Raw genomic sequence first — 115,343 nt, 5'->3', positions numbered from 1 at the left:
CGATCACCTACCGCTATAACGGCCCAAAGCTCTATAGCGAAGCACTTAGAGCTTGTCCGGAGCACATCCAACAAACAGGCACTCTACAGCAAAGCGCATAGAGCTTGTCCGACAGGTCAATGAACAGGTGCTCTACAGCGAAGCGCCTAGAGCCCGTCCGTATATCTAAGCCCGTCCGGTTTACACACATTGTCCGCTAACCTCACCAATATTCCATCAAACAAATTGGAGGTCCAAACTATGAAACCATCAGGTATAGGTGGTCAGGCAGTCATCGAGGGGATTATGATGCGCAATAAAGACAAATACTCTATTGCCGTAAGAAAGCCTGACAATGAAATCGAAGTTACCGTTAGAGAAAGTAAGGTTCTTACTGAAAAACATAAATGGATGAGTTACCCTGTAATAAGAGGTGTAGTAAGTTTCATAGACTCACTCATAACAGGAATATCAACAATCAACTATTCGGCATCATTTTATGATGATCCAGATGAGCAGAAGAAGACCAAGGCTGATGAAATCGGCAAATCAATATTCAAAGACAAGTTTGAATCAGTACTTATGGCACTTACAGTTATAGTGTCAGTATTTCTTGCAGTTGGTTTATTTATGCTTCTGCCATACTATGTATCAAGACTTGTTAAAGGATATGTTGCCTCAAAGACACTTCTTAACCTTATAGAAGGCCTAGTCAGAGTTGCAATATTCATACTATATCTTGTTCTTATATCATTGATGAAAGATATTAAAAGGACATTTATGTATCATGGTGCTGAACACAAATGTATCAATTGCATTGAGAATGGTGCAAGGCTTACAGTAGAAAATGTTATGAACAGTTCAAGATACCATAAAAGATGTGGAACAAGCTTTTTATTTATAGTAATGTTTATAAGTGTTGTATTCTTCATTTTCATAAGAGTTGATAATACAGCACTACAGATTGTTATAAGACTGCTTTTAGTTCCTGTAATTGCAGGCGTATCTTATGAATTTATAAGATGGGCAGGACGTAATGATAATGGGTTTACAGTTGCTTTAAGCAGACCGGGAATGTGGCTTCAGAAGCTCACAACAAGAGAACCTGATGAGGATATGGTAGAAGTTGCCATAAAGGCAGTTGAGGAAGTATTTGACTGGGAAGCATTTTTGAAGGAATATTATCAGACTTCACTTGATATGGAAGCTGATATTAAGGCGGCAGAAGCCAAGCTTGCCCTGACAGGTGAATTAATACATAAGCCTAAGAAGACAAGAAAGATTGATGCCAGGGAAGTTGCTATGGCAGAAACTTTGAAATCTGTTGAAAGTAAGTCACTTGCAGGTTCGGATAAAGATAGTTCTAAGTCAGATACAGAAAATGGTAATTCTGACACATTAAATTCAGATACAGATGTTGTGAAGACTGATACAACTGATACAGGCAATGTTGAAGCTGAGCCAGACACAGTAAATGTTGTTGATGACACAGACAATGGCAATTCAGATGAGGATAATGCTAAGTCAGACAGTGAGGCATTACAGGAAAATGCAGAGTCAGATGATAAAGCACAGGAAAGCACAGAAGCTGATAATGAAACGTCACAGGAAAATGCCGATGATGATTTACCTGAGGGCTTTGAGATAGAAGACCACTACGAAACTGTTGAAAAAATCAAGACAGAAACTGGAAGCAAATATGCTTTTACAACAGAAAACGTTCAGGAAGATATTGACGAGTCTGAGAATATGTCTGTTGAAGAAGTAGAAGCAGCTTTCGAGATAGAAGAGACAGAACAGGAAGAAGAAAATATCAGTGCTGACGAAGTGCCATTATTTAAGCAGAGAGATAGAGAATAAGGTAGATATATGCAGTTAGATAATGTTAAGACTTTAAGGGATGCTGTTAATTATGGAAAACAGTTTCTTGAGGATTTCGGTATAGAAAATGCCCAGTATGATGCAACCGAGCTGCTATTGCTTGTGATGGGCATTAGTAGAACACAATATCTTATTAATTCAATGGATAAGATAGATAGTGGAAAGCTTGCAGAATACGCAGAACTTATTAATAAAAGGGCAGAGCATATTCCTTTACAGCACATTACCGGAACTGTGAATTTCTATGGCAGGGAATATAAGGTTAATGCCAATGTGCTTATTCCAAGGCAGGATACAGAAATTCTTGTAGAAGAAGTTATGAAGCTGACTAACTCTGAAAGCCGTGTGCTTGATATGTGTACAGGTTCAGGCTGTATAATTATATCACTTGCTGCATCAGGGCATACTTCTGAAAATGGAGCTGTTGCCATAGATATATCAGATGATGCACTAAAAGTAGCTGACTATAATAAAAAGTATAATAATGCAGATTATATTAAGCTTATAAAGAGTGATATGTTTAGTTCTTCGGAATGTGAGCAATATAAAAATGAGGATAACAGATTTGATGTTATAGTATCTAATCCACCATATATACCTACTAAAGATATAGATGAATTATCAGAGGAAGTAAGGCTGCACGACCCTGTGCTTGCACTAGATGGTGATACGGACGGTCTTAAATTCTACAAGGCGATAACTAAACAGTCTGTAAATTATTTAAAAGAAAATGGATATTTATGTTATGAAATAGGTTATAATCAGGCAGAAGATGTCCGTAATATAATGGAACAGTGCGGCTATTCTGGCATTAAGGTTATAAAAGATCTTGCAGGACTTGACAGAGTTGTAATTGGCAGGCTTAATAATATTAATTAATACCGTTAAACGGAGAAATGGAGAAATACAGCAATGAGTATGTTTGACAGATTAGAAGATACATTACGCCGTTATGAAGATGTAACAGCGGAACTTGGCAATCCGGATATTGTAACTGATCAGGACAAGTTCAGAAAATATATGAAAGAACAGAGCAATCTTGCACCTATCGTTGAAGCTTACACAGAATATAAGGCAAGCAAGCAGAATATAGAGGACAGTCTTCAGATGATAAGTGAAGAAAGTGATGAGGAACTTTTAGAGATGGCAAGAGAAGAGCTTGCTGACTCTAAGAAGAAGGTTGAAGAATTAGAGAAGAAGCTTAAAATATTACTTCTTCCTAAAGATCCTAATGATGATAAAGATATCGTGGTTGAAATCAGAGCTGGTGCAGGTGGAGAAGAAGCAGCACTTTTTGCCGCAGAACTTTTCCGTATGTACTCACACTATGCAGATACTAAGGGCTGGAAGATAGAAGTAGTTAATGCTGATGAAACTGGTATCGGCGGTATGAAGGAAGTAGAATTTATGGTTAAGGGACAGGGTGCATACTCTGTTATGAAGTACGAAAGTGGTGTACACAGAGTACAGAGAGTTCCTGTAACAGAATCTAACGGAAGAATTCAGACTTCGACAGCTTCTGTAGCAGTTATGCCAGAGGCAGAGGAAGTTGATATCCAGATAGATGATAAGGATATCCGTATTGATGTTATGCGTGCCTCAGGTAATGGTGGACAGTGTGTCAACACAACTGACTCAGCAGTCCGTCTTACTCATTATCCTACAGGTATAGTTATCTACTCACAGACAGAAAAGTCACAGATACAGAACAAAGAAAAGGCTTTCGCACTCTTAAGGGCTAAGTTATATGACCTTGAAACACAGAAAGCACACGATGCAGAAGCAGATGCAAGAAGAAGCCAGATAGGTACTGGAGACAGAGCTGAGAAGATAAGAACTTACAACTTCCCACAGGGACGTGTAACAGACCATAGAATAGGTCTTACACTTTATAAGCTTGATAAGATTATGAATGGTGATATTCAGGAAATTATCGATGCCTGCATAGCAGCCGACCAGGCGGCTAAGCTTGCTAAGATGGGTGAGGAATAAAATATATAATAACAAGTTGTAATATATGCAGTAATTGCAGTTGTGTCTATGGGTGTAATCGTGTTTGTAAAAAGACGTAAGACAGCTTAATTGAAACACATCTATTCACATATATATGAATATATATTTATAAATGTATATCAGACCAGTAAATTCTTAGTAGTTTACTGGTCTTTTTTATATTTAATAAAAAGTAATCATTTTAAAAGGCAGACTCTATTGTAGCTAGTGGAAAGAATACATAGCATAATGTCAGACCTTTTTGCATTATTATATATTAATTATTGTATATTAAATGAGACTTATCGTACAAAGTGGCTATATTAAATAATTACAATATTAGCACAATCCATATCTTCGCCAAGATTGTATACACGACCGCTTGTTATGCCGACTACAGTAGGGCGCAGTATATAGCTGTTGTTGTTGCTTACAACCTTGGCTTTCTCGCCATTGCTTAATTCCACGATTGAGTCAACAGGGTACAGAATAATACTCTCAAGAAAGCTTTTCATAGCCTTGATGTCAAGCTCCTCTGTCATAGACATAATAAGCTCGATTGCATCTTTCTGGGAAAATGCTTTCTTGTAAGGACGTTCTGTGACAAGTGCATCATATATATCGGCAACTGCAAGTATTCTTGCATAAGGAGTTATTCTTGGAGCGTCAAATCCAAGAGGGTATCCATTGCCGTTAATCTTTTCATGGTGCTGTAGGACAGCCATACATATATCGTTATTAAATTCATTACATTCCTGTAACATATGGTATCCAAATACAGAGTGCTGTTTCATAACAGCGAATTCTTCATCTGTAAGTCTGGCAGGTTTGTTAAGTATTGAAGCTGGTACTTTAGTCTTTCCGATATCGTGTAGAAGTCCGGATACACCAAGCTCATATATCTGCTTATCAGGCAGACACTGTTGTTTGCCGATAATCATAGCCATAGTTGCCACGTCAACACTGTGCTTGAAAGTGTATTCATCACTTGTCTTGAGTGTGCTTATATCAATTGCTATTGCGTTGTTGGCATTAATAGCGTCCATCAGGTTAGAAGCGATGCTGTCAGCAGTGTCTGAGAGTTTTTCAGATTCTGTGTTAGCATATATGTATTGAATTCCTTCAGCGACACGGTTCTTGACACTGTCAGAAAGCTTTACCTTGGCAGGGTCATCTTTGTGGAGTCGTTCAATCTGTTTCTTAGCCTCAGGAGTTATCATCTGCTCGATATTATCGGGTTCAGGTTCACCCTCCTGTATATATACGTTCATAATACCCATTCGTAAAAGAGAGTCAATTACATAATCGTCAAGAATAGAACCTCTCATAACGAGATTTCGTCCTGTACGGTCCAGAATTGTCTGGTCAAGCTTCATTCCTGGTTTAAGCTGCCTGGTTCTCATAAAATGTCTAGTAATCATATTACTCCCCAATTCCTAATATAAATACTTAATTAAATGTCAAATCTTAGCTTAGTATGAGTTTATTATACAATAGAATACCTGTGTTTTCTATAGAAGCAGTTCATTAATTTTCCACAAATTTTCCATTATTCAATCACAAATTTTAGTTAACATATGTTCAAACAAAAATATCTAAGTAAAAACAAACAATTTTTACATAGAAACGGAGGATTACAATGAGAAAAAAGATTAGTGCAAAAATACTTGTGCTTGTTGGCGTATTGTTCGCGGCAGGTGCGGCAGGAATAATAATGGGAATGATACTTATTAACAGTATGAATGATAAGAGCCAGAATATATCCAATGAGTGTATGCAGGCAGTAACATTGATGGCAGATACACAGACATCAATTGAAAAGGTGCAGAAATATGCCAACAGCTCGGCAGCATTCAGAATGCAGAGCCGTGTTAATGGCGGCAGTAATAACAATACAGCAGGCAGTAACAGTGATAATAGTGGAAATAATATAACTGATAACAACAGTAATAATGCTGGTGGCAACACACAGCCAGCAGGAGCTGCTGATAACAGTGCAGGACAGTCGGGAACAGATACAGCAAAGCAGGGTATGGCACAACAGTCAGGTGATACTAAGGATAATGCTACAGATATGCAGGAAAATATGGAGAATGTAATTCAAACATTGACAGATACATTTGATGAGCTTGAAGCTGTAATTAATAAGTTCGGCAATGCAGAGGTTCTTGAAGGACTTAGTGAATATAAAGAAGTATATGATGAATACAGCAGTAAAATCCAGTCAATCTTAAGTGGTGACAGTTCAAGTATGGATGATTTCTTTGAGCTTACAGCTGAAGGTAATGATGGCATAACAACTAAGATTGAAAATGCGGCAGATAACCTTAACGCTTTAATAAGTGCACAGGTAAGCAGTGCCTCAGATGAACTTAACAGCCAGTATTCTTTATCAGTAAAAGCATTTTCTGCAATACTTGTAGTTATGATTATTATGGGTGTGGCAATTACTTTAATGATATTTGCAATTATAAGACCTCTAAAGTCAGCAAGCAGCCAGCTTAATAATATGATAGAAGATATTGAGGATAATAATGGCAACCTTACAGCAAGAATTAATGTTATGTCGGATGATGAAATTGGCATATTGGTAGACGGAATTAATATATTTATTGAGAAGTTACAGCTCATAATGAAGGAAATTAATGTACAGTCTGAGGTGCTTAGGACATCATCAGATAATATGAACTTACAGGTGGCAGATGTTAATAACAATGCTAATGAGGTATCAGCGGCAATGCAGCAGATGGCGGCTTCTATGCAGGAAGTGTCTGCAACAGTAGAACAGATTAATGCAGGTGCAGATAATATATTTGAGGCAATTGTCAATGTCAATGAGCAGATAGAACAGGGCAATAAGATAACTGGTGATATACAGAACAAATCCGTTAAATATATGCAGGATACTAATCGTGGCAGGGAAGCAGCTAATGCTATGGTACAGAATATAAGAGAAGGACTTACAGGTTCTATTGAGAACAGCCGTCAGGTTGAAAGAATACAGCAGCTTACTGATGATATTTTAAATATATCATCACAGACTAATATGCTTGCACTTAATGCAAGCATAGAGGCGGCAAGAGCCGGAGAAGCAGGAAGGGGATTTGCGGTTGTTGCAGAGCAGATAAGAAATCTTGCTGATGAGAGCAGAAATATAGCTAATAATATTCAGGAGATAAGTCTTATTGTCACAGAAAGCGTATCAGCACTTACAGGCGATTCACAGCGACTTATAGATTATGTTGATGAAAGCATACTTGCAGATTATGAAAAATTTAGCGGCATTACCAATGATTATAGAAATGATGCTTCAAGAGTTAATAATATATTAAAGAATTTTGCAGAAAATGCCAGAACTTTAAAGAACACAATGGCAGAGACGAATTCAGGAATTAGTGATATTTCAACTACAATAGATGAAAGTACTAAGGGTATTAATGAAGCGGCTGATGGTGTGAGCGGAATTGTCAATTCTATAGATGATATAGAAAAAGAGGCAGAGAATAATATTATTATAGGACAGAAGCTTCAGTGTTATGTCCAGGTATTTAAGAAATTCTAATATATAAATTTAATATATAGCAGCTTCACACTATACTTAATCTTCCAAATGTAATATAATAGTTTAGATTAAGATAATTTAACTATATATTATGTTTGGAGGATTTTTATTTTGAAAAAGTCTAATGCAACAGCATTATTGCCGGTTTTAGTATTTCTGGTGCTATACCTTGGACTTGGCATTATATTTGAATATATATGTAAGATACCAATGGGATTTTATAACATACCTATTATTGTAGCATTTCTTGCGGCAATACTTGTAGCGTGTATACAGAACAGAGATGTATCTTTTGATGAAAAGTTACAGATTATGGCAGGCGGGCTTGCTGATAAGAATATTATAACTATGCTTCTTATATTCCTGACAGCAGGTGTGTTTGTAGGTGTTGTTGGAAGAAGCAGTGCAGAAAGTGTGGCATATTTTATGCTTAATCTTATACCAGCTAAGTTTGCAGTTGCAGTGCTTTTTATTGTTGCATGTTTTGTGTCAACAGCGATGGGTACATCAGTTGGGACGATAACGCTTATAACACCGATTGCGGCTGCGGTATCAGAGGCTTCTGGATTTAATATGGCACTATGTGTTGCATCTGTTATGGGCGGTGCGATGTTTGGTGATAACCTATCATTTATATCAGATACAACAATTGCGGCGTGCAATGGACAGGATTGTGCTATGAGAGACAAGTTCAGGGAGAACTTCTGGATTGCATTTCCGGCAGCGGTTGTCACACTTGTAATTATACTTATACTTTCATTTGGAACAGATATTTCAGGAAGAGTAACACACGAGTATAATCTTGTTCAGGTAATACCATATGTATTCGTGCTTATTGGTGGAATAGCAGGAATAAATGTATTCGTTGTGCTGCTGATAGGAATTGTAACAGGAACATTTATTATGCTTGTGACAGGTCATATTGGTGTATTTGAATTAATAACAAGTATGGGTTCGGGCGTATCTGGAATGTTTGAAACCTGTATGGTTGCCATTCTTGTGTCTGCTATGTGTGCCTTAATAAGGGAATATGGCGGATTTACGGCACTTCTAGGCTGGGTTAAAAGAACCTTTAAAGGAAAGAAAGGCGGACAGCTTGGTATGGGGCTTCTGGTCGGGGCTATGGATATTGCAACAGCGAATAATACAGTAGCGATAGTTATGGCTAATCCAATCGCTAAGGAGATGGCAGCAGATTATGGAATATCCAATAGAAAAGCAGCTTCGCTTCTTGATACATTTTCGTGTGTATTTCAGGGGATTATTCCTTATGGAGCACAGATGCTTGTTGCTATATCAGCGGTTAATGAGCTTGGTTATGAGATGTCAGCATTTCAGATACTTCCGGTTCTTTTCTATCCGATGATGCTTCTTATAAGCTCGCTTATATGGATATTTATAATTCCTGCAGACAGATAAACTTAACTGGTAACTTTTAACTTCACGCCAATTAATATGGAGGATTTTCTCATGGCTAAAGACACTAAGGATGGTAACAATTTAAACGAAAAAAGCTATGTTAATAAAAAGTTGCTGCAGTGCTACTTGATTATATCAATGGTACTTTTGGCGGCATATATAATGGAACTTGTTAAGGGAAATAGAACGGCAGGATATGTGTTTGTATTTTCGATTATTCTTATTGTGCCGGTTATTATGGCAGCATTCGCATATAAGAAAAATGCTGAGAGTAAAATAGTCAGGTCAATTACGGCAATAGGCTATGGAATATTATATGCCTTTGTATTATGGACATCAGTAAGTATTCTTTCATTTACTTATGCAATTCCTATGATAATTGCAATATCTATGTTTGCAGATAAAAAGTATACCTTAAAGGTTGGTATTGCAAGTGCACTTATTAATATTGTATATATTATTATCCAATATGTTAATGTTGGAATAACAAGCAGTGATATGGTTGATTATGAAATACAGATTGCATTTATGACACTTGTTGTAGCATTTTCTTATATTACAACAGATGTACTTGGACATATATCAGCTTATAAGCTTGAGACAATTGAAGCAGAGAAGGCTAAGACTGATGATATGCTTGATAAGATAATCAAAGCTAATGATAACCTCTGCAAAGAGATTGACAATATCAATGATGAGTCAAAGAATATGCAGGAACAGGCGGAAGGAAGCCAGCTTGCAGTATCACAGATGGTATCAGGTGCTAATGAGCTTGCAGGAACAGTGCAGAACCAGCTTGAGATGACAGAGAGTATTGGGGAGCTTACAGAGAATGCAAGAACGATTATTGAGGATATCAAGAAGCAGTTCGATACAACAACAGATATTACTAAGACAGGCAATATCAATATGGAACAGCTTGAAAATGTATCAAAGAACAGCAGTGATATTGGCAGTGATGTAAGTGGTGCTATGAATGAGCTTACAGCTAAGACAGAAGAAGCTAAAGTGATTCTTGGAATGATTAACGGAATTACAAGACAGACAGCACTCCTTGCACTTAATGCAAGCATAGAAGCTGCGAGAGCAGGTGAGGCAGGAGCAGGTTTTGCAGTAGTTGCACAGCAGATTAAGCAGCTTGCAGAGGAGACACAAAAGTCAACAGAGGAGATAGAGAATATTATCGTAGCACTGGCAGAGCAGGCTGAGAAAGCTGGGTTTAGTGTTAATAATCTTCTTTCGGCCAATGAGAACCAGATGGAATTAGTGAACCAGTCAAAGAAATCATTTGATGCGATAAGAGATGACATAAGGGATATTCAGGTAAAGATAGACGAAGAATACAATTATATGGATAATATCACAACAAGCAACAATGAGATTACACAGCAGATAGAAAGCCTTAGTGCATTCAGTGAAGAGCTTCTTGCCAACACAGAGAATACACAGGAACTCAGTAATAAGACTATTAATGGAAGCAGGAATATTAATAATCTTTTAGATGATGTAATGAAAGAAGTCAGCATTTTGCAGATGATAATAGACAGTAAAGACGAATAGAGAATAGTACTGTAACGCTGAGTTAAGTTGCAGGAAGGAACGAGGAGTAAAATGTCAAAGAACAATATTATACTTATAGGTATGCCGGGAAGCGGTAAAAGCACACTTGGAGTTGTACTTGCCAAGAAGATAGGATATTCATTTATAGACTCTGATATTGTGATTCAGGATACATATAAAAAGACGCTTGAGCAGCTTATAGAAGAAAATGGCGATACTGGCTTTATTAAGATTGAGAATGATGTGAATTGTTTAATATCTCCAGAGCATACAATTATAGCAACAGGTGGAAGTGCTGTATATGGAGATGAGGCTATGGAGCATTTTAAGCAGATAGGAACAGTTATATATTTAAAAGTTTCAGAAAAAGAGCTTGAGAGCAGATTAGGGAGCCTTAAAGAAAGAGGTGTTGTATCCAACGGCAAGTCTACAGTAGAAGAAATCTTTGAGGACAGAAAAAGGCTCTATGAGAAATATGCAGATATAACAATTGTTCAGGAGGGCCGTGATATAAGAATGATTGTTGAGGATATGTATAAGAAGCTTACAAAGCTGATATAAAAGTGAGAAATAATTGAAATAATTATAAAACTATAGAAAAATATCTCCTTTTGTGGTACTATTAAAGATAGTAACATACGGAGGAGGTATTTTTTTAATGCAGGATAAATATAAATACACAGATGTGAGTGAAAGAAACAGAAGAATGAATAGGTTCTATATAGTGGCGACTTCTCTACTTGGTTTGATGTTTCTTTTTTATCTGTGGATGAAGCAGTTTAATCACAATATTCCATCAGTAGTTGTGTATTGTAACACAGCACTTATTGCTGTATTTGTAGCTGTTAATGTCATAGTTTACAGAAAGAATACAGCGACAAGATATTTAAAGGTTATGTCAACTATTGAGATTGGAATAGAATATCTGTTAATTGGTGTGCAGACAGATGCAAGCTTTATCAGTTATGCTATTCTTGGAATATTTATACTTCAGATTCCTTATTATGAGAAGAAGTCGTTGAAAAGAACTGCGGCAGGAATGTTGATTTTATACATAATTGTAACTGCTGTGCAGGCTTCAAAGGGAATATATGGACAGGACGTTAATGCAGTATGTTCAATATTTATGATAGTGCTTATAGGTGTTGTTATATTGGAAGTTGGTAAATTAACAATTCTGTTTAATGATGATGCTGTTAATTCGGCTAAAGATGAACATAGCAGAATAAAAGAGATTTTAGATAATATAATTATGGTATCAGGTGTTGTCAGCAATGAAACTAAGAAGAGTGATAAGCTTATCAATGAACTCGTTGATACAACTAATACAGTAACTAACAGTATGAAAGAGATATCTGCGGCAACTAATATGACAGCGACAAGCATAGAAGAGCAGAGCAGTATGACAACAACTATACAGGAGGCTATTGAACATACAGGAAAGGCTTCTGATCAGATGGTTGAGCTGGCTGTTAATTCTAACGACAGTATACAGAAGAATATTGTTGTTATGGACGAATTAAGAAAGCAGTCTGAGCAGATAACAGATACTAATAAGTCTGTTACTGAGTCTATGCAGAGATTACAGGAAAAGACTAAGAACGTGGAAAATATTGCTGGAATGATACTTAATATATCAAGCCAGACTAACCTTTTAGCACTTAATGCTTCAATTGAAAGTGCAAGAGCTGGTGAAGCAGGAAGAGGCTTTGCGGTTGTTGCTGAGCAGATAAGACAGTTAGCAGAACAGACAAAGAATTTTACAGAAGATATTACTAAGATAACTAATGAACTTAATGATAATGCAGATGAAGTTGTTGTATCTGTTAATTCTTCCGTTGAGGCAACTAAAGAGCAGGGCGAGAGAATAATTGAAGCGGCACATACATTTGAACAGCTTAACAAGAATATAGAAACACTTATAGAGCATATTGATGTTGTTAATAAAGAAATAGCAGGTCTTTCAGACTCTAATAATAAGATTGTAGAGAATATTTCACAGTTATCAGCAGTTACGCAGGAAGTAACAGTCAATGCCGAGCAGGTACATAATATGAGTGAACAGAACCTTGAGTATGCAAAGCAGGTTAAAGAAGCTGTTGGCAATATTAGAATTACATCAGAGAAAATGGAAATAGAAGAATAAAAGTATTTGGATGTACAAAATGATTGTTATAAATTTATCGAAAATTATACGAAAAAACGATTAAATTGTTGAAAAAAATATTAAAATGTTGTAAAATATTGATAACATATAATCAATTATTTGATCGGAGGCGTGTAATATGTTGTTTCAGATTTATGGCGAAGGTGCCATTTACCAGTTATTAGGCTGTGTTCTTGTCTTTGCAGGACTCGTTATCTGTAACGAACTTGCAAGACGTTCTAAATTTGGTGGATTGTTATTCTTTATTATAATTCCAATTGCACTTACAATCTATTTTGTGGCTATCCAGATAGGAGCTGCACAGGGTGCTTCATGGGCACTTAATAATACTACATATAGATATATGAATGGATGGTTCCATTATGCTAAGCTTTATGCCGCTACAGCAGGCTGTATCGGATTTATGATGCTTAAGTATAAGTGGAGCATAGGTAAGACAGAATGGTTTAAAGTATTCCCATTCTTAATCGTTGCCATTAATATTCTTATCGCTGTTTGTAGTGATTTTGAATCAGCAATCAAAGGTGGAATTAATGGCGGCTGGTGGTTCTCTAACGAGGGTGTATGGCTTTACGGTGGCTGGTGGAACTGGCTTAACGGTATCGCAGGCTTAATCAATATCTTCTGTATGACAGGCTGGTGGGGGATTTACTCATCAAAGAAGCAGGATGATATGTTATGGCCAGATATGACAATATGGTTCATTGTTGCATATGATATATGGAACTTCACATATACATATAACAACCTTCCAACACATACTTGGTATTGTGGTGTTGCATTACTTCTTGCTCCTACATTTGCTAATGCGTTATGGAACAAGGGTGGCTGGATTCAGAACCGTGCTAATACACTTGCAATATGGTGTATGTTCGCACAGGTATTTCCATTATTCCAGGTTGACGGAATATTTGCTACACTTCCAGTCCTTTACAAGTACACAGGAGCTAAGTCAGGAATGGAACTTACACATTATACATTAGAGCAGATGAATGCCGCAGGTGCATATCCAGTTGCTCAGGGTGTAATGGCTATTCTTGCAGTAGTAGCTAACGTAATCTGTATCTCAGTTATCATTAAGAGAGCTATTGAACAGAAGAAGAATCCATACAAGAACGAAATCTTTGCAGGAACTAGAGATTTTGAACAGGCTATGGACAGAGCATAATATATGCGGGTTAATATATCAGTATTGTGATAATTATATATAGATATTGATATATATGGATACATTAAGTATCAAAAGATAAAACAACAAAATACAATGATTATATGAAGATAAGAATACCTTTCTGTTGCAGGGACAATCCTTAACAACAGAAAGGTATTTTTGCATTATAATTATTGCCGTAGTTATATAGTAAGTTGCTAAAGAATACTTTGCTGTGCTATACTAATAATATTAATATGCACCTTTGATGGGTGTAGGAATGGAGGCACATTATGATTAAAAAGATTAGGGGAATTAAAATCGAACTTATAATTATATCAATAGCGTTATTTGTGTTAGGTCTTTTCCTTACAATATTTCCTGAGGTATCACAGATTATCATATGCAGGGCAGTAGGAATTGCATTATGCGTATGGGGAGTGTTAAGGCTTATGACATATTTCAGAATGTCAAGGGAAGATGTATTCGTATCATTCGGACTTGTACAGGGTATATCATTACTTGCATTTGGAATATTCTTTGTTATGAGACCAGAAGCTATTGCAGTATTTTTTGGAACAGCTATTGCCATAATAATTATTATTGACGGTATATTAAAGCTTCAGTATGCAATAGAATTCTATCATATGGAAGCACAGCGCTGGTGGATAGAGGCAATTGTTGCAGCATTAATGGTTGTTATGGGTGTTGTTGCATTATTTAACCCATTTGGTTCATCAACTGTACTTATGATGTTTGTTGGAATTGTGCTTATGGTTGAGGGCCTGAGTGACCTTATATCTATTATAAGAATATCTTCGTTTATTAAGAATTTAAGAGGATAGTGTATTGTCGGGAGGCGGAATAGAATTTGTCTCTGGCATAATTAAGATTAATACAATTATTGAAGTGGTAATCGTAACTGCTGTTATTAATGAATTATTATAATGAAATTATATTGCTGTGGCGGCAGCCAGGCCTTATAAATGTAAAAATATGGAGGAAATAATTAAAATGTCGGATAAAGTAATATACGCAGCTATACTTGGAGCAGGAACAGTAGGACTTGGAACATACAAATTATGTGAGGCTATGAGTGATGAGATAAAGCATAAGACAGGAGCAACACTTGTTATTAAGAAGGTTCTTGTAAGAAATTTATCTAAGAAAAGAGAAGGTATTCCAGATGAAATTCTTACAGATAAGTGGGAAGATATAATTAATGACAAGGATATCAGCATTGTTGTTGAGCTTATGGGTGGAATTCATCCAGCTAAGGATTATGTTCTTGAGGCGCTTAAGGCTGGCAGGCAGGTTGTTACAGCTAATAAGGATCTTATTGCTGAGTATGGAGAGGAAGTTGGCAATGCGGCTAATAAAGCAGGAGCAGACCTTCAGTTTGAGGCGGCTGTAGCTGGTGCAATACCAATTATCAGACCATTAAAGCAGAGTATGACTGGTAACCATATCACAGAGATTATGGGTATTGTTAATGGTACGACTAATTATATTCTTACTAAGATGACAGAGAGTGGAATGGACTACAAGGAAGCTTTGGCAAAGGCTACAGAGTTAGGTTATGCAGAAGCAGACCCGACAGCAGATGTGGAAGGATACGATGCAGGAAGAAAGATAGCTATTATGGCTTCTATTGCATTTAACTCAAGAGTAACATTTGCTGATGTATACACAGAAGGTATTACTAAGATTTCCGCAGATGATATTAAGTATGCCAAGGAATTTGGCTATGTAATCAAGCTTTTAGGTGTTGCCAAGAATACAGAGGACGGAATTGAAGTAAAGGTTCACCCAATGCTCATACCTAATAATCATCCTCTTGCAAATGTTAATGATGCTTTTAATGCTGTATTTGTACACGGTAAGGCTATGGATGATGCAATGTTTATGGGACGAGGTGCAGGACAGATGCCGACTGCCAGTGCAGTTGTAGGTGATATAATTGATGTATGCAGAAATATAGTACACGATTCCTGCGGAAGAATTGGCTGTTGCTGTTATAAGAATCTTGAAGTGAAGGATATAACAGATACTAAGAGCAAATTCTTCTTAAGACTTGAAGTTGCAGACAAGCAGGGCGTTCTTGCCAATATTGCAAGCGTTCTTGGTAACAGCGGTGTAAGCATAGCACAGGTAGTTCAGAAGAGCGGCAAAGACGGAGTTGCTGAACTTGTTATTATAACAGCAGAAGTTCTTGAGAAGAACTTTAATGATGCTATGGCTGTATTTAAGGGACTTTCAGCAGTTAAGAATATAGCTGGTGTTATAAGAGTGTATTAAGATTAACAGAAAGGCAGTTGATAATGGCGGCTAAATATTATGCAGTAAGAAAAGGCAGAAATACAGGAATATATAGAACATGGGATGAATGTAAAAGTCAGGTGTTCCAATATGCCGGAGCTGAATATAAAAGCTTTACAACTGAACAGGAAGCTCTTGAATATATTGGCAGGCTTAAGAATAATGATGTCCAGAGTGAGAGCTATGCGTATGTTGATGGTTCTTTTAATATAGTAACGGGTGTCTATGGATATGGCGGATTTCTTGTATATAATAATGAAAAATATATCATTACAGGAAGTGGCAGTGATAGTGAAATGGCTTCAATGCGTAATGTAGCCGGTGAAATTCTTGGAAGTATGGCGGCAGTAGAGAAAGCAATAGAACTTGGCGTTAAAAGTGTAGACATATATTTTGATTATATGGGAATAAGAGCGTGGGCACTTGGAGAGTGGAAGCGTAATAAGAAAGGTACTATAGCTTATTATGATTATATGCAGTCAGTAAAAGATAAGATAGCCATTAATTTTGTTAAAGTTAAGGGACATTCAAGTGTTGAAGGTAATGAGGAAGCCGACAGGCTGGCTAAGAAAGCTGTAGGAATATTATAAATAGATAAAAGATAGACAAAAGATTGTCAGATAATAATTGACATATAACATTAATATATGATATTATTTATTCGTGTGAGTCAGGAAGTATATGATTTCATACAAATATGACCACTTGTATCTTAGGTGTGCAGTAGTTATACAGCATATCAGGATAAAGTTAAGCCTAACGGACAGGCGGGTCGGTTGCCGGTGTGGTAGAACCACATTATTATTATTGATTGAGCATTAAGCTCTGTTTTTTAAGTTGATTACTTTATAATCTGTGCCAAGCACATCATCTTGTGAAACGGTCAATAAAGAGTGACGCATATTTGTATGACATAGACAAGTCGTCTATGAAATATATTCGCTGATTTCGTATATATTATGACATTATATTGTATAGTTACAGATATATTTTAATGTAATGATGTTGATATTATATTATGACTAATAAGGTGGTAAGTGTGTAAGCACTGCCACCTTTTTTGTGTAATTTAGGAAGCTTTGTGTGATTAAGAAAAACTGCACTGTTTATGAAGTTTAATTATAAGATTTTACATAATTATGGAAATTTTCTGGCAGTGCTTAAAGAAATTATTTTTAATGTATGTGAGGTAAGGGAGATGTCTAATGATCAGACAAGAGCACCAGTATATGAAGCACTGGAAAAGCTTAGAAGAAAAAGAGTAGTACCATTTGATGTTCCGGGTCATAAAAGAGGAAGGGGCAATCCTGAATTAGTGGAATTATTAGGAGAAAAATGTGTTGGAATAGATGTTAATTCTATGAAGCCATTAGATAATCTGTGTCATCCGGTATCAGTTATAAGGGATGCAGAAGAATTAGCGGCCAGGGCATTTGGTGCAGAGAACGCATTTCTTATGGTAGGTGGAACGACATCTGCTGTGCAGGCGATGATATTATCGAATTGTAAGAGAGGAGATAAAATAATACTTCCAAGGAATGTGCATAAAAGTGCCATTAATGCTTTAGTGTTATGCGGTGCAATTCCTGTATATGTTAATCCGGAGGTTAATCATCAGCTTGGTATTTCACTTGGTATGAATCTGGAGTCAGTACGAAAAGCTGTAAAAGAAAATCCTGATGCGGTTGCAGTGCTTGTAAATAACCCTACATATTATGGAATATGCTCTGATATATGTTCAATAGTGAAGCTGGCACACGAACACGGAATGAAAGTGTTAGCTGATGAGGCACACGGAACACATTTATATTTCCAGCCGCAATTACCAGTTTCTGCTATGGCAGCAGGGGCTGATATGGCGGCAGTATCTATGCACAAATCGGGTGGTTCTTTAACACAAAGTTCGATACTTCTTACGAATAAAGGTGTTAATGCTGATTATGTCAGACAGATTATCAATCTTACGCAGACGACAAGTGGTTCATATCTTTTGCTTGCCAGTCTTGATATTTCAAGAAGAAATCTTGCCTTAAGGGGTGAAGAGTCATTTGCAAAGGTAATGGATATGGCAGAATATGCACGCAGGGAGATTAATGAAATAGGCGGATACTATGCGTATGGAAAAGAACTTGTTAATGGAACAAGCGTATATGATTATGATGTCACTAAATTGTCAGTTCATACGCTTGGATTGGGACTTGCTGGAATTGAAGTATATGATCTGTTAAGAGATGAATATGATATCCAGATAGAATTCGGAGATGTAAGCAATATCCTTGCTTATATATCTATCGGAGACAGATTACAGGATATAGAAAGACTTGTCGGAGCTCTGGCAGATATAGCCAGAATATATAAAAAAGACAGTACTGGAATGTTAAGCGGAGAATTCATAAGTCCAATAGTAGCCAGATCACCTCAGGAAGCTTTCTATTCTGCCAAGGAATCCCTGCCGGTTGAGAAGACTGAGGGAAGAATATCAGGAGAATTTGTTATGTGTTATCCTCCGGGAATTCCGATATTAGCACCGGGAGAGATGATTACAGACGAGATTATACAGTATATTCTGTATGTTAAAGAAAAAGGCTGTTCAATGCAGGGAACAGAAGACAAGAGCGTTAATAAATTAAAGGTTCTGGTATAGACAGATAATTGTGGAAGAGCCATATGAAAGTATATACAGGAAATGAGGATTATTTAATATGGAGATGTGGTTTTCAGAGCTTCATACAAGCAATGTGAAGCTTTCAATGAGAATAGAAGAACAATTGTGTTCGGTGGAGAGTGACTGTCAGAGGATTGATGTGCTTGTTTCAGATGAATTTGGTAAATTTCTTGCATTAGACGGAGAGATACTATTTTCTGAAAAAGACGAGTTTATATATGATGAGATGGTAACCCATATTCCGATGGCAGTCCACCCTGATGTAAAGAATGTATTAATAATTGGTGGAGCCGATGGTGGAGTTGCAAGAGAACTTATCAATTATAAATGTATAGAAAGAATAGATGTTGTTGAACCGGATGAAATGCTTGTTGAAGTATGTAGAAAGCATTTTCCTGAGCTTACCTGTGGACTGGATGATGACAGGGTTAATGTGTATATTCAGGATGCATTAAGATTTTTAAGAAATAAGACGGGTGATTATGACCTGATAATTAATGATGCGACAGATCCATTTGGATATACAGAAGGTTTATTCACCAAAGAATTTTATGGAAGCTGTTATAAAGCACTTAAAAGTGATGGCATTATGGTATATCAGCATGGAAGTCCGTTTTATTCAGAAGATAAAGATGAATGTGTGAAAATGCACAGAAAGGCATATCAGGCATTTCCTGTAAGCCGTGTATATCAGGCACATATACCAACTTGTTCATCAGGCTATTGGCTGTTTGGATTTGCTTCCAAGAAATATCATCCGCTTGATGATTTCAGACCGGAGGAATGGAAGAAGTTAGGTATAAAGACAAGATATTATACAACTAATCTTCACAGGGGAGCATTTATGCTTCCGGGTTATGTAGAGCAGATGCTTGAAGAAGAAGAAAATGAGAAGAAAGCCTGAAAAGAGTAATAGACAGTGTTTAAAAAGAAAGCGTTAAGATAATTAATAAACAGGGCTTAAAGAATGGAGGATAATTATGAGCAGAGTATTAATAATAGGTTGTGGTGGAGTTGCAACAGTGGCAATTAACAAGTGCTGTCAGAACAGTGAAGTATTTACAGAGATATGTATAGCAAGCAGGACTAAGAGCAAATGTGATGCTTTAAAGGATAAATTACAGCCTGATACAAAGACAGTAATTACAACAGCAAAGGTTGATGCAGATAATGTAGAAGAACTTGTGAAGCTTATTGAAAGCTATAAACCAGAGGCAGTGCTTAACCTTGCACTTCCATATCAGGATTTAACAATAATGGATGCCTGCCTTAAGACAAAGGTGCATTATATTGATACTGCTAACTATGAAGCAGAAGATACCGAAGATCCTGAGTGGAGAGCTATATATGAAAAAAGATGTAAGGAAGAAGGTTTTTCAGCTTATTTTGATTATTCTTGGCAGTGGAATTATAAGAAGCAATTTGAAGAAGCTGGAATAATGGGACTTTTAGGAACGGGCTTTGATCCTGGTGTAACAAGTGTATTTTCAGCATATGCACTTAAGCACTACTTTGATGAAATAGACACAATTGATATTCTTGACTGCAACGGCGGAGATCACGGCTATCCGTTTGCGACTAATTTTAATCCTGAGATTAATTTAAGAGAAGTATCAGCACCTGGCTCATATTGGGAAGATGGACACTGGGTAGAAGTACCAGCTATGTCTATAAAGAGAGAATATGATTTCCCACAGGTTGGAATGAAGGATATGTATCTTTTACATCACGAGGAGATAGAATCGCTTGCTAAAAACATTCCGGGAGTTAAAAGAATAAGATTTTTTATGACATTTGGACAGAGCTACCTTACACATATGAAATGTCTTGAGAATGTTGGAATGTTAAGAACTGACCCTGTAAAAGTCAATGGTGTTGAAGTTGTTCCTATACAGCTCTTAAAAGAACTTCTTCCAGATCCTGCTACACTTGGAGAAAGAACAGTAGGAAAGACTAACATTGGCTGTATATTCAGGGGAAGAAAAGATGGAAAAGAAAAGACAATATATATTTATAATGTATGTGACCATCAGGAATGTTACAGGGAAGTTGAATCACAGGCAATATCATATACAACAGGAGTTCCTGCAATGATAGGAACAATGATGGTTGTCACAGGAATGTGGAATAAAGCAGGTGTATACAATGTGGAAGAATTTGATCCTGATCCATATATGGAAGCACTTAATAAATGGGGACTTCCTTGGGTAGTTGAGGAAAATCCACAGCTTGTAGAATAGAGGATATAAGAGTTGATGACAATAGATGATATTACAACACCAGCATATATTATAGATGAGAATATTCTGGTTCATAATCTTGAAATTTTAAAATATGTTGAAGACAAAACAGGATGTAAAATATTGCTTGCACAGAAAGCATTTTCAGCATTTTATGAATATCCGTTAATTGGCAGATACATAAGTGGCACAACAGCAAGTGGATTGTATGAGGCAAGGCTTGGCAGGGAAGAGATGAATAAAGAAAATCACGTCTATGCTCCTGCTTACAAAGAAAAGGATATAGATGAACTTGTAAAAATATGTGACCATATAATATTTAATTCCATAGGGCAGCTTATGCGTTATAAGGAAAAATGTATAAGAAGCGGTATCAGCATAGGACTTAGAATTAATCCGGAAATATCTACGCAGGGTGATAATGCAATATATGACCCTTGTGCGTATGGTTCAAGGCTTGGAGTAACTATTGATATGTTAAACAAGGCAGATGAGGAAGTTCTTAATGGAGTTGAGGGACTTCATTTTCATACTCTCTGTGAGCAGAATTCAGATGCACTTGCAATTACACTTAAAGCAGTTGAAGATAAATTCGGGCATATTATGAAGAATATGAAGTGGATTAATATGGGCGGTGGACATCATATAACAAGAAAAGATTATGATATAGATACACTTATTGGCTGCGTTAATCACATAAAGAGTGAATATAATGTACAGGTGTATTTAGAGCCGGGCGAGGCTGTTGCTCTTAATGCCGGTTATCTTGTTACAGAGGTGTTAGATAAGGTTGATAATGGAATCGAAACGCTTATACTTGATGCTTCTGCCGCGTGCCATATGCCAGATGTCCTCGAAATGCCATATACACCACCACTTCGGGGGGCACAGATAATTAAAAATATCAAAGAATATAAAGATGTTACTGCTGGTAAAGATATTCAGGAAAATGAAGATATTAGGAAGTATAAAGATAAAAAAGAATACAGAGAAAATGTATACAGGCTGTCTTCATATACCTGTCTTGCAGGAGATATTATAGGTGATTATAAGTTTGACAGTAAGATTAATATAGGGGACAGGCTTGTATTTGAGGATATGGCGATATACTCAATGGTAAAGAATAATACATTTAATGGAATACCACTTCCAGCTATAGCGGTAATGAAAGATAAAGAAGTGCGTGTTATTAAAGAATTTGGTTATGAAGATTTTAAGTGGAGGCTTTCGTGAGAATAACAGATACTACACCTATAGAAGATGGCTATTATATGCCGGCAGAATATGACAGGCACAAGGCTACAATTATGATATGGCCTGTAAGGACAGGCTCGTGGCCTTATAATGCTGTAGCTGCACAGAATGTATTTGTGGATATTGCACATATAATATCCAGACACGAAAAAGTGTATATATTAGCAGATGAGAAGCACTATGCACAGGCAGAAGCAAGATTTATGAAAATAAAAGACGCTGTAACAGGAGAATGTAATAAAGCCAGTGAAGATATTAAAGCTGCCTGGAATATTGAAGTAGTCTGCATCGAAACAGATGATGCGTGGGCAAGAGATGTATGTCCCACGTTTGTAAAAAACGGACATACAGGTGATGTACGTGGGATTAACTGGAAATTCAATGCGTGGGGTGGCGATTATGACGGACTTTACAAGAATTGGGAAAAGGACGATAAAGCAGCTCTGCAATTCTGTAATATGACAGGATATGATTGCTATGATGCCAATCCGTTTGTGCTTGAGGGAGGTTCTATACACAGTGATGGTGAAGGTACGGTTATAGTAACTGACAGCTGTCTTTTAAGTAAGGGAAGAAATCCAGATATGGGCAGGGAACAGATTGAGCATAATCTTAAGAAATATCTGGGGGCAAAGAAAATTATATGGATTCCATATGGAATATATAATGATGAAACTAATGAACACGTTGATAATGTGTGTGCATTTACCTCACCAGCTAATGTAGTTCTTGCGTGGACGGATAATGAGGAAGATCCTCAATATGCAATGTCTTTGGCTGATATGAAGGTGCTTGAAAGAGAAACTGATGCCAGAGGACGTAAGTTTAATGTTCATAAACTGCATATACCGGATGTCCCAGTGTGCATAACTGATAATGATTTAAAGGGTCTTGTGTTTGAAGCAGGAGAAGATATGCGTGAAGCGGGAGAGCGGCTTGCGGCCAGTTATGCTAACTTCTATATAGCCAATGATATTGTGCTTGTTCCACAGTTTGGCGATGTTAAAGATAAGCAGGCAGTAGATCTTATTCAGAATCTTATGCCAGAGTATGAGGTTATTGGTGTGTATGCAAGAGATATAATTGTTGGTGGAGGCAATATACATTGTATTACACAGCAGATACCGCAATAACAGGATATATTAAAGTGGTATATATGTTACAGATTAGTGCTGCTGGCACAATTAAGGTATAAAAAGAAGTCAAAGCGTAATAGGTTATAGATTGGTTTTAGTGTGACAGACACGGAAATGAGGTAATATGAGCAGAAAAGTAAAAGCTGCGGCAATTCAGATGCGGTGCAGTAATAATGTCGGCGATAATATAAAAAAAGCTGATGAAATGACAAGAGAAGCAGTAAAAAAGGGAGCTAATATAATTCTTCTGCCAGAATTATTTGAAAGACAGTATTTCTGTCAGGAGAGAAGATATGAATATTACGCCTATGCCAAAAGCGTACAAGAAAATGATGCTGTCCAGCATTTTACACAGACTGCTAAGGAACTTGGAGTTGTTATAATTGTAAGTTTTTATGAAAAAAACATAAATGTGTTGTATAATACAGTTACGGTTATTGATGCTGATGGAAGCAATCTTGGAATATACAGAAAGACACATATTCCAGATGACCATTACTATCAGGAGAAATTCTATTTTACGCCGGGTAATACAGGATTTAAGGTGTTTAATACAAGGTTTGGCAATATAGGTATAGGAATATGCTGGGATCAGTGGTTCCCTGAAACGGCAAGAGCATTAGCGGTAAAGGGTGCAGAGATATTATTCTATCCTACAGCTATAGGAAGTGAGCCTATACTTGAATGTGACAGTATGCCTCATTGGAGAAGGTGTATGCAGGGACACGCCGGCTGTAATCTTGTTCCTGTGGTGGCAGCTAACAGAATTGGAATAGAAACAGTAGACCCTTGCGAGGCAAATGGTGGACAGAAAAGTTCACTCAAGTTCTATGGTTCATCATTTATAACAGATAATACAGGTGAAGTCATATGTGAAGCAGGAAGAGATACAGAAGAAGTACTTGTTGCACAGTTTGATTTAGATGAATATATGACAGACAGATTATCGTGGGGATTATTCAGAGATAGAAGACCGGAAATATATAACTGAATTGGAGATAAACGTAGTGAAGAAACTTGTTATAGGTATGCTTGCCCACGTTGATGCAGGTAAGACAACATTATCTGAGAGCATATTGTATACATCGGGAGCTATAAGAAAGCTTGGAAGAGTAGATAACAAAGATGCGTTTCTTGATAATAATGATTATGAAAGACAGCGTGGAATAACGATATTTTCCAAGCAGGCAGTATTTACCTACAAAGATTTAGATGTTACATTGCTTGATACACCCGGACACGTTGATTTTTCGGCAGAGATGGAGAGAACGCTCTGGGTGCTTGATTATGCTGTTCTTGTTATTAACGGAATGGATGGGGTTCAGGGACATACAGAGACACTTTGGGGACTTTTAAAGAGATTAAAAGTCCCTGTGTTTATATTTGTCAATAAAATGGACCAGCAGGGAACAGACAGGCATAGAATATTAGAACAATTAAAGAATAAGTTATCATCAGGATGTGTGGATTTTGACAGGCTTGATTATGAAGAGCTTGCTGTGTGCAATGAAGAAGCATTAGAGCAGGTGTTAGATGAAGGCATTGTTGATGATAAGCTTATAGGAAATATGATAAGCCAAAGAGAAGTATTTCCTGTAATATTCGGCTCTGCATTAAGACTTGATGGAGTGGACAGACTTCTTGATATTATGAATAAATATTGTGAGGTATCTGAAAATGGTGATGATAAGCAGTCGGATATGTCAGCAAGAGTATATAAAATATCAAGAGATGACAGGGGTGAAAGGCTTACACACATTAAGGTTACAGGCGGAAGCCTTAAAGCTAAACAGCTTATTAATGGTGAGAAGATTAACCAGATCAGAATATATTCAGGTGAGAAGTATACTTCGGTAAATGAAGCTGTATGTGGAAGTATATGTGCAATAACAGGGCTGGAGGGCACCTATGCAGGACAGGCATTAGGCAGGGAGAATAATGATAATGCACCGGTGTTATCCCCTGTGCTTAATTATAAGATTAATCTTCCAGCAGGAACAGACCCGCTTATGATGCTTCCTAAACTTAAGATGATTGAGGAGGAAGAACCACAGCTTCACATTGAATGGAATGAGAGCTTTAAAGAAATACATGTGCAGGTTATGGGACCTGTTATGATAGAAGTCCTTCAGAATATTATTAAAGAACGTTTCGATTGTGATGTGACATTTTCTGAAGGAAGCATTGTATACAAGGAAACCATAGCTGATAAAGTTGAAGGAATCGGACATTTTGAGCCTTTAAGACATTATGCGGAGGTGCATCTTATATTAGAGCCGGGTGAAGCTGGGAGCGGTATGCAGTATGAGCTTGATTGTAGTGATGATATGCTTGCCAAGAACTGGCAGAGGCTTATATATACACATCTGTGCGAAAAGACACATAAGGGTGTGCTTACAGGTTCAGCACTTACTGATGTTAAGATAACGGTTGTTGCAGGCAGAGCACATAACAAGCATACAGAGGGCGGAGATTTCAGGCAGGCTACATACAGGGCAGTAAGAAATGGACTTATGCAGGCAGAGAGTGTACTGCTTGAGCCATTTTATGAATTCACTCTAATACTTGACAGACAGTATATAGGCAGGGCTATGACTGACTTTGAGAGAATGGGTGCACAGTTTGAGATTAACGATAATGGTGATGAAGCAGTAATAAAGGGTGCTGGTCCTGTTGCCACTGTTGGTAACTATCAGGCAGAGGTTAATGCGTACACTAGGGGAAAGGGAGTATTAAGACTTAAAATGTCTGGCTACAGACCTTGTCATAATACAGATGAGGTTATTGAACAAATCGGATATGAAGCCGAGAGAGATACAAGAAATCCAGCAGATTCAGTATTCTGTGCGCACGGTTCAGGTTTTAATGTGCCTTGGTATGAAGTCAAAGATTATGCACACGTTGACAGCGTGCTTAATCCAGTGGGAACTAATGAAAATGTAGTTCTCACACCAAAAGAAGCAGCAAGAACGGTATCTGATGAATGGATTGGAACAGATGAAGTTGACAGAATACTGGCACAGACGTACTTTGCTAACAGCAGGGGTGATAATGAAAGACGTAAGATGTCTAAAAGAAAAGCCTCTGATGAAATGGGAAGATATGTAACAGCCTCTGGCAGTGGAAGCTATAATAATGGACAGTATAAAGCTTCGCAGTCTAAGAAGCAGACAAATTCAATATCGTATCTTCTTGTAGACGGCTATAATATAATACACGCGTGGAGCGAGCTTGAGGAATTGTCAAGAATTAATATGGACAGTGCAAGGGATAAGCTTCTTGATATAATGTGCAATTATCAGGGTATGAAGAAGTGTGAGCTTATCGTTGTATTTGATGCTTACAGGGTATCAGGACATCATGAAGAATATATGGACTATCATAATATTCACGTTGTATACACGAAAGAGGCAGAAACGGCAGACCATTATATAGAAAAGTTTGCACATGAGAATGGAAAGAAATATAATATAACAGTTGCTACATCAGATGGACTTGAGCAGGTTATTATCCGTGGAGCAGGCTGTCTTTTGTATTCAGCAAGAGAATTTGAGAAAGAGGTAAAAGCTATGGAGGAGCATATCCGCAGCGATTACCTTAACAGGACATATTAATTAATGGAAATCGAGGTTATGGATTATGAGTACATTATGGGTTATAGGAGATTCAACAGTAAGCAGTTTTGAGGATAAATACTACTATCCAAGATATGGTTATGGAACAATGCTTGATAAGTACCTTAATGATAATGTCAAGGTTGTCAACATTGCATTATCTGGCAGAAGCAGTAAGAGTTATCTTTCAGAGCCTGAATATAATACGCTTATTAATGGAATGAAGCAGGGTGATTATCTTTTAATAGGTTTTGGACACAATGATGAAAAGACAGAGAAGGAAAGATATACAAGTCCTGTTGGTGACTATATGACAGAAGGAACATTTGCTAATACTTTATATGTTAATTATATCAGGAAAGCAAGGAATGCAGGCTGTTATCCTATACTTTGTACTCCTATTGTAAGAAGAAGTGCATCTGGCGAATGGAAAGCCACAGAACTTCATATTACACAGGACGTTGCACAGTATAAAGGCGGAGATTATGCACTTGCAGTAAGAGAATTAGGAAAAGCCGTTGGCGTTCCGGTTATAGATATGACACAGCTTACCAGGGATGAATATGAAAAGTTAGGATCTGATAATACAATATATCTTCATGCGTGGCCATCTAATAATAAGCTGAGCGTTGATAATACACATACTAACATATGGGGAGCAAGGGTTAATGCTTATATGATAATGTCAGCAGTGAAAGAACTTAATATAAGTGGTCTGTCGGAAAATGTTGTGAACATTGATAACAACCCATTAGATTATAAAGAAAAGTTTCTTGTATCTAATAAAGATTATGTTCCAGTTGTATTCAGCGATAAGCTTCCAGACAGCAGATTGTTTAAGGATTATGGAGAGTACAAGGCGGCTGTATTTGGTGATGTATTAGGAGAAGTTGATGATACAGACTTTACTCTTGGAACAGATGCTAATGGAGATATGAACATAGCTGTCAGAAATAACAGAGGCAAGATATCTGCTGTAACAGACGGCATTGCTATGTATTATAAAAAAGTTGATATAACAGAGCATTTTACTCTTACAGCAACAGTTAAGGTTAATAAAATATTTGCTAATGACCAGGTATCTTTTGGGCTTATGGTAAGAGATGACTGCTATATTGATAAGAATATGCCTGACATATTAGGAGATTATGTTGCCGCCGCACCATTATTTATAACAAAGGGTGAGAAGGCGACAGCTACATTTGCAAGACGAAGCGGACAGCTTGTGCTTGGAAAAGATACGAATGAGGTTATAAAAGAAGGTGGGGAGTATGAGCTTATGCTTTCATCTTCTTCTGACGGATATGCGGCTAAGTTTGGAAAGGGTGATGTTATTACAGGCGGATATGATTTTAAGCTTACTGCAATTGACCCGGCTCATGTATATGTAGGAATGTTCGTATCAAGAAATGCAGATGTTATATTTTCTAATATTAAATATACAAAGAATGAATAAAATGTTATAATAAATCTAACAAAATATAGAACATAGAAGAAGGCTGTGTTTCATATATTAAACAGGATTGTGTTAATTGAATATTGGACTGGGGGTATGCTTATGAGAATAACATTTTTAGGAGCAGATCACGAGGTGACAGGAAGCTGCCATTATCTACAGGTGGCAGACAAGAACATTTTAATTGATTGCGGAATGGAGCAGGGCAATGATGTGTATGAGAATCAGGAGCTTCCAATTCCAGCGTGTGATGTTGATTATGTGCTTCTTACCCACGCACATATTGACCATTCAGGACTTATTCCACTTCTTTATGTGAATGGTTTCAGGGGAAAGATATACTGTACAGAGGCGACAGTACAGCTATGTGACATAATGTTAAGAGATAGTGCACATATACAGATGTTTGAAGCTGAGTGGCGTAACAGAAAGGCTAAGCGTTCTAATGGCACTTTAAAGGAATTTATTCCATTATATGATGCAAAAGCAGTATATGAGGTTATGAAGCAGTTCGTTGGTCTTGAATATGAGAAGATTGTAAAGATTGATGATAATGTGAGCATAAGATTAAGAGATGTAGGACATCTGCTTGGTTCTGCCAGTATTGAAGTATGGGCATCAGAAGATACACCAGAGGGCAGGGTTGAAAGAAAGCTTGTATTCTCTGGAGATATAGGCAATGTTCATAAGCCGATAACCAAGGACCCTGCAACAGTTGCAGATGCAGATTATGTTGTTATGGAGTCAACTTATGGCAACAGAAGTCATAATGGAACACCTGATTATGTGGCTGAGCTTGTCAAAGTATTCAAGCGTACATTTGACAGAGGCGGTAATGTTGTTATACCATCATTTGCGGTTGGAAGAACACAGGAGCTTTTATATCATATAAGAAAGATAAAAGCGGATGGACTTATGGACAGGGATTTTGATGTGTATGTCGACAGCCCTCTTGCAATTGAAGCTACAGAGGTGTTTAGTAAGAATGTAGAGCAGTGCTTTGATGAAGATGCGATTGAACTTGTAAGACAGGGGATTAATCCTTTATCTTTTCCGGGGCTTAAATATGCCATATCAAGTGAAGAGTCCAAGATGATTAATTTTGATACTAATCCTAAGGTAATCATATCAGCATCTGGTATGTGTGAGGCCGGACGAATAAGACATCATTTAAAGCACAATCTGTGGAGACCAGAGTGTACGATACTTTTTGTAGGTTATCAGGCCAATGGTACAACAGGACGAATTATTGTTGACGGAATTGACGAGATTAAGTTATTTGGTGAGCCAATTCAGGTAAAAGCAGAGATTGCACAGCTTCCGGGTTCAAGCGGACACGCTGATAAAGACGGTCTGATTCATTGGGTGAATGCATTTACCAATAAGCCAAGAAAGGTATTCGTTGTACACGGTGAGGACAGTGTGTGTGAAGAATTTACACAATGTCTTAAAGAAGAATATGGTTTTGATGCGTATGCTCCATATACCGGCACTTCATTTGACCTGATTACAGGACAGATGATTGCTGAGGGCAATAAGGAGAAGAAGAGCAGAAGAACAACAGTTAATAAGCGTAATAAGAGCGTATTTGACAGGCTTGTTGCGGCTGGTAAGAGACTTATGAGTGTTATTGCACACAATGAGGGCGGTGCGAATAAGGATCTTGCGAAGTTTACAGACCAGATTAATTCACTTTGCGATAAATGGGACAGATAAGAGAATAATTTAAGATGAAATAATTATAAATATAATAATAGTAAATTATTATTAATAATATAATTATATATAATTTAAGCGATTAGATAAGAATGGAGATTATTATGAAAAAAATGCTTTTTGTATTCAATCCTAATTCTGGTAAGGCTCAGATTAAGAATTCTTTGTTAAAGATTATTCAGATATTCTCCAATGCGGACTATGAGGTTACTGTGTATCCTACGAAAGCAGCACTGGACGGATTTGAGAGAGTTAAAGCTGATGAAGGACGATATGATGTTATTGTATGCAGTGGCGGCGATGGTACTCTTAATGAGATTGTCAGTGCTGTAGCAGGATATAGTACAGTTAAACCACCGATAGGTTATATTCCAAGCGGTTCTACTAATGATTTTGCCAGGAGTCTTGGAATACCGTCAGATAAGATCAGGGCTGCTTGCAATATAATCAATGGTGAAAGCTTTCCATGCGATATAGGAATTGCCAATGACCATAAATATTTTAATTATGTGGCAGCTTTTGGTGCATTTACAGATGTTGCCTACGAAACACCGCAGGATCTTAAGAATGTGTTAGGTCATCAGGCGTATGTTATTGAGGGTGTTAAGAGATTATCTAATCTTAAGGCTTGCAGAATGAAGATTAAGAGCGATGAACTTAATGTGGAAGATTCATTTATATATGGAATGGTTAGCAACGCAAGCTCAATAGGCGGAATGAAAGGCCTTATAGCAGAAGGAGTTGATTATCAGGACGGAATGTTTGAAGTTACCCTTATAAGGGAGATTAAGAATCCTATGGATTTACAGGCAATAGTTAATGCTTTTATAACACAGAAGATAGATGACTGCGATATGGTATATACATTTAAGACCAAGGATATAACATTTGAGTCAAAGGAAGAAGTTAAGTGGACACTTGACGGAGAATTTGGAGGCATACATAATAATGTCAACTTAAAAGTCTGCCAGAAAGCGGTGGATTTCATAGTTAAGAAAAGAAGGAAAAAAGAAGAAAAAGATTTATTAAATTAATAAGCGGATTGATAAAGTTAATTAAATTAATAATTGTTTGTAAAAAATATGTCGAAATATTAAATAATTAAAGTGATAAAAGCTATCAGCAAGGGTATATGGCTTTTATCACTTTATTTTTTTACAACTTTAGTTTTAAGGGCAGAAAATGGAACTTAAAAGATAAACAATTTAGACACAATTTTAAATTTTATGATAAAGTGATGTTGGAATATGGGCTGATAGAAAGATGACTTGATATATAAAATGTATTAATATGTTTGCGTATAATATATTTTAAGTGCTGATTCAATGAAATAGTCAGATAATAATGTATTAAATTACAAATAATTGAATAATCTGATAATTTAACCAAATAAAAAGTTTACAAGATAAAAAAATAGGAGTATATTAAGCACAAGAAAAACAAGTCTACCACATTTGTGGGTTAAATCAGACGATTGTTAATTATACAAATCATACGATAAGACTTGCATTACAGATTATATATGAAAGGATGAGCAGACTATGGAAAATCAAAATAATCAGCCTGGACTTTACAGCCCACAGTTTGAACACGATAACTGTGGCATCGGTGCAGTTGTAAGCATCAAGGGAGTAAAGACACATCAGACAGTATCAGACGCATTAAGCATCGTTGAGAACCTCGAACACAGAGCAGGTAAAGATGCAGAGGGAAAGACTGGTGATGGTGTAGGTATCCTTCTTCAAATATCACATAAATTCTTTAAGAAAGCAGTTAAACCTCTTGGAATTAAGATTGGTGAGGAAAGAGAGTATGGTGTAGGTATGTTCTTCTTCCCACAGGACGAACTTGCAAGAAACCGTGCTAAGAAGATGTTTGAAATCATCGTTGAAAAAGAAGGTCTTGAGTTCTTAGGCTGGAGAGAAGTTCCAACATTTCCTAATGTACTTGGTAAAAAGGCAGTTGACTGTATGCCATACATTATGCAGGGCTTTGTAAAGAAACCTAAGGATGTTAATAAGGGAATTGACTTTGATAGAAAGCTTTATGTTGCAAGACGTGTATTCGAGCAGACAGCAGAAGATACATATGTCTGTTCGCTTTCAAGCAGAACTATTGTATACAAGGGTATGTTCCTTGTTGGACAGTTAAGAACATTCTTTAAGGATCTTGTAGATGAAGATTATGAGTCAGCTATTGCACTTGTTCATTCAAGATTTTCAACTAACACTAACCCAAGCTGGGAACGTGCTCATCCTAATAGATTTATTGTTCATAATGGTGAGATTAATACAATCAAAGGTAACGCAGATAGAATGTTATCAAGAGAAGAAACTATGGTTTCTCCATATCTTGAAGATGAAATGTCTAAGATAACACCAGTTGTTAATACTAACGGTTCAGATTCAGCTATGTTAGATAATACTCTTGAATTCTTTGTAATGAATGGTATGCCACTTCCACTTGCTGTTATGATTACAATTCCAGAGCCTTGGAGCAATAATAAAGCTATGGAGCAGGAGAAGAAAGACTTCTACCAGTATTATGCAACAATGATGGAGCCTTGGGACGGACCTGCTTCAATCCTCTTCTCAGATGGAGATATTATGGGAGCAGTTCTTGATAGAAATGGTCTTCGTCCTTCAAGATACTATATTACTAATGATGGTTATCTTATTCTTTCATCAGAAGTAGGTGCACTTCCAATAGATGAGAGTAGAATTAAAGTTAAGGACAGACTTCATCCAGGAAAAATGCTTCTTGTAGATACAGTTAAGGGAGAGCTTATTGATGATGACAAGCTTAAAGAGCAGTATGCAACTAAGCAGCCTTATGGTGAATGGCTTGATAACAATCTTATAAATCTTTGTGATTTAAAGATTCCTAACAAGAAAGTTCCAACACATACTAAGGAAGAAAGAGCAAGATTACAGAAAGCTTTCGGTTATACATATGAAGATTTCAGAACATCAATACTTCCAATGGCACTTAATGGAGCAGAGTCAATTGGAGCTATGGGTATAGATACACCACTTGCGGTGCTTTCTAACAGACACCAGCCTTTATTTAACTATTTTAAGCAGTTATTTGCACAGGTTACTAATCCACCTATTGATTCGATAAGAGAAAAGATTGTAACTTCAACTACTGTATATCTTGGTAAAGATGGAAATGTGCTTGAGGAAAAGCCAGAGAACTGTAAGAACTTAAAGATTAACAATCCTATTCTTACTAATACAGATCTTTTAAAGATTAAGAATATGAAAGTTGAAGGCTTTAAGGTAGAGACAATTCCTATTACATATTATAAGAATACATCAATTGAAAAGGCTATTGACCATATATTCGTAGAGGTTGACAGGGCACACAGAGAAGGTGCTAACATCATTATCCTTTCAGACAGGGGTGTTGATGAGAATCACGTTGCAATTCCATCACTTCTTGCAGTAGGTGCTGTACAGCATTACCTTGTACAGACTAAGAAGAGAACAAGTATGGCAGTTATACTTGAAAGTGGTGAGCCAAGAGATGTACATCATTTTGCAACACTTTTAGGATATGGTGCATCAGCTATCAACCCATATCTTGCACAGGAGAGCATACAGGAGCTTATCGACCTTAATATGCTTGACAAGGATTACTATGCAGCAGTTGATGACTACAACAATGCTATTATAAGTGGTATTGTTAAGATTGCAGCTAAAATGGGTATTTCAACAATCCAGTCATATCAGGGTGCTAAGATATTTGAGGCAATTGGTATTAACTCAGATGTAATTAATAAGTACTTCACTGGTACTGTATCAAGAATTGAAGGAATCGGACTTAAGGATATTCAGGAAGATGTGGAAACACTTCATTCTAAGGCATTTGATCCACTTGGACTTTCAACAGATACAACTCTTGACAGTGAGGGCGCTCATAAGATGAGAAGTGGAAAAGAAGAACATCTTTACAATCCACAGACAATACATCTTTTACAGCTTGCAGCACGTACAGGTGATTATAATACATTTAAGGAATATACAGCTCTTGTTAATAAAGAAGAGGGCGTTAAGAACTTAAGAGGACTTATGGATATCAAGTTCCCTAAGAAGGGAATAAATATAGATCAGGTAGAGAGTGTTGATTCTATCGTTAAGAGATTTAAGACCGGTGCCATGTCATACGGTTCCATCTCTAAGGAAGCACACGAGACTATGGCTATTGCTATGAATATGCTTCACGGCAAGTCTAACTCAGGTGAAGGTGGAGAAGATGAAGACAGACTTACAGTAGGTGCTGACGGACTTAACAGATGTTCAGCTATCAAGCAGGTAGCTTCAGGACGTTTTGGTGTTACAAGCAAGTATCTTGTAAGTGCTAAGGAAATCCAGATTAAGATGGCACAGGGTGCTAAGCCAGGTGAAGGTGGACATCTTCCAGGAAAGAAGGTATATCCTTGGATTGCAAAGACACGTCTTTCAACACCAGGTGTATCACTTATATCACCACCACCTCATCACGACATTTATTCTATCGAAGATTTAGCACAGCTTATATATGATTTAAAGAATGCCAACAAGAATGCAAGAATATCAGTTAAGCTTGTATCAGAAGCAGGTGTTGGTACTATAGCTTCTGGTGTTGCCAAGGCAGGTGCACAGGTTATCCTTATATCAGGTTATGATGGAGGTACTGGTGCAGCTCCAAGAAGTTCTATACATAATGCAGGACTTCCTTGGGAATTAGGACTTGCAGAAGCTCATCAGACACTTACAATGAACGGACTTCGTAATAAGGTTATAATCGAGACAGATGGTAAGCTTATGAGCGGACGTGATGTTGCAATAGCAGCTATGCTTGGTGCAGAAGAATTCGGTTTTGCAACAGCTCCACTTGTAACAATGGGCTGTGTAATGATGAGAGTATGTAACCTTGATACTTGTCCAGTTGGTATTGCTACACAGAATCCTGAGCTTAGAAAGAGATTTGCAGGCAAGCCTGAATATGTTGTCAACTTTATGAGATTTATCGCACAGGAGCTTCGTGAATATATGGCAAAGCTTGGTGTTAAGACTGTTGATGAACTTGTAGGAAGAACAGATTTCCTTGAAGCAAGAGAAGATGTAGAGGGAAGCGGAAGAGCTTCAAAGGTTGACCTTTCTAATATACTTAACAATCCTTATGTTAAGGAAGCTTCTTCAATTAAGTATGATAAGAAGAATGTATATGACTTTGAACTTGAGAAGACAGTAGATGAGAAGATTCTTATTAAGAAGCTTTCGGATGCTATGGATAAGAAGCAGAAGAGAAGTGTTGAGGTTGATGTAACTAATACAGATAGAGCATTAGGAACACTTCTTGGTGCAGAGATAACAAGAAGATTTGGTGAGAGCCTTGCAGAAGATACTTATACAGTTAAATGTACAGGTGCTGGCGGACAGAGCTTCGGTGCATTTATCCCTAAGGGACTTACACTTGAACTTGTCGGTGACAGCAACGATTACTTCGGAAAAGGTCTTTCAGGTGGTAAGCTTATTGTATATCCACCAACAGGTGTATCTTATAAGGAAGATGAGAATATCATCATCGGTAACGTAGCACTCTATGGAGCAACAAGTGGCAAGGCATTTATCAATGGTGTAGCAGGTGAGAGATTCTGTGTACGTAACTCTGGTGCAACAGCAGTTGTTGAAGGTACTGGCGACCATGGTTGTGAATATATGACAGGCGGAAGGGTTGTTGTACTTGGTAGAACTGGTAAGAACTTCGCAGCAGGTATGAGCGGCGGTGTTGCATATGTTCTTGATGATGACACAACACTTTATAAGAGAGTCAACAAGCAGCTTGTATCACTTGAACCTGTAACTAACAAGTATGATGTACTTGAACTTAAGCAGATGATTACAGAACACGTTGCTTATACTAATTCTAAGAAGGGTAAAGAAGTGTTAGACAACTTTGGCGAATATCTTCCTAAGTTTAAGAAGATTATGCCACATGATTATAAGAAGATGCTTAATATGATTGTTCAGATGGAAGAAAAAGGTCTTAGCAGTGAACAGGCTCAGATTGAAGCATTTTATGCAGCAACTAAGTAAGATAGAAATGTACAATAACAGATATGTATTAGCAGATTATAAGTCTGCTGGTACATATTTGTGAAAATGTGTATTTGAAAGGAGATAATCATGGGAAAACCAACTGGATTTTTAGAATATGAACGTGTGGAAGCTAAAGCAGTTTCACCAAAAGAAAGAATAGAGAATTTTAATGAATTTCATACACCACTTTCAGAAGCTGAGCAGAGATGCCAGAGTGCCCGCTGTATGGATTGTGGCGTGCCATTCTGCCAGTCAGGTATGAATATAAAAGGAATGACAAGTGGCTGTCCTCTTAACAACCTTATTCCTGAATGGAATGACCTTGTATACACGGGCAACTGGGAGCAGGCTTATAACAGATTACATAAGACAAGCAATTTTCCTGAATTTACAAGCCGTGTATGTCCTGCACTTTGCGAGAAGGCTTGTACCTGTGGACTTAATGGTGATCCAGTATGTACTAAGGAAAATGAGATGGCTATAATTGAGCATGCATATGCCAATGGACTTGCTGGTCCTAAGCCACCTAAGGCAAGAACAGGAAAGAGAATTGCTGTAATAGGTTCAGGCCCTTCAGGACTTGCAGTAGCAGACCAGTTAAACCAGAGAGGTCATCTTGTGACAGTATATGAAAGAGCTGACAGGGTAGGCGGTCTTTTAAGATACGGAATACCTAATATGAAGCTTGAAAAGCATATAATTGACAGAAAGATAGATGTTATGAAGGAAGAAGGAATTGAATTCATAACAGAAGCTAATATTGGACAGAATATTAAAGCTAAGAAGATAATGGAAGATTATGATGCTGTTGTGCTTGCTGTAGGTGCTTCTAATCCTAGAGATATCAATGCACCTGGAAGAGATGCCAATGGAATACATTTTGCAGTAGATTTCCTCGCAGCTACAACTAAGAGTCTTCTTGATTCAGATCTTACAGATGGCAGGTATATAAGTGCCAAAGATAAGAATGTTATTGTAATTGGCGGTGGTGATACAGGTAATGACTGTGTCGGAACTTGTATAAGACACGGCTGTAAGTCGGTAACACAGCTTGAAATGATGCCAAAAGCACCAGATGTAAGAAGAGATACTAATCCTTGGCCACAGTGGCCTTTAGTCTGCAAGACTGATTATGGTCAGGAAGAAGCTATAGCAGTATTTGGACACGACCCAAGAATATATACAACAACAGTTAAGGAATTTAAGAAGGATAAGAAGGGCAATCTTGAAAAGGTTGTAACTGTCCAGCTTGAATCTAGGGTTGATGAGAAGACAGGAAGAAGAATGATGGTTCCGGTTGAGGGAACAGAAAAAGAACTTCCTTGTGAGCTTGTTCTTATAGCTGCTGGTTTCCTTGGAACACAGAAGTATCTTACAGATGCATTTGGTGTTGAGGTTAATGAGAGAACTAACATAAAGACAGATGTAGACAAGTTCGCTACTAATGTAGCAGGAGTATTCGCTGCCGGCGACTGCCACACAGGCCAGTCACTTGTTGTAAAGGCTATCAGACAGGGCAGGGACTGCGCTAGGGAAGTTGATAAGTATCTTATGGGATATACTAATCTGTAATTCTTAGTCTGTAAGTAAAGATTACATTTTATAAAACTATTAAAATAAGTAAGAAGCCCGCAAAGACTAGCGTATGGTCTTTGTGGGCTTTTTGAAGTGAAGTTGTATTGCTATATGTGGGATTTTTTCGTATACTTAATATTGTTTAAATTAAAGCCTGTAATTCGATATATAATTAAATTTATATATTGCAGGGATGAGTGTTGTTCAGGTTATTGGACTAAACTGCGGGTTTGGATACCAGTAATGGAATATGAATAAATAAATAGAAAGGTCAGAGATATATGAAGAACAAAGTAAATGGAATATTCAGAAAAGTATGCAATATACTTGAATGGATAATATCGGCAATTCTTGTGGTTGTCGTTGCAGTTATGTGTGTGAGGTTTGTGTTTGATCTTGGTGGAATGTTTGATAGTGCACCAGTGGAATTCTTTGAAACTTTTGTTGCAGATATAATGACGCTGGCGGTTGGAGTTGAGCTTATTAAGATGTTATCACAGCATACGCCGGCAACAGTTGTTGAAGTGCTTATGTTTGCAATAGCAAGGGAGATGGTTACACATCATGATTCGGCACTTAACACAGCATTAGGTGTATTATCTATATGTGTGTTATTTGCTACAAGAAAGTTCTTCTTCTGCAAGAATGATTATGATGATAATAATGCAAAGGAAGAAGTTGATGCCAAGGACGAAATATTAAAATAAACATAAATAAATATAAATTATAAAAAATATATTGGCAAATTAATACCTGATGTGATACAATTCATTAGTATGTACATTGTACGAATAGAAAAGAGACTTCATATATATATTTAAGGAGGAATTATTAACAATGAGTTTTAAAGTTGAGAATATGGAAGAAAAGAATATGGTCAAGCTTGTAATCGAGGCTACAGCTGAAGAATTCGAAGCAGGTCTTAATACAGCTTTTAATAAGAATAAGAATAAGATTAGTGTTCCTGGTTTCAGAAAAGGCAAGGCTCCAAGAAAGATGGTAGAAAAGCTTTACGGAACAGAAATCTTCTACGAAGATGCAGCTAATGCAATTATTCCTGATGCTTATGCTAAGGCAGCAGATGAAAGCGAATTAGAGATAGTTTCACAGCCTAAGATTAATGTAGTTCAGATTGAAGCTGGAAAGCCTTTCATATTTGAAGCTGTTGTAGCTGTTAAGCCAGAAGTAGAACTTGGACAGTACAAGGGTGTAGAAGTAGAGAAGTGTGATACAGAAGTTACAGATGCTGATGTTGAAGAAGAATTAAAGAAGGTTCAGGATAAGAATTCAAGAGTTGTTACTGTTGAAGACAGAGCTGTTAAAAATGGCGATATGACAACAATTGACTTTGAAGGATTTGTTGATGGTGTAGCATTTGAAGGCGGTAAGGGTGAGAACTATCCACTTACAATCGGTTCACATTCATTCATTGATAATTTCGAAGAGCAGATTATAGGTATGAACATTGGTGATGAGAAAGAAATCAACGTAACATTCCCAGAAGAATACCACGCTGAAGAATTAAAGGGTAAGCCAGCTATGTTCAAGGTAAAGGTTAACGAGATTAAGGAAAAGGTTCTTCCAGAACTTGATGATGATTTCGCTCAGGACGTATCTGACTTTGATACACTTGCAGAATACAAGGATGATTTAAAGAAGACAATAGCAGAACGTAAGGCTAACGAAGCTAAGGCTAAGAAGGAAGACGAAGCAATCGCTAAGATTATCGAATCTTCTAAGATGGATATTCCAGAAGCTATGGTTAACACACAGGTTAACAGAATGTTAGAAGATTTCGCTCAGAGATTACAGATGCAGGGATTATCAGTAGAACAGTACTTCCAGTATACAGGTGTAACTGCTGAGAAGATTATCGAAGATATGAAGCCAGAAGCAGTTAAGAGAATTCAGTCAAGACTTGTTCTTGAAGCAGTTGTTAAGGCAGAAGGTCTTACAGCTTCAGAAGAAGAATTCCAGGATGAGCTTAACAAGATGGCTGAGCAGTACAAGATGGAAATCGAAAAAGTTAAAGAATTTATGGGTGAATACGAAGAAAAGCAGATTAAGGAAGATATCGCAATCCAGAAGGCTGTTGATGTTATCGTTAACTCAGTAGTAGAAAAGTAATTAATACTTAATATACGAAAGCAATATAGACGGATTTAAGTGCAGGCTGCCTGTGTGCTACGGCATATAAGCAGCTATTGCCTGTCTGTATGCAGAATTTGTGTCAGTGCGCACTTGACACAGGTTTATATGCGCAATATGTTATATAATCTGTGCGCAGAAATGAGGATTAAGATGAGTTTTGTACCTTATGTCATTGAACAGAACAGCCGTGGAGAAAGATCTTATGATATTTATTCACGTTTGTTAAAAGACAGAATTATTTTTTTAGGTGAAGAGGTTACAGATGTGTCTGCAAATCTTGTGGTTGCGCAGATGTTATTCCTTGAAGCAGAAGATCCAAGCAAGGATATACATTTTTATATTAACAGCCCAGGTGGTTCTGTGTCTGCAGGTTTTGCAATATATGATACTATGCAGTACATTAAGTGCGATGTGTCTACAATCTGCATTGGTATGGCAGCTAGTATGGGAGCATTTCTTCTTTCAGGCGGAACTAAAGGCAAAAGACTTGCTCTTCCTAATGCTGAGATTATGATTCATCAGCCATCAGGTGGTGCAAGAGGACAGGAAACAGAGATCAGAATAGTTGCAGAGAACATTTTAAAGACAAGAAACAAATTGAATGAAATACTTGCAGCTAATACAGGTAAATCAGTAGAAGAAATCTCTCGAGATACAGAACGTGATAATTATATGACTGCACAGGAAGCTGTTGCATATGGTTTGATTGATAGTGTTGTTGAAAAGAGATAGTTGCTTAACGGGACTGTAGCTTTTCGCACAGTCCCGTTTTTTAAGACAATAATACAGTGGGTACATTTGTTAATCAGGTGTATAAAGCTGTTATAGTAATTGTGGAGGAAGTATGGCAGGCAGAAATGTAGATGAAAAGCTAAGATGCTCATTCTGTAATAAAACACAGGATCAGGTTAAGAAGCTTATAGCTGGCCCTAATGGGGCGTATATATGTGATGAGTGTGTAGGAATATGTGCTGACATTCTTGACGAAGAATTTGAAAATGAGGAAGATATTCAGGAAGATGCTGAGGGTATGAATATCAACCTTTTAAAACCTAAAGAAATTAAAGAATTTCTTGATGATTATGTGATTGGACAGGATGAGGCCAAAAAGGTATTATCAGTTGCTGTATATAATCATTACAAGAGAATATTATCAGCCAAAGATGTCGATGTAGAGCTTCAGAAGAGTAATATTCTTATGTTAGGACCTACAGGTTCAGGTAAGACATTTCTTGCCCAGAATCTTGCAAGGCTTCTTAATGTACCATTTGCAATTGCAGATGCTACAACACTTACAGAAGCAGGTTATGTAGGTGAGGATGTAGAGAACATTTTATTAAAGCTTATTCAGGCGGCTGATTATGATGTTGAAAAGGCACAATATGGAATTATCTATATTGATGAGATAGATAAGATAACTAAGAAGTCGGAAAATGTATCTATAACAAGAGATGTATCCGGCGAGGGCGTACAGCAGGCACTTCTTAAGATATTAGAGGGAACTGTTGCTTCTGTTCCACCACAGGGAGGAAGAAAGCACCCACAGCAGGAGCTTATTCCGATTGACACAACTAACATTCTCTTTATATGTGGTGGTGCTTTTGACGGACTTGAGAAGATTATAGAAGCAAGAATGGATCAGAGTACAATCGGATTTAATTCACAGATTAAAGATAAGACAGCAACTGAAGATGTTGGAGAGATGTTCCATAAGGCACTTCCACAGGATCTTATTAAGTTCGGTCTTATTCCTGAATTTGTAGGAAGAGTACCTGTTGTTGTTGCACTTGATTCATTAGATGAGGAGTCACTTGTAAGAATTCTTAGAGAACCTAAGAATGCTATACTTAAGCAGTATAAGGCATTATTAAGCCTTGATGAAGTGGATCTGGAATTCGATGATGATGCAGTTAAGGCTATTGCACATAAGAGTTTTGAAAGAAAGACTGGAGCAAGAGGATTACGTTCTATATTAGAAGCTGTTATGAACGAAGTTATGTATGAAGTGCCATCTGATGAAACGATAGCAAGATGTACAATAACTAAGGATGCAGTTATGGGAACAGGAAAGCCTGTTATAGAGTATAGAACTGATGAAGTTAAGAAAGCACAATAAATATGAATATGATTACAATACCAGTAATTGCGTTAAGAAGTATGACCGTGTTACCCGACATGGTCATACATTTTGATATAAGCAGAAAAATATCAATTAAAGCAGTAGAAGCTGCTATGGAAAATGATGAGAAGGTGCTGCTGTTGACACAGACCGACTCAGCAGTTAAAAGTCCTACAGCTAAAGATTTATATATGACAGGAACTATAGCTTCTGTTAAGCGGGTTATAAGAATGCCTAATAAGTTAGTAAGAGTGCAGGTTGAGGGACTTAAGAAGGCTGTAGCCGCAGACATTAATACTGAGGGTGATTACATATATGCAGATGTACAGGAGTGCAGTACATTTATAGAAGAAACGGATAAAGTATCAGATAAAGCTATTGTCATTGGAATGAATGAATTATTAAGACAATATGCGGCTGCTAATCCAAGATGTAATAAGGAGATGCTTAATCACTGGCTGGCGATTGACAATGCCAGAGAACTTATGAGCAGTGTAATCTGTGATTTTCCTATGGAATATACTGACCGTCAGAAGTTCCTTGAGATGAATAATATACTTGATATGTATGAATATATTGCAGGGATACTTATAGAGCTGACGCAAGCGTATAGTATTAAAGAAGAAATATCTGGTAAAGTCAGGGCTAAAGTAGATGAGAACCAGAGAGAATATATATTAAAAGAACAGCTTGAAATTCTTAATAAGGAGCTTGGGCAGGATGAATATTCTGAAACTAATGAATTAGAAGAAAAGATAGATAAGCTTAATGCTTCTGATGAAGTAAAGGATAAGCTTCATAAGGAGGTAAAAAGGCTTAAGAACTTATCTAAGGGTTCATCAGAGGTCAATGTTGAAAGAACATATATTGAGAATTGTCTTGAACTTCCTTGGAATAATATGTCAGAGGATAACAATGATATTATTAATGCAAGAAAAGTGCTTGATAATGACCATTATGGAATGAAAGATATTAAAGACAGAATAATAGAGGCACTTGCTGTAAGAAATATAACTTCTAATACAGATGCTCCGATATTATGTCTTGCAGGACCTCCGGGAACAGGAAAGACTTCAATAGCACGTTCGGTGGCGGCTGCCCTTAATAAAGAATATGTAAGGATATGTCTTGGCGGAGTAAAAGATGAAGCAGAGATAAGAGGACATAGAAAGACATATGTCGGTGCAATGCCGGGAAGAATAATAGAGGGTTTAAAGAAGGCAGGAACAGCCAATCCATTAATGCTTCTTGATGAGATTGATAAGGTGAGCAATGATTATAAATCAGATACAGCCTCGGCTCTTCTGGAAGTGTTAGACAGCGAGCAGAATTCACATTTTACGGATCATTATATAGAAATGCCTGTAGATTTATCTAAGGTATTATTTATAGCAACGGCTAATGATTTATCAACACTCAGCAGACCGCTGCTTGACAGAATGGAGATTATAGAAGTATCTGGCTATAGTGTTAATGAGAAGCTTCATATAGCAAAGGAACACCTTGTTGGCAAGCAGCTTCGTAAGAACGGGCTTGCCACATCACTTTTAAAGATATCAGACTCAGCATTAAAGCATATAATTCTTGGTTACACTAAAGAGTCAGGTGTGAGGGAGCTTGAAAGACAGATTGCCAAAATATGCAGAAAAGCAGTAACCAAGCTGTATGAGGCAGGAGTTTTTAATGCTGATGGCACAAGAAACAAAGAAGTCAAGGTGTGCATAAGAATAACGGACAAGAATTTGACTGATTATCTTGGCAATATTAAATATAAGACTGACAAAGCATACAAGAAGCCACAGGTAGGAATTGTAAGAGGACTTGCATGGACAAGCGTTGGTGGTGAAACTCTTGAAATAGAAGTTAATGCAATGCCGGGAAGTGATGATTTGAGGCTCACAGGCAATATGGGAGATGTTATGAAAGAGTCTGCTATGATTGCGTATTCTTATGTGAGAGCTATTACTGAGAGTGGAAAATATAAAGTTGATATGAAGTATTTTGATGAACATATGCTTCATCTTCATATACCAGAAGGAGCAGTTCCTAAAGATGGTCCATCAGCAGGAGTGACAATGACAACGGCTATGTTGTCGGCAGTTACAGGTATACCGGTAAGACCAGATGTCGCTATGACAGGCGAGGTGACTCTTAGAGGAAGGGTACTTGCAATAGGCGGGCTTAAGGAAAAGCTTCTTGCGGCCAAGCTTGCTGGTATGAAGAAAGTGCTTGTGCCAGAAGAAAATGTATCTGATGTAGAAGAGTTAGATGCAGAGATAACTGACGGCTTAGAACTTGTATATGTAAAGGATATGTCAGAGGTTCTTAATAATGCACTTGTATTATAGAGCATAGAAATGAGGATAAATATGGTAATTAAAAAGGTTAATCTTGATATAGTAATAGGTGTGACAAGTGCTATACCAGATACAGAGTTTCCAGAGGTAGCATTTGCGGGCAAATCAAATGTTGGTAAGTCATCTTTGATTAATGCTCTTATGAATAGAAAATCATATGCAAGAACATCGTCACAGCCTGGTAAGACACAGACTATTAATTTCTACAATATTAATGATGCGATGTATCTTGTTGACCTTCCGGGATATGGCTATGCTAATGCCAGTCCTGCGGTAAAGGCAAAATGGGGTAAGATGATAGAGAAATATTTAAGACAGTCTGCTAATCTAAAGCAGGTGTTCTTATTAGTTGACATAAGACACGACCCATCAGAGAATGATAAGATGATGTATAACTGGATTGTTGATAACGGCTTCAGACCGGTTATAATTGCAACAAAGCTTGATAAATTAAAGAGAAGCCAGATAGCAAAGCACGTTAAAGCTGTAAGAGCAGGTCTTGGTCTTAAAGAAGATGATATACTCATACCATTTTCTTCACAGACAAAGCAGGGGCTTGATGAACTGTGGAATACAATAGAGGGCTACATCGGGCAGTAATTATTAAAGATGCACATTATGCAGTAACAACTGGTATGGCATAAAAAGTAACAGCTGGAATATTATAAAAAGTCAGATAATCGCAGTGACAGATATATTAAACTGGTTGTAATTATTTATGAAAAGTAGTATAGTTGTTGGTGTTGTGGGTTGATTAATTACATTTGAAGAATTGTAGGATAATTTACAGGAGGATTATTAGTATATGTTGACAGTAACAATTTTACTTGATTCAGTTGAGAAAGTTCAAAGATTTGTGAGCAAAATAAGCAGATATTCGTGTGGATTCGATGTCGAATGTGGCAATAGCTGTGTTGATGGTAAGTCTCTTGTTGGATTATTCAGCCTTGATATAAGCAGACCACTCCAGCTGACAGTTAATGGCGGCGAGAGTGAGATTGAAGATGTGTTAAGAGATATTAACGAATTTATGCAGTATTAAGGAAGCAGAATTTCTTGGACTGGAATGGAGAAAGAATTGAAGAAGATACTAAGTATATTAATTGCAATGATGTTATCAGTGTCTTTAATGGCCTGTGGAAAAGCTGCTGACAGCCAGACACAGACTAAAGAAGAGGATAATCTTTTATCAGGAAAACATCACGTTACAATTACAGTGCAGGATTATGGTGATATTAATGTGGAATTAGATGCTGACGTGGCACCTATTACAGTGACTAATTTTATTAATCTTGCTAATGATGGATTTTATGATGGACTTACATTTCATAGAATAATCAAAGGTTTTATGATACAGGGTGGTGATCCACTTGGCAATGGAACAGGTGGCTCGGATAATAAGATAAAGGGCGAGTTCAGCAATAATGGAATTGAGAATAATCTCTCGCATACAAGAGGAGCAATCTCAATGGCACGTTCAAGTAATAATGACAGTGCAAGTTCACAGTTCTTTATAGTTCATAAAGACAGTACATACCTTGATGGTAATTATGCCTGTTTTGGTTATGTAACAGATGGTATGGATATTGTAGATAAGATATGTGTCAATGTTAAGGCAACAGATGACAATGGTACGGTTGCTAAGAATAACCAGCCGGTTATAACTAAGATAGCAGTTATTGATTAGGAATAATATCGGATTATAGAAATAACAATGGATTGTAATAACCAGAGTTATAGATTTGGGTAACAATTGTAATAACCTGTGTTACAGGTCTTGATTACAATTGTAAATATGAAATGTAAAAAAAGGTGTGATAGGAATTAATCTTATCACACCTTTAAAAATATTAATTAATGCGGAAAATGGGACTTGAACCCACACGTGGTAACCCACACAAGAATCTGAATCTTGCTCGTCTGCCATTCCGACATTTCCGCTAACTATATTATTGTATTCTAAGGCAGGGATTTTGTCAAGGCATAAAGAAGTACTAGTTAGCAGACACACTTAATTTAAAAAAGATTAAAAATCAATAGTAAGAATTTGAAGATAGATTTAATATTATTTTTAAAAAGTGACAGTTATACAACAAAATTAAAGACGAATTAAAAAATAATTGAAAAAATTGTAAAAAGCAGTTGACAAAGTGTTACGCAGATGATAATATAATCAAGTCGTTGGGAAACAGCGATTAACTAAATAAGCAGTCGTGGCGGAATTGGCATACGCGCTAGACTAAGGATCTAGTCCATATTGCTTGGGTGCGGGTTCAAGTCCCGCCGACTGCACTTTATTGAGGGAAGCTGGTCAGGCTTCCCTTTTTCTATATCAATATATAGATATAGAAAGTAAATATGTATGCAGATTGTGATTATGAAAATATCTGTTTATGCAAAGGCATCAGTGTCTTATATAAAAGGTTAAGTGTATTTATAGGAAAATAATAATATATTACACAGAATATTAATTGGTAAAATATAAAAAATGATAAATAAGGAAATAAGGATATTATGAAAAAAGTATTGACAATAGCGGGAAGTGATTGTAGCGGAGGTGCTGGAATACAGGCGGATTTAAAGACATTTGCCGCACACGGTGTATATGGAATGAGTGTTATTACATCACTTACAGCACAGAATACAACGGGCGTATATGGAATAATGAATTGTAAGAAAGGCTTTACAGCAAGCCAGATAGATGCGGTATTTGAGGATATAAGACCAGATGCGGTAAAGATTGGAATGGTGTCTGAACCATACATAGTAGAGGAGATAGCAGAAGAATTAAGAAAATACAAAGCGGTTAATATTGTGTTAGATCCGGTTATGGTGTCAACAAGTGGTAAGAAGCTCATCACTAAAGAAGCAGAGGAAGTGCTTATTAAGAAGCTTATGCCGCTTGCAACAGTTATAACACCTAATATTCCAGAAGCTGAAAGTCTGTCAGGTATAACTATTAATGACAGATATGATATGGAAAAAGCGGCAGAAATCATCTATAAAAAGATAAATATTAATGATGAAGGACCGGCAGTTCTTGTAAAAGGCGGACATTCCATTAATTGTGCTAATGATTATCTGTATACAGAGATTGGAACAAGCTGGTTTGAGGCAGAAAGAGTAGATAATCCTAATACACACGGAACAGGCTGTACGCTGTCATCTGCTATTGCATGTAATATAGCAGAGGGGTATAGTGTTAAGGAGTCGGTTGCAAGGGCGAAGGAATACATAACAGGTGCACTTAAGGCTGGACTTAACATAGGTAAGGGAAGTGGACCTCTTAATCATATGTATGTGCTTGATAAGTAAAATAGTGTGGATAGGAGATTGATAATGGATAGTTTTATATATAGTATTAATGCAACAGTTCCTATATTTCTTGTGATGATTATAGGGTGGTTTATTAAACAGATAGGTCTTATTGATGACCATTTTGCCAATGTTGCTAACAGATATGTGTTTAAGGTGGCATTGCCAGCATTACTGTTCAGGGATTTGTCAAAGTCTGATTTTAAAGGTGAATTTGACCCGCAGTTTGTATTGTATTGCAGTATAGTAACAATACTTATGTTCTCATTAGTGTGGATAGCAACTGAGATATTAATGAAAGACGATACACAAAAGGGAGCGTTTGTGCAGGGTTCGTGCAGAAGCAGTGCAGCAATTCTTGGAATGGCATTTGTGCAGAATATGTATTCAGATACAGGAATGGCACCGCTTATGATTGTTGCAGCAGTTCCGTTATTTAATATATTTGCAGTCGTTGTACTTACATTTAAGGCACATCCGGCAGACAGCAGTGAAGCTGTTAAGGCTGGAAGAGGTAATAATATAAAAAAAGCATTTGTTAATATATTAAAAAATCCAATTATTATAGGTATAGTTCTTGGTTTTATATCATCAATGCTTAATATGAAGTATCCTGCAATTATTAATAAGACTATAGAAAGCCTTGCACAGACAGCAACACCTATAGCTTTAATATGCATTGGTGCAGGTTTTGAGGGGAGAAAAGCATTAAAGAAGATAAAGCCTACTATTATAGCAACATTTATTAAACTTATAGGACTTGCGGCAGTGTTTATTCCGGTTGCAGTATTTCTTGGCTTTAGAAATCAGGAGCTTGTGGCGGCTCTTATAATGCTTGCATCTCCTACTACAGTTACAAGCTATGTTATGGCAAAGAGTATGGATAATGATGAGGTATTATCATCAAGCATAATTGTTTTGACGACAGTATTATCAAGCATAACATTAACAGGCTGGATATTTATTTTAAGAGCATTAGGCTTGATATAAAGTTGTTGAAAATGTAATAGCTATATGTTATACTTCTAATAGTTATGAACAAAAAGGAGGTATTGTTGTGAAGCATATTAAGACAATCAGCAATCGCGTATTAAAGGATACAATGAAGCACGGTGGATGTGGCGAATGCCAGACATCATGTCAGTCAGCTTGTAAGACATCTTGCACAGTTGGTAACCAGAGCTGTGAGAATAAGAATAACTAATAATTAGTTAATTGGTTAGTGAAGGGTAAGAGAGTGCTAAAGCATTTTAGACACTCTCTTATTTCTGTTAAGACAGTTCATAGTTAGTGTATGTCTGATAGCTACAGGTATATTAGTTAACTGTGATTAAGAATAAATGGCTGTATACAGCCAATAGAAATTGAGGATAATTATGATACATCAGTATAAGAATAATGGATATAACATCGTGTTAGACGTAAATAGTGGTTCTGTACACGTTGTTGATGATATAGTATATGATATAATCGCACTTTATGAGAATTCAAGTGTTGATGAGATAGCAGATAAGCTTAAAGATAAATATAAGGAAGAAGATATCAGGGAAGCCTGTCAGGAGATAGAAGAATTAAAAGAAGAAGGACAGCTTTTCACAGAAGATATATATGAGCCATATATAGATTCATTTAAGGACAGACCTACAGTTGTTAAAGCTCTATGCCTTCATATTGCACACGACTGTAACCTTGCCTGCAGATATTGTTTTGCAGAAGAAGGTGAGTATCACGGAAGAAGAGCTCTTATGAGCTTTGAAGTTGGTAAGAAGGCATTGGATTTCCTTGTTGCTAATTCAGGCTCAAGAAGAAATCTTGAGGTTGACTTCTTTGGTGGTGAGCCAACAATGAATTTTGAAGTTGTAAAGCAGCTTGTAGAATATGGAAGAAGCCTTGAAGAAGAGCACAATAAGAAATTCCGTTTTACACTTACAACTAATGGTATACTTCTTAATGATGAGATACTTGATTTTGCCAATAAAGAGATGAGCAATATCGTATTAAGCATAGATGGACGTAAAGAGATTAATGATCTTATGCGACCAACAAGAAATAACCACGGAAGTTCATATGACATTATAATGCCTAAGTTTAAAAAGGTTGCTGAAAGCCGTAACCAGATGAATTATTATGTCAGAGGTACATTTACACATAACAATCTTGATTTTTCAGAAGATGTTCTTCACTTAGCAGACGAAGGTTTTGAGCAGATTTCGGTAGAGCCGGTTGTTGCACAGCCTACAGACTCTTATGCGATAAGAGAAGAAGACCTTCCAATTATATTTGAGCAGTATGATAAGCTTGCCAAGGAAATTATTAAGAGAAAGAAAGCAGGCAATGGGTTTAATTTCTTCCACTTTATGATTGATCTTAACGGTGGTCCTTGCGTGGCTAAGAGATTATCAGGCTGTGGCTCAGGATGTGAGTACCTTGCTGTTACTCCTTGGGGTGATTTCTATCCATGTCATCAGTTCGTAGGTAATGAAGAGTTCCTTATGGGTAATGTTGATGAAGGCATAACCCGTAATGATATAAGAGATGAATTCAAGAGTTGTAATGTATATTCAAAAGAAAAGTGTAAGAACTGTTTTGCCAAGTTCTACTGTAGTGGTGGGTGTGCCGCTAATTCTTACAACTTCCATGGTAACATCAATGATGCATATGATGTTGGCTGTGAGATGCAGAAGAAGAGAATTGAATGTGCAATTATGATAAGAGCTGCGATGGCAGAAGATTAAAAGGAATGTTGAAGGGAGTATTAATAGTAAAATGAAGTACAATTTAACTAAGAAGATAAGCTATAGCATTATTATTCTTGTATTGCTTGTAGGACTTTCGCTTACAGCTATATTCGGAATGAACGGCAAAGGCTATGGCAGTGCTAAGGACATCAACTTAGGTCTTGACCTTGCAGGTGGTGTCAGTATTACTTATGAGATTAAAGAAGATAACCCAAGTTCCCAGGATATAGAAGATACTATATATAAGCTTGAGAAACGTATCGAGGGAAGAAGTACAGAATCTCAGGTCTACAAAGAAGGCGAGAACAGAATTACAGTAGAAATTCCAGGTGTTACAGATGCTAATGAAATTCTTACAGAATTAGGAACACCAGGTTCACTTGAATTCCTTGATTACACAGGTTATACAGCGTGGTCACAGGGAGAGGATTATACACCACTTCTTACAGGTTCTGACGTAAAGACAGCACAGGCTTACACAGATACATCATCTAAAGACAGCACACCATATGGTGTATCGCTTACATTTACAGATGAAGGTGGAGATAAGTTCGCTGAGGCAACAGCTAACAATATAGGAAGCAGAATATACATAGTATATGATGGTTCGGTTGTAAGTTATCCAACAGTTAATCAGGCTATAACAGGTGGTAATGCTTCTATTACAGGTATGGAAACATTTGATGCGGCAGATAATCTTGCTACATACATAAGAATTGGATCTATTCCTCTTACACTTAATGAAGTAAGCTCTAATATCGTAGGTGCACAGTTAGGACACGATGCAATTCATACAAGTCTTATAGCAGCAGCTATTGGTTTTGCATTGTTATGTGTATTTATGATTGCTATATACAGAGTACCAGGTGTTGTTGCAACACTTTCGCTTATTATATACACAACATTAGTATTATTCCTTGTAAGTGTATATGATCTTACATTAACACTTCCGGGTATTGCCGGTATCATACTTGGTATTGGTATGGCGGTTGATGCCAATGTTATTATCTATACACGTATCAGGGAAGAGATAGCCGCAGGAAAGAGTGTTGAGAATTCTATTCTTGCAGGTTACGACAAAGCTACATCAGCTATCGTTGATGGTAACGTAACAACACTTATTGCAGCTATTGTACTTTATATATTCGGTACTGGTCCTGTTAAGGGATTTGCAACAACTCTTGCAGTAGGTAACATAGTTTCAATATTTACAGCACTTGTGATTACTAAAGTTATTATGAAGCTTCTTTATAACTTTGGTCTTACTAAGCCATCGATGTATGGAAAGACAACACATAGAAGAACTTATGATATTCTTTCAATTAAGAAATGGACTATTACGGTTTCAATTGTTCTTATTGTTATTGGTTTTATAACAATGGGAGTACAGAGTGCACTTGGTAACAGAGCACTTAATTTCAGCCTTGAATTTGTTGGCGGTTCAACAACAAGCTTTACATTTGACAAAGAATATTCACAGTCAGAGATAGAGAATGATATTATTCCTGTAATCAGGGATGCTGCAGGTATAACAGAAGTACAACAGCAGAAGGTTCAGAACTCAACTAAGGTTTCATTTAAGACAACAGACCTTTCACTTGAGCAAAGAGAAGCTGTTGAGGAAGCTGTAACAGCTAAGTTCCCTATTGAAGATGGTTCGATAGTTGAGACAGACACAATCAGCTCATCTGTCAGCAGTACTATGAAGAAGAATGCTATTCTTTCAGTAATTCTTGCTACAATAGCAATGCTTATATATATCTTTGCAAGATTCAGGGATATCAAATTCGCGCTTGCAGCTGTTATGGCTCTTTTACAGGATGTATTAGTAGTTATTACATTCTATGCAGTATTCAGAGTGCCAGTAGGTAATACATTTATTGCCTGTATGCTTACAATAGTAGGTTACTCAATTAATGGTACAATCATTATATTTGACCGTATCAGGGAAATGTTAAAGAGTGCTAACTCTAAGACTAATATTACAGAGCTTGTTAACTCAGCTATAACAAGTACATTAACAAGAAATATTAATACAACAATAACAACTCTTATTATGCTGGTTATGTTATACATACTCGGTGTAACATCAGTTAAGGAATTCTCACTTCCACTTATTGTTGGTATTATCGTAGGTTTCTACTCATCAGTATTCCTTACAAGTTCATTCTGGTATATGCTTGGTGGAAAGAACAGAGGAGTTATTGATGAAGCAGTTAATAAAAGAAAAAAAGCAGAAAGCATAGGTAAAGACGGAGCTCAGGTATAATAAATAATTAATATAATGGCTTTGTAAAGCAGTAAAATGGTGCATCATCAAACGATGCACCATTTTTAATACAAGCAATATTGCCATAAGAATGGAGAACAAACGTGAACAGCAAATGGATGGTATACGCCAAAAAAGCAGATTTTAAGCAGATAGCCTCTGAATACGGAATAGATCAGGTTCTTGCCCGTATAATAAGAAATAGGGATATATGCGGCAGTAAAGATATAGATATGTATCTTAATGGGAATCTTAACGATATACATAATCCTCATAGTATGAAAGATGCCGATAAATTTGTTGATATTATTACTAAGAAAATAGAGGAACATAAGCCTGTAAGAATAATCGGAGATTATGATATTGATGGAATATGTTCTATTTATATATTATTCTGCGGCTTAAAGGCGGCAGGAGCAGATGTGGATTATGTTGTGCCGCATAGGATAAATGATGGTTATGGAATTAATGAGCATTTAATAGACAATGCAATCAATGAAGGGATTGATACAATTGTTACCTGTGATAATGGAATAGCTGCATATAATCAGGTCAGGTATGCAAAGGATAATGGAATTACAATGATAGTGACCGACCACCACGATGTTCCATTTGAGATAAAGGACGATAAAAAGGTATACATTGTACCTCCGGCAGATGCAGTTATTAACCCTAAACAGGCAGATTGTGATTATCCATTTAAGCTGTTATGTGGAGCAGGCGTTGCATATAAGCTTATAAGCCTGTTATATGACAGATTAGGGCTTGATAAGAAAGAGCTTGAAGATTATATTGAATTTATGGCAATAGCCACTGTAGGTGATATAGTCGACCTTATTGACGAGAACAGAATAGTAGTTAAATATGGCCTTAAGCATATTGCACATACAAAAAATACAGGGCTTAGGGCACTTATAGAGGAGTGCCAGCTTGATATTAATAATATAAGCTCATATCATATAGGCTTTGTAATAGGACCATGTCTTAACGCCAGTGGACGTCTTGATACAGCAAGACAGGCAATTGAACTTATGCTTTGCAAGGATAATGAAAAGGCACATAATATGGCAAAAGAGCTTATAGCCCTTAATAATGAAAGAAAGTCAATGACAGAGCAGGAGACGCAGAAGGCAATAGAATTAGTAGAGAATACTGGTCTTCTTAAGGATAGAGTGCTTGTTATATATTTAAAGGACTGCCACGAGAGCATAGCTGGAATAATAGCAGGCAGAATTAAAGAAAGATATTACAGGCCTACATTTGTTATTACTAATGCTGAGGACGGGGCAAAAGGCTCAGGACGTTCAATCGAAGGCTATAATATGTACGAAGAGATTAATAAATGTAAAAATGTTCTCACTAAATATGGTGGACATCCTATGGCGGCTGGTTTATCATTAGCAATATCTGATATTGACATATTCAGAAAAATGCTGAATGATAATGCGATACTTACAGATGAGGATTTAATTCCTAAAATGTGGATTGATGTTCCAATGCCTGTATCGTATGCCAATATCCGGCTGGTTAACCAGTTAAAGCTGCTTGAACCATTCGGAAAGGGTAATGAAAAGCCGGTATTTGCAGATAGGAACTTATATGTAAAGACAGCTTCAGTTATTGGAAAGAATAAAAATGTTCTTAGATGCCAGTTAGAAACAGAGGACGGAACTTATGTACCTGCTGTACAGTTTGGAATTAATAATATAGATGATATTCCAAGGGCAGGAATGAGAATTTCTATAATATATTATCCGGATATCAATACGTTTAACGGAATAATGTCATTACAGATAATTATAAAGGAATGGAAGGAAACAATATGAGAGAGAGAATGAGGAAACTGACAGCTGCTATTCTTATGCTTGTAATGGTCAGCGTAATGTTTACAGCCTGTGGCAGTAACAGCAGTGATAAGTCAGACAATGCAACACAGGAAAGTACAAGTGCGTATGTAAGCGAAGACATAAAAGTAGCTGCACTTAAAGGACCTACAGCTATCGGAATGGTTAAGCTTATGAGCGATAATGAGTATAATAAAACAGCTAATAATTATACATTTCAGATAGAGGCGGCAGCAGATGCATTTACAGCAGACCTTATAAAGGGCGATGTCCAGATTGCAGCTATGCCTTGTAATGCGGCGGCAACACTTTATAATAAGAGTAATGGCAAGGTATCTGTTGTAGGAATTAATACACTTGGCGTGTTATATATACTTGATAATAAGGGCGAGGTAACTAATGTAAGCGACCTTAAAGGACGTACAATATACACAACAGGTAAAGGAACTACACCTGAATATACATTAAGATACCTTTTAAATACCAACGGAATTGACCCTGATAAGGATGTACACATTGAATTTAAGTCAGAGGCTTCCGAGGTTGCGGCTATTATGGCATCAGCGAAGGAAGAAACTGTAGCTATGCTTCCACAGCCATTTGCTACAACAGTTCTTATGAATAATAAGGAAGCAAGAATAGCTCTTGATGTTACTAAGGAATGGGAAAATGTATCAAAGGACGGAAGTACAGTAGTAACAGGTGTAATAGTTGTCAATACAGAATATTACAATAACCATAAGGCTGCGGTTGACAAGTTCCTTGAGGAATATAAGCTTTCAGCAGATTATGTTAATGCAAATGTAGATGAGGTTTCAACACTTGTAGAAAAATATGGTATAACAAAAGCCGCAGTTGCAAAGCAGGCAATACCTAAATGCAACATAACAATAATAACAGGCAGTGATGCCAAAGACAAAATAAGCAAATATTTAAATGTTCTTTACGAAGCAAATCCAGCTTCAGTTGGTGGAAAGCTTCCAGAGGACAATTTCTACAAATAAAATATATAAGAATGATGCATAGTTAAAGCAGTAAAAGCGGTAAAAGCAGTAAAAAGGCAATTCATTAGCAGAAAAATCGGTAGATATGATAATTCTGTATGAATTGCCTTTTTTATTATAATTAATGTGAATGTCTGTTAATATATTCTGTCTTGTATTTAGAGTAAACAATCTTCTGGCTGTTATAAAGACTGTAGTAGCCAGAGAGCATATAACTTATTGCTACGCATATAATTACGAATTTCATTGAACCAGCACCAAACATTTCAATTGATAATATGAAAGAAGTGAGTGGGCAGTTAGTTACGCCACAGAATACGCTTACCATACCGCACGCGGCACATAAGCCGATTGGAAGTCCGAATACAGGAGCCAAAAAGCTTCCAAGAGTTGCACCGACAAAAAGTGTAGGGACAATCTCACCGCCTTTAAATCCACCACCTAATGTAATGGCTGTAAACAGCATTTTTAAAATAAAGACATACCACGAACAGCTTGTTATAAAGCTTGCCGCAATCATAGGAGCACCAGCACCAAGATAATCAGTAGTACCGGTTATATATCTTAAAATAATAACAAGCACACCAGCTATTATAATACGGATATATGGGTTGCTTAAGTATTCAGAATATATTTTGGCTGATGAATGAAGCATATAACAGAATACAATGCTTGCGAGGGCAAATATTACTGACATTATCATAAATCTTATTCCGGTAGATATGCTTAGTTCACATATTTCGCTTATTATAAACATAGTTGGTGTTATATTGAATAACCCAGCTACGCCGGAAGCAATAAGTGCGGATATAATACAGGGAACAAGTGCGGCGTAATACATAACCCCCACACTTATAACCTCCATAGAAAATATGGCTGCGGCTATAGGAGTTCCGAAAAGAGCAGAGAAACAGGCACTCATTCCGCACATAATCATAATTCTTGTATCTTTGTCGTCAAAATGTAATATTTTGGCGATAAAATTGCTTAAGGAGCCGCCAACCTGCAGGGCTGCACCTTCTCGTCCTGCTGAACCACCGCAAAGATGTGTAAGCAGTGTTGATATTATAATAAGAGGAGCAACACGGACAGGAACTTCTGCATTGGACTGGATTGCTGTTATTACAAGATTAGTTCCTGTATTCTTGTCTTCGTGCGTAAAATGGTACATAAGAACGATTATTATACCGGCAGCAGGAAGAAAGAATAAAGTGTAAGGGTGTTGGATCCGAAAGCTTGTTACATATTGTAAAGCTTTATAAAATAATGCTCCGATAAGTCCTATAAAGCTTCCTGTAAATAAAGAGCAGAGAAGCCATTTGATAAGTGTTAAGGCTGCCATTCTTGCTCTTTGAAGTGTTTCAAGAGTAATATCAGGACTTATATCTAATATATCAGAGAGTTTTTTCATCAGGTTATCCTCTTTTCTTAGAGTGTTCACGTTAGTCGAACTTCTTTTTACTCATATTGCTGTTGTGATATTCAGGGTTATTAGTTACATCTTCTGTAAAAAACTCTGGCATAATGTAATTGTCAGCTTCTTCTATAGTGTTAAATTCAACTTCTGCAATAACAGTGCCGTTGAATGCTCCTTCAAATATGTCAAGTTCAATAGTGTATCCGTTACCATCCGGAATTTCATAACGCTTTTTGGTTATTATATTACCGTCAGCTTTTTTAATCAAATGTTCATACGAGTCTTTGGTGAGTGGAAGATTGTATTCTTCACGTGCTATCATACCACTGCCTTTGTAAGTAAGATAATAATCATCATTATCACGTCTTACCCTGACTACAGGTTTAGTTGAAAGATAACCCTGTTCAATATATCTGCAATTATAATTGTCCAGATTATCTGGCAATTGTGCAACTAAGAATTTACGTTCTATTTCCATAGTGTGTCTCCGTTTTCTGAATTTCATTGATAATATTTATATGTATCTATAAATACATATAAAAAAGACTGTCACCTAAGTGACAGTCGCAATATCCACTATCGAATATTAATTATTTAGCTGAGTTAACAGTATCCTTTAAAGCCTTACCAGCCTTAAACTTAGGTGCCTTAGAAGCAGGAATTTCAATAGCCTTACCTGTCTGAGGATTCTGACCTGTTCTAGCAGCTCTTTCAGCAACTTCGAAAGTACCGAAACCAACTAACTGAATCTTGTCACCATTCTTTAACTGTTCAGCAACAGTTTCTGTGAAAGCCTTTAAAGCCTTCTCAGCATCCTTCTTTGAAAGTTCAGCCTTCTCTGCGATTGCAGCAACTAACTCTGTCTTATTCATAATAAACTACATCCTCCTTAAATGAAATAAGTAATAATAAGTATAGGTTATTTATACTCCATATAGGTAATTTTGTCAATAAAAAACGCTTAAGAATTGCCTTATTTCGGCATTTTTCGCTGTTTTTGGTATTGGAATTATAATGTTAATTCCCCCCATTTATCATATAGCTCATCAAGCTCTTTGCTAAGAGCTTCCTTCCTGGTGTGTATTTCCATAAGTTTGGCAGTATCACTGCTTATGGCAGGGTCGGCGTACATATTATCAAGTTCCTCAATCTCAGCCTCAATTAAAGCCATACGTTCTTCAGTACGCTTGATTTCGTTTTTAATCTTCTTTTGCTGTGCCTGCTTTACCTTTTCTTCCTGCCAGTTAAGCTTTGAAATGGCTGAATTGCTGGATTTAGAAGTGTTATTGGTTATTGGTTTTGCTCCTAGTATATCCTTTTTTTCAAGATAATAGTCATAATTACCAATATAATTAACAACTGTTTTATTGGCAAGCTCAATAATTCTTGTTGCAGTAGAATTAATAAAGTATCTGTCGTGTGATACGAACAGGACAGTACCTGTGTAACTATTAAGTGCATTTTCAAGAATTTCCTTTGAAGTGATATCAAGGTGGTTAGTAGGCTCATCTAATATAAGGAAGTTGGCATTAGAGAGCATAAGTTTGGCTAATGATACACGTCCGCGCTCGCCACCGCTTAAGTCTTTTATATACTTAAATACATCTTCATTGGTGAATAAAAATGCTGCAAGTGTATTTCTTATCTGTGTATTATTAAGGTCTGGGTAAGCATCCCTGATTTCATCAAAAATAGTCTTGTCAGGGTCAAGAACGTGGTGTTCCTGATCATAATAACCAATATTTACTTTAGCACCAAGATATATCGAGCCTGAATCGGCAGGTATAATTCCATTAATTAATTTTAATATTGTTGTCTTGCCTGTTCCGTTACTTCCGATAAGTGCTACGCGTTCACCACGTTTAATCTGGAAGCATATGTTATCAAAAAGAACAGTTCCGTCAAAACCTTTAGTAAGGTTGTCTACAGTAAGGACATCATTACCGCTTATTACATTAGGTTCAAGCTTAATATCCATTTTGTCGTTTAAAATTTCAGGCTTATCGACAAATTCCATCTTGTTAAGCATTTTTTCACGGCTTTCAGCTCTTTTAATAGATTTCTCACGGTTGAACTGTTTAAGCTTTGTTATAACCTCCTCCTGATGTTTAATTTCACGCTGCTGGTTAAGATATTCCTTTAGCTGCATATTGCGCAGGATAGCTTTCTTTGAAGCGTAATCAGTATAGTTGCCTGAGAATACAGTTGCATTGCCATTGTCTAACTCGATAATCTTGCTTACTATCTTGTCAAGGAAATATCTGTCGTGGGCAACTATAAGTACAGCACCACTGTAGTTAAGCAGATAGTTCTCCAGCCAGCTTATAGACTCCATATCAAGGTGGTTGGTAGGCTCGTCAAGAAGTATAATATCAGGCTTTGATAATAAAAGCCTGCCAAGTGCAACCCGTGTCTTTTGTCCGCCTGATAAAGTATTAACATTAAGTGTGAAATCTTCTTCTGCAAAGCCAAGGCCTTTAAGAACACCAGTTATCTCGCTTTTGTAAGCGTAACCGTTGTTTAATTCAAACTCGTGGTTAAGGTCTGAATATTTCTTCATAAGTGTTTCAAGAGCTGTATCATCTGCTGATTTCATCTGGTTCTCAATACTTCTTAGCTGTGCTTCCATATCAAGGATATATTGCTTCACAGATAAAAGCTCATCATAAATGGTGTTGTCTGAATTAAGATTTTGCTGCTGTGAGAGATAACCTAAAGTCTTGTCCTTAGCTAACGTTACAAGTCCTGTGTCAGCAGGTTCAATTCCGGTTATAATCTTTAAAAGAGTAGACTTTCCAGCACCGTTGATACCAACGATAGCTGCTTTTTCGTGGTCTTCAATATTAAAAGAACAGGATTTGATAATAACATCTGTTCCAAAAGATTTACTTATATTATTACAGGAAAGAATCATAATAACAGTGTTCCTTTCTTTAAATTAATTAGTTGAATTATACTTGCTTTAAGAATAAATTGCAATTTTTTTGACTTATTTCTTCCTATAATGTATTATTAAAAAGTTAGACTAAGATAAGTGTATTAAATTTAAGAAATGAGGAAATGAATGAAATTTGACGAGTTAAACATTGATGAAAGAATATTAAGAGCTATTGAGGATATGGGATTTGAGGAAACTTCACCTATACAGACACAGGCAATTCCAGCTGTATGTGAAGGTATTGATGTTGTCGGACAGGCACAGACAGGTACTGGTAAGACAGCAGCATACACAATTCCTATGCTTATGAAGATAGACCCACAGATAAAAAAGCCTCAGGCAATCGTACTCTGCCCTACAAGAGAGCTTGCTGTACAGGTGGCTGAGGAGATAAGAAAACTTGCCAAATATATGAGTGATATTAAAGTTCTTCCAGTATATGGAGGACAGGAGATAGTAAGACAGATAAAGTCATTAAAGACGGGCGTACAGATTATTGTTGGAACTCCTGGAAGAGTTATGGACCATATGAGAAGAAAGACTGTTAAGTTTGATAATATTAATATGGTTATTCTTGATGAAGCTGATGAAATGCTTGATATGGGATTCAGGGAAGATATGGAAACAATTCTTACAGAAACGCCAGAAGACAGACAGACAGTAATGTTCTCAGCTACTATGCCAAAGGCTATTATGGATATTGCAAGAAACTTCCAGAAAGATGCCAGGATTATAAAGGTAGTAAGAAAAGAACTTACAGTATCTAATATAGAACAGTTCTATTATGAGGTAAGACCTAAGAATAAGACAGAAGTATTGTGCAGGCTTATTGATATATACAATCCAAGACTTTCAGTAGTGTTCTGTAACACTAAAAGACAGGTTGATGAGCTTATATCAGAGCTTAAGGGCAGAGGTTATTTTGCTGATGGAATACATGGTGATATGAAACAGCAGCAGCGTGACAGAGTAATGGATGACTTTAGAAGCGGCAAGGTAGACATACTTATAGCAACTGATGTAGCAGCAAGAGGAATTGATGTTGATGATGTAGATATGGTATTTAACTATGACATTCCTCAGGATGAGGAATATTATGTTCATAGAATTGGAAGAACAGGGCGTGCAGGAAGATCTGGAATGGCACTTTCATTTATAAGTGGCAAGGAAGTGTATAAGTTAAAGGATATCGAGCGTTACTGTAAGACTAAGATACTTGCAAAGCCTGTTCCATCATTGGATGATGTTAAGAACACCAAGCTTGATAATATGTTTGATAAAATCAGACAGACAATCGAAGAGGGTGGACTTACAGATATGGTTAATCTTGTTGAAGAACACGTTAATCAGGAAGAATATACATCTATGGATATGGCAGCAGCACTTTTAAAAATGCTTATAGGTGATACCCTTGACAGAGAAGATGAAGTAGAAGAATTCCATTTTGATACAGATAAAGATGATTCAAGAATGGTAAGACTCTTTATTAATATTGGAAAAAAGGATAAAATAAAGCCAGCTAATATTCTTGGAGCTATTGCAGGTGAATCTGGTATGCCTGGCAAGCTTGTAGGCGCGATAGATATGATGGACAACTATACATTTGTTGATGTACCAGCTATACACGCAGAGAAAATTCTTAAGGCAATGAATGATAACGTGCAGATTAAGGGACGCCGTGTTAATGTTGAGAAGGCTAACCAGTCAAGAGGCAAGGGCAGAGGAAAAGGCAAGCATAAGGACAAAGCAAGAAAGAATAAATAAATGAAAAAACAGGTGACATTAAGCAGTATAAACAGGGCAGAAGTATTAAGGTACTTAGGATACAAGGGAATAGGGGCAGATGAGACAATAAACAGCCTTATAGATGAATGTGAGGCAGAGGTCTTAAAAGCGGCAGTTCCAAGATATGTATACAGGGTAGTGGATGTGACACAGGTCGATGAGGGCGTAAGGCTTGAAGGGACTTCTGTTACATTAAAAGGAAACTCAATTAAAGAACATCTTAAAGGCTGTAATAAAGCGGCACTTATAGCAGTGACAATCTCTGATGGAATAGACAGGATGTTAAGGGTGATGCAGGCCTCAGACCTTGCCAGGGCTGTAATATCAGACAGTATGGCAAGTGCAGCAATTGAACAGGTATGCGATAAGGTTGAGGCTGTTATTAAAGAGGAACTTCCAGAGTATAACCAGACATTCAGGTTTGGAATAGGATATGGTGATCTGCCTTTGTCACAGCAGGGCGAATTCTTAAAAATACTAAATGCACCTAAGCTTATAGGGCTTAATATAGGAAAGACTGATATGATGACACCAACCAAGTCTGTAACAGCAGTTATTGGGCTTACAACCGGAGAGGTCAGTTCACAGAAAAAAGGATGTATGTCGTGTAACCTTAAAGGTACATGCAGATTCAGGGAAGCAGGAGGACATTGTAATGAATAAACTAAAAGAACTTTTACAAAAGGATTATGTAATTCTTGATGGTGGTATGGGTACTATGCTTCAGGCGGCAGGAATGAAGATGGGTGAAACACCTGAGATGCTTAATATTACAGAACCAGAACTTCTCATTTCCATACACGAGCAGTATCTAAAGGCAGGTGCAGACATAATATATGCCAATACATTTGGTGGCAACAGATATAAGCTTGAAGAATGTGGGCATTCAGTTGATGAACTTGTAACAGCGGGAATTAAAAATGCAAAGAAGGCGTGTGCCAATGTGAATCCACAAGCACTTGTAGCACTTGATGTAGGACCTATAGGACAGCTTCTAGAGCCAACAGGTACATTAAGCTTTGAGGAAGCTTATGAGATGTATGCTGAGATAGTCAAGGCTGGTGAGGCGGCAGGTGCAGATCTTGTTGTATTTGAGACAATGACAGATCTGTTAGATGTGAAAGCGGCAGTGCTTGCAGCAAAGGAGAATAGCCAGCTTCCAATAATGACGACTATGACATTTGAAGAAAATATGCGTACATTTACAGGATGTCAGATATCTTCATTTGCACTTACAATATCAGGACTTGGAGTTGATGCCTTAGGTGTCAACTGTTCACTTGGACCTAAGGAACTTGAGCCGGTTATTAAGGAACTTACAGGCTGGACTAATCTTCCGGTTATAGTAAAGCCTAATGCAGGACTTCCCGACCCTGTTACTAATGAATATAATGTGACAGCAGAGCAGTTTGCTGAATTTATGAAGGATTTAAGAAAGTATGGCATTAAAATATTCGGTGGTTGTTGTGGAACAACTCCTGAATTCATAAAGTGCTTATCAGATATGTTACATAAAGAAGGCAATTTAGCAAAAGAACCAGTGAAAATGCCATCGGCTGTATGCTCAGCTACAAGCACAGTTATAGTTGACCAGCCAAGAGTTGTAGGAGAGAGAATTAACCCAACAGGTAAAAAGGTATTTAAGCAGGCACTCTTAGATAATGATATGGATTATATACTTGGACAGGCATTAGAACAGACTGGTGCGGGTGCTGATATTCTTGATGTCAATGTAGGACTTCCGGGAATTGATGAAAGACAGATGATGGTTGATACTGTGAAAGCACTTCAGTCGGTTGTGGATGTGCCTCTCCAGCTTGACTCAACTATACCTGAGGTTCTTGATGCTGCATTAAGAGTATATAATGGTAAGCCGATTGTCAATTCAGTTAATGGAGAAGAAGACTCTCTTAATAACATTCTGCCAATAGTAAAAAAATATGGTGCGGCAGTAATTGGCCTTGCTCTTGATAAAGATGGTATTCCTAAGAAAGCAGAAGACAGAGTTGCCATAGCAAGAAAGATTATGGACAGGGCAATAGCTATAGGAATTCCTAAAGAGGATATATATATAGACTGTCTTACACTTACAGCCTCAGCCGAACAGGAGGGGGTAATGGAAACGCTTAATGCACTTTATGAGGTTAAGCATACTCTTGGCTTAAGGACGGTGCTTGGTGTATCGAATATATCTTTCGGACTTCCTAACAGAGTGCTTGTCAATCACATTTTCTTAACAATGGCTATGCAGAATGGTCTTGATCTTGCGATTATTAACCCTAACATATATGAGATGATGGGGGCAGTAAGGGCATATAAGCTTCTTGCCAATATAGATAAGAATTCTGTTGATTATATTAAGGCTTATGCTTCAATGCCTAATATAAGCAAGATTAATCCAATGAATACAGCGGCAAATGCAGTACAGGGTGGTCAGACAGCACAGGCAGGTGGAAGTGTTAATCTTAAGGATAAGAAGGGCAGTTATACCTGTGATGACTTATTCTATGCAGTAGAGAAAGGTCTAAAAAATGAAGGTGCAGCAATAACAGAAGAACTTCTTGCAGGTATGGATTCTATGGACATTGTTAATAATGCCTTGATTCCTGCACTTGATAAGATAGGTGAGGAGTTCGAGAAGGGAACATTATTCCTGCCACAGCTTATAATGGCGGCTGGCGTTGCACAGGGAGCGTTTGAGGTTATAAGAAAACATATGATTATGAGCAATAATGCACCTGTAAGCAAGGGAAAGATTGTTATTGCGACGGTTAAGGGAGATGTCCACGATATTGGAAAGAATATCGTAAAGGTACTTCTTGAGAATTATGGTTATGAGGTTATTGATCTTGGAAAGGATGTTGAATATCAGGTTGTTGTAGATGCGATTAAAGAAAATGGTGCGAAGCTTTGTGGTCTGTCAGCACTTATGACAACAACACTTGTTTCAATGAAAAAGACAATAGAACTTATACATAAGAACAATCTTGATTGTAAGGTTATGGTAGGAGGAGCAGTGCTTACTCCTGAATATGCTAAGGAAATACATGCGGATTTCTATTCAAAGGATGCAAAGGAGTCTGTGGATATTGCTAAGAGAGTGCTTGGATAGAGTACATTTCTTTACTTTTTAGCAAAATAGTTATATAATTAACATTAATTTTGAAGGCTGATGGGAAGCTGGTAATTACAGGTTTCCCATCTCCTTTTCGTAGCAGTATTGCACAGGAATGGAGAATGTTATGGAAGAGAATAAGAAGATTTCATCGGCTGTTATAAGAAGATTGCCAAGATATTACAGATATCTGGGCGAACTTATAGAAAGTGGTGTTCAGAGGATTTCATCTAAAGATTTAAGTGTGAGAATGAAAGTTACAGCATCACAGATAAGACAGGACCTCAATAATTTCGGAGGTTTTGGACAGCAGGGATATGGATATAATGTGAAGTATCTTTATGATGAGATAGGCAAGATACTTGGAATAGACAGGAAGCATAATATGATAATAATAGGTGCTGGTAACCTTGGACGTGCTATTGTTAATTATACAGACTTTGAGAAGCGTGGTTTTGTTATATGCGGCGTATTTGATAACAATCCAGAGCTTAAAGGTGAAAGCATTCACGGAATAGATATAATGATGATGGATCAACTTGCCGATTTTATACATAAGAACGATATAGAGATAGTTGCACTGACAATACCAAAGCAGGCGGCTAAGGAAATCGGAAAGCAGGTTGCAGATGCAGGAATTAAGGCTATATGGAATTTCGCACATACAGATCTTAATCTGCCAGATGACGTAATAGTTGAGAATGTACATTTATCAGAAAGCCTTATGAGACTTTCTTACACAATTGCCAATAAGCACTCATAAAGATATTAAATCCAAAGGGGGAATTGATGGTGTCTAAGATAACTTATGAATTGTTAAAGAATAGTGATGTATTTAAGAATATTCCGATTCTTACGCTTGATGAGCGATGGTATCACCTTATTAACGAGAAGAATAAGACAGATGAGATTGCGTATTGGGAGAAACAGGTTAATGAACTGCTTAAGAAGCAGGGAAGAATTAATAATGACATTAAAGACATCAAGAAGCTTAAAAAGCAGCTTATCAATGATGTTGTTGAGAATATGGAAGATGATGATTCAAGCAGGCAGAAGCAGAAGCGTATGAGCCAGAACCAAAGACTTATACAGGAGTCTAATGACAAGATAGCTTCGCTTGAAGATGAACTCTTAGAAGTACCAAGAGAATTGGCAAGGGCTAACGAGAAGCTTCTTACAGAGACACTTAAAGCCTGCTATGACAGAATGAATGCCAATACAGAGGATATAGAGGTACTTGATAAGTGGATTAATGCTACAAGAGTCAAGCTTAAGAAGAATATTCTTATAAAACAGGATAAAGAAACTGTTAATAATAATATGTATTCTCTTATACACGATATTATCGGACCTGAGAATTGTAGTGCAGTTGACAGAATTAATGAAGGCAATGTAGGAGATAAGCAGTAATGAGATATGTATTAGATGCGGCTTCTATGAAGAATGTGGATTCTTATTCAATTAATACTCTTGGTATACCATCAGTTGTGCTTATGGAAAGAGCCGCACTCTCAGTGACAGAAGCTATTGAAAGCAAGGTTAAAGGAAATATACATACAGACATTATATGCGTATGTGGACGTGGCAATAATGGGGCAGATGGACTTGCGGTGGCAAGACAGCTTTATCTTAAGGGCTACAATGTGGATGTGTATATAATTAACTCACACGCTTCTACCAAAGAATTCGATATACAATTGAACATAATAAAGAATCTGGGCATAGAATGTATTAATAGCCCGGATTTTTCTAAATATGGGGTTATTGTAGATGCCTTATTTGGCAATGGCTTATCAAGAGAACTGGCAGGAGAGGCCAGAATAGTAGTAGATACAATTAATAAATGCAGTACATCAGTGCGTTCACAGTATACACAGAATAGCGACAATAATGGAAACAGGCTTGTTGTGGCTGTTGACATACCATCAGGTATAAGTGCATCGACAGGTGTGGTTATGGGATCTGCGGTTAATGCTGATATAACAGTTACCTTTGGATTTGAAAAAATCGGACATATATTATATCCAGCAGCTTCATATTGTGGGAAGATTATAAGAAAAGATATAGGTTTTGCACAATACCCGGATATGACAAGGGATATTTTCACATATGATTATAGTGATATATCTGATATGCTTCCGCTAAGAAAGCCTGATGGCAATAAAGGAACATTTGGAAAGGCACTTGTAATAGCTGGTTCAAGGCTTTATGGAGGTGCAGCAGTATTAAGTTCAAGAGCGGCGGCACGTATAGGTGCAGGGCTTGTAAGAACCCTTACGCATATAAGCAACCGTACAGCAGTTATAACGGGCAATATGGAATGTATTGTTGATACATATGATACTGATGAGGAATGTGGAGATTTTGTTAAGAATACAGAGACATTAGTGGATAAATGTATCTGCTGGGCAGATGTTGTGTGCATAGGTCCGGGGCTGTCTATGGAAGAAAGTGCAGTAAAGCTTGTAAGAAGTGTGTCAGCAAAGAAGAATATTAAAAAGCTGTATGATGCAGATGCCCTTAATATAATCGCCCAATATAAAATTGAACTTGATGGCAGTAATGATGATGTAGACTATGAAGCTGGCGGCAATAGTGGTAATGCTTCATATAAAGATGATATGTCAGATAAGAATGTTGTCGTTACACCACACATAGGAGAAATGTCACGTCTTACAGGACTTGATATTGCGGTGATAAAGAATAATCCTATAGATACAGCAAGAACATATTCAAGAGAACATAATTGCGTATGTGTATTAAAAGATGCAAGAACTATTGTTTCTGATGGAGAAAGAGTGTATATTAATATGTCAGGCAATGATGGAATGGCAACAGGAGGTTCGGGAGATGTGCTTTCAGGCATAATAACAGGACTTATGGCACAGGGACTTACTACTTTTGAAGCTTCAGCACTTGGCGTATATATACACGGCTGTGCAGGAGATGAAGCTGCCTTAAGTAATGGTAAGTATTCTATGGTTGCGGGCGATATTATTGACAATATAAAAAATGTGCTTATAAAAGCAAGAGGTGAATAATGAGTAAGTATTACAGAGTATATGCAGATGTAGATCTGGATGCAATCAGGGCTAATTGTATTGAGCTTATGAGCAAGACAGAACCTTCAACAAAGGCACTTGCAGTTGTTAAAGCAGATGGCTATGGACACGGAGATGTGGCTGTATCCAAGGCAGTAAGAGATTTAGTATATGGATATGCAGTTGCTACGCTGGATGAAGCTGTTAATTTAAGAGAAAATGGAATTAATAAGCCAATACTTATATTAGGCTATGTTGAGCCTGAGGAATATGAGGCATTGGTTAAGAATGAAATAGATGCAACAGTATTTGACTATGAGACAGCCAAGGCACTTAATGATGTTGCCTTAAGGCTTGGAAAGGTAGCTTTCTGCCATATCAAGGTTGATACCGGAATGAGAAGAATAGGTCTTGAGCCAGATGAAAGTGGTGTTGAGATAGTTAAAAAGATAAAGAATTTAAAGGCACTCAATGCAAGAGGCCTGTTTACACATCTTGCAACTGCTGATGAGAAGGATAAGACCGCTGCATTAAGACAGATTGCAAAGTATGATGCTTTTGACGATGCGTTGAAGAAAGAAGGTATATCATTTGAGATAAAGCATGTATCCAACAGTGCAGCTATTATAGATATGCCACAGGCTAATCATGGAATGGTGCGACTTGGAATTGCTTTATATGGAATGTATCCATCAGATGAAGTGGATAAGTCAGCAGTAGCACTGAAACCAGCACTACAGCTCAAAAGCCATGTGGCTATGGTAAAGACAGTTCCAGCAGGAGAAAAGATAGGTTACGGCGGAACATTTGAAACTAAGAGAGAAACAGTGCTTGCAACTGTAACAGTGGGATATGGCGATGGATATCCAAGGTCATTATCATCAAAGGGATATGTGCTTATTAATGGTAAGAAAGCTCCTATAACAGGAAGGGTATGTATGGACCAGATGATGGTAGATGTTACAGATATAGGTCCTGTAAATCGTGGTGATGTTGTAACATTAGTAGGAAAAGACAAGGATGCAGAGATTACAGTTGAAGAGATTGCTGCTTTAGCAGGAACATTTAATTATGAATTTGTGTGTGACCTTGGCAAGAGAATTCCAAGAAATTATTATCTTAATGGACAATATATTGGAAGTCATGATTATTTTCATGAGAACTGGAAGTTAATAACAGATTAAGAAGTAGTGGAATATACAGCATTTTCATAAAATTATTAAATAACAAACCTGCAAAATAATTGAATACACGTCAGAAACCTTGGCAATACTTTGAGTATAAACAATTAAGTAAATGCTTTGGGAGTGTGATATAAGTGGTAATTAAACGTGGGGATATATTTTATGCAGATTTAAGACCTGTGGTAGGTTCTGAACAGGGAGGTATAAGACCTGTTCTTATAATTCAGAATGATACAGGCAACAGGCATAGTCCGACAGTTATATGTGCAGCTATAACATCCAAGATGAATAAAGCTAAGCTGCCAACGCACGTTGAGATTGATGCGTGTCATTACGATATCGTAAAAGATTCAGTTATATTGCTGGAACAGTTAAGAACAATAGACAAGAAAAGACTCAAAGATAAAGTATGTCATCTTGATAATGAGATAATTAATCAGGTTGACAAGGCATTGAGGGTTAGTCTTGAGATGAACCTGAAACAAGATTGACGATATAATAGAATATATGGTATTCTATAGGGAATGATTATATAATAATATAATTATCTAAATAACGAAAGGAAATGGATATAACTATGAATGATGGTCATCCCGCGGATGGGAACCAAGGATTGTTTTCTGGCTTATTTAAGAAGCTTACTAAAGGAAAACGCGACGAAGATGTAACAGAAGAGATTATGGATATGGTTAATGAAAGCCATGAACAGGGAGTTATAGCTGAGAATGAAGCTGAGATGATTGGCAATATATTTGAATTTGCCGAGAAGCAGGCATCAGATGTTATGACCCACAGGAAGAACATAGTAGCACTTGATGCCTCACTTACAGTTAAAGAGGCATTTGATATAGTGATGGAAGAAAGCTACTCAAGATATCCTGTATATGATGATGATATTGATAACATAATTGGCATATTACATATCAGAGATCTTCTGAAGGTATACGTTAAAGGCAGTGATAAGGATAAGAAGCTTTATCAGGTTAAAAATCAGGTTATGTTTGACCCATTCTGTATTCCAGAGACAAGAAGCATAAGTGTATTGTTTAAGGAAATGCAGTCAAAGAAGAATCATTTTGCTGTTGTTGTTGATGAGTATGGACAGACAACAGGAATTATTACAATGGAAGATATACTTGAAGAGATAGTAGGTAATATTTTTGATGAATATGACGAGGAAGAGGAGCAGATAAGACAGCTTTCTGATGGAAGTTACGAGATGGACGGCCAGACACCTCTTGAAGATATTGAAGAGAAGCTTGATATTAAGTTTGACTGTGAAGATATTGATACTATCAATGGATATCTTATATATAAGCTTGGTAAGATTCCTGATGAGAATGAAGAGTTTGAAACAGAGTGTGGGGGATATATATTCCGCATATTATCTGTTGGCAATAAGATGATTCAGAAGGTGCTTGTGAGTAAAGCTGATAAGAAGGATAAGGGTAATGAAGCCGGATAAGATTAATAAGCTTATAAAAAGGCTGGCGGCAGTATCTTTGTGGCTGATAATATGGCAGATTGCCAGTGTGATGACAGGACTTGAGCTTTTGCTTGCAAGTCCTGTTACTGTATTAAGGACACTGGCGGGTATGCTTGTTACAAGGCAGTTCTATGGGATACTGTATTTAAGTGTTATGCATATTATGTCGGGTATGCTTGCTGGCTGTCTGATTGGAATATGTGCAGGAATATTGTCTGCACGGTTTGATTTTTTAAAGGAGTGGCTCGGCATTGCCGTACAGTTAATGAAATCCCTTCCGGTTGCGGCATTTATAATACTTGTGCTTATGTGGTGGGGTTCTAAAAATGTTACATTTATTATCAGTGCAATGGTTGTAATACCAATGATTACGACAGGCGTAAAAGAAGGCATTGATAATACAGATAACAAGCAGATAGAACTTGCCAGAGTATATGATATGACTGCATTTAACACATTCAGATATGTATATCTTACAGGTGTATATCCGTATATTACAGCACAGTTAAAGGTGGCAGCCGGAATGTGCTTTAAAGCTGGAATATCGGCAGAGATAATAGGGCTTGTGACAGGGACAATCGGTACGCAGATGTACTATGCCAAAATGTATCTTTTATCTGCTGAGTTATTCTCGTGGAGCATAGTTGTAATTGTGGTGAGCCTTGTTATAGAAAAATGTATAATATGGCTTGCGAAGATGCTATATAAGTGCATACAGCATATATAAAATTATTAAATTGGTAAAAATATGAAAACATTAAAATTATCAGATATATCAAAGAAGTACAATGACATCACAGTCCTTGCTAATGCTAATGCAGAATTTACTTCATCTAAGATAACCTGTATCAGGGGACAATCAGGAGCTGGAAAGACGACACTGCTTAATATTATAATGGGAGTTGAAAAGACGGATAAAGGCATAGTGGAATTCGTTAATGATAATGGACAAAGCGTTAAGCCAGTGCTTTCAGCAGTATTTCAGGATTGCAGGCTTATAGAACACCTGTCACCAGTGATTAATGTAAAAATGGTGCTAAAGAAGAATAAGAAGAATTCTGCCAAAGACGTGGCTTTTGCTGTAAAGAGTGAGCTTTTAAAGCTTCTTGACAAAGAGGCACTAGATAAGCCTTGTAGTGAATTAAGCGGTGGCATGAAGAGGCGTGTTGAGATTGTAAGGGCAGTGATGGCTGAATCGGATATAGTTATTATGGACGAGCCATTTGCAGGTCTTGATGAAGTTACCAAAGATAATGTTATTAATTATATAATTAATAATATCAATAATCGTATTGTGATAATATCCACACACGATGAGGAAGATGTAAAAAAATTAAGAGCTAATGTGCTTTTTGTTGACAATAAAGCTGGCAGTTGCTACAATAATGTGTGATTTTAGATGACTGTCATATATTGGCAGTATGGAGGAAAGAGATATGAGAAGAGCAGTATTTTCAATTCTAGTAGACAATTCATCAGGTGTTCTTAGTCGTGTAGCAGGCTTATTCAGCCGAAGAGGCTATAATATTGACAGTCTTACAGTTGGTGAGACACTTGACCCTAAGCTTTCAAGAATGACAATAACAGTAACAGGTGATGATGATATTCTTGAGCAGATTGAAAAGCAGCTTGCTAAGCTTATTGATGTAAAGGAAATCGTAGAACTTCCTCATGATGAATCTGTATGCAGGGAACTTGTTCTTATCAAGGTATTATGTACAAGAGAGGAAAGACAGCAGATAACAACTATGGCAGATATATACAGGGCTAATATAGTAGATGTTGCTAAGAATTCTCTTATTATTTCGCTTACAGGAAGCCAGAGCAAGATAGATTCATTTATCGCATTACTTGATGGTTTTAAAATTACAGAACTCGCAAGAACTGGAATAACTGGACTTGCTCGTGGTGCTGCAAATTTAAAATAAATTATTTATTACATTCGGAGGTATTTGTAAGATGGCAGAGGCTAAGATTTATTATCAGTCAGATTGTAATTTATCATTACTTGATGGAAAGACAATCGCAATCATCGGTTACGGCAGCCAGGGACATGCACATGCATTAAACTTAAAGGATTCAGGATGCCACGTAATTATCGGTCTTTATGAAGGATCAAAGTCATGGAAGAGAGCTGAAGAGCAGGGCTTTGAAGTATTCACAGCAGCAGAGGCAGCTAAGAAAGCTGATATTATTATGATTCTTATCAACGATGAGAAGCAGGCTAAATTATATAAGGAAGATATTGAACCAAACCTTGAACCAGGCAATATGCTTATGTTTGCTCACGGTTTCAATATTCACTTCGGTTTAATTAAGGCTCCTAAGGGCGTTGATGTTACTATGATCGCTCCTAAGGCACCTGGACATACAGTACGTTCTGAATATCAGGCTGGTAAGGGAACTCCTTGTCTTGTAGCTGTAGAACAGGATGAGACAGGTAAGGCTCTTGATATGGCACTTGCTTATGGTCTTGGTATTGGTGGAGCAAGAGCAGGTCTTCTTGAGACAACATTCAGAACAGAGACAGAAACAGACCTCTTTGGTGAGCAGGCAGTTCTTTGTGGTGGTGTATGTGCACTTATGCAGGCTGGTTTTGAAACACTTTGCGAAGCTGGTTATGATCCACGTAACGCTTACTTCGAGTGTATCCATGAGATGAAGCTTATCGTAGATCTTATCTACCAGTCAGGCTTTGCAGGTATGAGATATTCTATCTCTAACACAGCTGAATATGGTGATTACATAACAGGTCCTAAGATCATCACAGAGGATACAAAGAAGGCTATGAAGAAGATTCTTTCAGATATCCAGGATGGTACATTTGCTAAGGAATTCTTACTTGATATGAGTGAAGCTGGCGGACAGGTTCACTTCAAGGCTATGAGAAAGCTTGCATCAGAGCATCCATCAGAGCAGGTTGGTGCAGAGATAAGAAAGCTTTATAGCTGGAACAACGAATCAGACAAGCTTATCAACAACTAATAATTATAAGCAGAATATAACCCCTCCTTACTGTATTGGTAAGGAGGGGTATTTTTATGTAATAGGGAATTCTGATGGCTTACTGCTTATTCTCGAATTCGTCCTTGTTCGCATCATATTTTTTCTTATATAAATTCCTGGTTCTATATGCCTGGGCTATAATAACAACTCCGATTATAATAATAGCAATTATTGTAATTGCTGATTGTTTGATATCAGGCTTGGTGTTTGCGGCATTATCGGCAGTATCTTCTTGGTCAATGCCGAATTCAACATCTATAGGTTCGTCCGTCTTGGTAGCAGCCTGTTCTTTGTAAGGTGTAACATTTTCCATCATATTATTAGTTGTATCCAAGCCGACAAGAGTTCTGTAAAGTCCGAATGAACGTGTATCGAATTGTCCATTAAAGGTTATTGCATAACCGCTGTCAAGCATATTAAATGAATAAGATATCTGTGATACATGTTTTTTGAAAGCGTCCTGTAATACCTGTACAGAAGTGCGGCTGCCAAGCTTATCAAGCGGTGTATCTACATCAAGAGTTATTGTATTATCACCATAAAGATGATAATAGGCCTTTGGAACGTCCCATAAGCCATACTTGGAAGCAGAATCAGGATACATATCAGCGTTATTGGAAGCTTCTAATGCTTCCTGTATTGCGGCGGCATATATACGGTGTCCGCCGTGTCCATATTCACCATTGAAATCCTGTGATACACATACTAAAGGCTTGAACTTTCTTATACATTCTGTTGAATATGAGATAATATCATCATATACATACTGTGATTTGGCTTTTTCAAGGCTTAAGGAGTATAAGTCCTCAAATGTTCCTTTAACAGGATAATTCTTAATTCCACATTCCCACAGACCATCAAGTTCCTCGTGCTGTCTTACAGGTTCAGTGAGAAAGAAATCGCACATATAGGCAATCTGTACATTAAGATTTTGCTCACCGCCATAGTTAGTAAGAACTCCACCTAAGAATAATATCTCATCATCAGCGTGTGTTGAGAATACAAGAATATCTGTCATTCCATACAGAGGTGCTTCCCATCTTTGCACATTGTCAGGAAGATTTCCCCTGGAATATGCGTATATGTCTGATATCTGCATACCCTCTGGTACATTTATTGTAATATCACGGCTTCCGTCTTTGATATCCATATAATCGTGAAGAAATCCATTTTCTCCACACTTAACAGTCTGGCTGTTATAAGTAATCGTATAATTAGTGACTTCACTGCTCCATATGATGTAAAGCCCATAAATGTTCTCATCTGCTTTGACATTTACTGTGGCATTAGGGACGAGATTAATAGTTGTGTCATATGAGCCGTCTGTTAAATTCTTAGTGTAATCAGATACACTGCCATTATTATTAACGGATACGGTTATGCCTATATTATGTGCTGTATCATTGTCAGTTGTGGCAGAATTTCCAGATGTGATGTCCGGTGCATTTGCAATATTAGCAGTACTGCTGTCTGCCGCATAGGAAATGGTGTGTGAAGACAACACTATTCCGATGGCGGAAAATGCAATGACAGCAGATTTAAGTAGCAGTTTCATTATTAATCTCCAATCTGTATATATTTAATGTTTATATTGTTTTTTCCATATGGTAAAATAACATATTATGCACATACTTTCAAGAAAAGATGCAAAATGGCACGTTTAAATAGATACATTTAATTAGAATAGATATTTTTAATAGATAAATGGATATAAGGAAAGAAGATATTAGTAAAATGAGGCTGAGAGTTGGAATATGTAATAACGAAATAATAAATGCCCAGACAGAGCTTGTCATAAGCCATATTAAAAAGGTACACAAGGATGTGAGCTTTACTAAGTTTGATATAGGCGGTGGCAGGCATTTTAATACATCAGGAATAGCAGGGGTGCCTGAAAATGTATTATGTAATATGAATGATGTTGTGCCGTGGTCAGTAGCTGTATCTGATGCAATATCAGCAGGTTATATAGATGTGGGAGTTACAGGTCTTAATGAACTTTTTGCTAATGATATGTCTGAAATATTAAAACAAGGTGTCACACTTAGTGCAATAACAAAAAGGCGGGACACAAGGGCTGTGCTTATAACTAAGAAGAAACGAAGAAGTGCTGATACAGATAATAAAGTAAAGCTTTATACGGACAATTACGATAAGCTTAAAAGGTGCAGATACATTTATGATAATACCGGGTGCCAGCTTTTAGATACAATAGAGGACTGCATTGATATGCTTATGGAAAATGAGTGTGATGGGGTATTTGCAGGAAGCGATAATATAAGAATGTTAAGGCTCAACCACATAAGAGGCTGTGATTATAATTATGTGGAGAATAATATATATATACCGGATACAGGGGAGGCAGTGTCTGCAATACTTACTGCTGATGATGAGGAAATATGCAGTATTATAGGGAAGGCAAGCGATGAGCAGACTATAAAGATAATAGATATTGAAAGTGCATTAATAGGGCGGATTAAGTCTTACGGAATGGTAGATGATGCAAAGGTGATTGTATCATTTAATGGTAAAAATGCTGTTATTGCAGCCAATATATACAGGGGTGATAAGAGCTTCCGATGTGAGGTGAAAGGCGAAGATGTATATATTGAGAGAATGATGGATAAACTTGTAAGACAGATTTTGCATAAATTAGCGTGATTAATATTGACAGATATGTTATTATTAAAATGTTGAATTATATATAGACTAGATGGGAATGGTAATTTATGGAATTTAAGAAGATAAATGAAGACAAGTTTCAATGCCTGTTATACGAAGAGGATCTTGAATATAATAATATAACACTTGATGATTTCTTTAGAAATGACACAGAAAAGATACATAATCTGTTGGAAGTTATTATGGACGAAGCACATAAGAATATAGGAGTTGAACTTGGTGGCGGCGTTATGTCATTACAGCTTGCACCACAGCCAGACCATTCAATCCTTCTTACTGTATCATCAGGAAAGGAAGATTTTGGTAATATGTTAAAGCAGGCAGGCGAGAGAGCTGCAAAAGCTTTAGGTGACAGGTCAAAGAGTGAGAGTAATGTTATAAAGAATGGCGGTGAGGATCTTAAAGCTCCGGAGTTTGCGGCATTTGATAAGTTGAAGGATATATTTGACCAGATGAAAGATATACCTGAGGCAGAGAAATTTATAAAAGAAGCTAAGAAAGCGAAAGATAATAAGCCAAAGGTCAGTGATGTTGTGACTGTAGGCTATGGCGTATATATTCTTGACAGCTTTGAGGACTTTGAAGATATGTGTATGGTATGCCCTAAGGTATGGGGAGTTGCCAATGGAATATATAAGAAGGACAACCGGTATTATCTTGTGCTTGAGAAGGGAAGATGTGCCAGGGAACGCTATAACTCAATATGTAATGTTATAAGCGAGTATGCACGCCTTGACTCAGAGAAAGAGCAGAGAGTTATATGGGTTAAGGAGAATTGTGAGGCGGTTATAAAAGCCAACGCGATTAGTAAAGTTAAGAAGTATTTATAATTAAGGGAGAAGAATATGAGGTATCCGCATTTTCTTGCCTGTAATGGAAATATAGGCTTCGTTGCACCATCATTTGGCTGTGCAACGGAGCCTTATATTACAGGTTTTAAAAAGGCACAGGAGAGATTTAAAAATCTAGGCTATGGAATAGTTAATGGTCCTAATGTATATGAGGCAAATGGAATAGGAATAAGCAATACGCCAGAGCTTTGTGGACAGGAGCTTACTGATATGTACACATCTGACAAGTCTGATGCATTAATATCATGCGGCGGAGGTGAGCTTATGTGTGAAATTCTTGGTTATGTTGACTGGGATAAGATTGTTAAAGCAGAACCTAAGTGGTTTATGGGATATTCAGACAATACGAATTTTACATTTCTGCTTAATACAATAGCTGATACTGCAAGCGTATATGGACCTTGTGCGGCGGCATTTGGTGTAGACAAGCTTCATAATTCCCAGCTTGATGCAATCGGCGTGCTGACGGGAGAAAAGCTTAATATAAGTGGTTATGATATGTGGGAAAAGGAGTCTTTAAAGACAGAGGACAATCCCACGCCAGCGTATAACCTTACTGAGAAAAAGGTGCTTACAGCTTATATAGGAGATAAGAAGCTTGATAATAGTTCAGAAAGCTTTAATAATATAAAGGCATCAGGCAGGCTTATAGGCGGATGTATGGACTGCCTTGTCAACCTTTTAGGAACTAAATACGACAAAGTTAAGGAATTTAATAGTAAATACAGCGATGATGGCATTATATGGTTTCTTGAAAGCTGCGACCTTAATGTATTTTCAATAAGAAGGGCTATGTGGCAGATGGACAATGCTGGCTGGTTTGAGAATGTTAAGGCATTTGTAATTGGAAGGCCACTTGTATATGGACAGGAAATGATGGGACTTGACCAGTACAGTGCTATTATTAAAACAGCAGGCAGATACAATGTTCCGGTAATTATGGATGCAGATCTGGGGCATCTTCCACCAGCAATGCCTGTAATAAGCGGTGCATATGCAGAAGTTTCTGTTAAAGATGATAATATACATTTTTTATATGAGTTAAAGTAATATATAAAATGTATATATTATGATGAAAAGTGTAAAATGTACCAGATATGATGAAATATGTAAAAATTTTATGCTTATAAAACATAAAAACGTATAGAATTCAGATATCTTGCAAATGTATGGAATATACTGTAAAATAAACAAGATTAAGCGTTGGATATATAAGTATATACTTCGCGGATACAAGGAGGATTTATAATGGGAATGACAATGACACAGAAGATTCTTGCGGCTCACGCAGGTCTTTCTGAAGTTAAAGCAGGACAATTAATTGAGGCGGACTTAGACCTCGTACTTGGTAATGATATTACATCTCCAGTTGCCATTCATGAAATGGATAAGATGACTGTTAAGACAGTATTTGATAAGGATAAGATTGCACTTGTTCCAGATCATTTTGTGCCTAATAAGGATATTAAGTCAGCAGAGCACTGCAAATGTGTAAGAGAATTCGCAGCAAAGCATGATATTACTAACTACTTTGAAGTAGGACAGATGGGTATTGAGCACGCTCTTTTACCAGAGCAGGGACTTACAGTAGCTGGCGATGTTATTATCGGTGCTGATTCACATACATGTACATATGGTGCACTTGGTGCATTCTCAACTGGTGTAGGTTCAACAGATATGGCAGCAGGTATGGCAACAGGTAAGGCCTGGTTTAAAGTACCATCAGCTATTAAGTTCAATCTTACAGGAAAGCTTAACCCTTGGGTAAGCGGTAAAGATGTGATTCTTCATATTATCGGAATGATAGGTGTTGACGGAGCTCTTTATAAGTCTATGGAATTTGCTGGTCCGGGAGTATCTACACTTACTATGGATGATAGATTTACTATTGCCAATATGGCTATAGAGGCAGGTGGAAAGAACGGAATATTCCCTGTTGATGATCTTGCAAGAGAGTATATGAAGGAACATTCTAAGAGACCATTTGTTGAATATACAGCAGATGACGATGCAGAATACGATCAGGTGATTGATATTGACCTTAGCACAATTAAGTCAACAGTAGCATTCCCACATCTTCCAGAGAATACACACACAGTTGATTCTATAGATGATATCAAGATTGATCAGGTAGTTATCGGTTCATGTACTAATGGACGTATTGATGATTTAAGATGTGCCGCTAAGATATTAGAAGGCAGAAAGGTAGCAAAGGGCTTAAGAGTAATCGTTATCCCAGCTACACAGAAAATATATATGCAGGCTATAGAAGAAGGTCTTGTACAGACATTTATTAAAGCAGGAGCAGTTGTCAGCACACCAACCTGCGGACCATGTCTTGGTGGATATATGGGTATCCTTGCAGAAGGCGAGAGATGTGTATCAACAACTAACAGAAACTTTGTTGGACGTATGGGACACGTTGATTCAGAAATATATCTTGCAAGCCCTGCTGTTGCAGCAGCAAGTGCAGTTACAGGCAAGATAAGCCAGCCATCTGACCTTGGTTTATAATATATTGTAATCAGCACACTGAATATATTTAGAAGATACATAATTATTATGAATTATAAATGTGTACGAATACACAGGAAATGAGGAGTATATGAAAGCAGAAGGAAGAGTTTTTAAATTCGGCGATAATGTAGATACAGACGTTATTATTCCTGCAAGATATCTTAATTCTTCAGACCCAGCAGAGCTTGCTACTCACTGTATGGAAGATATCGATAAGGATTTTGTGAAAAATGTTAATAAAGGCGACATAATTGTTGCTAATAAGAACTTTGGATGTGGTTCATCAAGAGAGCACGCACCTATAGCTATTAAGGCAGCAGGTGTAAGCTGTGTTATTGCAGAGACATTTGCGAGAATATTCTACAGAAATTCAATTAACATCGGACTTCCTATTATAGAGTGTCCAGAAGCAGCTAAGGCTATCAATGCAGGCGATGATGTAGCTATCGACTTTGACAGCGGCGTTATCACAGATAAGACAACAGGACAGACATTCCAGGGACAGGCATTCCCAGAATTTATGCAGAAAATCATAAAGGCTGAGGGACTTGTGAATTATATCAATAATAAATAAAAAATGCATTACACACCGGTGCTGCTTAATGGACAATAATTCTAATTCTATTGAGCTTTGTGGCAGACGGACGAAATACAACAAAATAGCGGCTATATATCAACATCAGGCACGCTCCCGCTACTCTCAAACGCAGCGGATACTAAGGTGCTAAAGGACAGCACCTAAGTACCGGCGTTTTCAAAGTACCTGATTAACGATATATAGCCGCTATTTCGTTGTATTTCTGTGTGCTGGCAGAAGATAGATGTAGATTGTTTAGTGGCAAGAGCAATCTGTATGTCCTATAATATGTATTTGCCCATAAGATAGATGCATATAGTTTAGTGACAAGAGCCCGTTGCACATTGTATGTTGGGCGGGTATAGGTGTAGTCGTGGGAATATAGATTATAGAATATATTCTGTATGGATTGAGTTCTGACATTCTAGGCTGAAGGGGATAGTTAATTGCTGGCGATAATAGTTTACAGTATATAGATTGTGTAGATTAGGTGGTCATAAAATGAAATTATAATACAGAAAATATAGAAATAAAGATAACAGATATAATACAATTACAGCGGTTGAAATAATTGCAATGTTAATTTCAGGTATGAGGGTTATTACTTGTGAGGCTAAGTAAATTAAAAAATAAACGCATACCTAAATGAGTAGACACCCAGCGGGCGGAATAGCCAATATATCAAAAGTCAGGTACTTTGAAAACGCCGGTACTTAGGCGGTGTCCTTTACCGCCTTAGTATCCGCTGCGTTTGAGAGTAGCGGGAGCGTGCCTGACGTTGATATATTGGCTATTCCGCCCGTGTCCGTTGTCAACTAAAAGCTATCCGTTGTCAATTATGAACTAATCTTCCGTATATTTTATGTCCAATCCTAGCAATTCACTTTTTCCGCCAGCCTCTTAACATACTCAATCACCCTCTTAGAAATCTTCACACTATTATAAGCAGCCGCATAAGTAATATGCGATATATCCTCAATATAATTCCTTGTATAATTTACCGGAAATACAGGCTCTAACATATCAGCTACCTTATTATAAGCAATAGCTGCCTCATATTCCGTCCCATAAGTCCCTATTATAAAATCACCATTAATGTGAATTCTGCTCTGAAACATTATACGTCCGTTTTTTACAATCTGGCTCACGCCATTATATTTATTGACTACACACACATTTTCATATCTGAAATCGTGTTCGTCATTATTCCTGAAAATGTAATCTTTTCCTTTAACGGAATGACTGCGTATTCCAAATCTGGATAAAATGCTTGTCTGCATACCATAATCATTTACGAAATAATAACCGCCGCGGCACATAATTGTGTGGTGCGAATAATAGAAAAGGTCATCAATGGAAAATATAAGAGTATTCCCGGGTTCAAGAAAATACAAAAATGCCTTGTTGCACAGGTATATGGGTGTCTTAATATATATGCCATTGTCGCGGAAATTAATAAGACTTATGAACTTAGAATAAGGAAAATCAATATGACATTCGGCGTATGATGAAGTATGAAGGTCAATATTAACATAATATATGTCAGGCTTAAAAAGTATATCGCAAGCAGTACAGTAAACCTGTGAGGCTGTATTTTCATCATCATAACTTCCGATACTTATATGTTTATTCTTATATGTTATTGAAACCCTGTAATATACAGAGCCGTCTTTTTTATTGGTCTTGTAAACACCTTTAGCCAAGTTGTGGTTCTCCTTTAACGTATCTTGATTATTATGCTATCATATATTAGTGATATGTTAATTTGATTTTATAATAAATACATTGCTATCTTAATAATATTGTATATATTACTGTCAGCCGGAAATTGTCTAATATTTATCAATCCTATAAATTATATGATAAAATTAGTAATAATTCAATATACCTATTGTTTTTCGTATCATTCCTGTTGTATAATGGTTTCTGTTTAAAGCATTTTTAACAGGAATCCGGTTAGTGATGATAAAGCTGTTCCATTTACCAGATGTTGTTCTGGCAGGTACATATGTATGTGGGAGACGGTTATGCATCAGATTGACTGTGATTCACCCCAATAAAATAAGAAGGTGGAATAAGAGATGAGTTTATTTTACAGAAGTACAAGGGATGATAGTGTAAGAGTAACAGCCTCACAGGCTATATTAAAGGGACTTGCTCCAGATGGTGGATTATTCGTACCAGAATCTATTCCTTCATTAGATAAGAGCTTAGAAGAACTTTCAAAGATGTCTTATAAGGAAGTTGCTTATGAAGTTATGAAGCTTATGCTTGATGACTTTACAGAAGAAGAGTTAAAGAACTGTATTGACAAAGCTTATGATTCTAAGTTTGATACTGAAGAGATTGCACCATTAGTTAAGGCAGAGGGTGCATATTTCTTAGAATTATTCCATGGTGCAACTATTGCATTTAAGGATATGGCTTTATCTATATTACCACACTTACTTACAACATCAGCTAAGAAGAATGATGTTAAAAATGAAATAGTAATACTTACAGCAACATCAGGAGATACAGGTAAAGCAGCTCTTGCAGGTTTTGCAGATGTTCCAGGAACAAGAATTGTTGTATTCTATCCTAAGAACGGTGTAAGCCCTATTCAGGAAAAGCAGATGGTTACACAGAAGGGTGCTAATACTCACGTAATTGGAATTAAGGGTAACTTTGATGATGCACAGACAGGTGTTAAGAATATATTTGGTGATAAGGAACTTGAAAAGGTTATGAACAATGCCGGCTTCCAGTTCTCATCAGCTAACTCAATAAATATAGGACGTCTTGTTCCACAGATTGTATACTATGTATATGCATATGCAAGACTTCTTGCTAACGGAGAAATCAAGGCAGGTGAAAAGATTAATGCAGTAGTTCCTACAGGTAACTTTGGTAATATCCTTGCTGCATTTTATGCTAAGAATATGGGACTTCCTATTAATAAGCTTATATGTGCTTCTAATGAGAATAAGGTGTTATACGATTTCTTTACAACGGGTGAGTATGACAGAAACAGAGATTTCGTTCTTACAACATCACCATCTATGGATATTCTTATCTCAAGCAACCTTGAAAGACTTATCTATAGAATAGCAGGCAACAGTGCTGAGAAGAACAGCGAGCTTATGGCTTCACTTAAAGAAACAGGTAAGTATGAGATTACTGCTGATATGAAAGCACAGCTTTCAGATTTCTATGGCAACTATGCTACAGAGGCGGAAGATGCTGCTACTATAAAGGATTTATATGAAACTTGTGGATATGTTATAGATACACATACAGCAGTAGCTGCTACAGTTTATAACAAGTACAAGGCAGACACTAAGGACGAAACTAAGACAGTTATAGCTTCAACAGCAAGCCCATACAAGTTTACAAGAAGCGTAATGGAAGCAATCGACCCTAAGTATGCTTCAATGGGTGACTTTGAACTTGTAGATAAGTTAAGCGAACTTGCTAAAGTAAAAGTTCCTAACGCTATCGAAGAAATCAGAACAGCTCCAGTCCTCCACAACACAGTATGTGAAGTAAGCGAGATGACCAATGAAGTAAAGAAATTCTTAGGAATATAATCTAATCCTAAGTAATTTCTATTAAGAATAATTTTAACCTCAATAAAACTGCTGTGTAAATCAGGCAAAGCCCCAGATTTACACAGCAGTTTTTTATGTAATAGGAAATTCTGATAGAATTATCGCACACGGATGTGCGATGGAGCGAATACGCAACAGGACGTTGCGTCTGAGCGTTTGCGTCCCTCATAACCACAACAAAAGGAAAGTCTTAGAAATACCCAATCAGCTTTCTGGTGCCCGAAGCCCCACCCCCTTCTCCAAACACTTAATAAAGTTTATAATTTATTTATACAAAAAATTAAATTAATTGTTGACATCACCCTTGCAAAGTGATACCTTAATTATGTTGATATTAGCACTCCTGATTATTGAGTGCTAACAACAAAGAAAAGGAGGTATGTCATGGGGCTTGATGAACAGCTTGATGAGCGTAAAGTAAAGATACTTAAAGCAATCATTAAGAACTACTTAGAAACAGGCGAGCCAGTTGGTTCAAGAACGATATCTAAGTTCACAGACATGAAGCTTAGTTCCGCGACAATAAGGAATGAGATGGCAGACCTGGAAGAGCTTGGGTATATAGTTCAGCCACATACATCAGCAGGAAGAATTCCTACAGATAAAGGCTACAGATTATATGTAGACGATATGATGTCTGAGAAAGAACAGAACATAACCAACAGAGAGAACGAGGTTGCTGTTAAAGAACAGGAATTAAGTTCAATGAAGGATATGTTAGGTGAGAAGGTTGAAAAGGTAGAAGAGCTTCTTCAGAATGTTGCCAAGGTTCTTGCCAAAGATACTAATTATGCAACTATGGTAACGACACCTAAGGTAACAGGCAATAAGCTTAAGTTCGTTCAGTTATCACAGCTTGAAGCCAATAAGATATTAGCCGTAATAGTTATGGAAGGCAATCTTATAAGGAATAAGGTGATAACAGTAAGCGAGGATTTGTCACAGGAGAATTTGTTAAAGCTTAACATTCTTATTAATACAACACTTACAGGGCTTACTCTTGAACAGATGAATTTGAGCATTGTTTCAAAGATGGAAAATCAGGCAGGAGAACATATTAATCTTGTCAAAGAAGTTCTTGATGCGATTGTTGATACAATAAGCAGCGCAGATGATTTAAAGATATATACAAGCGGTGCAACCAACATATTCAAGTATCCAGAACTTAGTGATTCAACCAAAGCCAGTGAGCTTATATATGCCTTGGAGGAAAAGCAGAGCCTGTCAGATCTTGTTGTTGATGATGACAATAGTGTTGATGAACAGGATAGTAGTTCCAACAATGGTATTCAGGTATATATAGGAAATGAAACACCGATTGAATCTATGAAAGACTGTAGCGTTGTAACAGCAACATATGAATTACAGGATGGAATGAAGGGTACAATTGGTATTATTGGTCCAAAGCGTATGGATTATGAAAAGGTTGTGGAAACCTTGAAGAATATGAGGACGCAGTTGGATGATGTATTCAAGAAATCATAGAAAGGTGAGGAGATAAGGTGTCTAAGAAAGATAATAACATTAATAATGTTGATGAAGCAGATGTTAATATTAATGATACAGATGTTACATCAGATACAGATAAAGACGCTGATACTGTAGAAGCTCAGGGCTCGTCTGACGCAGATGTGAAGGCAGAGAAATCTGACAACGCAAGTGATGCGCAAGGAGCGGAGGAAACAGTTGATATAAATAATAAAAAGGACCAGAAGGACGCTGTGATTGAGGATTTACAAGATCGTTTGAAGCGTCAGATGGCTGAGTTTGACAACTACAGAAAGCGTACTGACAAAGAAAAGTCAGCAATGTTCGAGATGGGAGCTTCGGATGTAGTAAAGAAACTTCTTCCGATAGTAGATAATTTTGAACGCGGCTTTAAGTCAGTGACAGAGGAAGAGTTACAAACACCATTTGCCAAAGGTATGGATATGGTTTACAAGCAGACAATTAAGATGCTTGAAGACTTACAGGTTAAGCCAATCGAGGCAGTTGGTTCAGAGTTTAATCCTGAATTTCATAATGCAGTTATGCATGTGGAAGATGACTCTCAGGGCGAGAATATTATCGTTGAAGAGTTCGAGAAGGGTTACACATATAGAGATGTGGTTATCCGCCACAGTATGGTAAAGGTTGCTAACTAATACATCAGAATATTTAGTTGATGTATAATGGTATGAGCTTTTACCAGAAGTAAAGTATGTGGGTAGTTGTGATATAGAAAGAAGTCGTTTACAGGCTTAGGGCTTATCAGAACAATACACACACTTGTAACAAATAGAATTGATATTATTAAACAGTATGTCTATATAAGACATAGAAAGGAAGATAATTATGAGCAAGATTATTGGTATAGATTTAGGTACAACTAATTCATGCGTAGCTGTTATGGAAGGTGGTAAGCCAGTTGTTATTACTAACACAGAAGGTATCAGAACTACTCCATCAATAGTTGCATTTACAAAGAACGGAGAAAGATTAGTAGGTGATCCTGCTAAGCGTCAGGCAGTTACTAATGCTGATAAGACAATTTCTTCAATCAAGAGACATATGGGTACAGATTACAAGGTTGATATTGATGGTAAGAAGTACACACCACAGGAAATATCAGCTATGATTCTTCAGAAGTTAAAGGCTGATGCTGAGAGCTATCTTGGTGAGACAGTTTCAGAAGCTGTTATCACAGTTCCAGCTTACTTCAATGATGCACAGAGACAGGCAACTAAGGATGCTGGTAAGATTGCAGGTCTTGATGTTAAGAGAATTATCAACGAGCCTACAGCTGCTGCTTTAGCTTATGGTCTTGATAATGAACACGAGCAGAAGATTATGGTATATGACCTTGGTGGTGGTACATTCGATGTATCTATCATTGAAATCGGTGATGGTGTAATCGAAGTTCTTGCTACTGCTGGTAACAACAGACTTGGTGGTGATGATTTTGATAATGCTATTACACAGTATATGTTAGATGACTTCAAGGCTAAGGAAGGCGTAGATCTTTCTACAGATACAATGGCACTTCAGAGATTAAAGGTTGCTGCTGAGCAGGCTAAGAAGGAATTATCAAGTGCTATGCAGACTAACATCAACCTTCCATACATCACAGCAACAGCAGAAGGTCCAAAGCATTTTGATATGACACTTACAAGAGCTAAGTTCGATGAACTTACACACGACTTAGTAGAAAAGACAGCTGAGCCAGTTAAGAACGCACTTTCAGATGCAGGTCTTACAGCTTCAGAACTTTCAAAGGTATTATTAGTTGGTGGTTCTACAAGAATTCCAGCTGTACAGGATAAAGTAAAGCAGTTAACAGGTCACGAACCTAACAAGTCACTTAACCCAGATGAATGTGTTGCTATCGGTGCTTCTATTCAGGGTGGTAAGCTTGCTGGTGATGCCGGTGCTGGTGATATCCTTCTTCTTGATGTAACACCACTTTCACTTTCAATTGAGACAATGGGTGGTATTGCTACAAGACTTATCGAGAGAAATACAACTATTCCTACAAAGAAGAGCCAGATATTCTCCACAGCTGCTGATAACCAGACAGCCGTTGATATCAACGTAGTACAGGGTGAAAGACAGTTTGCCAAGGATAACAAGTCACTTGGACAGTTCAGACTTGATGGTATACCTCCAGCAAGAAGAGGTGTTCCACAGATTGAAGTTACATTTGATATCGATGCTAATGGTATCGTTAATGTATCTGCTAAGGATCTTGGAACAGGCAAGGAGCAGCATATTACAATAACAGCTGGTTCTAATATGTCTGATGAAGATATCGATAAGGCTGTTAAGGAAGCTGCTGAGTTCGAAGCTCAGGATAAGAAGCGTAAGGAAGCTATCGAAGTTCGTAACGAAGCTGACTCTATGGTATTCCAGACACAGAAGGCTCTTGATGAAGCTGGCGACAAGCTTGATGCTAACGACAAGGCAAATGTTGAGGCAGACCTTAACGCACTTAAGTCACTTGTTGAATCAACAGATGCTGAGAATATGACAGATGCTCAGGTTGATGAGATTAAGGCAGCTAAAGAAAAGCTTATGACATCAGCACAGAACCTCTTTGCTAAGATGTATGAAGCAACTCAGGGTGCAGGCACAGCCGGTGCTGGTCCTGATATGGGAGCTGGCGCAGGTGCTGATAATGCACAGGGAAGCGCACCTTATGGTGATGATGTTGTAGATGGTGACTACAAGGAAGTATAATTAAGTAATATATATGATGTGGTCTATGATTATTGAAGGTTATAATATCAGAGTTAATGTAATTAACAATGATTAATTATGGAGTTATATAAAGACTTCTTAAGACTTGACAATTATAGATGAAATCAGAAAGGAAGTCAGGACTCGTATCAGGGTACCTGACTCCTTTCGGGTATAGAAAGGCGGAACCTATATGGCAGAAAAGAGAGATTATTATGAGGTCCTTGGTGTGCCTAAGGACGCAGATGATGCAGCAATTAAAAGAGCATATAGACAGTTAGCTAAGAAGTATCACCCTGATATGAATCCGGGAGATAAAGAGGCTGAGGCTAAGTTTAAGGAAGCATCAGAAGCATATGCAGTTCTTAGTGATGCAGATAAGAGAAGACAGTATGACCAGTTCGGACACGCAGCATTTGAAGGCGGTGCAGGTGGAGCTGGCGGTGGCGGCTTTGATTTTGACTTCGGTGATATGGGCGATATATTTGGTGATATATTCGGTGGTATGTTCGGAGGCGGTTCAAGCAGCAGACGTAACAGCAACGGACCAAGACGTGGTGCAGATATAAGAGTTAATGTAAGAATTACATTTGCTGAGTCAGTTACAGGAACTAAGAAGAAGATAGATGTAACACTTAAGGATGAATGTTCTAAGTGTCACGGAACAGGTGCAAAGCCGGGAACAAGTCCTGAAACTTGTAAGAAATGTGGCGGACGTGGACAGGTAACAGTAACACAGCAGTCATTCCTTGGAATGATGAGAAGCGTACAGCCTTGCCCAGATTGTCACGGAACAGGTAAGATTGTTAAAGAAAAGTGTCCAGACTGCTATGGAACAGGTTATATAAGCAGCAAGAAGACAATTGAAGTTAATATACCTGCTGGTATTGATAATGGACAGTGTGTCCGTATTCAGGGCAAGGGCGAGCCAGGTACTAATGGCGGTCCAAGAGGCGATTTATTAGTAGCTGTAATGATATCAGCAGATCCAGCATTTGAGAGAGATGGCTATAACATTTTCTCAGATGTTGTAATAAGCTATCCTACAGCAGTTCTTGGCGGAGAAGTCAAGGTAAAGACTGTTGATGGTGAAGTTATATATGAAGTTAAGCCGGGAACAGCTTCAGGTACAAGAGTAAGGCTCAGAGGCAAAGGTATGCCAACATTAAGAAATCCTCAGACAAGAGGAGATCATTACATTACACTTATTGTTGATATTCCTACAAAGCTTAATAATGAACAGAAAGAAGCACTTATGGAATATGATAAGACACTTACAGGAGAGGAACACAAACATCCAAAGAAGAAGGGCTTCTTTAAATAAATGCATAAAGTTCTTATAAAAATACAAACGAAATATATCATTTCATTGTCGTATTTAAAGAATTATGATATAATCAAAGACACTGAGAAGTATCAGTCGAATAATTAAAAGAAAGGGGCTATTATTATAATGAGTAATATAGCAGATAAGTTTGAAGAACTTGGAGTAATTCCAGTAGTAGTATTGAATGATACAAAGGACGCACTTCCATTAGCTAAGGCATTAGTAGAAGGAGGTCTTCCATGTGCAGAAGTTACATTCCGTACAGAAGCAGCAGAGGAATCTATCCGTCTTATGCACGAAGCATATCCAGATATGGTACTTGCAGCAGGTACAGTACTTACAACAGAGCAGGTTGACAGAGCTGTAGCAGCTGGTGCTTCAGTTATCGTAAGCCCAGGTTTTGATCCAGAAATCGTTGATTACTGTATCTCTAAGAATATTCCTGTAATGCCAGGTATCGTAACACCATCTGAACTTGCTCAGGCAGTTAAGAGAGGTCTTACAAGAGTTAAATTCTTCCCAGCTACAGCAGCAGGCGGAATTAAGATGATTAAGGCTATGTGTGCAGCTTACACAACAGTAAGAATTATGCCTACAGGTGGTATCAATACATCTAACCTTGAAGAATTCTTATCTTGCGATAAGATCTTCTGCTGTGGTGGTTCTTGGATGGTTAAGGGTGACTTAATCAAGGCTGGAGAATTCGATAAGATTAAGGATATGACAGCTGAGGCAGTTGCTTTAGTTAAGGAAATCCGTTCTAAGTAATTAGTTCAGGCTACATAATTCAGATTATCGCTAAGATGACAATTGAATAATGTTATTTAAAAGGGCTTCATATATCTGTGTGACAGGTATATGAAGCCCTTTTGCTCATAATATTAATAAATATTTATTGATAATTAGTTATCTACAGTAACATCAGAATTAAAGGTTTCTTTATTGACAAGGCCTTCCTGATTAGCAACGATAGTTGTACATACAGCATCACCAGTGATATTAACGGCTGTTCTTAACATATCAAGAATTCGGTCAATACCCATAATAAGGGCAATACCTTCTGTTGGAACACCTACGCTCTGGAATACCATTGCAAGTGTTATAAGACCTACAGATGGCACACCACTTGTTCCGATTGAAGCAAGTGTAGCTGTTATAATTACTGTAACAAGGTCAGATGGAGAAAGTGTAATTCCAAATATCTGTGCTACGAATATTACAGCAACACCCTGCATAATTGATGTACCATCCATATTAACGGTAGCACCAAGTGGTATTGTGAAAGATGATATTTTCTTGCTTACACCAAGCTTTTTATCAAGTGTGTTGATTGAAAGCGGAATTGTTGCATTTGATGTAGCTGTTGTAAATGCGAAGTTCATAACTGGGAAGAACTTCTTTAGGAACTTAAATGGATTAAGTCTTGTAAAGAGAAATAAAAGTAACTGGTATACTACGAAGCACTGGATAGCAAGTGCGAGTATTACGCAGCCCATATATTTAAGCATTGGAACAAATGCGTCAAAACCAATATTAGCAAATGTTCTTGCGATAAGGCAGAATACACCGATAGGAGCTGCCTTCATAACTGCCATAGTCATTTCCATCATAAGGTCATTGAACTGACTGAAAAAGTTAGCTACAGTTGATGCCTTATTACCCATTTTCGCTAAAAGAATACCTACGAATAATGCAAATACGATAATTGGAAGCATATCAGCAGTTGCAAGTGATTCAACAGGATTCTTAGGTATTATGTTAAGAAGTGTTTGTGTAAGTGGTTGTTTCTCAGTGATAGTTACACTGCTTGTAGATACATTTTCAATTGTAACGCCAATACCGGGATTGATGAGCATAGCAACTGATAATGCAACTGATACAGCAACAGCAGTAGTAAGAAGATAGAAAAGAATAGTTTTAATACCTACTTTACCAAGTGTCTTAGTATCACCGATAGCCATACTTCCGCATATAAGTGAGCAGAATACAAGTGGAACTACAAGCATCTGCATAAGGCGGATAAAACCTTGTCCAATTACATAGAGGACACCCTCAACGATAACTGAATCACGGATATAGCCTGCTGGCATAAAATAGTGGATTAAAACACCACTTATTGCACCGGCTATAAGTGCTATGAATATCTTAGTAGAAAGCCCCATAGGCTTTTTTGTGTTTTTTAAAGATTTTTCCATTCTTTAGCAGCCTCCTGATAAATTAATATATTCTTTAAGCGCATCTTTCCAGTTCTTAGGCTGTTCAATGTGTTCAAGTCTTAACATCATATTATCAAGAACTGAATATACTGGTTTATTATTGTTGGCAGGAACAAGTTTTAACTTGTCTGTTGCATTGGCATATTCAAGAATAGTCCTGGCATATTCAAGACGGCTGCAAGAGCCCTGACATACAGCATGGTATATTCCAAGACACTCATTTTTAATGAAATATTCAATAATTCTGGCTAGCTCAGAAGCACTTGTAGGACACGCATATTCATATTCAGATACAGTGAGTTCATTTACAGAAGGATCTTTAACTGCTGAAAGTACAGTGTTAAGGAAATCCTGTCCTATTCCATATACCCAGCTGCTTCTTAGTATCACATAACGCGAACAGAAAGACTGTATATAAGCTTCGCCGGCAAGCTTACTTTTACCATATATATTTCTAGGATTAGGTGTATCAAATTCATTATAAGAATGATCCTCTGTACCAGAGAATATATCATCTGTAGATATGTGAATTAGCTTTGCACCGATAGACTGTGCCATAACAGCAAGGTTTCGTGTTCCTACAGCATTTACCGCAAATGCTTTGTCAGGATTAGTTTCGCAGCCTGCAACATCACTGTAACCAACGCAGTTGATAATGATATCAGGACGATTAACTCTTGCATAATTGTTGACAGCTTCAAGGTCTGTAACATCGACTTCGTCAACATCAGTAGGGAATATTTCATACTCACGGCAGTCTAAGAGAGCAGAAAGTGCAGTACCAACGTGGCCTTTGGCACCGGTAATCCATATTTTTTCCATATAACCTCCATTCCAGCACTAACGCTTTCGCATAGTGCATTAAATATAATTTGTAATTTAGCTGCATATAATATATGTTAAAGAATAAGTGGGACAGCTTATATTATAATATGTTTATATGCAAACAATTAATTATACAATAAACTTGGTATTTGGCAAGTATTTTAAAAATGAAAATTATGCCATAAGATTTTATCAAGTTATAAATAATTGCTGGTTATAAAAATTATATAAATAGATTACAATATTGGCAAGGTATGGTACAATATATAAGAATATTGATTTTATTGATTAGATGAGGTTATCAGATGAGTTTTGACGTTAAAAAGAAGATAGAAGAATTGAATAAATCAGACATAATAAGTGGCAGTAATGCAAGATATGATATTGTCCTTGAAGAAGAATTAAAAGATCTTAATTCAGCAGGTATTATATTAAGACATAAGAAATCAGGAGCGAGGGTTGTCGTTATATCTAATGATGATAATAATAAGGTATTTTCAATAGGTTTTAAGACACCACCTTTTAACGATACAGGAATGCAGCATATAATTGAACATTCAACATTGTGTGGTTCAAGAAAATATCCTGTTAAAGATCCATTTGTTGAATTGTGCAAGGGTTCACTTAATACATTTCTTAATGCTATGACTTATCCAGACAAGACAGTATATCCAGTGGCAAGCTGTAATGATACTGACTTTAAGAATATTATGGATGTATATATGGATGCAGTGTTCTATCCTGCAATGTATGAAAAGCCAGAGATATTTATGCAGGAAGGCTGGCATTATGAACTTGATAATGCAGATGATGATATCAAGTATAATGGCGTTGTATTTAATGAGATGAAGGGGGCATTTTCATCACCAGATGACGTGCTTTCAAGATATACATTTGTATCATTATTCCCAGATACTGTATACAAGAATGAATCGGGCGGTGACCCTGAGGTTATACCTACACTTAAGTATGAAGATTTCCTTAAGTACCACGAGGAATATTATCACCCATCTAACAGCTATATATATATCTATGGCGATATGGACGTTAATGAAAGACTTGAATATCTTGACAGGGAATATCTATCAGACTTTGATGTATCAGATGTTGATATTCATGCCAATATAGAAAGACAGGCAGCATTTGACAAGCCTGTATATGAAACAAAGCCTTATGCCATAACAGAAGATGAGTCATTAGAGGATAATACTTATCTTTCATATAATGCAGTTATTGGAACTTCTGTTGATGCCAAGCTTTATCTTGCATTCCAGATACTTGATTATGCACTTGTTATGACACCGGGAGCACCTGTTAAGCAGGCACTTTTAGATGCAGGTATAAGCACTGATGTATATTCAAGTTATGAGACATCACTTTACCAGCCTGTATATTCAATAGTTGCCAAGAATTCTAATTCTAAGGAGCAGGACAGATTTGTATCAGTTATCAATGACACATTAGAAAAGCTTGTTAAGGACGGAATTAATGAAAGAACAATAGAAGCTGGAATTAATTATTACGAATTCAAATACAGAGAAGCAGATTATGGTCCATATCCAAAGGGACTTATGTATTATCTTACTATGATGGATAGCTGGTTATATGATGAAACAAAGCCATTTATCCATATAGAGGCGGGAGATACATTTGATGAGTTAAAGAAGAATGCCAGAAATGGATATTTTGAGAAGCTTATAAAAGAATATCTTCTTGATAATAACCACAAGTCAATTATAAGCCTTGTTCCAGAGTATGGACTTGAGAAGGAAAAGGAACAGAAGGAAGCGGACAAGCTTGCAGAGTATAAGAGCACATTGACTAATGACGAATTAGAAGAGCTTGTTAAAAAGACAAAGGAGTTAAAGGAATATCAGGATACTCCATCAAGTCAGGAAGATCTTGAAAAGATACCAATGCTTGAGCTGTCAGACATTAAAAGAGAGCCTGCTAAGGATTATAATGATGTTAAGAGTGTTGATGGAATTAAGATAGTACACCATAATATATTTACTAATAAGATTGCATATATTAATATGTCATTTGACACTAAGTGTGTTCCAGATGAACTTATACCATATATGGGCTTGTTAGGCTCAACATTAAGTCTTATGGATACTAAGAATTATACTTATCCAGAGCTTACTAACGAGATTAATATTAACTGCGGTGGTCTTGCAACAGGAACAGCTCTATATAGCGATAAGGTTGATTTTAGTAAGAATACAATTGTATATGAGGTTAAGAGTAAGGCATTATATGAGAAAGTTCCATTTGTTCTTGGTATGATGGAAGAGATTATGTATAATACCAGATTTGATGACTATAAGAGATTAAAGGAGATAATTGCAAGAATTAAATCAAGACTAGAAGCTTCTCTTATGGGGCAGGGTCATTCAATTGCTATGTTAGAGTGCTGTGCACAGTTCTCAGAGTCGGCTTATTACTCAGATATATTAAGGGGTTACAAATATTATGAGTTCATTAAGAAGCTTGATGAAGAATTTGAGCAGAATAAGACACAGATAGTGGATAAGCTTAATAAGCTTGTTGGATATATATTCAATAAGGATAATGTTATAGTAAGCCTTACAGCAGACGATGAGGGTTATGACTGCTTTGTCAAGGCATTGTCAGCCAAGAGCTGTAATATCAAAGATGAACATTATAATACAGCAGTAAGAAGCTTTATACCGGTTAATGTAAAGACTGGATACACATCAGCATCACAGGTACAGTATGTTGCAAGATGTGGTAATTTCGTAAAAGACGGATATAAGTATACAGGAGCACTTAAAGTGTTAAAGGTTATATTCTCTTATGATTATCTCTGGATTAATGTAAGGGTTAAAGGTGGAGCTTACGGCTGCATGAGTGGTTCATCAAGAAATGGTGATTTCTATATGGTATCTTACAGGGATCCTAATCTTGAAAAGACTAACGATATATACGAGGGTGCGGCTGATTATATAAGGAATTTTAATGTCAGCAGAAGAGATATGGTTAAGTTCATAATAGGAACCATTGGAGAGATAGATGCACCTCTTACACCATCAGCTATTGGCAGCAGGTCATTTACACATTATATGTGCAATTGCACAGAAGATATGTTAAGAAAAGACAGGGAAGAAGTTCTTGATGCGACAGTTGAGAGTATAAGAGAACTTGCTCCACTTATAGAATCAGCAGTTGGGCAGAATTATTTATGCGTAGTAGGTAACCAGAAGCAGATTAATGAGGCAGCAGATTTGTTTGATGAAATAAAGCCTCTTATCGGATAAATGATATTGGATATATAAGGAGAATACGATGAATTTAGATGAAATGCTTAAAGCCAGTGGAATAAGCGGCGGTGCTGCTTCTGGCAACGACAATGTGAAATCGGGATTTGTAACATTTATTGGAAGACCTAATGTTGGCAAGTCTACACTTATGAATAATATTATAGGGCAGAAGATTGCGATAACATCTAATAAGCCACAGACAACAAGAAACAGGATACAGACAGTGTATACAGATGAGAGAGGACAGATTGTATTTGTTGATACGCCGGGTATCCATAAGGCTAAGAATAAGCTTGGTGAATATATGGTAGGAGCTGCTGAGAAGACTATTAATGAAGTTGATGTTGTGTGCTTTATAGTAGAACCAACAACGTATATCGGAGCAGGTGAGCAACATATTATAGAGAAGTTAAAAAAGGTAAATGCACCTAAGATATTAGTAATCAACAAGGTTGATACTGTAAAGAAAGAGGAGATACTTCCTGTAATCGACTGCTATAATAAAGAGCTTGAATTTGATGAGATAATTCCAGTATCAGCAAGAAATGGCAGTAATGTTGATGACCTTGTAACAACAATATTCAAGTATCTTACTTATGGACCTATGTTCTATGATGAAGATACTGTTACAGACCAGCCATTAAGACAGATTGTTGCAGAACTTATAAGAGAGAAGGCACTTCACGCCCTCAATGAAGAAATTCCACACGGAATAGCTGTTGTTATAGATACATTTAAAGACAGAAAGTCATCTAAAGGCAAGATTACAGATATAGATGCAACAATAATATGTGAAAGAGATTCACATAAGGGTATTATCATCGGCAAGGGTGGTGAAATGCTTAAAAAGATAGGAACTAATGCCAGGTATGAGATAGAAAAGCAACTTGGCAACAAGGTTAATCTTAAACTCTGGGTGAAGGTTAAGAAGGAATGGAGAGACAGCGACATTCTTATAAAGAATTTTGGCTATGATAAGAAAGATAACAAGACACAGAATTAATCCGGAGGTGGCAGGGTGGCTGATGTAGTTTCTGTCACAGGATTTATATTGTCGAGTATGCCTGTTGGAGATTATGACAGACGTGTTGTCATACTCAGCAGGGAGCTTGGTAAGATAGCGGCATTTGCCAAAGGAGCAAGACGTCCTAACAGCCACCTTATAGGAGTTACAAGACCATTTATATTTGGAACATTCGAGGTGTACAGGGGCAGGGACTCTTACACAATACAGAAAGCCAATGTTACGAATTATTTTGAGGAGCTTGTAAGCGATCTTGATGGTGTGCTGTACGGATATTATTTTGCGGAGCTGGCAGAATATTATGGCAGAGAAAATCTTGATGCCGCAGATATGATTAATCTTTTATATGTTGCATTTAAGGCACTGGTTAATAAATCATTACCCAATGAACTTGTAAGATATATATATGAGATACGGCTGATAGCCGTTAATGGAGAGTGTCCGGATTTCTTTAGCTGTGCAGGCTGTGGAAGTGAGAAGGAGTTACAGTTATATTCATATAAGGAAAATGGAATGTACTGCGTGGAGTGTGCTGCCTCGTCGGGTGACGGAATAGTGCTTCAATCTTCAACCTTGTATACATTACAGTATATTATTACAGCACCACTTACAAAGCTGTTTAACTTCGTTGTAAAAGCTGATGTGCTAAATGAACTTAAAAAGGTGGTGAATAGAATAGAATTTATCACATTTGATAAACATTTCAAATCCAAAGAAATGCTTGATATTGGTTAAGAGTATATAGGTTTTAAGAAGATATTAATTTTAATAATATATTGGTTAAGATATTACTGATTAAAGTTAAATACAGGATAGGAAGGAAGATTTATGAGTCACAATAACCAGAAAAAGATAGCAGCTATTAATGATTACTCAGGTTTTGGAAGATGTTCTATAGCTGTAGAGCTTCCGATTATATCAGCTCTTAAAGTGCAGTGTTGCCCACTGCCAACATCAATATTGTCTAATCATACAGGTTTTGAAAGCTTTTATTTTGAAGACTTTACAGAAAGTATGCCGGCTTATATAAAGGAGTGGGAGAAGCTTAATCTTAAATTCGATGGAATATGTACAGGTTTTCTAGGTTCGCATAAACAGATTGAGATAGTCAGATATTTCTTTGACATATTTAAGACACCTGATAATATAGTTGTTGTTGACCCTGTTATGGGTGATTACGGTAATCTGTATGCTACATATACTAAAGAAACCTGCGAAGAGATGAAAAAGCTTGTAAGTTATGCCAATATTCTTACACCTAATCTTACAGAAGCCTGTATATTAACAGGCAGGGAATATAATGCAGAGTACGGTAATGAAGAGCTTGAGATAATCGCTAAGCAGTTATCAGATATGGGACCTTCAAAGATAGTTATAACAGGAATTGTCAGAGGTACATATATTGCTAACTATTGTTATGAGGACGGCTGTGGCGGATATGAGATTAAGACAACTAAGGTTGGAACACAGAGGTCTGGAACCGGTGATATATTTACGGCGATAATTGCAGCAGATGCAGTTAATAAAGTTAATTTCCACGAATCAGTAAGAAAGGCTTCACAGTTCATAAAGAAATGTATAATGAAATCAATAGAATTAGAGATACCAGTTACTGACGGAGTGTGCTTTGAGGAGCTGCTTACAACATTAAGATGATTAATGGATAAGATAATAGAATATTAAGATGATAAAATATCAAGATATTAAAATATCTTGATATTTAAGACGTTTGATAATAATGAGAGATAATTAGAAGAATGTTAATGTTAGATGATTTAATAAAAGAAAGAGAGAACAATTATGGAGATATTATATAAAGTACATAATAATCTTTATGTTAATATGACTAATAAATGTCCATTTGCCTGTACATTTTGTCTTAGACAGACTATGGATAGAATTGGCGAGTCGGACAGATTATGGCTTGAAAGAGAACCTCTTGTAAGTGAAGTTATAGATGAATTCGCCAAATGGAATCTTGATGATTTTGGTGAAGTAGTATTCTGTGGTTTTGGTGAGCCTACAGAAAGCTGGGATAAGGTAAGAGAGGTAGCAGCATTTATTAAAAAGACTTACAATAATAAGCCAATCAGAATCAATACTAATGGAGCAGGCAACCTTATCAATGAAAGAGATATAACAAAAGAAATGGCCGGTCTTATAGATACTGTATCAATAAGTCTTAACAATCCTGATAAGGATGAGTATAACAAGCTTGTAAGAAGTAAATTCGGTGATAAGACATTTGATGAGATGATAGATTTTGCGAAGAAATGCGTAGCAAATGGGCTTAATGTTGTTATGACAACGGTTGACACAACTATATCACACGAGGAAGAAGCACAGTGCCGGATAATATGCGATAAGATAGGTGCTTCTTATAGAATACGTCCATGGGAGTCATAATTACACGATATTCACAGTTGAAATTATACAAGGAATGTTATAGAATTAAAAAGATTATTGTGAAGATGCGAAATATTATGGTGTATATGTGTTAAGTACATTATCACCTTATCAATAGATGGCATCTGTATCTTTAGGAGGATTATTGATATGGAAAAGACAATGGAAAAGATAGTAGCTTTAGCAAAGGCAAGAGGATTCGTGTATCCGGGTTCAGAAATCTATGGTGGACTTGCTAATACATGGGATTACGGTAACCTTGGTGTTGAGCTTAAGAATAACGTTAAGAAAGCCTGGTGGCAGAAGTTCGTACAGGAAAGCCCATACAATGTAGGTGTTGACTGTGCAATACTTATGAATCCACAGACTTGGGTTGCTTCAGGACATCTTGGCGGTTTCTCTGATCCTCTTATGGATTGTAAAGACTGCCACGAAAGATTCAGAGCTGATAAGCTTATTGAAGACTGGGCAGATGAGAATAACTATGAGATAGAAGGTTCAGTTGATGCATGGTCACAGGAACAGATGAAGAACTTTATTGATGAGAAGAATATATGCTGCCCAACTTGTGGCAAGCACAACTTTACAGATATAAGACAGTTCAACCTTATGTTCAAGACATTTCAGGGCGTAACCGAAGATGCTAAGAATACAGTATACTTAAGACCAGAAACAGCTCAGGGTATATTTGTTAACTTTAAAAATGTACAGAGAACATCAAGAAAGAAAGTGCCATTTGGTATTGGACAGATCGGTAAGTCATTCCGTAACGAGATTACACCTGGTAACTTTACATTCAGAACAAGAGAATTCGAGCAGATGGAATTAGAGTTCTTCTGCAAGCCTGGAACAGACCTTGAATGGTTCAATTACTGGAGACAGTACTGCATAGACTGGCTTAAGGCACTTGGTATCAAGGAAGATGAGATGAGAGCAAGAGATCATTCACCAGAAGAACTCTGCTTCTATTCTAAGGGAACAACAGATATTGAGTTCTTATTCCCATTTGGCTGGGGTGAATTATGGGGTATTGCTGACAGAACAGATTATGACCTTACACAGCACCAGACAGTATCTGGCGAGGATATGTCATACTTTGATGACGAAGCTAAGGAAAAGTATATTCCATATGTTATCGAGCCATCACTTGGTGCGGACAGAGTGACACTTGCATTCCTCTGTGCAGCTTATGATGAGGAAGAACTTGAAGGAGGAGATGTAAGAACAGTTCTTCATTTCCATCCAGCATTAGCACCAGTCAAGGTTGGTATCCTTCCACTTTCTAAGAAGCTTAATGAAGGTGCAGAGAAGGTATATGCAGAACTTTCTAAGTATTACAACTGTGAATTTGATGACAGAGGTAATATCGGTAAGAGATACAGAAGACAGGATGAGATTGGTACTCCATTCTGCATAACATATGACTTTGAGTCAGAAGAAGATAATGCTGTAACAGTAAGAGATAGAGATACTATGCAGCAGGAAAGAGTTAAGATTTCTGATCTTAAGGCATATTTTGAAGACAAGTTTACATTTTAATATAGGTATTAATTTATGAAATGTGTTAAATGTGGAACAGAATATGAGGGCAATGAGTGTCCCAGATGTAATGGACCTGTAATTAAGATTAACAGCAGTGACTATATGGCTAGACGTAAAGCATATGAAGAAAGCCTGGCAAGAAAAGAGATACAGAAGGTCTTAGACAGTGCAGAAGAAGCTTGCAATGTTTTGTCTGGTGAATCAGAACAATCTGATAAAGATGGCAAGACAATACAGCAGGGAAAGCGTGCAAAGAAGCGTTCGAATAAGGTAAAGAATTATGATGAAGGTGTCTTTGATATAACTAAAGTTGATTTTAATGATGTGGCTGATAAGTTAAAGGCTGGAAGTGAAAAGCTTGCCAGTAAAGCTAAAGGAAAAGCCCAGCAGGAAAAGGCTAAGACCAGAAAAAATAATAATGCTAAGACGGATAATAATGTTAAGGCAGATAATAATATTAAGATGGATAGCAGGATAAGACCACAGACAAAACATTCATATAAGAAAGCAGGAGTAGCTGTCGCCATAGTTATAGTGGCGATAGCTGCTATTTCATTAATTATGGCTGTTTTGTTAAGGAAGAATTCATATATATATATGAGTGATGGAAGCCGCATATATGATGTATCTTCACTTGAAAGCCAGTATATATGTGATGTTAAGGATGCATTATTTGGTCTTGATGAAGTTACATTTTATACACCGGAATGGCCGGAAAATATATCTAAGGACAGTGTGGTTTCAAGTGCTGCAAGTCCGGATGGAAAGTATTATGCGGCAGATGTGTATAATGATGAAGATGAGTTATATTCATTATATGTATGGTCACAGGATGAAAGTGTGGAAGTTGTAAATAATATATATGCACACGAGATATATTATATTTCAGATAAAGGCACAATTATTTACAAAGAAACAGAAACTATCAATGACACAGGAAAGACAGGTGGACTTAAGCTGTCTATGGCAGAGATTACCAATGATAAAAGTTCAGGAAGTCTTATAGGAAAGACTGATACAATAGAAGCCAGTCTTACGCAGGCATATGTATACAGTGACAGCGATACAATTATAATACTTGATAGTGATAACAGATTATATCAGTACAATTATAGCAATAAGAAGCAGACATATGTGGCAGATAATGTGGATAATATATATCCATTAAGTGATACAGATGGCGTGTATACTAAAGGTGCAGGACATCTGAATACATCTGACAAGGCTGATGAATATATATATAATTCACAGGACAATAATTATATTGTTAGTGTTAAGAATGGCTTGGCACAGCAGCTTGATGGCATTGATGGTGCTAATATGACATATATTATTGATAGTAAGAATGATTACATATACTGGGTAGGTAATAAAAAAGTGTCATATGCAAAGTATAAAGACGGAATGGTGTCAGATAAGAAAGAACTTGGCAGCATAGGAAATATGCAGAACATAGTATTCTTAAAAGCATCGGGTGAACTTGTATACATTAATTCAGAGGCAAAGCTTATCAATGCATTAAAGGGTGATAAGACTGTTATTGCAGAGAATGTGAAGGACGGAAGCTTATCGCTTATTAATAATACAAAAGAGTCTATTACTTATATAGATAATGACGGACAGTATTATTTAAAGACACCATCAGCTAAGAAAGTGCTTATGGGAAATGTTACAGATACAGTTAATACATCTGATACAAGTCTTTACAGAAAGAGATTGTATTATTATGGTTCTGATAAGACATTATATTCTTGCGACTTAAAGGGTGGTTCAAAGAGCCAGATAGGAACAGTGGACAGGCTGTGGATTGGAACACATTAAAGCAATTGTATATTAATGAAACAGATATTGCAGCATTATTCTAAGACTTTAAGGTATAATAGGGTATATAAGGACATATATAATAACAAATGTTATAAGAGGTTATTATTATGTCCGGATATATGAAAGTGTTAGCAGAATATTCAGATAAAGCAGGACATAAGGACAGAACAGGACATATAAAAAGAATTACAGGTATAATAACAGCCATAATTATGTTAATTACTTCGGCTGTTATTGTACCTGTTTTTTGCTGTGCAGAGGAAGTATCAGGACCAGACATAGATACACCTTCTGCGATACTTATGGAGGCGGCGACAGGACAGGTAATATATGAAAAGGATGCCGATACAGTTCTTGCACCTGCAAGCATAACAAAGATAATGACGCTTATACTTATATTTGAGGCAATAGAGGACGGAAGCATTAATATGGAAGACCCGGTAACTGTGTCGGAATATGCGGCTTCAATGGGCGGAAGCCAGGTGTTCCTTGAGCCGGGAGAGATACAGAGTGTCAGGACTATGATTAAGTGTATAGCGGTGGCAAGTGCTAATGATGCCTGTGTTGCAATGGCAGAACACATAAGCGGGGCAGAGAATGTATTTGTTGATAAAATGAATGAGAAAGCCCGTGAACTAGGAATGAGCAACACACATTTTATTAACTGCTGTGGACTTGATGTAGATGGACATACATCAAGTGCGAGAGATGTAGCGGTTATGAGCCGGGAGCTTATTAATAACCACCCACAGATAAAAGAATTCAGCAGTATATGGATGGAGAGCATAACACACATTACAAGAAAAGGCGAGAAGGATTTCGTGCTTACCAATACTAATAAGCTTATGAAACAGTATGCCTATGCCACAGGCTTAAAGACAGGTTCAACGAGCAAGGCAGGCTGCTGCCTTTCAGGAACAGCCAATAAAGACGGAATAGATCTTATAGCAGTTGTTATGGCGGCACCGACAAGCAAGATACGATTCAGTGATGCGATAACGCTTCTTAATTATGGTTTTAGTGTGTGCAGTATATATAAAGATGAAGAACCGCTTGATACAGAGAGCATTAAAATCTCATCGGGCAGGCAGGATAAGATTAAGATAACAAAGGAAAAAGACTATTCATATATGTTCATTAATAAATATAACAATGATGATATAAGACGGGAGTGCATAATTAATGATAATATTAAAGCTCCATTAAAAGAGGGTGATGAGGTAGGCGTTATTAAATATTATTACAATGAGGCTTATATTGGAAGTGTTAAGATAATAAGCTGCGAAAATGTTGATACAGCAGGCTTTATGGACACGGTTAAGAAAATATTTAAAAGCTTACTTTAATTAAAGTAGTGCCATTTGCCGTATAATATGCTATATTATTAAATAATATTCATTAAGGGAATCACAAGGACACAATTATGGATTTATTTGATTATATGCGAAAGACTAATCAGGAGAATGATTCTCCTCTTGCGATGAGATTAAGACCAAGAACTTTGGAAGAAGTTGTAGGACAACAGCATATTGTTGGTAAGGATAAGCTTTTATACAGGGCTATAAAGGCGGATAAATTAAGCTCTATTATATTTTATGGACCTCCTGGAACTGGAAAGACTACATTAGCCAAGGTTATTGCCAATACGACAAGTGCGGATTTCTGTCAGATTAATGCTACAGTAGCAGGTAAGAAAGAGATGGAAGATGTTGTAGAGAGGGCGAAAAATAATCTTGGAATGTATGGTAAGAAGACAATACTTTTTGTAGATGAGATACATAGGTTTAATAAGGGGCAGCAGGATTATCTTCTGCCATTCGTGGAAGACGGAACTATTGTGCTTGTTGGTGCAACAACAGAAAATCCATATTTTGAGGTTAATGGAGCCTTGATTTCAAGGTCTATAATATTTGAGTTAAAGCCATTGTCAAAGGAAGATATCAAAGAGATACTAAAGAGAGCTGTATACGATAAAGAAAGAGGTATGGGAAGCTACAAGGCTGACATAGATGATGAGGCTTTGGAGTTTCTTGCTGATATAGCAAATGGCGATGCAAGAAGTGCACTTAATGCGATAGAACTTGGAATACTTACAACTGACAGGTCAGATGACGGACTTATACATATAGATTTAAAGACAGCAGAACAGTGTATACAAAAAAGGGCTGTCCGATATGATAAGACGGGTGATAATCATTATGATACCATATCAGCATTTATTAAAAGTATGAGGGGGTCTGACCCTGATGCAGTAAGTTATTATCTGGCAAAGATGTTATATGCAGGTGAAGATATAAAGTTTATTGCAAGAAGAATAATGATATGTGCAAGTGAAGATGTAGGCAATGCAGACCCTTACGCATTAGTTGTTGCTACGAATGCAGCACTTGCAGTTGAGAGGATAGGTATGCCGGAGGCAAGGATAATTCTTTCACAGGCGGCGTTATATGTTGCCTGTGCACCTAAGAGCAACTCTTGTTATATGGCAGTTGACAAGGCTATGGAACTTGTTAAGACAACCAAGACAGCACCTGTGCCGGCACATTTGCAGGATGCACATTATAAGAGTGCTTCAAAGTTAGGACACGGCATAGGTTATAAATATGCACACGATTATCCTAACCACTATGTGAAGCAACAGTATTTACCTGATGGACTTGAGGACGTAAAGTTCTATGAACCAACAGATAATGGCTATGAGAAGCAGATAAAGACACATTTAAAAAAGATTAATTCGGAGACGTAGAACTGATGAGAGAGTATATTAACAGACTTTCAAGAGGAAAGTTCAGATATGACATTCCAGATATAATACAACCTGATGATGTTATTATAGAAGATGTTATCTGTGACACAATACATAATGCAGAATTTCATATACAGGCGCAAGATGTAATTAAGGGGGTAGTATACTCTGATAATGCCAAGGTGACAGTGCTTACACCGTCATTTGCGGGAAAAGACAGTGATATTAAATACGTTATAGATGCAAGGGGACTTTCAGAGGGGGACAGCATAGAAGGAGAGTTCACGCTTGTTACTAATGCTGGAGAGAAAGAGGTATTATACAGCTTTACAGCAGTTAAAGAAACAGTAGATACAAGCCTTGGAAAAGCGGATAACCTGTTCCATTTTACTAATCTTGTGCAGGTTAATAAAGAAGAAGCAGTAAGCTTATACAGATCCGATAAATTCAAAAAAATATTCTTACAGGGTGATGATGTATTAAATAATCTTTACGATGTCCTGTATGACAGAGAAAATGTATATGAGTCAATGGAGGAGTTCTTAATAGCAATTAAGAAAAAGTCTGCTCTTACTTTCAGTGTTGATAATAATATAAGAGATTATAATATAGATGGTGCTAACGAAAAGGACAGCATAATTATAGAAAAGAACGGCTGGGGCTATATAAAGCTTGACGTACAGTGTGAAGCACCATTTATTAAGATGAAAAGAGGAATAATAACTTCTGATGATTTCATAGGTGATGTATATGAGCTGGATTATATAATAGATGATAAGCTTCTTCATGCAGGCAATAACTATGCGTATATTATAATAAGCTCTTACAGTCATCAGGAAGTAATAGAGATTACAATAAATGGAAAAGAGATTGTTAATGACAGCGGCTTTGATGAACACAGAGAGATAAGAACTGCAAAGAGCAGGCTTACAGCAGAATATCTCCAGTTCAGAATGAAACGCATAACCAAGCAGGAATGGGTTATTAACACTAATAAAATTCTTGACAGAGTTCGTGGATTGAAGAAATCGGACATAATATTTGACGTATTGCAGGCTGGTGTTAATTTTATATCAGGTGATGATTACAATGGAAGCAGAATTCTTGAGAACATTAAGGACAGGGTATTAAGCGATGTTGATAATCATATTGAGTTATACAGTCTTTACCTTTATGTAAGCACGCTTGAAAGAAAAGATGCAGGATATACATCAGATGTAGCCCAGATAGTTACAGAGTGTTATGAACACGGATATGACAGCTGGGTGCTTTTGTGGATATTATTCTATATAGACGGACAGTCTGAGAATAACAAGAGCATTAAGCTTATAAGAATAAAGGATTGCTTTAATGATGGCTGTATAAGCCCGGTTATGTATTTAGAGGCACTTAATATATATAATGCACAGCCAGAGCTGTTAAGGCTGTTTAACAGATTTGAGATTCAGGTGATAGCATTTGGTATAAAGTACAATATGATTACAGAAAAGCTTGCAAAGCAGGCAGCGGCTGTAATTGCCAATGAAAGAATTACTAATAAAGATAATATAGAGATATTAAAAAAACTTTATACAATATATGAAGAAGATGACATATTAGAAGTATTAATATCACATATGGTAAGGGAAGGAATAGCTGGTGAGGAAGCATTTCCATTTTATGAGAAAGCGGTTCTTAGAGGCATAAGAATAACAAGATTATATGAGTTCTATATGGCAAGCATAAAGAAAGATATAAAGGTGAGAATTCCAAGAATTGTCCTTTTGTATTTTACATATGATTCAGGTATTAATTATGAATGGAAGTCCTTCTTATATGCCAATGTTGTCTATAATAAAGCATTCTATAAGGATATATATGATTCGTACGAGCAGATGATAGAACTGTATCTTTATGAGCAGTTAAAGGCCGGCTGTATCAATAATGACCTTATGTATCTTTACAGACAATTTTTAAAGCCACAGCTTATCAATAATGAAACAGCAGAATATGCGGTTAAGTTAAGATTTATGTATCGTGTAACTGCTGATTGCAGTAAAGTAAAAGCTGTTATAGTAAAATGCGGCTATATGAAAGAGCCTGCAATATATGAGATGACAGGCAATGATATATATATTCCGCTTTATATCTCTAACTGTTCTATGGCATTTATCTGTACGGACGGAGTTATAAGAAGAAACACTGTCAATTATGAGATAGAAAAGATATTAGAAGAACCACTGGATATAACATTGTTAGATGAATATGACATTGAAGAGCCATATATAGCTTTATTCAGAGCAGATTATTGCAGAAAGAAGCATATATATAATGCGGATACACCATCTATATATAAGAAAGCGGCGATGGTTAAAGGAGTTACATACGAATACCGACAACTTATTAATTCGTGGCTTATTGAATATTATAAAGAATATTATGAAGGTGAAACCTTTAATGATGAGTACAGTGACCTTATTAAAGATGGTCTTGATATCAATACGGCACAGGGGCTTATTGAAATACTTTTGGAGTACGGAATGTATTATGAGGCAAGGGAACTTATGGAACGCTACGGCTATACAATAGTTCCAGCAGGCAAGATGTTTAAGTTCATAGTACACGAGCTTACTGCTTCGGTTAATAAGGAAAGCTATAAAGATATATTGTGTGAATATGTGTTCAGGAATCATCTGTATAATGAGCTGGTACTTGAATATATGGTTGATAATTATAATGGTTCAGACAAGGATATGTACAGGTTGTGGAAGAGTGCATCTGATTTTGGCGTAAATATTAAAAATCTTTCTGAGAGGGTTATCTCACAGTATATGTTTACTCAGGATAAAGATTATTATGATAAGCTTACACAGGTATTTACAGATTATTATAATAAAGGTGCATCACAGCTGATAGCCAAAGCATATATAGCTTATAATTCATTTTTATATTTTATTAAAGGAAAAAATGTAAGTGACATAACATTTACGGTTGTAAAAGAATGTTACAAAGATAAGATTGGTATTCCTGTAATATGCCTTGCTGCGTGGCTTAAAAAAGTATCAGAGAATATAAAAGAATTGAATAAACCAGATATTAAAGACACAGCACAGAACATTCTTGATGAATTATGTGCAAAAGAGATAATTTATGATTATTATAAACGTTTTAATGGTGTTCTTAATATACCGTATAATGCCTGTGGTGTTACAGTGATTGAGTATTATGGCAATCCTGATAATAAAGTTGTCATTAATTATAAAGTCAATGATGCTAAAGAATATGCAAGTGCAGTTATGAAATGTGATAACTGCGGAGTATTTACATACAGACTTTCATTGTTCTATAACGACAAGGTTATATATAATTATACAATTGGAACAGACACTAATACGAAGGAATATAACATATTGTACGATAACCTTAATGATGGAGATAATAAGGGCAGATTTGATGCAATTAATGAATGTCTTGCAAGCGAGGAGCTAAGGGATATGGTTACATTAAAGAAGCTTATGGAAAGCTATGCAGTAGAAGATTATGTGACAAAGCAGTTGTTTGTACCAGAGAATATGAGGCAGTAAGACTAAATTCCTGCTAAGAATGGAGATAGTTATGAACGATACAGATTTGATAATAGGAGTGGAGCTGCTTGAGGATAATATGCAGATGTGTGTGTATGACAGTGAGTTAAAAGCACCAGTGGCAGCAGATACCGAAAAAGACAAAACTTTATCAGAGAATATAAAAGCTGTTATTAATAAGAAAAATGCCAGCAGTGTAGCTTCTATATGTGTTGTTGTTCCTGATTTTACCAAAGATACACTGGAGATTGTAAAGGAGGAGCTGTACAATGCAGGTGTTGCAAATGAGCAGTACCAGATAATAAGCAGAATAGAAAGCTTTGCATATTATGCGTACAGCCAGAAGAAGGAACTTTATCAGAATGGTACAGTGCTTATGGATTACAATGCTTCGGGAATTGATGTATACAGATTGTACTGCAATAAGATTGGTGATATGCAGTACATATTACAGGAGCATACATTAAGCCAGCCTGAAGGAAGTACAATAGAAAAGGCTTCACATTCCGTTACCTTGTATATGACAGAATATTTTAAGAAGCACAGGGCTTCAAGTGTATATCTTACAGGTATGGGATTTGATGTGGACAGGCTTCCAGATGAATTCACCAAAGTATTAGTTGCAGGAAGAAAAGCATTTGTTGGGCAGAATTTATATGTAAGAGGTGCGTGCTTTGCAGCGTTGGAGTATATATCTCCACAGGTATTTGGTAATGTGTGCCTTCTTACAGATGGCAGGATAAAAGCTGATATTGAAACGGATATATCAGAACACGGACGTCCTATGAAGTTTAGAATTGTCAAAATGGGAACTAACTGGTATATGGCAGAAAGAACAATTGATTTTATTATTGAAGATGTGTCGGTTATAAATTTCCAGATTATATGGCCGGACGGAAAATATATAGAAAAGCAGGTTGATATAAGCTCTATTCCTTACAGGGAAGGAAAGACAACAAGAATATCAATGAATGTAAAGGCATCTTCACAGGATAAATGTATTGTTACAGTAAAAGACCTTGGTTTTGGTGAGATATATCAGGCATCGGATAGTGTTATAGTTGAAGAACTGGATTTAAGTGAGGCAGATGTATGAGTGCAATGATTTTGTGCAGGGGGAAGGTTGCAGACAATCCTTTATATATAATGCAGTCAGGTATCAGATTGTATACAGAAGAAGAACTGTGTTATTATATTTACAATAATATATATATACTTACTAATGATTTTATCAATGATGAGCTTATAACATTTCTTAGGGATGAAGTGGGAAATACAGCACTTGCCCAGAGATTAACCATAATGAAAAGTAATAATGAGCTGTTGGCAAGTATGCTTGTCACAATACTTAAATCAGTTGATTATTATTCTTTGGAACAGATTGAAAAGATAAGCGAAATACTGAATACGCTTGATAATCAGAATGCTTATGAAAGACTTGGATTAAGAGGGGACAGTTTTCTTTCTAATGAGTGCTTCTATAAGGCGGTTGACTGTTATAAGCAGATTATAGATGAATACAGCAATGCTGCCCCGGCAGCGTTCTTAGCAGGTGTGTACCATAATATGGGTGTTGCACTTGCAAGAATGTTCTTATATAATGAGGCTTCATACAGCTTTATGAAAGCATATGAGATAGGACAGCATAAGAATTCATACAAGTGTTACCTTGCGGCAAAGTGGTTTATGGATAAAGACGGAAGTGTTATTAATGAAGATGTGCCAGAGGAGGAGTATATCATAAGAAGAAAGATAGAACAGCTTATGGATAATGCAGCTTATCAGGACGAGATTAGAAAGCTTAATGACACAGAGAAGTATAAAAATGCAGGAGATGTGGCAGGGTATCATAAAGTATTAGATGATATTCTTACCAATTGGAAACAGGATTATTATAAATATACTGCGAGGTGATAAGACAAGTGGGATTATTCAAATTCTTAAAAAATAATTATGACAGTGATGAGGATTTAAAAGACCTTGAGGAGCTTGTGTATGAAGATGAGAATGGATTTAGAAATAAACGTTCTATTAATGATATGATACACAGCTATCAGGTGGGTTCGTATACTGGCAGTAATCATAATGATGATCTGGAAGAAGAATTATATAAGACGGCTGGCAGTGATGCATCTGCTGATGAATCCAGAGGGCTGACAGAAAAGACTAAGAAACAGCAGGCAGATGTGTTAAAGGAAGAAGAAAAATATGACCACCTGCTTAACAGTATACAGGCACAGACGCTTATAAGAACAGTTGATAAGGTTAATCTTGGCGGAGCGGTCAATAATACGCAGGATAATCTTGAAGAGGTTGACACGGCAGGATTTACAGGCTCAGAGGTTGGGAGCTTTGTTAAAAGCCAGTGTGATATTATGGAGGAAGCTTCAAGATATATAGAGAATGCCAAGGTAGAATATGACAGTGTAACTGATTATTATGAGGATATACAAAGAATCGAGAATGCACCGGAAGATATAAAGCTTAAGCTTATGTATGCGGCAGACCGTGTTGATAATCTGTCGGTTGACAGGCGTATTTTTAAATCACCGGAGAACAAGCTTTCCAACAAAGTGTACCGTATGATGGAATCTTATGAGGAAGATTTTCCAGAGGCACTTGTAAAGCTGAGGCACGATGAAGAAGATTACAATACAGTATTAAAGAATGTAAGAATGATTAAGGGTGAGAGGTCAATGTATCGTATAGAGGCAAATGACCTTGTGAAAAAACAGCTTAGAATTAAGAAGTATTCAGTACTTATGCTGGCACTTCTTGTAGGGGTGTTTGTTATATTTCTTCTTATATCAGCGGCTTCACCAGATGATGAACACATTGGAATGTTCATAACAGTTGTAATACTTGCACTTACGCTTTCGCTTGGTCTGTTTGCTTATCTTAAATCAACAGAACGAAAAGTGTATGTGACAGAGGTAAAGCTTAATAAAGCAACAGCACTTCTTAATAAGTACAAGATAAAGTATGTAAATGCTGTAAATGTGCTTGAATATGAATATAGCAAATATGCGGTAAAGAGTGCATTTGAGCTTGAGCAGAAGTTTCAGGCATATGTTGAGATGAAAGATGAACAACGTAAAATACTTGAGATAACAAGTAATCTTAATGAGGCAGAAGCGGAGCTTACAGATATATTAAGACAGCTTGGTGTAATTGATACACATATATGGATAGGACAAGTTAAGGCGATACTTAATCCTAAAGAAATGGTAGAGGTAAGACATAATCTTTCCATAAGACGCCAGAAGTTAAGAGAACAGATAGAATATAATGAATCAAGAATAGAAGATGCAAGAAATAATATTAAAAATGTGACTAAAAAGAATAAGGTGCATGCCAAGGAAGCTATGCAGGTTCTTGAGATTTATGAGAAAAGACATAAGAATAATTAAAATAATACTTGCGAAATATGAGCATTGTGTTACAATTGAGAGTGGTTTTTTGCGAAATGATTAACAATGTGTAAATAGCGCAAGAAGGAGGATAAGATGAAAGAAAGACTTGATGCAATCAAAGAAAATGCGTTGTCACAGATAAAGGCAACAGATTCTCTTGATAAGTTAAATGATATCAGAGTTGCTTTTCTTGGTAAAAAAGGCGAGCTTACTGAAGTTTTAAAGGGTATGAAGGAGGTAGCTCCTGAGGACAGACCTAAGGTTGGACAGATTGTCAACGAAACAAGACAGGCAATTGAAGAAGTATTAGAGGCTGCCAAGAAAGAGCTTGCTGCCAAGAAGAGAGAGCTTCAGATGAAGGCAGAGGTAATTGATGTAACACTTCCAGCCAAGAAAGCTGAACTTGGACATAAACATCCTAATATGCTTGCGCGTGAAGAAATAGAAAAGATATTTATAGGAATGGGATACGAAGTTGTAGAAGGTCCAGAGGTAGAATATGATTATTACAACTTTGAGGCACTTAATATTCCAGCTAACCATCCAGCAAAAGATGAACAGGATACATTCTATATCAATGATAAAGTTGTTCTTAGAACACAGACATCACCTGTTCAGGCAAGAGTTATGGAAAAAGGCAGACTTCCAATAAGAATGATTTCACCTGGACGTGTATACAGAGCAGATGAAGTTGATGCAACCCATTCACCTTGCTTCCATCAGGTTGAAGGTCTTGTAATTGATGAGAACATAACATTTGCTGACCTTAAGGGAACACTTGCAGAATTCGCTAAGGAGTTATTCGGTGAAGATACTAAGGTTAAGTTCAGACCACATCATTTCCCATTCACAGAGCCTAGTGCCGAGATGGATGTAAGCTGCTTTAAATGTGGCGGCAAGGGATGCCGTTTTTGTAAGGGTGAGGGCTGGATTGAAATACTTGGCTGCGGAATGGTTCACCCACATGTATTTGAAATGTGCGGAATTGATAAAGATAAATATACAGGTTTTGCGTTTGGCGTAGGTCTTGAAAGAGTTGCCCTTCTTAAATACGAAATCGATGATATGAGATTGTTATACGAGAATGATACAAGATTCTTAAAGCAGTTCTAATTAATAATAAGTGGAGGATAAGTATGGATACATCTATTAAATGGATAAAGGACCTTGTTCCAGGTTTAGAGTGTACAAATCAGGAATTCAGAGATGCTATGACTCTTTCAGGTACTAAGGTAGAATGTTTTAATGAGCTTGATAAAAATCTGGATAAAATTGTTGTAGGACAGATTGTTTCAGTAGAAAGACATCCAGATGCAGACAAGCTTGTAGTATGTCAGGTGAATGTAGGAAATGAAACTGTTCAGATAGTTACAGGTGCTCCTAATATTGAACCAGGAACAAGTGGACAGAAAGTTCCAGTTGTTCTTGACGGCGGACGTGTGGCTGGCGGACACGATGGAAGTCCACTTCCAGAAGGTGGAATTAAGATTAAAAAAGGCAAGTTAAGAGGCGTTGAGTCTTATGGAATGATGTGTTCAATTGAAGAACTTGGTTCATCAAGAGAATTCTATCCAGATGCAGCAGAAAATGGTATTTATATATTTGGTGATGATGCCAAAGTAGGAGAGAGTGCTGTAGAATATCTTGGACTTGATGATACAGTATTTGAATATGAGATTACTAACAACCGTGTAGACTGCTATAGTATCCTTGGTATCGCAAGAGAGGCAGCAGCTACATTCAGAAAGCCATTCAATCCTCCAGTTGTTAATGCTACAGGCAATAGCGAAGATGTTAATGACTATATTAAGATTGAAGTAGCAGCTAAGCAGCTTTGCAAGAGATATACAGCAAGAGTTGTTAAGAATATAAAGCTTGCTCCATCACCAAAGTGGATGCAGCACAGACTTATGACAGCAGGCATCAGACCTATTAATAACATAGTAGATATTACTAACTATGTTATGACAGAATATGGTCAGCCAATGCACGCTTATGATTATGATACAATCGCTGATAAGAAGATTATTGTAAGAACTGCTGCTGAGAATGAGAAGTTCGTTACACTTGATGGACAGGAAAGAACACTTGATTCAGAAGCACTTCTTATATGTGATGGAGAAAAGGCTATTGGTCTTGCTGGTATTATGGGTGGTGAGAACTCAATGATAACAGATGATGTTAAGACAATGCTTTTTGAAGCTGCAACATTTGATGGAACTAATATAAGAAAGTCAACTAAGAAGATTGGTTTAAGAACAGATGCTTCTGGTAAGTTTGAGAAGGGCTTAGATCCAGAGCTTGCACTTGAAGCTATGAACAGGGCCTGTGACCTTATAGAACAGTTAGGTGCAGGTGAAGTAGTTGGCGGTGTTGTTGATATATATGATGAGCCGGTATCTAAGAAGAGAATATCATTTGAACCAGATAAGTATAATGCACTTCTTGGAACAAATGTATCAAAGGAAGATATGCTTTCATATTTCAAGAGACTTGAAGTAGAATATGATGAAGCTTCTAATGAGCTTATTATTCCTACATTTAGACAAGATCTTAACAGAGATGCAGATATTGCAGAGGAAGTAGCAAGATTCTTCGGATATGATAATATTCCTACAACACTTCCAAAGGGTTCTACAACAATGGGTAAGATACCATTTGAGAGAAGTATTGAAGATGTAGCAGGTGAAGTTGCACAGTTCTGTGGATTCTCACAGGCTATGACATATTCATTTGAAAGCCCTAAGGTATTTGATAAGCTTAAGCTTGCGGCCGACTCAGAATACAGAAAGACAGTGGTTATCTCTAATCCATTAGGAGAAGATTTCTCAATAATGAGAACACTTCCTGTTAATGGTATGCTTACATCATTATCAACTAACTATAACAGACGTAATAAGAATGTTAAGTTATATGAGCTTGCAAAGGTATATCTTGCAGCAGATGATGTTAACGAGCTTCCAGATGAGAGAGTTATGTTCACGCTTGGAGCATTTGGAGATGTTGATTTCTTCCAGATGAAGGGTGTAGTTGAAGAATTCCTTGAAAGAATTGGAATGAGAGTTAAGCCGGAATACAATCCAGAGGCAGGAATTACATTCCTTCACCCAGGACGTCAGGCAGAGATTATCTATGATGGAACAAAGATTGGCTATATGGGTGAATTACATCCAGATGTAGCAGATACTTATTCATTAGGCG

At 37.0% G+C, this 115,343-nt stretch carries 87 protein-coding genes and 2 tRNA genes (1 of these 89 running past the window's edge); 79 read left to right on the top strand and 10 right to left on the bottom strand.

The genetic code is table 11. The features are described from left to right. Window positions 1-240 precede the first annotated feature (240 nt). The 3 genes from WMO14_RS03900 to prfA are packed head-to-tail and all read left to right on the top strand — an operon-like array spanning window position 241 to window position 3,852. A complete protein-coding gene (locus WMO14_RS03900) occupies window positions 241-1,839 on the top strand; it encodes a DUF1385 domain-containing protein (RefSeq protein WP_349153309.1) in 1,599 nt (532 codons plus the stop codon). Window positions 1,840-1,848: 9 nt separating this feature from the next. Next, the gene (prmC, locus tag WMO14_RS03895) at window positions 1,849-2,739 is read left to right on the top strand and encodes a peptide chain release factor N(5)-glutamine methyltransferase (protein WP_349153308.1); all 891 of its coding nucleotides are present in this window, start codon (window positions 1,849-1,851) and stop codon (window positions 2,737-2,739) included. Between the two features lie 39 nt (window positions 2,740-2,778). Next, complete coding sequence (prfA, locus tag WMO14_RS03890; RefSeq protein ID WP_055174317.1) at window positions 2,779-3,852, top strand: peptide chain release factor 1; 1,074 nt, start codon at window positions 2,779-2,781, stop codon at window positions 3,850-3,852. A gap of 323 nt (window positions 3,853-4,175) precedes the next feature. Here prfA and WMO14_RS03885 read toward each other — a convergent pair whose 3' ends face one another. Further along, window positions 4,176-5,273: an HD-GYP domain-containing protein gene (locus tag WMO14_RS03885; protein WP_349153307.1), complete on the bottom strand. Its 1,098-nt coding sequence runs from the start codon at window positions 5,271-5,273 to the stop codon at window positions 4,176-4,178. Window positions 5,274-5,491: 218 nt separating this feature from the next. Here WMO14_RS03885 and WMO14_RS03880 point away from each other — a divergent pair, with 218 nt between their 5' ends. The 29 genes from WMO14_RS03880 to WMO14_RS03740 all read left to right on the top strand — a co-directional run bounded on the left by WMO14_RS03880 (window position 5,492) and on the right by WMO14_RS03740 (window position 46,085). Next, window positions 5,492-7,414: a methyl-accepting chemotaxis protein gene (locus WMO14_RS03880; RefSeq protein WP_349153306.1), complete on the top strand. Its 1,923-nt coding sequence runs from the start codon at window positions 5,492-5,494 to the stop codon at window positions 7,412-7,414. A gap of 111 nt (window positions 7,415-7,525) precedes the next feature. Then, window positions 7,526-8,833: a Na+/H+ antiporter NhaC family protein gene (locus tag WMO14_RS03875; RefSeq protein WP_090139949.1), complete on the top strand. Its 1,308-nt coding sequence runs from the start codon at window positions 7,526-7,528 to the stop codon at window positions 8,831-8,833. Between the two features lie 51 nt (window positions 8,834-8,884). Continuing rightward, window positions 8,885-10,393 (top strand): methyl-accepting chemotaxis protein, encoded by a 1,509-nt coding sequence (locus tag WMO14_RS03870; protein WP_318255792.1) that lies wholly within the window; start codon window positions 8,885-8,887, stop codon window positions 10,391-10,393. Between the two features lie 51 nt (window positions 10,394-10,444). Continuing rightward, window positions 10,445-10,954, top strand: a complete 510-nt coding sequence (locus WMO14_RS03865; RefSeq protein WP_055174089.1) for a shikimate kinase — start codon at window positions 10,445-10,447, stop codon at window positions 10,952-10,954. A 97-nt stretch (window positions 10,955-11,051) separates the two neighbouring features. Beyond that, window positions 11,052-12,539, top strand: coding sequence for a methyl-accepting chemotaxis protein (locus WMO14_RS03860; protein WP_090139945.1), 1,488 nt, complete (start codon window positions 11,052-11,054; stop codon window positions 12,537-12,539). 139 nt (window positions 12,540-12,678) lie between these two features. Then, window positions 12,679-13,728 carry a DUF5692 family protein gene (locus WMO14_RS03855; protein ID WP_349153305.1) on the top strand — a complete coding sequence of 350 codons (1,050 nt, stop codon included), beginning with the start codon at window positions 12,679-12,681 and terminating at the stop codon, window positions 13,726-13,728. Window positions 13,729-14,003: 275 nt separating this feature from the next. Then, window positions 14,004-14,555, top strand: coding sequence for an HdeD family acid-resistance protein (locus tag WMO14_RS03850; RefSeq protein ID WP_022502610.1), 552 nt, complete (start codon window positions 14,004-14,006; stop codon window positions 14,553-14,555). Window positions 14,556-14,724: 169 nt separating this feature from the next. Beyond that, the gene (locus WMO14_RS03845; protein WP_022502611.1) at window positions 14,725-16,008 is read left to right on the top strand and encodes a homoserine dehydrogenase; all 1,284 of its coding nucleotides are present in this window, start codon (window positions 14,725-14,727) and stop codon (window positions 16,006-16,008) included. Window positions 16,009-16,031: 23 nt separating this feature from the next. Continuing rightward, complete coding sequence (locus tag WMO14_RS03840) at window positions 16,032-16,619, top strand: ribonuclease H1 domain-containing protein (protein ID WP_349153304.1); 588 nt, start codon at window positions 16,032-16,034, stop codon at window positions 16,617-16,619. Between the two features lie 608 nt (window positions 16,620-17,227). Next, complete coding sequence (locus WMO14_RS03835) at window positions 17,228-18,673, top strand: aminotransferase class V-fold PLP-dependent enzyme (protein WP_055306334.1); 1,446 nt, start codon at window positions 17,228-17,230, stop codon at window positions 18,671-18,673. Between the two features lie 58 nt (window positions 18,674-18,731). Further along, on the top strand, window positions 18,732-19,598 hold the full coding sequence (speE, locus tag WMO14_RS03830; RefSeq protein WP_055174093.1) for a polyamine aminopropyltransferase: 867 nt from the start codon (window positions 18,732-18,734) through the stop codon (window positions 19,596-19,598). A gap of 76 nt (window positions 19,599-19,674) precedes the next feature. Then, window positions 19,675-20,934: a saccharopine dehydrogenase family protein gene (locus WMO14_RS03825; RefSeq protein WP_055306171.1), complete on the top strand. Its 1,260-nt coding sequence runs from the start codon at window positions 19,675-19,677 to the stop codon at window positions 20,932-20,934. Between the two features lie 15 nt (window positions 20,935-20,949). Further along, complete coding sequence (nspC, locus tag WMO14_RS03820; RefSeq protein ID WP_055306170.1) at window positions 20,950-22,167, top strand: carboxynorspermidine decarboxylase; 1,218 nt, start codon at window positions 20,950-20,952, stop codon at window positions 22,165-22,167. A gap of 38 nt (window positions 22,168-22,205) precedes the next feature. Then, the gene (gene aguA / locus WMO14_RS03815) at window positions 22,206-23,321 is read left to right on the top strand and encodes an agmatine deiminase (protein WP_242854099.1); all 1,116 of its coding nucleotides are present in this window, start codon (window positions 22,206-22,208) and stop codon (window positions 23,319-23,321) included. Window positions 23,322-23,448: 127 nt separating this feature from the next. After that, on the top strand, window positions 23,449-24,315 hold the full coding sequence (gene aguB, locus WMO14_RS03810) for an N-carbamoylputrescine amidase (protein WP_055306168.1): 867 nt from the start codon (window positions 23,449-23,451) through the stop codon (window positions 24,313-24,315). 37 nt (window positions 24,316-24,352) lie between these two features. Next, entirely contained in the window at window positions 24,353-26,938 is a 2,586-nt protein-coding gene (locus tag WMO14_RS03805) for an NYN domain-containing protein (protein WP_439655289.1), read from the top strand. A gap of 25 nt (window positions 26,939-26,963) precedes the next feature. Further along, complete coding sequence (locus tag WMO14_RS03800; RefSeq protein WP_055174097.1) at window positions 26,964-28,394, top strand: GDSL-type esterase/lipase family protein; 1,431 nt, start codon at window positions 26,964-26,966, stop codon at window positions 28,392-28,394. Between the two features lie 102 nt (window positions 28,395-28,496). Further along, window positions 28,497-30,110: an MBL fold metallo-hydrolase RNA specificity domain-containing protein gene (locus tag WMO14_RS03795; protein WP_055174098.1), complete on the top strand. Its 1,614-nt coding sequence runs from the start codon at window positions 28,497-28,499 to the stop codon at window positions 30,108-30,110. A 104-nt stretch (window positions 30,111-30,214) separates the two neighbouring features. Then, on the top strand, window positions 30,215-31,144 hold the full coding sequence (locus WMO14_RS03790; protein ID WP_242854088.1) for a diacylglycerol/lipid kinase family protein: 930 nt from the start codon (window positions 30,215-30,217) through the stop codon (window positions 31,142-31,144). A 507-nt stretch (window positions 31,145-31,651) separates the two neighbouring features. Continuing rightward, window positions 31,652-36,193 carry a glutamate synthase large subunit gene (gene gltB / locus WMO14_RS03785; protein WP_055174100.1) on the top strand — a complete coding sequence of 1,514 codons (4,542 nt, stop codon included), beginning with the start codon at window positions 31,652-31,654 and terminating at the stop codon, window positions 36,191-36,193. Between the two features lie 90 nt (window positions 36,194-36,283). After that, the gene (locus WMO14_RS03780; protein ID WP_349153302.1) at window positions 36,284-37,768 is read left to right on the top strand and encodes a glutamate synthase subunit beta; all 1,485 of its coding nucleotides are present in this window, start codon (window positions 36,284-36,286) and stop codon (window positions 37,766-37,768) included. A gap of 284 nt (window positions 37,769-38,052) precedes the next feature. Continuing rightward, complete coding sequence (locus tag WMO14_RS03775; RefSeq protein ID WP_055306165.1) at window positions 38,053-38,478, top strand: hypothetical protein; 426 nt, start codon at window positions 38,053-38,055, stop codon at window positions 38,476-38,478. 130 nt (window positions 38,479-38,608) lie between these two features. Continuing rightward, window positions 38,609-39,898, top strand: coding sequence for a trigger factor (tig, locus tag WMO14_RS03770; protein WP_055306164.1), 1,290 nt, complete (start codon window positions 38,609-38,611; stop codon window positions 39,896-39,898). 174 nt (window positions 39,899-40,072) lie between these two features. Continuing rightward, complete coding sequence (gene clpP, locus WMO14_RS03765) at window positions 40,073-40,654, top strand: ATP-dependent Clp endopeptidase proteolytic subunit ClpP (RefSeq protein WP_022207568.1); 582 nt, start codon at window positions 40,073-40,075, stop codon at window positions 40,652-40,654. Window positions 40,655-40,766: 112 nt separating this feature from the next. Then, on the top strand, window positions 40,767-42,038 hold the full coding sequence (gene clpX / locus WMO14_RS03760; protein WP_055306163.1) for an ATP-dependent Clp protease ATP-binding subunit ClpX: 1,272 nt from the start codon (window positions 40,767-40,769) through the stop codon (window positions 42,036-42,038). Next, window positions 42,035-44,389, top strand: a complete 2,355-nt coding sequence (gene lon, locus WMO14_RS03755; protein WP_349153328.1) for an endopeptidase La — start codon at window positions 42,035-42,037, stop codon at window positions 44,387-44,389. Before clpX ends, lon begins: the two co-directional genes overlap by 4 nt. Window positions 44,390-44,410: 21 nt before the next feature. Continuing rightward, entirely contained in the window at window positions 44,411-44,998 is a 588-nt protein-coding gene (yihA, locus tag WMO14_RS03750) for a ribosome biogenesis GTP-binding protein YihA/YsxC (protein ID WP_022502629.1), read from the top strand. A 205-nt stretch (window positions 44,999-45,203) separates the two neighbouring features. Next, complete coding sequence (locus tag WMO14_RS03745) at window positions 45,204-45,440, top strand: HPr family phosphocarrier protein (RefSeq protein WP_022502630.1); 237 nt, start codon at window positions 45,204-45,206, stop codon at window positions 45,438-45,440. An 87-nt stretch (window positions 45,441-45,527) separates the two neighbouring features. Continuing rightward, entirely contained in the window at window positions 45,528-46,085 is a 558-nt protein-coding gene (locus tag WMO14_RS03740) for a peptidylprolyl isomerase (protein ID WP_439655288.1), read from the top strand. Between the two features lie 171 nt (window positions 46,086-46,256). On the opposite strand, the gene WMO14_RS03735 is transcribed toward WMO14_RS03740, so the two are convergent. Continuing rightward, window positions 46,257-46,339: transfer RNA gene (locus WMO14_RS03735), tRNA-Leu, on the bottom strand. Window positions 46,340-46,605: 266 nt separating this feature from the next. Here WMO14_RS03735 and WMO14_RS03730 point away from each other — a divergent pair. The 8 genes from WMO14_RS03730 to WMO14_RS03695 all read left to right on the top strand — a co-directional run bounded on the left by WMO14_RS03730 (window position 46,606) and on the right by WMO14_RS03695 (window position 55,568). Then, window positions 46,606-46,690, top strand: a tRNA-Leu gene (locus WMO14_RS03730). A 222-nt stretch (window positions 46,691-46,912) separates the two neighbouring features. Further along, window positions 46,913-47,713, top strand: a complete 801-nt coding sequence (gene thiD / locus WMO14_RS03725; RefSeq protein ID WP_055306161.1) for a bifunctional hydroxymethylpyrimidine kinase/phosphomethylpyrimidine kinase — start codon at window positions 46,913-46,915, stop codon at window positions 47,711-47,713. A 24-nt stretch (window positions 47,714-47,737) separates the two neighbouring features. Beyond that, a complete protein-coding gene (locus WMO14_RS03720; RefSeq protein ID WP_349153300.1) occupies window positions 47,738-48,703 on the top strand; it encodes an AEC family transporter in 966 nt (321 codons plus the stop codon). Between the two features lie 67 nt (window positions 48,704-48,770). Continuing rightward, entirely contained in the window at window positions 48,771-48,917 is a 147-nt protein-coding gene (gene scfA, locus WMO14_RS03715) for a six-cysteine ranthipeptide SCIFF (RefSeq protein WP_012739622.1), read from the top strand. A gap of 172 nt (window positions 48,918-49,089) precedes the next feature. Continuing rightward, window positions 49,090-50,448, top strand: a complete 1,359-nt coding sequence (scfB, locus tag WMO14_RS03710; RefSeq protein WP_055174105.1) for a thioether cross-link-forming SCIFF peptide maturase — start codon at window positions 49,090-49,092, stop codon at window positions 50,446-50,448. A 31-nt stretch (window positions 50,449-50,479) separates the two neighbouring features. Continuing rightward, complete coding sequence (gene secD / locus WMO14_RS03705) at window positions 50,480-52,720, top strand: protein translocase subunit SecD (RefSeq protein WP_349153299.1); 2,241 nt, start codon at window positions 50,480-50,482, stop codon at window positions 52,718-52,720. Between the two features lie 119 nt (window positions 52,721-52,839). After that, window positions 52,840-54,546 carry a single-stranded-DNA-specific exonuclease RecJ gene (gene recJ, locus WMO14_RS03700; RefSeq protein WP_055306331.1) on the top strand — a complete coding sequence of 569 codons (1,707 nt, stop codon included), beginning with the start codon at window positions 52,840-52,842 and terminating at the stop codon, window positions 54,544-54,546. Then, the gene (locus WMO14_RS03695) at window positions 54,543-55,568 is read left to right on the top strand and encodes an ABC transporter substrate-binding protein (RefSeq protein WP_349153298.1); all 1,026 of its coding nucleotides are present in this window, start codon (window positions 54,543-54,545) and stop codon (window positions 55,566-55,568) included. The genes recJ and WMO14_RS03695 overlap by 4 nt, the downstream gene beginning before the upstream one ends. Before the next feature lie 121 nt (window positions 55,569-55,689). Here WMO14_RS03695 and WMO14_RS03690 read toward each other — a convergent pair whose 3' ends face one another. The 4 genes from WMO14_RS03690 to WMO14_RS03675 form a co-directional block, all read right to left on the bottom strand. After that, entirely contained in the window at window positions 55,690-56,979 is a 1,290-nt protein-coding gene (locus WMO14_RS03690; protein WP_172677767.1) for a chloride channel protein, read from the bottom strand. A 31-nt stretch (window positions 56,980-57,010) separates the two neighbouring features. Then, window positions 57,011-57,463, bottom strand: a complete 453-nt coding sequence (locus WMO14_RS03685; protein WP_022502639.1) for a CYTH domain-containing protein — start codon at window positions 57,461-57,463, stop codon at window positions 57,011-57,013. Between the two features lie 112 nt (window positions 57,464-57,575). Beyond that, window positions 57,576-57,857 (bottom strand): non-specific DNA-binding protein Hbs, encoded by a 282-nt coding sequence (hbs, locus tag WMO14_RS03680; RefSeq protein ID WP_022502640.1) that lies wholly within the window; start codon window positions 57,855-57,857, stop codon window positions 57,576-57,578. A gap of 137 nt (window positions 57,858-57,994) precedes the next feature. Then, on the bottom strand, window positions 57,995-59,899 hold the full coding sequence (locus tag WMO14_RS03675) for an ABC transporter ATP-binding protein (RefSeq protein ID WP_349153297.1): 1,905 nt from the start codon (window positions 59,897-59,899) through the stop codon (window positions 57,995-57,997). 150 nt (window positions 59,900-60,049) lie between these two features. Here WMO14_RS03675 and WMO14_RS03670 point away from each other — a divergent pair, with 150 nt between their 5' ends. From WMO14_RS03670 to ilvC, 13 genes are all read left to right on the top strand, one after another. Beyond that, entirely contained in the window at window positions 60,050-61,687 is a 1,638-nt protein-coding gene (locus WMO14_RS03670; protein WP_022502642.1) for a DEAD/DEAH box helicase, read from the top strand. After that, window positions 61,688-62,371, top strand: a complete 684-nt coding sequence (locus WMO14_RS03665) for a hypothetical protein (RefSeq protein WP_349153296.1) — start codon at window positions 61,688-61,690, stop codon at window positions 62,369-62,371. It begins immediately after the preceding gene. Further along, the gene (locus WMO14_RS03660; protein WP_349153295.1) at window positions 62,364-64,820 is read left to right on the top strand and encodes a homocysteine S-methyltransferase family protein; all 2,457 of its coding nucleotides are present in this window, start codon (window positions 62,364-62,366) and stop codon (window positions 64,818-64,820) included. Before WMO14_RS03665 ends, WMO14_RS03660 begins: the two co-directional genes overlap by 8 nt. A gap of 130 nt (window positions 64,821-64,950) precedes the next feature. Then, entirely contained in the window at window positions 64,951-65,586 is a 636-nt protein-coding gene (locus tag WMO14_RS03655) for a redox-sensing transcriptional repressor Rex (protein WP_022502645.1), read from the top strand. Window positions 65,587-65,612: 26 nt separating this feature from the next. Next, window positions 65,613-66,233 (top strand): hypothetical protein, encoded by a 621-nt coding sequence (locus WMO14_RS03650; protein ID WP_349153294.1) that lies wholly within the window; start codon window positions 65,613-65,615, stop codon window positions 66,231-66,233. After that, window positions 66,233-67,864: an NAD(P)H-hydrate dehydratase gene (locus WMO14_RS03645; RefSeq protein ID WP_349153293.1), complete on the top strand. Its 1,632-nt coding sequence runs from the start codon at window positions 66,233-66,235 to the stop codon at window positions 67,862-67,864. Before WMO14_RS03650 ends, WMO14_RS03645 begins: the two co-directional genes overlap by 1 nt. Next, a complete protein-coding gene (alr, locus tag WMO14_RS03640; protein ID WP_022502648.1) occupies window positions 67,864-69,048 on the top strand; it encodes an alanine racemase in 1,185 nt (394 codons plus the stop codon). Before WMO14_RS03645 ends, alr begins: the two co-directional genes overlap by 1 nt. A 134-nt stretch (window positions 69,049-69,182) precedes the next feature. Further along, a complete protein-coding gene (locus tag WMO14_RS03635; RefSeq protein WP_022502649.1) occupies window positions 69,183-69,539 on the top strand; it encodes a type II toxin-antitoxin system PemK/MazF family toxin in 357 nt (118 codons plus the stop codon). 86 nt (window positions 69,540-69,625) lie between these two features. Continuing rightward, a complete protein-coding gene (locus WMO14_RS03630; RefSeq protein ID WP_022502650.1) occupies window positions 69,626-70,513 on the top strand; it encodes a hemolysin family protein in 888 nt (295 codons plus the stop codon). After that, window positions 70,500-71,261 (top strand): ABC transporter permease, encoded by a 762-nt coding sequence (locus WMO14_RS03625; RefSeq protein ID WP_022502651.1) that lies wholly within the window; start codon window positions 70,500-70,502, stop codon window positions 71,259-71,261. The genes WMO14_RS03630 and WMO14_RS03625 overlap by 14 nt, the downstream gene beginning before the upstream one ends. A gap of 21 nt (window positions 71,262-71,282) precedes the next feature. Continuing rightward, window positions 71,283-71,927: an ATP-binding cassette domain-containing protein gene (locus tag WMO14_RS03620; protein WP_349153292.1), complete on the top strand. Its 645-nt coding sequence runs from the start codon at window positions 71,283-71,285 to the stop codon at window positions 71,925-71,927. Between the two features lie 43 nt (window positions 71,928-71,970). Next, the gene (gene ilvN / locus WMO14_RS03615; RefSeq protein ID WP_022502653.1) at window positions 71,971-72,462 is read left to right on the top strand and encodes an acetolactate synthase small subunit; all 492 of its coding nucleotides are present in this window, start codon (window positions 71,971-71,973) and stop codon (window positions 72,460-72,462) included. A 31-nt stretch (window positions 72,463-72,493) separates the two neighbouring features. Continuing rightward, window positions 72,494-73,519, top strand: coding sequence for a ketol-acid reductoisomerase (ilvC, locus tag WMO14_RS03610; RefSeq protein ID WP_055174115.1), 1,026 nt, complete (start codon window positions 72,494-72,496; stop codon window positions 73,517-73,519). 79 nt (window positions 73,520-73,598) lie between these two features. Here the strand turns inward: ilvC and WMO14_RS03605 are convergent, their stop codons facing one another. After that, window positions 73,599-75,095, bottom strand: a complete 1,497-nt coding sequence (locus WMO14_RS03605) for a PIG-L family deacetylase (protein ID WP_349153291.1) — start codon at window positions 75,093-75,095, stop codon at window positions 73,599-73,601. Between the two features lie 179 nt (window positions 75,096-75,274). Here WMO14_RS03605 and WMO14_RS03600 point away from each other — a divergent pair, with 179 nt between their 5' ends. From WMO14_RS03600 to leuD, 5 genes are all read left to right on the top strand, one after another. Further along, complete coding sequence (locus WMO14_RS03600) at window positions 75,275-76,201, top strand: hypothetical protein (protein ID WP_055174117.1); 927 nt, start codon at window positions 75,275-75,277, stop codon at window positions 76,199-76,201. A 68-nt stretch (window positions 76,202-76,269) separates the two neighbouring features. Beyond that, window positions 76,270-77,052: an adaptor protein MecA gene (locus tag WMO14_RS03595; RefSeq protein ID WP_022502657.1), complete on the top strand. Its 783-nt coding sequence runs from the start codon at window positions 76,270-76,272 to the stop codon at window positions 77,050-77,052. Between the two features lie 15 nt (window positions 77,053-77,067). Then, window positions 77,068-78,123, top strand: a complete 1,056-nt coding sequence (locus WMO14_RS03590; protein ID WP_349153290.1) for a S66 family peptidase — start codon at window positions 77,068-77,070, stop codon at window positions 78,121-78,123. 198 nt (window positions 78,124-78,321) lie between these two features. After that, complete coding sequence (gene leuC / locus WMO14_RS03585; protein WP_022502659.1) at window positions 78,322-79,587, top strand: 3-isopropylmalate dehydratase large subunit; 1,266 nt, start codon at window positions 78,322-78,324, stop codon at window positions 79,585-79,587. 91 nt (window positions 79,588-79,678) lie between these two features. Further along, window positions 79,679-80,164: a 3-isopropylmalate dehydratase small subunit gene (gene leuD / locus WMO14_RS03580; RefSeq protein WP_022502660.1), complete on the top strand. Its 486-nt coding sequence runs from the start codon at window positions 79,679-79,681 to the stop codon at window positions 80,162-80,164. A gap of 875 nt (window positions 80,165-81,039) precedes the next feature. Here the strand turns inward: leuD and WMO14_RS03575 are convergent. Further along, window positions 81,040-81,870 carry a hypothetical protein gene (locus WMO14_RS03575; RefSeq protein ID WP_349153289.1) on the bottom strand — a complete coding sequence of 277 codons (831 nt, stop codon included), beginning with the start codon at window positions 81,868-81,870 and terminating at the stop codon, window positions 81,040-81,042. 378 nt (window positions 81,871-82,248) lie between these two features. Between WMO14_RS03575 and thrC the strand changes: the two genes are divergently transcribed. From thrC to WMO14_RS03545, 6 genes are all read left to right on the top strand, one after another. After that, window positions 82,249-83,736 (top strand): threonine synthase, encoded by a 1,488-nt coding sequence (gene thrC / locus WMO14_RS03570; RefSeq protein WP_055174122.1) that lies wholly within the window; start codon window positions 82,249-82,251, stop codon window positions 83,734-83,736. Window positions 83,737-84,141: 405 nt separating this feature from the next. Next, window positions 84,142-85,242 carry a heat-inducible transcriptional repressor HrcA gene (hrcA, locus tag WMO14_RS03565; RefSeq protein WP_022013297.1) on the top strand — a complete coding sequence of 367 codons (1,101 nt, stop codon included), beginning with the start codon at window positions 84,142-84,144 and terminating at the stop codon, window positions 85,240-85,242. A gap of 17 nt (window positions 85,243-85,259) precedes the next feature. Then, entirely contained in the window at window positions 85,260-85,901 is a 642-nt protein-coding gene (grpE, locus tag WMO14_RS03560; protein ID WP_022013298.1) for a nucleotide exchange factor GrpE, read from the top strand. A 190-nt stretch (window positions 85,902-86,091) separates the two neighbouring features. Next, window positions 86,092-87,972 (top strand): molecular chaperone DnaK, encoded by a 1,881-nt coding sequence (dnaK, locus tag WMO14_RS03555; RefSeq protein WP_055174123.1) that lies wholly within the window; start codon window positions 86,092-86,094, stop codon window positions 87,970-87,972. Between the two features lie 193 nt (window positions 87,973-88,165). Then, window positions 88,166-89,296, top strand: a complete 1,131-nt coding sequence (gene dnaJ, locus WMO14_RS03550; RefSeq protein ID WP_022503199.1) for a molecular chaperone DnaJ — start codon at window positions 88,166-88,168, stop codon at window positions 89,294-89,296. 129 nt (window positions 89,297-89,425) lie between these two features. Beyond that, window positions 89,426-90,067 carry a bifunctional 4-hydroxy-2-oxoglutarate aldolase/2-dehydro-3-deoxy-phosphogluconate aldolase gene (locus WMO14_RS03545; protein WP_022503200.1) on the top strand — a complete coding sequence of 214 codons (642 nt, stop codon included), beginning with the start codon at window positions 89,426-89,428 and terminating at the stop codon, window positions 90,065-90,067. A 134-nt stretch (window positions 90,068-90,201) separates the two neighbouring features. Here WMO14_RS03545 and WMO14_RS03540 read toward each other — a convergent pair whose 3' ends face one another. Together WMO14_RS03540 and rfbD are read right to left on the bottom strand one after the other, a co-directional pair. Beyond that, window positions 90,202-91,494, bottom strand: coding sequence for a dicarboxylate/amino acid:cation symporter (locus WMO14_RS03540; RefSeq protein WP_022503201.1), 1,293 nt, complete (start codon window positions 91,492-91,494; stop codon window positions 90,202-90,204). A gap of 3 nt (window positions 91,495-91,497) precedes the next feature. Next, complete coding sequence (gene rfbD / locus WMO14_RS03535; protein ID WP_022503202.1) at window positions 91,498-92,337, bottom strand: dTDP-4-dehydrorhamnose reductase; 840 nt, start codon at window positions 92,335-92,337, stop codon at window positions 91,498-91,500. A gap of 308 nt (window positions 92,338-92,645) precedes the next feature. Here rfbD and WMO14_RS03530 point away from each other — a divergent pair, with 308 nt between their 5' ends. From WMO14_RS03530 to pheT, 15 genes are all read left to right on the top strand, one after another. Further along, on the top strand, window positions 92,646-95,621 hold the full coding sequence (locus WMO14_RS03530; RefSeq protein ID WP_082437064.1) for an insulinase family protein: 2,976 nt from the start codon (window positions 92,646-92,648) through the stop codon (window positions 95,619-95,621). A 28-nt stretch (window positions 95,622-95,649) separates the two neighbouring features. Next, window positions 95,650-96,627, top strand: coding sequence for a GTPase Era (gene era, locus WMO14_RS03525; protein ID WP_082421519.1), 978 nt, complete (start codon window positions 95,650-95,652; stop codon window positions 96,625-96,627). A 15-nt stretch (window positions 96,628-96,642) separates the two neighbouring features. After that, the gene (gene recO / locus WMO14_RS03520) at window positions 96,643-97,383 is read left to right on the top strand and encodes a DNA repair protein RecO (RefSeq protein WP_022503205.1); all 741 of its coding nucleotides are present in this window, start codon (window positions 96,643-96,645) and stop codon (window positions 97,381-97,383) included. 93 nt (window positions 97,384-97,476) lie between these two features. Next, window positions 97,477-98,304, top strand: a complete 828-nt coding sequence (locus WMO14_RS03515; protein WP_022503206.1) for a pyridoxamine kinase — start codon at window positions 97,477-97,479, stop codon at window positions 98,302-98,304. A gap of 144 nt (window positions 98,305-98,448) precedes the next feature. Beyond that, window positions 98,449-99,054: a TatD family nuclease-associated radical SAM protein gene (locus tag WMO14_RS03510; protein WP_022503207.1), complete on the top strand. Its 606-nt coding sequence runs from the start codon at window positions 98,449-98,451 to the stop codon at window positions 99,052-99,054. 150 nt (window positions 99,055-99,204) lie between these two features. Next, on the top strand, window positions 99,205-100,593 hold the full coding sequence (locus WMO14_RS03505) for a glycine--tRNA ligase (protein ID WP_055306149.1): 1,389 nt from the start codon (window positions 99,205-99,207) through the stop codon (window positions 100,591-100,593). A gap of 15 nt (window positions 100,594-100,608) precedes the next feature. After that, on the top strand, window positions 100,609-102,417 hold the full coding sequence (locus tag WMO14_RS03500) for a hypothetical protein (RefSeq protein ID WP_349153288.1): 1,809 nt from the start codon (window positions 100,609-100,611) through the stop codon (window positions 102,415-102,417). A gap of 179 nt (window positions 102,418-102,596) precedes the next feature. Beyond that, a complete protein-coding gene (locus WMO14_RS03495) occupies window positions 102,597-103,766 on the top strand; it encodes a D-alanyl-D-alanine carboxypeptidase family protein (protein ID WP_439655287.1) in 1,170 nt (389 codons plus the stop codon). A 77-nt stretch (window positions 103,767-103,843) separates the two neighbouring features. Continuing rightward, window positions 103,844-105,166, top strand: a complete 1,323-nt coding sequence (locus WMO14_RS03490; protein WP_022503211.1) for a replication-associated recombination protein A — start codon at window positions 103,844-103,846, stop codon at window positions 105,164-105,166. A gap of 5 nt (window positions 105,167-105,171) precedes the next feature. Then, on the top strand, window positions 105,172-108,729 hold the full coding sequence (locus tag WMO14_RS03485) for a DUF5717 family protein (RefSeq protein WP_022503212.1): 3,558 nt from the start codon (window positions 105,172-105,174) through the stop codon (window positions 108,727-108,729). 31 nt (window positions 108,730-108,760) lie between these two features. Beyond that, on the top strand, window positions 108,761-109,825 hold the full coding sequence (locus WMO14_RS03480; protein ID WP_349153286.1) for a DUF5716 family protein: 1,065 nt from the start codon (window positions 108,761-108,763) through the stop codon (window positions 109,823-109,825). Continuing rightward, the gene (locus tag WMO14_RS03475; protein ID WP_022503214.1) at window positions 109,822-110,643 is read left to right on the top strand and encodes a hypothetical protein; all 822 of its coding nucleotides are present in this window, start codon (window positions 109,822-109,824) and stop codon (window positions 110,641-110,643) included. Before WMO14_RS03480 ends, WMO14_RS03475 begins: the two co-directional genes overlap by 4 nt. 8 nt (window positions 110,644-110,651) lie before the next feature. Beyond that, the gene (locus WMO14_RS03470) at window positions 110,652-112,139 is read left to right on the top strand and encodes a hypothetical protein (protein WP_055174127.1); all 1,488 of its coding nucleotides are present in this window, start codon (window positions 110,652-110,654) and stop codon (window positions 112,137-112,139) included. A gap of 96 nt (window positions 112,140-112,235) precedes the next feature. Continuing rightward, window positions 112,236-113,255 (top strand): phenylalanine--tRNA ligase subunit alpha, encoded by a 1,020-nt coding sequence (pheS, locus tag WMO14_RS03465; RefSeq protein ID WP_022503216.1) that lies wholly within the window; start codon window positions 112,236-112,238, stop codon window positions 113,253-113,255. Between the two features lie 23 nt (window positions 113,256-113,278). After that, window positions 113,279-115,343, top strand: partial view of a phenylalanine--tRNA ligase subunit beta gene (pheT, locus tag WMO14_RS03460; RefSeq protein WP_349153285.1) — the 5' portion only. Its footprint extends 362 nt past the window's final position; only the first 2,065 of its 2,427 coding nucleotides appear in the window; it begins with the start codon at window positions 113,279-113,281; the stop codon falls past the right edge of the window.

The sequence above is a fragment of the Lachnospira rogosae (ex Hitch et al. 2025) genome (assembly GCF_040096455.1).
Classification (GTDB): domain Bacteria; phylum Bacillota; class Clostridia; order Lachnospirales; family Lachnospiraceae; genus Lachnospira; species Lachnospira rogosae.
This window is presented reverse-complemented; position numbering and strand designations above follow the sequence as displayed.

Bases quoted from the DNA above. Each gene is read 5' to 3' on its own strand.
- WMO14_RS03685 (WP_022502639.1), bottom strand. From the start codon at position 57,463: ATGGAAATAGAACGTAAATTCTTAGTTGCACAATTGCCAGATAATCTG.
- WMO14_RS03475 (WP_022503214.1), top strand. From the start codon at position 109,822: ATGAGTGCAATGATTTTGTGCAGGGGGAAGGTTGCAGACAATCCTTTA.
- WMO14_RS03620 (WP_349153292.1), top strand. From the start codon at position 71,283: ATGAAAACATTAAAATTATCAGATATATCAAAGAAGTACAATGACATC.
- WMO14_RS03595 (WP_022502657.1), top strand. From the start codon at position 76,270: ATGGAATTTAAGAAGATAAATGAAGACAAGTTTCAATGCCTGTTATAC.
- WMO14_RS03600 (WP_055174117.1), top strand. From the start codon at position 75,275: ATGAGGCTGAGAGTTGGAATATGTAATAACGAAATAATAAATGCCCAG.
- WMO14_RS03490 (WP_022503211.1), top strand. From the start codon at position 103,844: ATGGATTTATTTGATTATATGCGAAAGACTAATCAGGAGAATGATTCT.
- thiD (WP_055306161.1), top strand. From the start codon at position 46,913: ATGAAAAAAGTATTGACAATAGCGGGAAGTGATTGTAGCGGAGGTGCT.
- rfbD (WP_022503202.1), bottom strand. From the start codon at position 92,337: ATGGAAAAAATATGGATTACCGGTGCCAAAGGCCACGTTGGTACTGCA.
- WMO14_RS03690 (WP_172677767.1), bottom strand. From the start codon at position 56,979: ATGAAAAAACTCTCTGATATATTAGATATAAGTCCTGATATTACTCTT.
- WMO14_RS03675 (WP_349153297.1), bottom strand. From the start codon at position 59,899: ATGATTCTTTCCTGTAATAATATAAGTAAATCTTTTGGAACAGATGTT.
- dnaJ (WP_022503199.1), top strand. From the start codon at position 88,166: ATGGCAGAAAAGAGAGATTATTATGAGGTCCTTGGTGTGCCTAAGGAC.
- WMO14_RS03650 (WP_349153294.1), top strand. From the start codon at position 65,613: ATGGTGTCTAAGATAACTTATGAATTGTTAAAGAATAGTGATGTATTT.
- WMO14_RS03480 (WP_349153286.1), top strand. From the start codon at position 108,761: ATGAACGATACAGATTTGATAATAGGAGTGGAGCTGCTTGAGGATAAT.
- hbs (WP_022502640.1), bottom strand. From the start codon at position 57,857: ATGAATAAGACAGAGTTAGTTGCTGCAATCGCAGAGAAGGCTGAACTT.
- WMO14_RS03505 (WP_055306149.1), top strand. From the start codon at position 99,205: ATGGAAAAGACAATGGAAAAGATAGTAGCTTTAGCAAAGGCAAGAGGA.
- WMO14_RS03800 (WP_055174097.1), top strand. From the start codon at position 26,964: ATGAGTACATTATGGGTTATAGGAGATTCAACAGTAAGCAGTTTTGAG.
- clpP (WP_022207568.1), top strand. From the start codon at position 40,073: ATGAGTTTTGTACCTTATGTCATTGAACAGAACAGCCGTGGAGAAAGA.
- WMO14_RS03865 (WP_055174089.1), top strand. From the start codon at position 10,445: ATGTCAAAGAACAATATTATACTTATAGGTATGCCGGGAAGCGGTAAA.
- scfB (WP_055174105.1), top strand. From the start codon at position 49,090: ATGATACATCAGTATAAGAATAATGGATATAACATCGTGTTAGACGTA.
- yihA (WP_022502629.1), top strand. From the start codon at position 44,411: ATGGTAATTAAAAAGGTTAATCTTGATATAGTAATAGGTGTGACAAGT.
- WMO14_RS03655 (WP_022502645.1), top strand. From the start codon at position 64,951: ATGGAAGAGAATAAGAAGATTTCATCGGCTGTTATAAGAAGATTGCCA.
- WMO14_RS03665 (WP_349153296.1), top strand. From the start codon at position 61,688: ATGAAAAAACAGGTGACATTAAGCAGTATAAACAGGGCAGAAGTATTA.
- speE (WP_055174093.1), top strand. From the start codon at position 18,732: ATGGAGATGTGGTTTTCAGAGCTTCATACAAGCAATGTGAAGCTTTCA.
- WMO14_RS03780 (WP_349153302.1), top strand. From the start codon at position 36,284: ATGGGAAAACCAACTGGATTTTTAGAATATGAACGTGTGGAAGCTAAA.
- WMO14_RS03500 (WP_349153288.1), top strand. From the start codon at position 100,609: ATGAAATGTGTTAAATGTGGAACAGAATATGAGGGCAATGAGTGTCCC.
- WMO14_RS03605 (WP_349153291.1), bottom strand. From the start codon at position 75,095: ATGAAACTGCTACTTAAATCTGCTGTCATTGCATTTTCCGCCATCGGA.
- WMO14_RS03840 (WP_349153304.1), top strand. From the start codon at position 16,032: ATGGCGGCTAAATATTATGCAGTAAGAAAAGGCAGAAATACAGGAATA.
- era (WP_082421519.1), top strand. From the start codon at position 95,650: ATGAATTTAGATGAAATGCTTAAAGCCAGTGGAATAAGCGGCGGTGCT.
- clpX (WP_055306163.1), top strand. From the start codon at position 40,767: ATGGCAGGCAGAAATGTAGATGAAAAGCTAAGATGCTCATTCTGTAAT.
- thrC (WP_055174122.1), top strand. From the start codon at position 82,249: ATGAGTTTATTTTACAGAAGTACAAGGGATGATAGTGTAAGAGTAACA.
- WMO14_RS03740 (WP_439655288.1), top strand. From the start codon at position 45,528: ATGGCCTGTGGAAAAGCTGCTGACAGCCAGACACAGACTAAAGAAGAG.
- WMO14_RS03515 (WP_022503206.1), top strand. From the start codon at position 97,477: ATGAGTCACAATAACCAGAAAAAGATAGCAGCTATTAATGATTACTCA.
- WMO14_RS03660 (WP_349153295.1), top strand. From the start codon at position 62,364: ATGAATAAACTAAAAGAACTTTTACAAAAGGATTATGTAATTCTTGAT.
- WMO14_RS03795 (WP_055174098.1), top strand. From the start codon at position 28,497: ATGAGAATAACATTTTTAGGAGCAGATCACGAGGTGACAGGAAGCTGC.
- hrcA (WP_022013297.1), top strand. From the start codon at position 84,142: ATGGGGCTTGATGAACAGCTTGATGAGCGTAAAGTAAAGATACTTAAA.
- WMO14_RS03530 (WP_082437064.1), top strand. From the start codon at position 92,646: ATGAGTTTTGACGTTAAAAAGAAGATAGAAGAATTGAATAAATCAGAC.
- dnaK (WP_055174123.1), top strand. From the start codon at position 86,092: ATGAGCAAGATTATTGGTATAGATTTAGGTACAACTAATTCATGCGTA.
- WMO14_RS03845 (WP_022502611.1), top strand. From the start codon at position 14,725: ATGTCGGATAAAGTAATATACGCAGCTATACTTGGAGCAGGAACAGTA.
- WMO14_RS03805 (WP_439655289.1), top strand. From the start codon at position 24,353: ATGCTTGCCCACGTTGATGCAGGTAAGACAACATTATCTGAGAGCATA.
- aguB (WP_055306168.1), top strand. From the start codon at position 23,449: ATGAGCAGAAAAGTAAAAGCTGCGGCAATTCAGATGCGGTGCAGTAAT.
- WMO14_RS03485 (WP_022503212.1), top strand. From the start codon at position 105,172: ATGAGAGAGTATATTAACAGACTTTCAAGAGGAAAGTTCAGATATGAC.
- WMO14_RS03900 (WP_349153309.1), top strand. From the start codon at position 241: ATGAAACCATCAGGTATAGGTGGTCAGGCAGTCATCGAGGGGATTATG.
- WMO14_RS03625 (WP_022502651.1), top strand. From the start codon at position 70,500: ATGAAGCCGGATAAGATTAATAAGCTTATAAAAAGGCTGGCGGCAGTA.
- WMO14_RS03855 (WP_349153305.1), top strand. From the start codon at position 12,679: ATGTTGTTTCAGATTTATGGCGAAGGTGCCATTTACCAGTTATTAGGC.
- prmC (WP_349153308.1), top strand. From the start codon at position 1,849: ATGCAGTTAGATAATGTTAAGACTTTAAGGGATGCTGTTAATTATGGA.
- WMO14_RS03510 (WP_022503207.1), top strand. From the start codon at position 98,449: ATGGAGATATTATATAAAGTACATAATAATCTTTATGTTAATATGACT.
- nspC (WP_055306170.1), top strand. From the start codon at position 20,950: ATGACAATAGATGATATTACAACACCAGCATATATTATAGATGAGAAT.
- WMO14_RS03745 (WP_022502630.1), top strand. From the start codon at position 45,204: ATGTTGACAGTAACAATTTTACTTGATTCAGTTGAGAAAGTTCAAAGA.
- WMO14_RS03825 (WP_055306171.1), top strand. From the start codon at position 19,675: ATGAGCAGAGTATTAATAATAGGTTGTGGTGGAGTTGCAACAGTGGCA.
- ilvN (WP_022502653.1), top strand. From the start codon at position 71,971: ATGAGAAGAGCAGTATTTTCAATTCTAGTAGACAATTCATCAGGTGTT.
- WMO14_RS03670 (WP_022502642.1), top strand. From the start codon at position 60,050: ATGAAATTTGACGAGTTAAACATTGATGAAAGAATATTAAGAGCTATT.
- WMO14_RS03885 (WP_349153307.1), bottom strand. From the start codon at position 5,273: ATGATTACTAGACATTTTATGAGAACCAGGCAGCTTAAACCAGGAATG.
- secD (WP_349153299.1), top strand. From the start codon at position 50,480: ATGAAGTACAATTTAACTAAGAAGATAAGCTATAGCATTATTATTCTT.
- WMO14_RS03790 (WP_242854088.1), top strand. From the start codon at position 30,215: ATGAAAAAAATGCTTTTTGTATTCAATCCTAATTCTGGTAAGGCTCAG.
- pheS (WP_022503216.1), top strand. From the start codon at position 112,236: ATGAAAGAAAGACTTGATGCAATCAAAGAAAATGCGTTGTCACAGATA.
- WMO14_RS03695 (WP_349153298.1), top strand. From the start codon at position 54,543: ATGAGAGAGAGAATGAGGAAACTGACAGCTGCTATTCTTATGCTTGTA.
- leuD (WP_022502660.1), top strand. From the start codon at position 79,679: ATGAAAGCAGAAGGAAGAGTTTTTAAATTCGGCGATAATGTAGATACA.
- tig (WP_055306164.1), top strand. From the start codon at position 38,609: ATGAGTTTTAAAGTTGAGAATATGGAAGAAAAGAATATGGTCAAGCTT.
- WMO14_RS03850 (WP_022502610.1), top strand. From the start codon at position 14,004: ATGATTAAAAAGATTAGGGGAATTAAAATCGAACTTATAATTATATCA.
- WMO14_RS03630 (WP_022502650.1), top strand. From the start codon at position 69,626: ATGAATGATGGTCATCCCGCGGATGGGAACCAAGGATTGTTTTCTGGC.
- WMO14_RS03645 (WP_349153293.1), top strand. From the start codon at position 66,233: ATGAGATATGTATTAGATGCGGCTTCTATGAAGAATGTGGATTCTTAT.
- WMO14_RS03590 (WP_349153290.1), top strand. From the start codon at position 77,068: ATGAGGTATCCGCATTTTCTTGCCTGTAATGGAAATATAGGCTTCGTT.
- aguA (WP_242854099.1), top strand. From the start codon at position 22,206: ATGCCGGCAGAATATGACAGGCACAAGGCTACAATTATGATATGGCCT.
- leuC (WP_022502659.1), top strand. From the start codon at position 78,322: ATGGGAATGACAATGACACAGAAGATTCTTGCGGCTCACGCAGGTCTT.
- gltB (WP_055174100.1), top strand. From the start codon at position 31,652: ATGGAAAATCAAAATAATCAGCCTGGACTTTACAGCCCACAGTTTGAA.
- WMO14_RS03540 (WP_022503201.1), bottom strand. From the start codon at position 91,494: ATGGAAAAATCTTTAAAAAACACAAAAAAGCCTATGGGGCTTTCTACT.
- WMO14_RS03775 (WP_055306165.1), top strand. From the start codon at position 38,053: ATGAAGAACAAAGTAAATGGAATATTCAGAAAAGTATGCAATATACTT.
- ilvC (WP_055174115.1), top strand. From the start codon at position 72,494: ATGGCAGAGGCTAAGATTTATTATCAGTCAGATTGTAATTTATCATTA.
- WMO14_RS03870 (WP_318255792.1), top strand. From the start codon at position 8,885: ATGGCTAAAGACACTAAGGATGGTAACAATTTAAACGAAAAAAGCTAT.
- WMO14_RS03720 (WP_349153300.1), top strand. From the start codon at position 47,738: ATGGATAGTTTTATATATAGTATTAATGCAACAGTTCCTATATTTCTT.
- recJ (WP_055306331.1), top strand. From the start codon at position 52,840: ATGGTATACGCCAAAAAAGCAGATTTTAAGCAGATAGCCTCTGAATAC.
- alr (WP_022502648.1), top strand. From the start codon at position 67,864: ATGAGTAAGTATTACAGAGTATATGCAGATGTAGATCTGGATGCAATC.
- WMO14_RS03880 (WP_349153306.1), top strand. From the start codon at position 5,492: ATGAGAAAAAAGATTAGTGCAAAAATACTTGTGCTTGTTGGCGTATTG.
- prfA (WP_055174317.1), top strand. From the start codon at position 2,779: ATGTTTGACAGATTAGAAGATACATTACGCCGTTATGAAGATGTAACA.
- WMO14_RS03835 (WP_055306334.1), top strand. From the start codon at position 17,228: ATGTCTAATGATCAGACAAGAGCACCAGTATATGAAGCACTGGAAAAG.
- WMO14_RS03545 (WP_022503200.1), top strand. From the start codon at position 89,426: ATGAGTAATATAGCAGATAAGTTTGAAGAACTTGGAGTAATTCCAGTA.
- WMO14_RS03860 (WP_090139945.1), top strand. From the start codon at position 11,052: ATGCAGGATAAATATAAATACACAGATGTGAGTGAAAGAAACAGAAGA.